This window comes from Pseudoalteromonas sp. CNAT2-18.1 (genome assembly GCF_022347865.1).
In the GTDB taxonomy this organism is placed as follows: domain Bacteria; phylum Pseudomonadota; class Gammaproteobacteria; order Enterobacterales; family Alteromonadaceae; genus Pseudoalteromonas; species Pseudoalteromonas ruthenica.
In genome coordinates this window covers 115,343-230,685 of the sequence record NZ_JAKRFR010000005.1, presented here as the reverse complement: position 1 = coordinate 230,685, position 115,343 = coordinate 115,343, and the positions used below count along the sequence as shown (strand labels likewise).

The window sequence follows — 115,343 nt, the reverse complement described above, 5'->3', positions numbered from 1 at the left end:
TTGGCCAAGGAATTCTCCCTTGATGGGGCGCTCAGCGGTGCCTTGCTTAATGCCCAAGGAATGCTGGGTCAAGCTCTTAACTTGGCGTACGCATGCGAACAATGCCAGTGGCCACTCGCCGAGGAAATTTTGCAAACCATTCGCCCAGCCAGTGAACCGCAGGTATTGTATGCAGCGCTGTCACAATCGCGAATTTACTGCGATAAAACTATGGAATTGCTTAGCGACTAGCGACACAGTATGCTGAACTTGGGTTATAAATTTGGAGCGCATTTGTGGGTCGCATTGTTATCATATTGTTTTTGCTTGGGTCCTTGGCGCTTCTTGCGGTGGCTGTTACTCAGCCGGCGTTGACTATCGAGGCAAAAATTGAAAAGTCACAACTAGCCAATACCGCAGTGGATGCCTTGGTCGCTGAATCCGACTCGCAGAGTCGGCGTATGCTCAGTATGCTGTCACAAATGTTGGGACTAGATAAGCTCGAGGGGCAAATAGACGCCTACGGCAAAACGCGTAGTATTTGGGGGACGGTGAGTGAACTCTATCACCATGACAACGTGCTGGTCGCAGTATTAGTGGGAGCATTTTCACTGCTTATACCGCTGTTTAAAACCTGCTTACAATTATTAGCAATGCTGATAAACACACGGCAATGGCGTTTAAAGCTACATTGGCTAAGTGCTCTGCTAAGTAAGTGGAGTATGGCCGATGTCTTTGTTTTAGCGCTAATTATTACCTATCTGGGAGGTAATGCCGATGACCACTTTGGGCAACTTGTGGATATGAACGCGCAACTGCACATTGGTTTTTGGTTGTTTTTCGCGTATTGCCTGATGTCGATTATATCAAGTATACTGATTAACCAAGAGATGCGGCGCGAGCTGCAAACACATAGCAAATAACCTAACCAAGGCTTTCATTCACTATGGCGAAAGTGACGCATTACATTATCACCTTATTGCTGCTAGTTATTGCTGCTAGTTTTAGCTAGTACGCCGGTGAGTGCGTCGGTGCAAGGCCAGTGTACTCACATGCAACAGCAAAATGATGCTATGAGTTCGATGATGGCACATCACGCAGTTATGGCCGATAGCCAGCCCAGTCAACATGACTGTTGCGAGCAGGATATGCAGTGCACCTGCCCAGATAGTTTGTGTCATGCGCAAGCTTTTATAGCCAACAGCATGGTTGTTGCAAGTACCGTTGTTGCGACGAAGTCACACCTACAACCGAGTCGTGCCCCCACGCGACTCGCCACCAGCCTATTTAGACCCCCTATTATCGCTTGACCTAGCACCAGTGCGTCTGGCGCACAGCAACATACTGTTGATATCTCTATTTCTAGGTAAGCAAAATGAAACAATTAGTGAAGTATGCACTCGCGATGGGTATTGCGGCTGCAGTTACTTGGGGTGTGACCCAAGTAAGTCACGATGGTGCACCCGCATCATCAACCGAAGAACAACAAAACGCTGAGAAACAGCCGCTCTACTGGGTCGCGCCAATGGACTCCAGCTATCGCCGCGATGGTCCGGGAAAATCTCCTATGGGGATGGATTTGGTGCCGGTGTATGACGAGCCTGAAGATGAGCCGGGCGTCATTGCCATTAGCGCCAGTGTTGAGAACAACCTCGGTGTTCGCAGTGCGCAAGTGTCCAAGCGGCAACTGGTTAACTCGATTACATCGTTTGGCAATATTCGCTACGATGAAGAAGCCATGGTTCATGTGCACCCGCGAGTGGCTGGTTGGGTTGAACAGCTTTATGTCAAATCTGCAGGCGCGAAAGTCAGCCAGGGCCAGCCTTTATATACTTTGTATAGCCCTGATTTAGTCAACGCTCAAAAGGAATTTATTCTTGCCCTTAATAGCCAAGACGAGGTGCTGCGCAGCGCCGCAGTCGCTCGCCTGAAAGCGTTTAAAATTGCCCCCAGCTTTATCGAGGAGCTCACCGAAACACGCAAGGTGCAGCAGAATATCACCTATTATGCACGACAAGATGGTGTGATTGAGCAGCTTAATGTGCGCGAAGGCTTTTACGTTAAGCCCGAAAATTCATTAATGGATATCGCTGCAACCGACCAAGTATGGGTGATTGTCGATGTCCATGAGCGTCAATTGCCGTATTTAAACGAAGGCGCAGACGCGGTGATGACGCTGGATTACTTACCACAAATGCGCTGGCGTGGCAGCGTTGAATATGTCTACCCCAGCCTTGATACGACGACGCGCACAGCCCAAGTGAGATTGCGCTTTGCCAATCCAAATGGTGCGCTCAAGGCGAATATGTTTGCCAAAGTTGTCATTGATGCCAGCAATAACGCCCCGACCTTGAGTGTGCCCCAGCAAGCGGTAATTAATACCGCGCAAGGACAGCGTGTGGTGCTGGCTCTCGGCGATGGACGCTTTAAATCGGTAGCGGTGCACACCGGTCGCGTGGCCGATTCATGGGTTGAGATTCTCGCCGGCTTAGAGCCAGGCCAAGAAATAGTGACCTCGGGTCAGTTCTTACTGGATTCCGAGTCGAATAAACAAGCTGAGCTGGCGCGCTTAGATAAACGCGATTATGCCCATGCTAGGGTGAACGGCGAAGTAAAAGCCATTAATCACGCTGAGCGTACCCTACGTATCGCGCGAGGTCCGATTGCAAAATGGAATCGCGAAGCGACGACTATGGACTTCAAATTAGATGCCGGGCTGGCCACTGATTTTCTCAGTGAAGGTATGCAAGTCCGCTTTCGTTTTGAGATACGCGCAGGGCAATTTGTGATCACCGATATTGAGATCCTAAGCGAGCAGGAAGGTGCATCATGATCGCGGCAATTATTCATTGGTCGATAAAAAACCGAGCCTTAGTGGTTTTAATGACCTTGATGCTCACTGGAGCTGGTTTATATACCTTAAAGAACACCCCGGTTGATGCAATTCCAGATCTGTCCGATGTGCAGGTGATTGTCAAAACCAGCTACCCTGGTCAAGCCCCTCAGGTGGTACAAGATCAGGTCACCTTTCCACTCACCAGCGCCATGATGTCAGTGCCGGGGGCAAAAACCGTGCGCGGTTTTTCGTTCTTTGGCGATTCTTACGTCTACATCATTTTTGATGATGACACCGATATGTACTGGGCCCGCTCACGCGTACAAGAGTATTTGTCACAAGTAGAGGGAGACTTACCGAGCAGCGCTCAGCCGCGTCTGGGTCCCGATGCCACCGGGGTCGGGTGGGTGTACATTTATGCCCTCACTGACACCACAGGCAGCCATGATTTAAGTGAACTGCGCAGTATTCAGGACTGGTTGCTAAAGTACGAACTGCAAGCGGTGCACGGGGTGTCCGAAGTGGCCACGGTCGGTGGCATGGTAAAGCAGTATCAAATTGAGCTCGACCCGCAAAAATTACGCGCCTACGACATTCCTGTGGCGATGGTGGCACGGGCGGTAAAAGATAACAATCAGGCGATTGGCGCCTCTGTGATAGAACAAGCCGAAGCCGAGTATATGGTCACTGCCACCGGTTATATTCAATCTACTGACGCACTAGCGCAAACGCCGTTGGGGATTCAAAACAATGGTGTGCCGCTGCTGCTGCGCGATGTGGCGCGAGTGACGCTGGGGCCGCAAATGCGCCGGGGTATAGCTGAACTTAACGGTCAAGGTGAGGTCGTTGGCGGTATTGTGGTGATGCGCTTTGGTGAGAATGCTCAGCGTACGATTGATGGTGTTAAGGCGCGCCTAGATGAACTGCGTGGCAGCCTCCCTGAAGGCGTGGAAATTGTCCCGGTGTACGACCGCTCAAATCTCATCGGCAACGCTATTGATAACTTAGCTGATAAGTTGCTTGAAGAGCTTCTCATTGTGGCGTTGGTGTGCGCGGCCTTCCTTTTTCACCTGCGCTCTTCGCTGGTGGCGGTGATCACCTTACCGCTGGGTATCTTAGTGGCATTCATCGTCATGTATATGCAGGGGATTAACGCCAATATCATGTCGTTGGGCGGGATTGCTATCGCCATTGGGGCAATGACCGATGGCGCTATTGTGATGATAGAAAACATGCATAAACACATGGAGCGAGAGCCGCTGAACAAGGATAACCGCTGGCGTATTGTTGCGCAGTCAGCGGCCGAAGTGGGGCCGGCGTTATTTTTTAGCTTGCTTATTATCACAGTCAGCTTTTTGCCGGTGTTTATACTTGAAGCCCAAGAGGGGCGCTTGTTTGCGCCGTTGGCGTTCACCAAAACCTATGCCATGGCGGCCGCTGCCGGCCTTGCTATTACCGTGGTCCCTGTGCTTATGGGCTACTTTATTCGTGGCAAGGTAGTCAGTGAGAATAAAAACCCTTTAAACCGGCTATTGGTTGCGCTTTATCGGCCGCTGCTCGGTGGCGTTTTGCGTTTCCCTAAGGTTGCTTTGTTATTGGTACTGGCAGTGGGTGTGGCAACCTACTACCCACTGAGTAAGCTGGGGAGCGAATTTATGCCGCCTTTGGATGAAGGCGACTTAATGTACATGCCCACCACTTATCCAGGGTTATCAATCGGTAAAGCGCGTGAACTACTGCAACAAACCGATAAATTGATCAGCACCGTGCCAGAGGTGGCATCGGTATTCGGTAAAATAGGCCGCGCTGATACCGCCACAGATCCTGCACCATTGACCATGATTGAAACCTTTATTCAGTTTAAGCCAAAGAGCCAGTGGCGTGAGGGCATGACCATCGATAAGCTTAAGGACGAGTTAGACGCCCTCGTTAAATTTCCTGGGTTAACCAATGCTTGGGTGATGCCGATAAAAACCCGGATCGATATGCTCGCCACCGGTATTAAAACCCCGGTGGGGATCAAAGTGGCGGGGCCAGATTTAAATAAAATTCAAGAAATTGGTCAGGATATTGAGCGTTTATTGAAAGACTTTCCCGGCACCGCCTCGGTATACTCTGAGCGGGTGGCAGGAGGACGCTATTTAGATATTCGTTTTGACCGCGCGCTGCTTGGCCGCTATGGGCTGTCTATGGCGCAAGTGCAAAGCATGATTGCCACTGCGGTAGGGGGGCAAACCCTAACGCAAACTATCGAAGGGCAACAGCGTTACCCCATTAACCTGCGCTTTCCGCAAAGCTACCGTGATTCGCCACAAAGTTTAGGGAGGTTGCCCATTATTACCCCTACTGGCGTGCAATTACAGCTCGATGATGTTGCCGACATTCGCGTCACTTCTGGGCCTGCGGGGATCAAGAGCGAAAACTCGCGCATTAACGGCTGGACGTTTGTCGATATCAATAACGTCGATATGGGCAGCTATGTTAGTGAAGCTAAAGCCTATCTGCAGCAGTCTTTGGAGTTACCTCCTGGCTACTCACTGCGCTTTGCGGGTCAGTATGAATATATGGAGCGGGCGAAAGCCAAGCTCAGTTATGTGGTGCCCTTGACCCTCGCTATTATCGCTATTTTGTTGTTTTTAAACTTTCGCCGTTTTGCTGAGGTCGCCATTATCATGGGCACGGTGCCATTGGCGCTTATCGGTGGGGTGTGGTTGCTTTACCTGATGCAATTCAATCTGTCGGTGGCTGTGGGTGTGGGCTTTATCGCTCTTGCCGGTGTCGCCGTAGAAATTGGCGTGATTATGCTGGTGTATTTAAATCAAGCTTATGATGAGGCCAAGCTCCAGCATGGGCCATTAACACCGGCTCAGTTACGCCAAGCGATTAAAACCGGTGCTGGATTGCGAGTGCGCCCAGTAATGATGACGGTTGCGACCATTATTATTGGGCTGTTGCCCGTACTCTATGGCAGCGGTACCGGCAGTGAGGTAATGAGCCGCATTGCCGCGCCTATGGTCGGTGGCATGGCAAGTGCATTGTTGCTGACACTGATCGTTATCCCTGCTGTGTATTTCTTATGGCGGGTAAAACACACAAACAAGGAGTCGAGATGAGTAATAATCATATTTATCGCAAACCGAGTTGTCCATTTGGTGAAAAGGCCATTGCGCTCCTTGATAGCCAGAATGTTGACTATGAAGATCATGTTTTTGCCGATAAGGAAGAGGAGCAAGCACTTAAATCTCGCTTCGATGTTGGCACTACACCGCAAATCATCTTGGATGGTGAGCGTATTGGCGGCTTCGATGATTTACAGCAGCACTTTGGTGTACAGAGCGATGAACAAGACGATGAGCAAAGCTATACGCCCGTTATAGCAGTATTTAGCACCGCTTTTGCTATCGCTCTTGCGCTAAGCGCTGGGCATATGGGATGGCAATTATCCACCTTAGTGATGAGCTTTATGGGCGCATCACTGTGTTTATTGGCGCTGTTAAAATTGATGGATATAGGCAGTTTTGTTAATGGCTTTAAACAGTATGACCTACTGACCATGAAGCTCCCTGCTTATGGGTACATTTATCCGTTTTTAGAGCTTGCTGCCGGACTGGGGATGCTCAGCGGCTTATGGCCATGGGCGACGGCTGTGATTGCGACTTTTGCTGGTCTCATTGGCGGGATATCGGTATTTAAAGCCGTATATATCGATAAGCGTGACCTCAACTGTGCGTGTGTTGGTGGTAATCAATCAGTCCCTCTAGGGGCCGTCAGCTTTTCTGAGAACGCCATCATGTTGGTAATGGGTCTTTGGATCTTTTACACCCTAGGGTGAAATAATTACCTAACAGTGAATGCCCATTGCATTAAGAAGCCCGTGTGACAGCGGGCTTTTTTGTGCATGAAACTTGCTGTGTATAAAACACTATCTAAAGGAGGCTATATGCAAGTTAAAAAGATTAATCATGTACTGGATTGGACAGTGGAATTTCACAACCGACTTGCTGCCAATTTTGAACAGCTCGGCTTAAGCAGCGATAAGCGCTGTGCCATGCTGTTAGATTATCTAAGTGGGTATGAGGGGAAGCTTGCTGCTGACGTTGCCAGTTTTAAAATATTAACCAGCTCTAATGCGTTAAATACTTGGTGCTATGAGTATTTTGCCGAAAATCCAGAGCTGATTGACTTCGAATCATTAAGTGCCGATATGGCCCATGATGAGCAGCAAGTACAAAACTACCTAGCCAAAAAACATCAACAGGTTATCGATCTATATCAGTACCTTACCGAGCGTGCAGAGATTGAAGATTGTAAAGACGTGCTTTCGCAAATACTGCTCACTGAACAAAATGCGCTACAACAAATGATGCAAAGCGCTAATCGCCTAAAAGACGTGTAAATCTAGCCCTAGCTTTTTCCATTGTTGCTGCTCGGCCTCAAGGTCGGCAGCGAGCAAGGTGTTATCAGACAGCCACTGCTTGCCAAGTTGCAACGTGAGCTCATGACTCGCTGCGCTGATTTTATAGTCAGGCTTTTGCTTGGCTTGGCGCTTTTGATTCATTAATACAGCAAGGCGAAATAGGGCAATCATGCGCTTCAACGTTAGTGAAGGAAGCGCAATAAACTCAGGCAACGCTTTGAGCTTAATTTTTTTTCTGTAAAAGCGAATAAGACATGCAAGTAACTGCTGTTGCTCTTGGGTAAACCCCGGAAGTTGGCTATTAGCAATAATGTAGGCACTGTGTTTATGTAATCCAGATGAGTTTATGCTTAAGCCGACTTCATGCAGCTGAGCTGCCCATAAAAGCACGGGGAGATCATCCTCATGGGTTAACTGCCAAGGCTGCTCAATATGAGGAAAGAGCCATTGCAAGGTGGCACTGACATTGGCCGCATGTTCACTGTCAACCACATATCGAGTGGAGATATTGGCTATCGTGGCAACACGTATATCTTTGTGCGCGTGCAGCTCTGAGAGCTCGTAAAGAATGCCCTCGCGCAGTGAAAAGTCACAGTAGGTGAGTGCATCAATATCAAAAAACGTCATCACGGCGTAAAGAATCGCTAGGCCACCACAAAAAGTGGGGCGCCGCTCTTCGCTGAGCTCGGCAAATTCCAATCGCTCTATATGGCCTGAGTCGCAGCTCGCTTCAATCAAGGTTGCCAATGCTGATTGGGTGAGTGGCTGGGTTAAGTCACCTTGATGGCACAGGGCGCTGAGCATTTTGGCTGTGCCTGAGGTGGCCAGTACATGTTGCCAACCTAATTGGGTGAAGCTATTCGCGATAGACTCTAACTCCTGCTCGGCTTTAACAATAGCGCGTTTAAAGCGCTTTTTTGAGATACGCCCGTCAGCAAAAAACTGTTGCGAATAGCTCACGCAGCCCATGTTCCTGCTGCTCAAACGCAGATGTTGGTGATGCTCTCCGATGGCCAGCTCGGTACTACCACCACCGATATCAATCACCAAACGCAGCCCCTCGTGGTGTATATGTTGGGCAACGCCTTGATAAATGAGGCGCGCTTCTTCTTGACCAGAAATAACATCGATATGAAATGGAAACACCGAACGAGCACGGCGCATGAAGCTTTTGATATTGCGCGCTCGGCGTAAGGTATAGGTCGCAACCACCTTAACGTTGGCGGCAGGAAAATCGATGAGAGTGCGAGCAAATTGCCGTAAAACGCTGACCGCTCTTTCTATGGCCTCATCACTCAGGCAGTCGTTGTTATCAAGGCCAGCGGCAAGGTATACGCGCTGCTTTTCTTTGTGTAACACCTCTAAACGACCATCGACCTCTCTTGCTAGCAACAAGTGAAAGCTGTTGGAGCCTAAATCGACAGCAGCGAAAGTAGTGACATCATTGGTGTGCACGATTGCTTTCCCATTTCTTTAAGTAATCATGAATGGCAATTTGCGAGCGGATTTTTTTCTTGTTCCCTCGACGAACGTAATGATTCCTTTGCTCGGCGTCAATCACACGGGCTTTACTGCGATCGCGCCACTGTAACTCGAGTATATCGATGATTACCTGCTGTAAGCTGCGATTATAAACAGGGACGCCTACTTCTACCCGGTGATCAAGGTTACGTGTCATCAAGTCAGCGGATGAAATAAATACCTGGGTATGCTCAGCACTGCCAAAGACCATCACCCGAGGATGCTCTAGAAAACGATCTACGATACTAATGATTTTAATATTGTCACTGAACCCCTTGATGCCGGGGACCAAAGAGCACATACCACGAATGATCAGCCTTATTTTAACCCCTGTCTGGGCCGCGATATACAGCTTGTCAACTAACTCTTTATCAACTAAGTTATTGACCTTGATAAAAATGTGACCTTTCTTTCCTAGCGTTACTTGCTCATCAATCAACTCATCGATACGCTCACGCGCATTCACAGGTGAGACCATCAGATGCTTAAACTTAAAGTGTTTGTAGCTGTGCTCGATAAACTTAAACACGTTATCGCACTCTTCACATATCTCAGGATCGCGAGTGAATAAGCTAAAGTCAGTGTATATTTTTGCTGTCTTTTCATGGAAGTTGCCGGTGCCAATATGTGCATATTGCACAATCTGCCCGTGCTCTTTGCGATGAATCACGCACAGTTTGGAGTGCACTTTGAGAGAAGGGATGCCAAAGATCACCTTGATCCCTGCTTCGTCCAAGTTCTTTGCCCATTGGATATTATTTTGTTCATCGAAGCGCGCTTTTAACTCCACCATAACGGTTACTTTCTTACCATTCTTTGCCGCATTCACCAGCGCACCAATTAACCGCGACTGACTGGCAACGCGATAAATATTGACCTTTATATGTAATACGTCAGGGTCGAAAGATGCTTGACGCACATAGTTCAAAAAGTGATTGAAGGTATGGTAGGGGTAATACAGCAGAATGTCTTGATGGCTAATGGCATCAAATACGCTTGTGAAATGATCAAAAGTGTGTGAGCGAATGGTTGCCAGTGGGCGGTTCTCAAGGTAGCGCCGGCCGACATTGGGAAAGGCTAAAAAGTCGCGAAAGTTGCGATAGCGGCCGCCTGGGATCAGGGCATCATAGCGAGTGATCCCCAAGCGTCGCCTCAGTGCTTTAAGCATCTCCCCGGGCAAGGCACTGTCGTACACTAAACGCACAGGCTCTGAGCGCAGCCGCTGTTTTAGACCTTTTGACATTTTATCCAACAGGCCTTCTTCGATTTCATCGTCGAGGTTATATTCAGCATCACGGGTGAGCTTAATGGCGAAACCACGAATGGCGTCAAAGCTAAAAAAGCTGGCAAATACCTGTTCAAGATAATAGAGAATGATGTCATCAAGCAGGACGATAGTTTTGTGGCGGCGGGTTTTTTCCGCAGGTAATTGCACAAAACGTGGTAGTCGGTTGGTCGGCACTTCCAACAATGCATAGTGGCTTTTCTCATGACGCATTTCGACAAATAAATAGGTCATGGTGTCGTTGATATGCTCGGAATAGTTTTTGTTTTGATCAAGCAGAATGGGCGACAGGTGCTCTAATACTTCAGATTTAAAATATGCTAACAGCCATTGCTGGTGAAACTCACTGAGTTGCTCGGGTCGATCAACATGAATATTGTGCTCGTTGAGGGCCACTAAGATATCATCATAGATAACGTTAAAGTCTTGCCCTAGCTTAAGTACTTTGTCCTGAATTTTCTGCATTAGGGCTTCATCTTCATCGAAATTTGCATCTGGAAGTTTGTTCAGCAGGATACGACGTTTTACGTCAGCAACGCGCACTTGAAAAAATTCATCAAGATTGTTGGAAAATATGCCCAGAAAGCGAATGCGTTCAATGATAGGGTTGTTTTTATCTTTTGCCTCTTGCAGTACGCGCTCGTTAAAAGAAAGCCAACTGAGCTCTTTGGGGTAGTAGCTCGCCTGCATAACAATATGTTCCGGTTTCATAATACACTCAGTGTAGAAGAGAGTCTGCGTGAGTGTATTAATTTATTACCGCAGTATGACCAGAAGATGACATAACAGCGCTGTCATCTTCTTAGTAGATACAAGTTGTTTTTAGCTTTCTATATCAACGATAACATCTGGAGTGATTGATTCCAGAGCGTCGATCACGACATCGCGCTGCATCCCCGCTGGCAAGGTAACCGTAGCAACCGCACTGAATAAGGGCGAACCCCAGTTGGGAGCACTTTGTTGCTTCGACGTCAGGTGCGTGATGTTGGCGCCTTTGTGACGTATCACTGCGGCTAATTCTTGCACTATACCAGGTCTATCATTTCCTGTGATCGCAAGGTTTAAACACTCAGGTGTGTCATTGGCGAGTTTATCTCCTGATTCAATACGGATCTCTAAGTGAGGGGATTGTTGTAGTGCGTCTTGAAGCTCTTTCAGGTGCTCTTCAGCGACCTCTACCTGAACAATACCAGCAAACTTACCAGCGAGATGTGAGAGGTTGCTGGCTAGCCAATTGCCGTGATGATCTAAGATGACGGAGGAAAGTTCTTCAACGAGGCCGGGACGATCTTGGCCTAATACGGTCAGTACTAACTGCTGCATAAATAACGGTCTCTTTATTATTGTGGAAATTTAGTCAGCTCATGCGGCTGCCTTTTTCGAGCACAGCCTTAAAATAAGATAGATAAACGTATAATTATTAAAAAGTTAAGGTGGTCTTCATGTGCTCGCTATGAGCAAGTATTGACCCCTTTTCGGGGTTTGTCCAATTCTTCGCAATGGCAATTTGCTATAGGTCATAACCAGATGTAAAAACAGCCTTGGTAGTATTGGGTGTTTTTTACTCATTTCGTACTAGTTTTTCCGTTATGTAACAAAACTGTCATTTTGATGAAATATAATCCGCGCATCGTAAAGATATAAGGGTGTATTGATGACTTCCAATCCGCAAAACTTAACATTTAGCACGGATAGAAGCCGTCTATTTAAAGACAAGATAGCCCAGTTTGGCATTACCTCTGGCGGGGTAATGGTGCTCGTGGCGCTGTTGCTGATATTTTTCTATCTCCTCTATGTGGTGCAACCTATTTTTGAGTCTGCGCACATCGAAGAGCGTGCAAGCTTTGATGTTGCACAACAGGATGTTGTCGGCTTAGGGCTTGAAGAACAAACCGAAATTGCCTATCTGCTTAAGCGTGATGGGGCGGTGGACTTTTACAACATTCAAGAGCAAGGCTTTGGTCAACAAATGACCGAGCTGAAAACGGTTCTTCCTGCAGACGTGACCAGCTTTGCGTCTAGCGCACCGCACCAAGGTTTATATGCCTATGGGTTAAGCAATGGTGAGGCGGTTATCGTCAAGCCAAGCTTTATGGTGAGCTTCCCTAATAATCAGCGCAAGTTGACTCCACGTTTGACTTACCCCTTAGGCGAAAAGCCGCTAGAGGTTGACCCACAAGGTCAGGCCATTACACGTTTTGCGTTCTCGCAAAGTGAAGAAAAAGTGGTGATGGTGGCCCTAACCGCAGACAAGCGAGTGGTATTTAGCGCCTATGTCGGTGAAGAAAACTTCATGACCGGCGAGGTTGAGTGGGTGGCTGAACAAACCGAGCTTAACATCGATGGCCGCATTGATGAGCTGTTGATCTCGCCCGACGGCAGTCGCGTTTTCGTGCGTTCAGCCAACCAAATCTATATCTATAACAGCCGTTATGCCAGCGACGTTGAGCTGACTCAAGTACTTGCTGCTAACGAAGAAAATGCCAACATTATTTCCGCGCAGCTGCTTGCTGGCGCCAATTCACTGATGCTGGCAAACGACAATGGCGAGGTATCGCAGTGGTTTGAGGTGAATACCGATGACGGCAAAGCCTTTAAGAAAATCCGCGCCTTTGAAACTTCAAAGCAAAAAGCCATAGATATTTACACCGAATTTTATCGCCGCACTTTCTTTACTGCCGGTGATAATGGTGAGCTAGGGGTGTATTACACCACCAGTGAAGCGAAACTATGGCAAGGCAAAGTGGCCGATGGCATGATCAAAAACTTTGCCATTGCTCCGCGTTCAAATGCGGCGCTGATCTTGGCTGATAACCAAGTGAAGGTGATAGAAATTGAGAATGAGCATCCGGAGGTAACTTGGTCTGGGTTGTGGCAGGAAGTCTGGTATGAAGGCTACCCTGAGCCTGATTATATTTGGCAATCAACGTCGGCCAGTGATGATTTTGAATCTAAGTTTTCACTGATCCCAATTTCTTTCGGTACTCTTAAAGCGGCGATGTACGCCATGCTATTTGCTGTGCCCATTGCACTTTCTGCTGCTGTGTATACCGCTTACTTTATGTCTAGCGAACTACGCAAAGTGGTGAAGCCCACCGTTGAAATTATGGAAGCCTTACCAACCGTTATTCTCGGTTTCCTTGCTGGTCTTTGGTTAGCGCCTTTGATTGAGGAAAACTTGCCCGCCATAGTCGCGTTGTTGATATTGCTGCCCGTTGCCATTATCAGCACCGCCTTTGCTTGGACAAAACTGCCTGAGCAGATCCGTCATCGTATTCCTGATGGAGCGCACTCAATTATTTTGGTGCCGGTTGTGCTACTGGTTGGCTGGGTTTCCTTTGCCATGAGCGGCAGCGTCGAGAACTGGTTATTTGATGGTAATGCACGTCAGTTTATTACCAATGAATTGGGTATGACTTTCGATCAGCGCAACTCGTTGGTTGTGGGTATTGCTATGGGCTTTGCCGTTATTCCGACCATATTTTCGATTGCCGAAGACGCAGTATTCAGTGTTCCTCGTCACCTTACGCAAGGCTCTCTAGCTCTAGGAGCCACCCAGTGGCAAACCCTAGTACGGGTGGTCTTGTTGACAGCGAGTCCGGGTATTTTCTCGGCGGTTATGATGGGCTTAGGGCGCGCCGTGGGTGAAACCATGATCGTACTCATGGCCACCGGTAATACCCCGATTATGGATTGGAGTATCTTCCAAGGTATGCGTACCTTAGCAGCAAACATTGCCGTAGAGATGCCGGAATCTGAAGTGGGTAGTTCACACTATCGCATTCTATTCTTGGCAGCCTTTGTGCTCTTTATTTTCACCTTCGTGTTTAACACGCTTGCTGAGTTTGTTCGTCAGCGTCTGCGTGAAAAATACAGCTCACTGTAATTAGAGGAGACACGACATGGTAAGACAGTGGTTTAAGTCTGGTTCTCCTTGGATTTGGATGACCGGTGGTGCTGTAAGCATCAGTTTGATTTCTGTAATTGGCTTGTTAGCGCTAATTGCATGGCGTGGCCTGAGCTTTTTCTGGCCATCAGAAGTACACCAGTTTGAAGTTCAAGGCTCTGTACCTCAGCAAACGGTCATTGGTGAAATCTATGATCGCGAGGCGGTGCCTGCGAGTCGAGTACGAGCTTCCGGGGTTGAGTTAAAAAACTATGGCGCCGAAGAGATTACCCGTTACCTAATTAAAACCGGTAACCGTGAGTATGTTGATTTGGATTTCCGTTGGTTATTAGAAACCGACATCCAAAAACAGTCGACGCCGAAAGAGCTTGCAGTGTTTGAACGCTCAAAAAACGGTAACTTCTATGGTTATATTGAGCAGGTCTATGAGCAAGGTGAGCTGGTACAAGGCGACAAGGTCGCCAAATTGGAAGAGCTGGTCGAGCGCGCGGTTGAGCTTAATGAGCAGGCGCTTGATTTACAAAACGGTGAAATCGGTCACATTAACTATGAACTTGAGCAATTACGTCTACAAGAGCGTGCGTATGAGCTTGATAATGACCTAACACCCGAGCACATGGCTGAGCTTGAAGCCGAGCGTAAACGTTTGCGTGAAGCTTATAAAGGCTATGAGAAAGAGCTCTTCGCGTTGCGTGACGCCGCCAAGCGAGACAAAGTGATCGTGCGAGACATGCGTGGTGAAATGGTGACCTTACCGCTTTATCAAGTGCTTGATTTTTGGCAGCCAAATGACATGGGCTTCTTTGCCAAGCTCGGTCATTACTTTGGTCAGTTGGGCAAGTTCATCGCCGATGACCCGCGTGAAGCGAACACCGAAGGTGGCGTTTTCCCAGCAATATTCGGTACCGTGTTTATGGTGATGCTAATGGCCGTGATCGTGACACCGTTTGGGGTGGTGGCCGCTATCTACTTACACGAATACGCAGCGAAAAATGCGGTGACGAAGATGATCCGTATCGCGGTGATTAACCTCGCAGGTGTACCGTCGATTGTGTACGGGGTATTCGGTCTTGGTTTCTTTGTCTATATGTTAGGTGGCAGTTTAGATCAGCTATTTTACCCTGAAGCGGCGCCTAGCCCCGTGTTTGGTACGCCTGGGGTAATGTGGTCGGCGTTGACCCTGGCGATTTTGACCTTGCCGGTAGTGATTGTGTCCACCGAAGAAGGACTTTCTCGAATCCCGGGTTCAGTGCGTCAAGGCTCACTCGCCCTAGGTGCGACTAAAGCGGAAACATTGTGGCGCATCGTGGTGCCAATGGCGAGCCCAGCGATTATGACCGGCCTTATTCTGGCGGTAGCGCGCGCGGCGGGCGAAGTGGCGCCGTTGATGCTAGTTGGGGTGGTAAAAATGGCTCCGACCTTACCGTTAGATGGTAACTTCCCTTATGTGCACTTAGACCGTAAATTTATGCACTTAGGCTTCCATATTTATGACGTCGGCTTCCAAAGCCCGAACGTAGAGGCTGCGCGACCCTTGGTTTATGCAACCGCGTTTTTACTGGTGACGGTGATCATCACCTTGAACATCACCGCAATTGGTATTCGTAACCACTTGCGTGAAAAGTTCCGCGCCCTAGATAAGTAATGTAAAGAATTGAGATAGGTAACAAAGTTATGATTACAGTTGCACCCCAGGTAAATGCATCAAGCAGCGATAAGCTAGATTTGAATAACCTAACGCCAGAGCAAACAGCATTGCAGATTAAAAATCTCGATCTTTACTATGGCGAGAAGCAAGCGCTGAGTGATGTCAGTATGGATATTCCTAAAGGTCAGGTAACTGCGTTTATCGGCCCATCGGGTTGTGGTAAATCAACATTACTACGTTGTATCAATCGTATGAACGACCTAGTAGATAGCTGCCGTATCGACGGTGAAATTCTGCTTCACGGCGAGAATATCTACAACAAGCGTGTGGATGTGGCAGCGTTGCGCCGTAACGTTGGCATGGTGTTTCAAAGCCCGAATCCATTCCCTAAGTCTATTTATGAGAATGTGGTTTATGGCTTGCGCCTACAAGGCATTAAAGACAAGCGTAAACTCGATGAAGTGGTGGAAAAGTCATTACGTGGCGCGGCATTGTGGGACGAAGTCAAAGATCGTCTACACGACAGTGCATTTGGTCTTTCTGGAGGTCAGCAGCAGCGTTTAGTGATTGCTCGCTCTATCGCCATCGAACCCGAAGTGTTATTGCTGGATGAACCAACCTCGGCGCTGGATCCCATTTCAACGCTGGTTATTGAAGAGTTGATCAGTGAGCTCAAAAACAAGTTCACCGTGGTGATCGTAACGCACAACATGCAACAGGCGGCGCGGGTATCTGATCAAACGGCATTTATGTATATGGGTGAGCTTATTGAGTATGCCGATACTAATACTCTGTTCACCACCCCTAGTAAGAAGAAAACCGAAGACTACATTACCGGTCGTTACGGTTAATCTCGCGGCATGTTGCAACGCTTGTTGCTATGATTACTAGAGTAGAATTTTGAGAAGGCGATTATGGAACACAATATAAACAAACACATTTCCGGCAAGTTTAATGAAGAGCTAGAGAGTGTACGTAACCATGTACTGAGCATGGGTGGGTTAGTTGAGCAACAACTAAACAGTGCCCTTGATGCAGTCAGTAAAAACGATGCTGAGTTGGCAAAAAAGGTTAAAGCTAATGACTACCGCGTCAATGCCATGGAAGTGAACATTGACGAGGAGTGCACGCGCATCATCGCTAAACGCCAACCAGCGGCCAGTGATTTACGTTTAGTTGTTGCCATTGCCAAAACTATTGCTGATTTAGAGCGTATTGGTGATGAGGCTGAGCGCATTGCCAAAGTAGCATTAGACTCTTTCACTAAAGATCAGCAAGGGTTGCTCAATAACATTGAAAATATGGGTCGCTTAGTGTCAATCATGTTACATGACGTATTGGATGCGTTTGCCCGTATGGACGCGCAGAAGGCCTTTGAAGTGCACAAAGCGGATGAAAAAGTGGACCGTGAGTATGAAGCACTCACCCGCCAAATCATGACTTATATGATGGAGGATCCGCGTTCAATTCCCAAGGTAATGGACTTAATTTGGTCGGTACGTTCTTTGGAGCGCATTGGCGACCGTTGTCAGAATATTTCCGAATATGTGATTTATTTCGTCAACGGCAAGGATATTCGCCATATCTCCCAAGAAGATATCGCTAAGACACTGTAATTATTTTAGAAAATAAAGATGGGCAAATACGGACATTTGCCCTTTTTTTATGATGTTAAATAATCATTGCCAGTTGAGTGTAAAAGCTTACTGAATAAGGCATGAAATTCGATGCGTTTGAGCTGCACATAGGGTAAAATTGCGCTCGAAAGCATAGTTAAACTAAGTCGTGGAAAATAGCAAAGAAACGAGCCTACAAAACCAATGTAGTCTATGTTTATGACCTATTTATGACGGTTTTATTGCAAACTTAGATTCAAAGGGTCAGTTATGCCTAGTAATGCGTTTTTAGGGGTTTTTGCAAAATCACCTATTAAACCAATTGAAGATCATATTAAAAAAGTGCACAAAGCAAGTGCGCTACTCATTCCCTTTTTTGAGCATGTATTTGAGTCTCAATGGCAAGAAGCGGAAGAGTTACGTCTTAAAATACGCTCCATAGAGCGTGAGGCTGATGATCTTAAACGTGAGATTAGACTTAATCTTCCACGTGGACTGTTCCTTCCAGTTGAGCGCACCGATTTGCTCGAACTGATCACCCACCAAGACAAGATAGCCAATAAAGCTAAAGACATCGCTGGACGCGTTATTGGCCGTGAGATGGCAATCCCAAAAACCATCCAAAGCGACTTCTTACAGTATCTATCACGCTGTGTGGACGCCACCAAGCAAGCATCAAAAGCTATTAATGAGCTAGATGAATTACTTGAAACAGGCTTCCGTGGTCGTGAAGTAACCCTGGTTGAGAAAATGCTCGCCGAACTTGATGCGATTGAGCAAGATACAGACGATATGCAAATTAAGCTACGTCAAGAATTGCGTCGCATTGAAGATACACTAAACCCTGTTGATGTCATGTTCTTGTACAAGATCATCGAGTGGGTGGGCGATTTAGCCGATATTGCTGAGCGCGTTGGTTCGCGTTTAGAAGTATTGCTAGCTCGTTAACATTGCCAAGATCCAGCAAAGACAATATGAACACACTGCTGGCTCAAACAAAGTTAAGACAATAAGGTTATTCTGATGGATATTATTTCGTCCTACGGTACCGTGCTGGTGTTGGTTGCCGCTGCGGTAGGTTTCTTCATGGCTTATGGCATCGGTGCCAATGACGTAGCCAATGCAATGGGTACGTCAGTGGGCTCTAAAGCACTGACCATTAAACAAGCGATTATCATTGCGATGATCTTCGAATTCGCTGGCGCATACTTAGCCGGTGGTGAGGTTACATCAACCATACGTAAAGGCATTATTGACGCCGCTCCGTTTGCTGATATCCCCGAACTGATGGTGTTGGGCATGATTTCAGCATTATTCGCGGCCGGTAGCTGGTTATTAATTGCGTCCTTTTTAGGCTGGCCTGTTTCCACAACACACTCTATTATCGGCGCTATTATTGGTTTTGCTCTCGTTGCTGTAGGTAGCGAAGCGATTCAATGGACCAAGGTTGCGGGGATTGTGGGTAGCTGGGTGGTGACGCCTGCGCTATCAGGCTTCATTGCTTACCTTATCTTTATGAGCGCGCAAAAGCTTATTTTCGATACCAATAACCCACTGGATAATGCTAAACGCTACGTACCTATCTATATGGGTTTGGCTGGTTTTGTCATGTCCTTGGTGACTATCAAAAAAGGCCTAAAGCACATTGGTATCAACCTAGGAACGGTTGAAGGTTATGCCTTGTCGGTAGCTATTGCTGTGCTTATCGGCATTATTGGTATGCTTGCCATTAAACGCTTAAAAATGGACCCTAAAGCCGATAAGGCGATGCAGTTTAACAACGTTGAGAAAGTGTTTGCCGTACTGATGGTACTGACCGCTTGTTGTATGGCTTTTGCACACGGTTCGAACGATGTTGCCAACGCCATAGGCCCACTTGCTGCCGTTGTAAATATCGTTGAAAATAACGGTGAGCTTGCGAAAAAAGCAGCACTGGCATGGTGGATTCTTCCTTTAGGTGGCCTAGGTATCGTAATGGGTCTTGCTATCTTAGGTAAGAAAGTGATTAAAACCATTGGTGAAGGAATTACGCACTTAACGCCAAGCCGAGGCTTTGCAGCTGAGCTTGCAGCCGCATCAACAGTAGTTATTGCCTCTGGTACTGGCTTGCCAATTTCGACCACGCAAACACTAGTCGGTGCCGTTTTGGGTGTGGGTATGGCACGCGGCATTGCTGCACTGAATATGAGTGTGATCAGAAACATTGTGGTTTCTTGGGTAATAACATTGCCTGTTGGTGCTGCTCTTGCTATTGTAATCTTCTACATATTAAGAACAGTATTCGGCGTATAACGTCGTTGTGGGAGTTACCTCCCACAACACATGACAGAACCGTCTTTTAGCTTGAAAAGATCTCAGCGCCCTCGGTGTTGGGGTCTTTTTATTTGTGAGCAATAAACATGACCAACCTGCCTAGTATCAAGCAACTACAATATTTAATCGCAGTTCATCAGCATCAACATTTTGGTCGCGCAGCTAGCGCCTGTTATATCGGCCAGTCGACTTTGAGTAGCGCGATTCAAAACCTTGAAGAAAATCTTGGCGTGCAACTTATTGAGCGTGAAAACCGCAGTTTAATGTTCACCAGCATTGGCGAAGAGGTGGTAGCGAAGGCCAAGCAAATAATTAACGACACCATGAGTGTGAAAGAGCTGACCCGCAGCCATCTGCACCCGCTTAGCGGTACGCTAACGCTTGGCGTTATTCCGACTATTGCTAGCTTTGTCGCTGCGCCACTTTATTGCTACTGCAAAGAGACGTTTAAAGACTTGGATTTAGTGCTGGTAGAAGACACCAGTGATAACCTACTCGATAAGTTAGAGCATGGCCATATCGATATCGCGCTGCTAGCACTGCCTTATGAAACTGGACGCTTTCACACGCAGATATTGGCAAAAGACAAGTTCTACCTCGTGAAACACAAAGACTATCCCATTGATGAGTCGGTGGATTACAACGCGCTTCCAGAGCACAGCGTATTCCTCCTTGAACGTGAGCACTGTATGACCGGGCATGCGCTCAGTGCGTGTAATTTGGAGCGAGCGAGTTGCATCAACCCATTCGAAGCCGCGAATTTACACACCTTGCTGTCGATGGTGGAATATAAGTTGGGCGTTACATTTTTACCACAAATGGCGATTAACGCGGGCATACTTGATGCCAAGCCGCTGGTGGCTACCAGCTCCGGCGCTGATGCACATCGCGATGTTGGTTTAATTTGGCGCAAGACCACAGGAAGAATCGGTGACTTCCGGCTATTCAGCGATAAAGTCGGTGAGTTCCTGCGTACTTGCAGCACGGTGGGCAGTGAAGAGCCTTAATGAACCTAGCTGTCTAAGGTGTTGATTTTGGTTTAAACAGGGGCTTTTCTAGTGCCGGTAAAAACAACAAATAGACCCAGACCACAAGGTTAAAATACGGAATAACACCCAGTGCTAAAAACAGCCGTACCGGATACCCCTTGCGCTTGGCGTGAAGGTAGCACTGGCTGGCGATGAGCATGTTTATACTCAGCAGTAATGTTACTAAAGCAGTCATGTTGATTTTCCTTAACGAGCCTTGTTGATGTCATTGATAGACAATGTCTTCTAAGCCGATATAACCTCTCCGGCTATGCCACATTCCATTGTTGGGCTTTATGATTTATTTAGTATTTTCAGCAGGTTAATAATTAACTGTACGTGCTTAACCTGCTTCTCTCACAGCGCACTGAATAATTTGAGTATAGCTAAATGAGCGCTCAGAAAAAGCGCTAAATTGTTAAATTTCGTTCGTTATTACTTAGCTAGATGTTTTTGCAGAGATTATTTTTTGATTGTTTTGCAATGACGCTATCGGGGCGGGTTTGGCGATAAAGTAGCCTTGGGCGTAATCGACACCAATTTCTTTAAGTAGGTTATAAATTTCTTTATTTTCAACGTATTCCGCTACTGAATGCTTTTTCAGCGAGCGTGAAATATCGTTGATGGCCTTAACCAACGCATAGTCTATGGGGTCATGTTGCATATCGCGCACGAATGAGCCGTCAATTTTGACATGCTGCGCTGGCAAGCGCTTAAGATAGTCAAAGGTACTAAATCCAGTGCCAAAATCATCAATGGAAAAGTCACAGCCAAGCTCGTTAAGCGCGCAGATCATGTCTCGGGTTGCACTCAGGTTATCAATGCTGGCACTTTCGGTAATTTCAAAAATAACGCGCTTGGGATCGACGTGATAATCATTGAGCATGGCGCGAATATGCGGCAACAAACGTTCATCTAAAAACGATTGCGCCGAGAGGTTGATGGCAACACGCTGTAACTGCGGGTTTTCACTGAGATCGCTAATCGCTCGGCGAACTACACATTGGTCCATCAAGTAGCTGTCATTGAGCATTTCAAGAGCTGGGATAAATTGGTTTGGGTAGATAAGCTCATCATCAACAACCAGCCTTAATAGGGCTTCATAATAAGCAATACGCGAGCGCTTAATGTCCCACACGGCCTGATAGTGTAATTCGATGTTGTTTTGCTGCAGTGCCGAGCGCACATTGTGACCCCATTCCAAGCCGCTTTGCATCGCATTACTTTGCGAGTCACGAGCATCATAGCAATGCACTAAATTACGGCCCTGACTTTTGGCAATATACAGTGCGATATCAGCCTGCTTAAGGCATTCGCTAGCATCGTTATTCTGTGCCGATATTTGTGTAATGCCGATTGAGCAACTAATAGAGTAGAGCTGCTCTTGGCAATGGAACTGGTAGCTATCAATGGCCATACATACCCCTTCAGCCACCATATGAGCGTCTAAAAATGGGGTGTCTCTAAGTAAAATAGCGAACTCATCGCCGCCGATGCGAAAGACTAAGTGGCTATCGCCGATATGCTCTTGGAATAAGTTGGCGACCTCTTTAAGAACAACGTCACCTTCTTGGTGGCCCTTGCTGTCGTTAATAATTTTGAAGTGGTCAAGGTCGATGTAAATCAGCGCGTGCTCATCATCAGCACGGGTTTGGCGACACAACTGAGAGAGTTGTTGGTCAAAATAATAGCGGTTGTGAAGCCCTGTAAGGGTATCGTGTAATGCTAAGTGTTGTAACTGTAACTCCGCCTGCTTGCGCTCTTCAATATTGTCGATGGAAGCGGTGATCACCGCGCCAGCATTAGCTTCATTAACATGCTGGAAACGGCATTCAAACCAAGCGCTATTGCCTTGTTGTGTAACCAGTTGCACTTCTATCTTGCGCCGCTGCTGCTCACCCTGAGCAACAGCGCTCAATACTTGCTGGAGCCTTGCTTGGTCATGCGCTAACGCGTAGTTGGTAAGCGGCTTGCCAATACTTTGCTTTAAACCATACCCGGTATTTGCTTCCCAGGCTGGGTTAATAAAGCGGATGCAGCCTTGCTCGTCGAGCTCCATAACGATGGTATTAAGATGCATAAGGATGCGTTGGTGCGCTGAATAGAGCTCTTTATAGCGTGATTGACTTTGGCTTAGCTGCGCCACTTTCTTCTCAAACTCGCTGTAGCTGGCTATAAAGTCTTCACGACGCGCGGCGTGGTCACACACTTTCATTAGTAGTGCGTCATTGTAAGGGCGACGAATAAAGTCGGTGACGCCGCTCAACAATAAACGCTCGGCATAGTCAGCGTCGTGGCTATCTATAATAGTGACAATCGCTTGGCTGGCATTATGAGAGAGAATACTTTGAACCAACTCGTTAGCAGTCTCGGCATTGGCAATACTGGCATCTAGCAATACGATGGCGTAACGCCCTTGCAAATACGTGCTTAAGGCTTGGCGCACAGAGCTGCATACTTCAACGGCAAAGTTTAACGCTAAAGCCTCACTCATCGCTTTTGCTTTGGTGCTATCGGCTTCGAGTAGCAGCAGACCTAAACGACTGCTTTTATCGAGTTGCGTGGACAGAACATTGGCCAGTGTTTGCGGTAGTAAATCTTGGCGTTCAATGGGCACAACCGCATCAATACCATAGCTGCGAGCTGTGGTTTCGGCGATACGTTCACAATAAAAAGGGGGAGTCAGTACAATCGGGGTGTGTTTAGGGGTTTTCAACAATCCGGAGCGAATCATTCGTGAAAAGCGCCAGCCATCGATGGTGCCTACATCCAGTCCGGTAATTACTAAGCTTACCGCGCGTTCTTTCAGCACCTGCAATGCTTCTTGGGAGTCTGCGAACTCAAGCACAGAGAAAATATCGAGACGCCCCAAAGTACGTTTAATGATGCTGCGCTCAACTGCACTGGCATTGACTATCATGAGGCTCAACGGCGTAGCCATGGTATCGCAACCCAACTGTTTAAGACCTAAATTGAATCCGCTAGATTATAGGTAATTGTCACCCGAGACAAGCGCTATGCGCTTGATTTCAGTCAAGGGGGGAACTAGAATTGGCGCGATTTTCAGCACCCCGGAGAAAACCCATGCGCGTGGCCGATTTTAGTTTTGAGCTACCTGAAGAATTGATCGCTCGATTTCCGCAAAAGGAACGTAGCCAAAGTCGCCTGTTAAAAGTAGAGGGTAACAGCGGTAATACCACCCACCATATTTTCAAGGACATCATTGACTTCATCGAACCTGGTGATCTGTTGGTGTTTAATAACACCAAAGTGATCCCTGCTCGTATGCATGGACAAAAGCGCTCTGGTGGCAAGGTGGAAGTGCTTGTAGAAAGAGTGCTTGATGATAAGCGTGTGCTTGCTCACGTGAGAGCCAATAAGTCACCTAAACCGGGAACGGTGATGGTTCTTGAAGAACAAGCGCAGATGGAAATGATTGGCCGTCAAGGCGAGCTGTTCGAGCTTGAGCTCAAAGGTGATATGTCAGTGTTAGACACCCTTGAGCAGATTGGCCATATGCCTTTGCCTCCGTATATCGACCGCCCTGATACTGATGAAGATAAGCAGCGTTATCAAACTGTGTATGGTGAAAAACCCGGTGCAGTTGCCGCACCAACAGCCGGATTACATTTTGATGAGCCGCTAATGGCAGCGTTAAAGGACAAAGGCGTGGCCATGGCGTTTGTGACCCTACACGTTGGTGCAGGGACGTTTCAGCCGGTGCGGGTAGACAGCGTTCAAGAGCATCATATGCACTCAGAATACATTGATGTACCACAAGATGTTGTTGATGCCATTGCGAAAACTAAAGCCCAAGGCGGGCGGGTCATTGCTGTGGGCACAACCTCGGTGCGCTCTTTGGAATCGGCAGCGAAAATCGGTGGCGGTGAGCTCATTAGTTATGTCGGCGATACCGATATCTTTATCTACCCTGGGTATCAGTTCAATGTCGTCGATGCCATGATCACAAACTTTCACTTACCGGAGTCCACATTAATTATGCTGGTCAGCGCATTCTCTGGGCAGGAGCATATTATGTCGGCCTATCAAGAGGCTATCAAAGAGCGTTATCGTTTCTTTAGTTATGGCGATGCGATGTTTTTAACCCGCCAAGATAAAGACTAAGAAAAAGCCGCAAGAAGCGGCTTTTTTTATTTGTTGCTTTTATTTCTTCGATTCGCCCCAATTCATAGTATTGCTGCGACAAAACAGGTAAAATCGGGCGGTTAATCTGCGCATTTTGCGCTCGAGTTGGACTGTTTTTCCGACCTATTGAGGACCACATGAAATTTGAACTAGATACAACCGACGGCAAAGCACGCCGTGGGCGCTTAATTTTTGAACGCGGTGTCGTTGAAACCCCCGCATTTATGCCGGTAGGTACCTATGGCACAGTAAAAGGGATGACCCCAGACGAGCTTAAAGATACGGGGGCGCACATTTGCTTGGGAAATACTTTCCACCTCATGCTACGCCCGGGCACCGAGATTATTAAACAACACGGTGACCTCCATGACTTCATGGCATGGGACAAGCCGATTTTGACAGACTCCGGTGGTTTTCAGGTCTTCAGTCTCGGCGCTATGCGTAAAATAACGGAAGAAGGCGTCATGTTCCGCTCTCCCGTTAACGGTGAGAAAATAATGCTGAGCCCTGAAAAAGCGATGCAAGTGCAGTGTGATCTAGGCTCTGACATTGTCATGATTTTTGACGAATGTACGCCTTACCCAGCAACAGAGAAGCAAGCAAAAGACTCTATGGAATTATCACTGCGCTGGGCAAAACGTTCAAAAGAAGCGCACGGTGATAACCCGTCAGCGCTGTTTGGTATTATCCAAGGTGGTATGTACCCAGAGCTGCGAGCACAATCGCAAGCAGGGCTGGAAGAAATTGATTTTGATGGCTATGCCCTCGGTGGACTCTCTGTAGGCGAGCCTAAAGAAGACATGATCAATATTCTCGACCATTGCGCTTACAAAATGCCAGAGCAAAAGCCGCGTTATCTAATGGGCGTCGGCAAGCCCGAAGATATCGTTGAAGCGGTACGTCGTGGTATTGATATGTTTGACTGCGTGATGCCGACACGAAACGCACGTAATGGTCATTTATTTGTTACCGGTGGGGTGGTTAAAATCCGTAACGCCGTGCACAAGACCGACACCGCGCCGCTGGACAGTGAATGTGATTGCCACACATGCAAAAACTACTCACGCGCTTATTTGCATCACTTGGATAAGTGCAATGAGATTCTCGGTGCGCGTTTGAACACCATTCATAACTTGCGCTACTACCAGCGGTTAATGGAAGGATTGCGTGAGGCAATTGCCAGCGGCAAGCTTGACGCTTTTGTAGCAGACTTTTATGCTCGCCGTAATACTGCGGTTCCAGAGCTCGCAGAAACAGAATAATTGCGGCCCGCCTTGTGCGGGCTTGCCTGTAATTTACAACACTAAAATTAATAGTTAAGTACTTAAGGGGACTACCTGATGAGTTTATTTATTGCAAACGCACATGCAAGCACAGCGGGCGCCGCACCAGCTGGTGGTGGCTATGAAATGCTAATTATGCTGGCCATTTTCGGTTTGGTTTTTTACTTTCTTATCTACCGCCCGCAAGCTAAGCGAGTAAAAGAGCACAAAAACCTAATGAGCGCTTTAGCCAAGGGTGATGAAGTGCTTACTCAAGGCGGCATGGTTGGTAAGATCACTAAGGTGTCTGAAGATAAAGACTTTGTGCTTATCTCGCTGAACGACCAAACCGAAGTAACAGTGCAGAAGTCTGCGATTAGCGCAGTACTACCCAAAGGCACAATGAAGTCGCTATAAACCAAAAAGGAAAGATACGTGTTAAATAAGTTTCCCTTATGGAAATATTTACTCGTACTTGTTGTATTGGCAGTCGGGGTGCTTTATGCCACCCCGAACATCTATGGCCGCGATCCGGCCATTCAGGTTACCGGAACAAAGGGAACCGACGCCGATCTCAGTGCGCTAGATACAGTAAATAAAATCCTGACTGATAATAAAATTGAAACCAAGTCGAGCAAACTCGCCGATGGCCAGATCCTGGTCCGCTTCAAAAATGTCGAACAACAACTTAAAGCTCAGGACATTTTGCGCGACAACTTAAGTGAAGATTACATCTCAGCCATCAACATGGCGCCAGCTCAACCACAATGGTTAAAAGCCATTGGTGGTAACCCAATGAAGCTCGGTCTTGACTTAAGTGGTGGTGTGCATTTCACCATGGAAGTTGACATGGTGACGGCGATGGATAACGCCCTGAACCAGATGGAGCAGGATTTCCGCTCAGACTTACGCGAAGAAAAACTGCGTTATCGCACTATCCGCCGCGTAGCGGGGAGCGATGGCGTGCAAGTGGTGATGCGCAGTGAGCAAGACAAAGACGCTGCTGAGCGCTTCTTGCAAGACCGCTACCCGGGTTACTTGTTTGTTGATGACAGCAACAACGACAATGGCTTTATTGCCTCTATGAGCGAGCAGCGTATTAAAGAGCTGCGTGATTATGCGATCAAGCAAAACGAGACCATTATTCGTAACCGGATTAACCAAATCGGTGTTGCTGAACCTAATGTTCAACGTCAAGGCGCAGAGCGCATTATCGTGCAATTACCCGGTGTACAAGACACCGCGCGTGCAAAAGAAATCTTAGGTGCTACGGCAACCCTAGAGTTTCGTGAGGTTGACCAAGATGCTGACCCAGGGTTGGCGATGCAAGGGCGCACACCACCTGGTACTGAAATGATCATGAGCCGCGAAGGCCGTCCTGTGGTACTGAAAAAGCGCGTCATTCTGGAAGGTAGCCATATTACCGGTGCACAATCTGGCATGGATGAATATCAGCGTCCACAGGTTAACATTAAGCTGGATTCTAAAGGCGGTGCCAAGATGGATGCCTTTACCAAGCGCGCCATAGGTAAACCGATGGCGACCGTGTTTATTGAATACAAGCCTTCCGGCGAAGTAGACGAAAACGGAAAGCCGCTTCCGCCTATCAAAGTGGAAGAAGTAATTAACGTGGCGACGATTCAAGCACGATTAGGGCGTAGTTTCCGCATTACCGGTTTAGATAACCCAGCTGAAGCACATAACTTGAGCTTGCTGCTGCGTGCAGGTGCCCTTGTTGCACCGATCCAAATCGTAGAAGAGCGCACCGTGGGTCCAAGCTTAGGCCAAGAAAATATTGAAGCGGGTATGACCGCTGTGGTGCTTGGTTTCGCGTTTGTTTTAGCCTTTATGCTGCTTTATTACAAAGGTTTCGGCTTGGTTGCTAACCTAGCCTTGGGTGCTAACTTGGTGATGATTGTCGGAGTGATGTCGATGATCCCAGGTGCTGCGCTGACCTTACCTGGTATTGCTGGTATCGTCTTAACAGTCGGTATGGCGGTGGACGCAAACGTACTTATTTTCGAGCGTATCCGCGAAGAATTGGCTGATGGACGCAGTCCACAGCAGGCCATCCATTTCGGTTACGACAGTGCTTTTAGTACCATTTTTGATGCCAACATTACCACCTTAATCGCCGCGATTATTCTGTTTGCAGTGGGAACCGGACCAATAGCTGGCTTCGCGGTAACTCTGGCAATAGGTATCTTAACTTCAATGTTTACCGCCATTGTTGGTACCCGTGCGGTTATCAACTTAGTTGTTGGTGGTAAGCGCATTGAAAAGCTATCGATATAGGAGCGAAGCATGCAATTATTAAAAGTGAAAGGTACTTTACCATTCATGAAAGCACGCAAAGTAGCGATGGGCTTTTCAATTTTATTGATTATTGCCGCGCTGGCGTCTTTCGTGGTTAAAGGCCTTAATTTTGGGTTAGATTTTACCGGTGGTACAGCTGTAGAAGTGGGCTTTTCACAGCCTGCTGAGCTCTCCCAAGTACGAAAAGTACTCGCAGAGAATGGCTTCGCTGATGCCTCTGTACAACTGTTTGGCTCCAGTAAAGACGTACTTGTGCGTCTTCCTCCACAAGGAGAGGGAGTGAAAGCTGAAGTCATTGGTAACCAGGTTATGGCAGCCTTAAAGCAGGCCGATGCACAGGCGCAGATGCGCCGTATCGAGTTTGTTGGTCCCAGTGTCGGTGAAGATTTGAAAGAGCAGGGTGGCTTAGCGATGCTGACTGCTTTGATCTGTATTTTGCTCTATGTTGCCTTACGTTTTGAGTGGCGTTTCGCCCTAGGTGCGGTATTTGCCTTGTTCCACGATGTTATTTTGACTATGGGCCTGTTTTCACTATTAGGCTTGGAGTTTGATTTAACTATCTTGGCGGCGATTCTTGCGGTCATCGGTTATTCACTTAACGATACTATTGTTGTTTCAGACCGTATCCGTGAGAACTTCCGCAAAGTGCGTATTGACGACACCTTAGAAATTATCGACCTCTCTCTTACACAGACATTGAATCGAACCTTGGTTACTTCAATTACCACTATTTTGGTATTGATAGCCTTGTTCGTATGGGGTGGTCAAACTATCCATGGTTTCGCTACGGCATTACTCTTTGGTGTATTCATCGGTACTTACTCGTCGGTCTATGTTGCCAGCTCTGTGGCGGTATTCCTTGGGGTTAGTAAAGAGGACTTGATCCCCGTAGAAGTAGAGAAAGAGGGCGCAGATCTCGATCCTATGCCTTAGAGAATAAAGGTAAATACGTTGAAAATGCCGCTTTAATGCGGCATTTTTTATATATCCAGTTCCCTGGTTGTGACAATGAATGTAGCTCGCTGTCTCAGCTGTTATACAGGCCCAGTCTTATGAAGTTGTTTTTACTGGTCTTAGCTTTGCTAACAATAAGTGCTTGCAGTGACAGCGTCGGCAAGCCACAGCCAATTGCTGATCCGAACTCAGCAGCCCAAGTGTACCTAGGCATGAGTGAGCAGCTCCTCAGTGAGTTACGCTTGCAAGGACGAGCACCAGAGCTCGAGCATATAAGTACAGCCTTAGCCGTTGCCATGTACGCGCAAATCCCAGATCTAAGGCTGCGCTTTCCCGAGTGTGACGCGTACCTACAGAGCTTATATCAAGGCTTTGATAGCTCAGTGCAATTAACGTATGTAGAGCTGAGTGAGCAATACCATAATGGCGATGCTTTACCCACCTTTGAGGCACCGATTTGCTATCATATTAAGGAGGCGACAGTTCTTCCGCTGCTAATTAGAGCTATGGTGAGAGAGTCGCAAACTGGCGCAGTTAATACTGTGTCGGCGCGTCGACATGCACTCAAAGCGCAAGCCCATTTCAATATCATTCAGCAGCAATTGCAGAGAAAGTAGTCAATTCATGACGCTGTCATAATCCCTTGCTAGGCTTTGCCACCATTTTAATATTGGGTGTACAAAGCTGTGAGTGCCGAATTAATAGCAGAATTAGCCGAAATTATTGAAAAGCGCCAAGTTACCTGCGTTTTTCAACCTATTTTTGACTTCTACCAAGAAGCGATAATTGGCTATGAAGCACTCAGTAGGGGGCCTGAAGATAGCTTTTTGCATAGACCCGACGCTCTATTTAGCTGTGCTGTAGCGCACCATCGTCTTTCCGAATTAGAGTTACTGTGTCGAGAAACGGCAATAGCCTCATTCGCTGAGCAGCAATTAGCTGGCAAGTTGTTTCTCAATGTCAGCCCCAACACGTTATCGGATCCGGCTCACCCTAAAGGGCAAACCCTGCAGCTACTGCGCGATTACGGCCTCGGTGCGCAACAAGTAGTCATTGAGCTCACCGAGCAAGATAAAGTGGATAATACCGAGCAGTTACGCAAAGCGGTTGCACATTATCGTCAGCTTGGCTTTCTCATTGCCATAGATGATTTAGGAGCGGGGTATTCAGGGCTTAAACAATGGTCAGAAATACAACCCGATATTGTCAAAATAGACCGCTACTTTATAGACCATTGCGATCAAAGTCCGGTGAAAAAAGAGTTTTTAAAATCTATAACGGAGCTAGCAAAAGCCACACATACTCGGGTGGTCGCCGAGGGAATAGAGCGAGAAGAAGAGTTTCAATTGTTACGAACACTCGAGCTACATACGGTACAGGGATATTTATTCGAGCGCCCGAGTGCAGAGCCTAGCCAGCAATTTGAGGCGCAACGCTTTCAAAGTTTAGGGCACACTCACCATCAGCACTTTGTTGAGCCATCGCTGGCTGTGGGATGGTTAGCGATAGAGCAACAAGCTATCTGCCAACATACTTTGTGTCGAGAGGCGCAGCGTATTTTTGATAACGATAAGGCGCTGTTTTCATTGGTTGTTATTGATCAGTATCACCAGCCCGTTGGCTTACTATACAAAGAGCAGCTAACAGAAGTGTTTGCTTCACCTTATGGTCATGCTTTGTATGACAAAAAGCCGATAGCGTCGTTGATGGACGCCGAGCCACTCGTGGTTGATGAAAATGAACAGCTTGATAGAGTGAGTCGGCAAATTACCGACAATGATTTTGATATCCGTCGCTATATCATCGTAACTCGAGGCGGTAAGTATTTAGGTGTCGTGCATCTGCGGCAAATTCTCAAGCACATGACCGAAGAAAAAGTACGTCATGCTCAGCATGCTAACCCACTGACCATGTTACCCGGCAATATCGCCATTAATGATGCGATTGAGCACCGTTTGCGCAGCAACCGTGCCTTTTCGATTGCTTATTTTGATTTGAACCATTTCAAACAGTTCAATGATTTATACGGCTATGCCAGCGGCGATAGTGTGATTAAATTATTGGCCGATATCATCCGCAGTCACTGCCAAGCCGTTCCCTGCTTTATTGGTCATATTGGCGGTGATGACTTTATGGTTGTATTTGATGGTGAGGATGCCAGTGCTACTTGCCAGGCTGTGATCGCTGATTTTGATACTCAGGTTCGGCGGTTTTTTAGCCCTGAGCATATCGCAGCGCAAGGTTATTGGAGCTGTAATCGTGAAGGGCAGCGTCAGTTTGTGCCGTTATTGGCTTTGGCCGTGGGGTTAGTTACACCAGATATACGTAGCTGCGATAATAGTCACCAAGTTGCGACATTAGCGACCGATGCAAAAAAAGAGGCTAAGCGCCACAAAGGGAGCCACCTCTTTTGCTGCCAGCGACGCGGGCCCGCCGCACCGTTATTTCGTTTACACTCTGAGCCACGGGACTCGCTTTCACCGTTGTCATTACATGAATAAAGTCACATTAGTTCTGTGTTGCACTGTGTCAATATGGACGGTAGTTTGAGCGCTGAGCTGAGAAGCAGAGAAGCAGAGAAGCAGAGAAGCTGAGGAGGTGAGTGATGGTTGAGGGATTATTAACGCGGGCACTGCTGTTTTTACTTATGCTGTGTGTCCCTGTTTACGCTCAGCAACAAGTTCGTGTTGCCCAAGAAATGCGGCCTCTGTATCCCCGTGATTATTACTTACAAGAGCTATTGCAAAGCGCATTAGCAATCAGTGATAAGCCATACACTATCAGTTATGTTGATGTGCATCCGCATCAACAGCGTATTTTGTATATGCTGGATGGTGAGCGTGTCGATGTGCACTGGAGTATGACCAGTCCAGCACGAGAAAAGTTAGCTATTGCGGTTAAGGTACCGCTTTTTAAGGGGCTCATTGGTCAGCGAGTACTGGTTGCACACCCGGAACTGGCAAGGGCACTCAGTGGCGTAGAATCAGTGTCGCAGCTACGCCAGTTCAGCGCTGTGCAAGGTCATGATTGGCCAGATACCAACATACTCGCCGCTAACAATTTACCGGTAAAACCCGTAGCAAATTATCAAACAATGTTTCGCTTAACAGCGCAGCAGCGGGTCGATTATTTTCCTCGTTCCGTGATTGAAGTGGTTGATGAACTACAAGCTCATCAGCAGATGCAGCTACAAATTGTAGATCACGTTGTGCTTAATTACCCGAGCGCATTTTACTTCTTTGTCTCTAAGAATAGGCCAAAGTTAGCGACGCATCTTCGACAGGGGTTGAATGAGCTAATCCAGCGTGGTGAGTTTGATGCGCTATTTACACGCTACTTCTCAGCCAACCTAGAGACGCTGTCGTTAGCGTCACGCCGACATATTATGCTGGCCAACCCTTTTTACCTTGAGTCACCTTAACATGTTGAACAAGCGGTAGTTCCTCGCTGTTTTACTTATGAAGCGCAGGGCTAACAAAAAATTTGCCTATTTGCTTCATGGTCACTCTTTGATAATCTTAGCGCAGCTTATTTGGGAGTTGCTATGTCACTGCGTTGGTTGGGTCTGTCTGTCATGTTATCCATAGTGGGTGTACACAACGTACATGCCCAGACTCATTGTGACGTGGAACTAACCCATGGGCTTATCATCACTGACGACATTATTCGCATCGTTGATAACAACCAAACCCGTGTGCAAATAAACCAAGACCAGCAGTTGGTTGTTCGCGGGCAGTGGATTGAACTGAACGAGCAAGAGACAGCGGTGCTGCATCAATATAGCATGATGATCCGCGATACTGTTCCAGAGTTAGTAGACCTCGCCACCGATGGCGTTAATATTGGGCTAAGTGCCATTGAGGATGTGGTCACGGGCCTATCTGACAAAGAGCCGGAAATTCTTAAAACACAGTTGCAGTATGTAGAACGGGCGTTACGCGACAAGTTTAAGCGTGGAGACGACTTTTTCTTTATTGCGCCGCAATCGTTATCCAAACTAGATGACTTTTTTGCCCAAGAAGTATCGAAGAAAATTCACACCGCAATCCAAGGCTCTTTAGGAGCTATACTGGTATCGCTGGGCGACGCATTCCAATCTCGAGAGGGTAATATCGAAGAGCGTATTAACGATATGGGTCAGCGCATGGAGATCATCACAGCGGAAATCGATAAGTCGTTACAGAAAAAAGCGCAGCAGCTTGAGCAAAAATCTGTTGAATATTGCAGATGTCTGAATGCGCTTGATAAAACAGAATCAAAACTCCAGCAGATTGTACCTGAATTGGCTGATTTTGACTTGGTAAATATTAAAACCTCGAGCTAACCCAGCCGTTAGTCTTTAAAAAACGAATCATCATTTTGCGCTAGCATGGCTTCAATTTCTTCTATGAATTCAGCCTTATCGACGCCTTCGCTGTCACTATTCATTGCAGTAGAAATTTTATTGTTTTCACTAGACCACTCGCCCAGATCAATCAGCTGACAACGTTTACTACAAAACGGGCGATAGGGGCTTTGTGCAGACCAGGTCACCTGCTTTTCGCAAGTTGGGCATTTTACAATGGTAGGCATAGTATTTTGGGCTGTGAAACTTTCATGGCGGCAGTGTAACTGAGAGCAGGGCGCTTTAAAAGGCCTAAAAGTACAACCTACAGCCGCGTAACACGGTTAATCTCAGATAGTGAGGTAATGCCCTCTGCAGCTTTACGTAGCCCCGATTGACGCAATGTCGCACAGCCTGCTTCCTTGGCTGTTTCGGCTATATCTATCGAGCTACCACCGGAAACAATCACTTTGGCAATATCCGCTGAAACTTCTAATACCTCATAAATGCCCACCCGGCCTTTGTACCCGTCAGTACACTGGTCGCAACCTTTTGCCTGATACAATTTTACTTGTTCCACAGAGTTAGCATCAAACCCTTGCTTAATAAGTTCTTCCGTTGGGAGCTGCTCTGGCTCTTTACAGTATTTGCAAAGGCGGCGTGCTAAGCGTTGAGCGATGATCAGCGACACCGAGCTAGCCACGTTGTAAGCCGGTACGCCCATGTTTAAAAGTCGTGTGATAGTCTCAGGTGCGGAGTTGGTGTGCAGGGTGGAGAGCACCAAATGTCCGGTCTGTGCGGCTTTGATGGCGACTTCAGCCGTTTCTAAGTCCCTTATTTCGCCCACCATTACTACATCAGGGTCTTGACGTAAGAAGGCGCGAAGAGCGTTAGCGAACGTAAGCTCAGCTTTAGGGTTTATTTGTACTTGATTTATGCCCTTAACGTTAATTTCGACCGGATCTTCGGCTGTAGAGATATTCCGCTCAGGTGTATTTAAAATGCTTAAGCCTGAGTAAAGAGAGACTGTCTTTCCGGAGCCAGTGGGGCCGGTGACAAGAATCATGCCTTGAGGTTGTTGCAGTGCGTGCAGATAAAGTTGCTTTTGCTCTTCCTCATAACCGAGCGCGTCAATTCCTAAAGTGGCATTGGAGGAATCAAGCACCCGCATAACAATTTTTTCCCCCCACATAGTTGGCAACGTACTGACCCGAAAATCAATGCTATTACGCGGCGAAATCGTAAGCTTAATGCGGCCATCTTGGGGTTTGCGCTTTTCCGAAATATCTAGTTTAGACATTACTTTGATGCGGGCTGCAAGGCGAGTGGATAGCGCATAAGGTGGATTGGCCATCTCATGTAACACACCATCAATACGAAAGCGTATGCGGTAGTCGCCATCATAGGGCTCAAAGTGTAAATCAGAAGCACCTCGGCGTATGGCATCACGGAGAATCTTATTGATATAGACAATGATTGGGGCGTCGTCATCCTCATTACCCTGTTCCGGATGATGATTATCATAGTCTTGTTTGGCGAGGTGGCTGAGTTCGTCGCTGTCCTCTTGCGATAGCTTCAGTGTGTGGGTGGCATCGAACAGCTGCTCGATGAGGTTATCTATTTGCCGATAATCAGCCAGCACCACTTCACATTGAAGCCCGGTACTAAACTCGTAATTTTCAAAAGCACCGTAGTCAGTAGGATCTGAGGCGGCGAGAAATAGCTTGTTACCCTTGGCAGAAATGGGCAGCATATGATGACGACGAATCAACTGCTCATTTAGCAAGTGCTTGTCTATGCTTCTGGGGTCAAAAGAGCTCAGATCAATATACGGAGTGCGAAATAGTTCAACACATTGTGCCAACAGTTCTTGATTACTCATGTTGCTGCTACGGATTATGGTCTCTGCTGCGCAGCGGCTTTGCTCTTGGTGCGTCTTGACCGTGTCGCTATCGATACGTCCTAAGGTAATAAATTTACGAATCAAAGGTGAGTTAATATTCATAGGTCCCGCAACCAAGTTAATAACAATAATGTATAGCAAGCTCAATGATTTAAGCCATTACAAGCTGTAACATTAAGTGTTATCGATCTTAGCAGGAATGCAAATTGGCAAGATGCAAATAGTTTTGGTGGTACAGAGACACCTTGGCACTGAGGTCAGCGATTACCCCAGCATTAGAGATAATATCGTTGGCCTTTGCGACTTTATCTTGGCGTGACATTTGTGCCTTTAAGATAGCGTTTGCCTGCTGCTCAGTGATATTGTCTCGAGCGCAAGTACGACTTATTTGCACAGTTTCAGGCACATCGATCAATAAGGTGCGCTGACAATACTTATCAAGGCTGTTTTCAAAAAGTAGTGGCGCCTCAAGGATTGCATAGGCACTTTGTGCCTGTTCCAGTTGGGTGAGCATCTCAGTGCGGATAAGTGGATGCAAAAGCGCATTTAACCACTGCTTTTCGCTTTCGTCTGCAAAAATGATGTCACGTAGCTTAGCGCGATTAAGGCTACCATCATCCAACAACAGCGAACGGCCATGACGGCTAACGATGGCGGCTAATCCGTTAGTGCCTGGCTGTACTACCTGGCGAGCGACAACATCGGCATCGACAACCGTGATGCCGAGTTGCTGAAACAAGGTGCTAACGGTTGATTTACCAGAGCCTATTCCCCCGGTTAGACCAAGCGTCCACATCGTTGCTTTAACCCAAAATAGCGCCGAAATAAGCGCCTTGGATTTGCTCTCCCCAAAGCATGGCTATCCAGCCAGCAATGGCAATATAAGGGCCAAATGGAATCGGGGTTGCCTTATCTTTGCCTTGAATAGAGAGTAAGGTAATCCCAATTACGGCACCCACAATGCTAGACAGGAGTATGATCATCAGTAATGCTTGCCAACCTAATAAGGCACCAAATACCGCCAGCAGTTTAAAGTCGCCATAGCCCATCCCTTCTTTACCGGTCAGCAATTTGAACAGCCAATAAACGCTCCATAAGCTAAGGTAGCCTGCGGCAGCGCCAATTAGTGCTGCACTCGGTTCTATGGTGATCCCTGCAACACTTGCTAGTAAAGCCAGCCATAACAGCGGTAACGTCAGCTGATCTGGCAACAGCATATGGCCTATGTCTATGAATGTCAGTGCCACCAATACCCAGGTGATAATGATGTAAAGCACGGTTAGTTGAGTGGGGCCAAAGGTAAGCGCGACAACTAAACTTAGAACCGCAGTGATGAGCTCTATAGCTGGATAGCGAATAGAGATAGGCGCCTGGCAGTATGCGCATTGGCCCTTTAAAAATAGCCAACTAAGCAAGGGGATATTGTGCCAAGGCTTGATTTTGTTATTACATTTCGGGCAAGTCGAAGCTGGTTTTAGAAGGTTAAAAGGAGCGGATGCTGATTGGCTTTGTTCACTTTTTGATGCCAATTCATCGGCAAGTAGTAAGCGACACTCTGACTGCCATTGATTTTGCATCATCTTTGGAATGCGGTAAATAACCACATTGAGGAAGCTACCTACAGCTAAGGATACAAAAAGAACCGTGGTTATAAAAAACCACGGCTCGCTTTTCATTAATTCGAGTACTTCTGAAAACATCTAAATAACAGAACCGAGTTGGAAAATAGGTAAATACATAGCAACAATTAGGCCACCGATTAGCACCCCTAGCACTGCCATAATGAGTGGCTCTAATAGACTTGAGAGGCCGTCCACGGCATCATCTACTTCTTGTTCATAAATAGTTGCCACCTTAGCAAGCATATCATCCAGTGAACCAGACTCTTCGCCGATAGCGACCATTTGAATCACCATATCAGGGAATATATTGGAGTTACGCATTGCCCAGTTCATCGGATTACCAGAGCTGACCTCAGCTTTGATATCTAAAATTGCATCGCGATAAACCGCATTACCAGAGGCTCCTGCTGCTGAATCTAGTGCATCCACTAAAGGTACACCTGCGGCAAAAGTGGTCGATAATGTTCGGGCATAACGTGCCACTGCGGCCTTATTTAAGATCATACCTACGATTGGGGTTTTTAGGATGAGCTTATCAACATTGTCTCGCAAATCTTTATTCTTTCGGTGTGCTTGCTTAAACAAATAGCCACCAACCACCATGGTTAGCACTGCAACCCACCAATACTCCTGCATAAACTCAGAAATTCCGATTACGAATAAGGTAAATGCAGGTAGTTCTGCGCCAAAGCCATTAAAAATATCTTGGAATTGAGGTACTACGAAGATAAGCAAAATGGATGTAACTATTATGGCAACGGCTATAACTGCCACCGGATAAAACATCGCCTTTTTAATTTTTGATTTGAGGGCTTCTGCTTTTTCTTTGTATAAAGCGACACGGTCAAATATTCTATCTAACGCGCCTGACTGCTCACCTGATGCAACCAAGTCACAGTAGAGGTCATCAAAGTACTTGGGGTGTTTTTTGAGTGCAGCACTCAGAGGTTGACCCGCTTTTACTTCTTCACCAATTGTTCTTAATAGGTTCTTTAGGCTTTTGTTTTCAGAGCCTTCGGCAATCATGTCTATAGCTTGAACCAAGGAAACACCAGCAAGCAGCATGGTTGCTATCTGGCGGGTCAGCATGGCTATGTCTTTCGCTGTTATACGCTTCTCACCAGAAAAGCCCAGTAAAGGTTTGGCTTTTCTTTTCACCTTTGATGGCGTAATACCTTGTTTGCGCAGTTGAGCCTTTACGAGTGCAATACTGGTACCAGTAAGCTCACCTTCAAGTTTTTTGCCTCGAGTACTCACACCCACCCATTGGAACGTGTCCAATTGGTTTGCTTGTTTTTGTTTTGCCATTATTTTCTCACAAGCTCTGTTGATTACTTAATATTAACACAGGGTTTCAGCAAAGGTTACTGCTGTTTGCCTAGGTGCTTTACATGTTGGTTACGCGATTGACTTCTACCAGGCTAGTCACGCCCTGAGCAACCTTTTGTAGCCCTGACTTTCTTAGGTTATTGACACCTTCTTGAGCCGCGACTTCTGCTATTTCTAACGAGTTACCGCCGCGCATTATAATTTCGGCTATTTTAGGGGTGATGGGCATTACCTCATAAATACCAACTCGGCCTTTATAGCCTTCGGTGCAATCATCACAGCCTACTGGTTTGTAGACAGTTAAATCACTTAGCTGCTCGTGCGTAAACCCTTGCTTTAGCAACTCTTCTTGAGGTAGCTGTTCAGGCTCTTTGCAATGCTTACATAACCGACGGGCTAGCCGCTGGGCGATAATCAAACTCACTGAACTGGCAATGTTGTATGAAGGCACACCCATATTCATTAAACGAGTCAGAGTTTCCGGCGCTGAGTTGGTGTGTAGCGTCGATAGTACTAAGTGGCCTGTTTGCGCTGCTTTTATCGATATTTCCGCTGTTTCTAAGTCTCGAATCTCACCCACCATGACAATATCAGGGTCTTGACGTAAAAACGCGCGTAAAGCATTGGCGAAGGTCATATCAGATTTAGCGCTGATTTGAACCTGGTTAATCCCCTCTAGGTTTATTTCAACGGGGTCCTCGGCAGTACTAATATTACGCTCAGTGGTATTAAGAATATTGAGACCGGTATAAAGTGATACGGTTTTACCTGAACCTGTAGGACCGGTAACCAGAATCATACCCTGAGGTTGCGCAAGCGCGTCCAAATAAAGCTGTTTTTGCTCGGGCTCATAGCCAAGCACATCAATGCCAAGCATCGCGCTGGAACTATCAAGAATACGCATTACGATTTTCTCACCCCAAAGGGTGGGAAGGGTACTCACACGGAAATCGATACTTTTTTTGGCGTTTATTTTTAGTTTTATACGGCCATCTTGGGGTTTACGCTTTTCCGCCAAGTCCATATGCGACATAACCTTGATACGTGCAGCAATACGGCTCTCTAGGTTAACAGGAGGAGAGGCAATTTCATGGAGCACACCATCGACACGGAAGCGTATACGGTAGCGTTTTTCATAGGGTTCAAAGTGTAAATCGGAAGCTCCGCGCTTAATCGCATCCATTAAAATTTTATTGATGTAAACAATAATGGGGGCGTCGTCTTCTTTAGAGTTTACATCTGTTGCTAAATCTTTCTTATTACCGTCACCAGAGTCAACACCTTCGAGCTCTTCCATATCATTGTCGGTGAGACCGAGCCCTGACGTACTATCGAATAAGCCATCGATCGCTTTTTCTAGATGGTCATAACGAACAACCACCGCCTCTGTTTGCATTCCCGTGTTGAATTCGTAATCTTCGAAAGCGCTAAAATCGGTAGGGTCAGCCGTTGCAATGAATAATGTTTTTCCTTTCGCACCTATTGGTAGCAGCTTGTGCTTTTTAATCAGCTTTTCATTTAGCATTCCCTGTTCGGGCAGCATGCTCAAATCAAAGGTGGAAATGTCGTATTGGGAAACATGAAAGATATGGCTGGCTTTTTGTTGCAATTGCTCCGGGGAAATTTTTGCAACGTTGCATATCATCTCTGCGATAGAGCCATATTGGTTTTTGGCTTGTGAGGATATTTGGTCTGGTGATAATAAACCGAGGGCAGATAGCCTTCTAACAAGAGGAGAATTTATATTCATACAATCACTGCAGTAAAAAAACACTCCCACAAGGGGAGTGTTTACAATAGGTTAGCTATATATTAGCGACACTCTAAAGGAAGTAAATCTTTATCTGTAGCGGTTGAAGTACAAGTCCACTCACCACTAGCGTCGTCACGAGTAAGCGTAAGGGTCTCGGTATCGATACCTGGTGAACCCTTCATAGTACCTACGATAGTGGTAGCTGTTGCTGCATGGCTAGCACACGCTTTTGGTTGACCTAGCTGAAGGTCAGATAGATTTGGAGTTGCAGCAGCACCTTGTTCAAGCTTCATAATTTCGAATTGTGTTTTACCAGGAATAATTTCTTGATAACACGCTGTTGCTTGACCTTTAGCTGTATAGCCTTGATAAGCTGGAAGCGCTACTGCTGCCAAAATACCGATGATCGCAACAACGATCATTAATTCAATCAGGGTGAAACCCTGTTGTTTGTTTTGAGTCATTTTTTCCATGTTCCTCTCCTAAAGGATTGTTGGGCAAAGTTAAGGTAACCAGTGTTGCTAAATCGTTGATTCGGCAATTGGTCGACTAGTTGCTTGTACTACGTGGGGCAACAAGCGCCTAGCAATGTCAAAACCTACAGGTTCAGATATCTTAGGAAGTATAGTCCAATTGTTGAATTCAACTAACTGAGACACCGTTCCTTGAGTGTAGATTTCTTTTATTACAGTTTCGTTGATTTATAACAAAGTATTACTACCTAAGTATAAATCTCATTCTTTAAAACTAGATGCTATCACGGCATTTTGGCTTTGTGTAGCACTTTTTTTAACAACTGCTAACATCTATACCGAATTCAGCTATTCTACTTGAATATTTTGCAAAGTCACTATAGTTGTTGAAAACGCATTGATAAATCAACAGCTTCAATGTGTTTAGTCAAGGCACCACTGGATACGTAGTCTACGCCAACGTTAGCGTACTGTTGCAAAGTTGCCAAAGTGATATTGCCCGACACTTCTAGCTTGGCTGATTTGTTAGTTAGTTTAACGGCTGTATTTACATCCGCTAAAGAAAAGTTATCAAGCATGATAATGTCCGCGCCAGCACTGAGCGCTTGTTGCAACTCATCGAGACTCTCAACTTCAACTTCTACAGGCTTATCCGCGTGATTGTGCTTGGCTTGGGAAACCGCCGCAGCAATACTGCCACAGGCCGCGATATGGTTCTCTTTAATTAAGAATGCATCAAATAAACCGATACGGTGGTTCACTCCGCCGCCACATTTAACTGCGTATTTTTGCAGTGCTCGTAAACCTGGAATAGTTTTACGAGTATCTAGTAATTTAGTATTGGAATTGGCCAAGACTTGGCTATAAGTATAAGCTGCTGTGGCCGTTGCACTTAACGTTTGTACGAAGTTAAGTGCCGTGCGCTCGGCGGTCAAAATAGCCCGGGCGCTGCCTTTGGCGTTAAATAGGCGCTGCTCGGGTCGCACTTTATCCCCATCGGCGACGAAAAAAGTGAGTTCGACACTGGGGTCTACTTGAGCAAAAACTTCTTTTACCAACTCTTGGCCACAAAAAATGGCTTCCTCTCGGGTGATAACATCGGCATTAGCCTGCTGCTGCTCAGGGATCAGCTGTGCGGTAATATCACCTTCACTTGGGCTGAGACCATTTAAGTCTTCATCAAGGGCTTGTTGAACGAGTTGGCGAATCAGTGCTTGGCTTGGTGTCATAATATCTAGTTCTTATATAGCTGGTTAGAGAATGTAGCATCGGTGCGTTTAGCAGGCGCCCTCAAAGTCGAGTTGGCGCCAGGATTCATAAACAAATACCGCGACTGCATTCGATAGGTTCATACTGCGGCTGTTTGCTTGCATGGGAATACGTACCCGTTGCTCTGCTGGTAAAGAGGCGATAACTTCGCTAGGCAGCCCGCGTGTTTCGGGGCCAAACAACAGCGCGTCACTTGGTTGATAGGCGACTTCATGATGAAAGCGCGTACCTTTGGTGGTACATGCGTAAATACGTTTTGGGGCACAGGCGTTGATATAAGCTTCTAAGCTCGGATGGCGCTGAACATTAGAGAACTCGTGATAATCCAAGCCTGCCCGTTTAATGCGTTTGTCATCCCACTCAAACCCTAATGGTTCTATTAAGTGTAAGCGGTAGCCGGTGTTGGCACACAAGCGAATAATATTACCAGTATTAGGGGGGATTTCGGGTTGAAATAAAACAATGTCTAACATAAGTCTTCTGAGCTGAGCGCGATACAGTGGCGTGAGTATACCAAAGATGGTTAAAATGACGCATAGATTCGATAACTCTAGGTGCATTTTATGAACAACCAAGGCGCGTCAACCCCAGCAAGAGGTTACAACTTTTGGGTGCGCTTCGCTAACTTAATTACGTTGGCTATGGTTAGTTTGATGATTGCAACTAAGGCGTGGGCGTGGTTGGCATCAGGCTCTGCCGCTATGCTAGGGTCATTGACCGACTCATTGCTTGATATAAGCGCTACCTTGATGAACTTCTTTGTTCTGAGTTATGCCTTAAAACCGGCTGACGACGACCATCGTTTTGGTCATGGTAAAGCGGAAGCTTTGGCTGGTCTCGGTCAAGCCGCTTTTATCAGTGGCAGTGGCTGTTTATTAGCCTTTCATGCCATCGAGCGCTTTATTAACCCTGTCACTGTCAATCATACATTGTTGGGTGTGTGGGTGAGTATTTTTGCTATTTTTTGCACCTTAATTGTTGTCTATGTGCAATATCAATCTATTAAGCGTACTGAGTCGGTGGCGATAAAAGCTGATTCACTGCACTACAAGGGTGATCTATTACTGAACTTAGCAGTATTGCTTGCTCTGATGTTGGCCTACTACGGTATTGCCGGTGCCGATCCATTTTTTGCTATCTTAGTTGCTGCCTACTTGCTTTACAATGCTTGGCAAATAGGCACCGAGAGTGCGGCGCATTTAATGGACAAAGAACTGCCTGATGACGAAAAAACGCAGATAGTGGCAGTTGCCAAAAGCCACGAGCAAGTTTTAGGGGTGCACGATTTGCGTACTCGCCAAGGCGGCAAAGTACGCTTTGTGCAACTTCATTTAGAACTGGATGACAATATGCCTTTGATCAGGGCACACCAAGTCGCGGACGAGGTAGCGCTACTTATTCAAGAGGCGTTTAGCGAACAAAAACACCCTGAGTTCGGTGGTGAAGTTGATGTGCTGATTCACCAAGATCCAATTTCAGTGGTCAACAAATCAAGTTGTTAGTGTTGTTTCAGGTTATTCATCAACCAGTTGCTCGCAACGATAAAACCCGTCTTGCTTGCTGAGCACCTTCACTAACTCCGGTAGTACCTGTTGCATCGTTGCTTTTAGCGTGTAAGGCGGGTTGATGGCAATGATCCCTGAGGCGGTCATGCCACGTTCTTCACTATCGCCTTGGGTGGCAAGCTCGAACAATTGAATGTTTCGAATACCAGAGTCAATAAAACGTTGCTCAAGGCGGTCTATGCGGGAACGCTCAACCACGGGGTACCACAACAAATAAGTGCCCGTACTAAAGCGTTGATGTGCTTTTATAAAGGTATCGACTGCTTTGTCGTAGTCACTCTTTACTTCATAAGGCGGGTCCATTAACACGCATGCCCGGCGCGAAAGAGGCGGCACCAGTGCCAGCAAGCCTGTAAAGCCGCTTTCATCTTTTACTCGTAACGAGCGCTTACCTGCCATATTTTTTTGCAGTAATTTTAAGTCTTGAGGGTGCAGCTCAAAAAACCAGCCTTTGTCTTGTTTACGTAAGTAATGTTCAGCGACCTTAGGTGAACCCGGGTAATGACGTAACTGAGCGGACTCGTTCATACCCTTAATCAGGGCTACATAATCCGCAAGCGCATCTACATCACCTTGATACTGCCACAGCTTAGCAATGCCATCGTTGAATTCTTGGGTTTTCTGCATATCGGCATTGTCGATGGCGAAAAAACCGGCTCCCGAGTGGGTATCAATATAATCAAAGGGCTTATCTTTTTTGACCATGTGTTGCAGTGTTTGTGCTAACACTAGGTGCTTCACCACATCGGCGGGGTTGCCAGCATGAAAAGAATGGCGATAACTGAGCATAACGGCTCCTAAAACTTAAATTGTGGTCATTTTACTGTATTTGCACCAGATAAACAGAGCTAGATGTGTACTTTGGGTGATTGATTAATAAGCAGCTACTATAAACCGCTGCTGAATATTGGGTGATTTAAATGAACCCGCTGTTAATACTGGCAAAATTTACAGGAAATACGCTACACCCCCTAGCATCGCTGGGCAGATTGCTTTACATTTGCAGATTCTAATCAACAGTTTAAAGAGCGCCTTTATGAACCAAGAAACCCTTTCCCAACTCGAACAACTGGTCGATAAATTGATTCAGCGTAACAGTGAATTACAGCAAGAAGTGACCACCTTACGTGAAAACAATACTAAGCTAATGGACGAAAACGAAACTTTGCAGCTAGAAGTGCTAGAAAGCGAAGAAAAGCAGAAAGAAACCAGTAGTACATTAACGAGCCTACTGGAAAAACTGCAGTCGGCTAGCGCGGCGGGTTAATGAGTAACGACGGACACAGCGTCAAGGTCAATTTGCTCGGTAGGGAGCATCAGTTTGCTTGTCCCCCTGGGCAAGAGCAGGCGTTACTTGATGCGGCACAGCACCTCAATGAGAGCGTTGAACATATGCGTCAGCGCTCAGCGGTGCGCAATGATGACAAAGCGTTACTTATGGCAGCACTCAACTTGTGCCATGAGTTATTAGAAGCGAAGTCGCAGCTCACTGAGCTGCAACAAATGCAGAGCCAACTGTGCTCCAAACTGACATCAGCCTTAGAAACAACATCATAAGGCGCATAGTCGCGCCCAAGGGAAGCCTATGCGCCAATTTCTGTTTTTATTATTAGCCCTCACCACCACCGTAAGCCATGCCCAGCAATGGCACAGCATCAGTGCTCATGTCGACTTTATCCAACAACATGAAAAGCTAAAGTACTATGATTCAAATCAGGTGCTTATCCAGGGCGATGAATGCGCCTTATTAATCGATGCGCCAGGGGAGTTTTCGCAAACTGAGCGCTTCATTAGCAAGTTAGACAAGCAGCTAAAAGTGCCACTGTGCTATTTGTTAGTTTCTCACCCTCATGATGACCATTTATTGGGGATGGCACTGTTACAAAGCCATTACCCGGACGCTAAACTTATCGTCCACCAACATCTCAATGATCAGTTTCATCTCGCTCATGCCCAGCTCAACGAACGCTTAGATGGTTTTGCCAAGAGTATTGCTCTAAGCGAGCACCGCATGAATAACTTGCCCGAGCAAGAACAGCTTCCTTGGCAGCAAAAAATAGCAGCAGCGAAAGCGCGTTTAGATAAATGGCAGCATTTAGAGCTGCAATCACCCCAGGTGGCAATAAACAAAAAGACCACATTGGACTTAGGTAATTACGAGCTCAACATATTGCCCTACGCGGCGCATACTGATGCCGACCTGATGGTGTATATTGAGCAAGAGGCGCTTCTCGCCGGTGCGGATATGGTCGACATACAGCCCTACCCTGGGGACGCAAATTTCTCGCAGTGGTTGCGCGCTTTCGATGATTTGGCGGCTCTGGATATCACTCAAGTCCTACCAGGACATGGTGATGCACATAGCAAAGCGAGCTTGAATATCCCAAAAGTGTGGTTAATAGCCATTGTTGAGCACGTAAATAAACATCCTGAGCAAAGTGTCGAAGAGCTAGTCGCAAGCTTTCCAACACACTTTTCACCTAGCGAGCCAGGGTTAGAGCAGCGCGCTTACCGCGTCTTTTTAACCGCAGGGTTGCAGCGCGCCAAAGCCACACAAGGGCAATAGCACACATAAAAAAAGCCAACCCGCTTGGGTTGGCTTATAACGCAAATGTATTGCTGTGTTATAGCGTTAATTATTCCTCAATAAAAGGGACACCTTGCGTCATCCACTGTGGCGCTGGTTCACCTTTTAGGTGATGATTAAAGTACTGCATCATGCGAATAGAAAAGTCCACTTGGTTGGGGAACTGTTTCAGGTGATGTGGCTCGCCATCATATTCAAGGAAAATCACCTCTTTCCCGGCGCGGCGCAATGCTAAGTAGTACTGAATTCCTTCTTGCCAAGGCACGGCGCCATCCTCATTGCCAAACATAATCATAATAGGAGTGTTTATTTTATCGGCAAAAAACACCGGTGAGTTGTCAATGTAGGCATCGACATCTTCATACAGTGCCTTACCAATACGGCTTTGCCCCGTTTCATATTGGAATTGACGCGCTAATCCTGATTTTAGGCGGATACCGCTGTATGCCGAGGTCATATTCGATACCGGCGCTCCCGAGACAACTGCTTTAAACATATCGGTTTGCGTTACCATAAAGGCACTTTGGTAGCCGGCCCATGAGTGTCCTTGCAAGCCTATGGCATCTTTTTTGGCAACGCCCATATCAATCAGCTTTTGTGCGGCATTGATCATGGTTTGAGTGGACGAGGGGCCAGGTTTACCAATCTCAAAGCGAATATCAGGCAAGAACACCGCGTAACCGTTCGATGTAAACATCGGGAAGTTAGGGCGATGGTTAAGCTCCATTTTTGGGAAGTCGTAACGTCGCTGGCTCATATAGCGGTAAAAGTAAATAACCACAGGCACTTGCTCACCTTCTACGTAGTCCGCAGGTTTAATAAGCACGCCTTGTAAGTCCTCGCCATCGTAGCCTTTGTAACTAACTAGTTCTGGCTTTTGCCCCCATTTAAACTGACTGATTTGTGGGTTTAAGTCAGTCACCTTACGAGTATTACTGAGCTGGGCATCAGCCTGCCAGAAGTCAGGAAACTGGTGATAACTCTGCTTAGTAAAAATGTATTTATCAGCGTGTTTGGCCTTCATTTTTACATCAAAGCGCGCTTCATCAGCCAAAAGTGTACGCACAGTGTTATTTGCTAAATCCAGTGCACCTATGTGGGTCTGCTTATTATTCACATTAAATGCGCGTAGCAGCAACTGCTCTTGGTCATCAAAACCAAGCTTATCATCGTCAAGGTTAACCACCCGATACTGAATCTGCTTTGCTTGCCCTTGCGTTAAAACTTGGGCTTCGCCACTTTCAACATCAAAGGCCCAAATATCGTATTTAGAATTAATGAGTACCTTCGAGCCGTCTTTATACCAGCCCGCAACACCATAGCCGTCTACCTCAGAGGGGTAATCGTGCTTATCATCGGCAAATACTGCATTCACTGCTTTGCTAAGGGGAGTCACTGAATTATTGGCTAAATCTTTTAGCTGCCACCCTTGGTCACTAAAGTACACCGCATGTTGCCCTGTTGGTGACAAACTCGGGTGATGTGGATGGGCTTTGACGATGGCTTGTTTACTGCCGTTGAGAACATCAATGGCATAATAGTCATTATAAAAGCCTTTGTAGGTCATCTCGTGCAAATAGGGCTGGTTAGAGTAACCGATAAGGTGATCTGCTTTTTTGTTTAACCGCACCTTTGGCACTTGCTCATTGGCCAGTTGCACCACCTTCTTGCCATTAAGGTGATATACCGCTTGGTAATGGCGATATTTGTTTTCTTTCTGCCATTGCTGTTTTTCGCGCGGTTTTATTTCTGGGTCTTGGTGGTGCCATACTTCAATATTCGCCTGAGCCACTATGGTGTCGAAGTCGCGCAACGACTGCGCGTCTTGGTACTTTTTCTTGGTCACTTTGGCGTCAAGCTCTGGTCGTGTTGTAAAGTATAGGCGAGCGCCATCTTCCGACCAACTCAGTGTGCCTTTCTTGCCCGCTTGCCATTGACTTGGCAGCGTTTCTAAGGTGTTTTGCTGACCATGCCACAACATCGTACGGTAGTCGCGGCGGCGCGTATCATCATTGACATAATTGCCGACATTAAAGGCCACAAGGTTTTGTACTGGGTGCCATTCGATGGTGCTAACGGTTACCCCTGGCTCATCTATCAGCGAGTCCGTGCGTTGTGAGGCAAAGTCAAAATAGCTGACTTGGTTATTACTGCCATCACTGCTGTGTTGATTGAAGACGATACCTGCACTGGTATGGCTGATGGCATAAGTGAACACTGAATCAAGGCGTGTCTGCTCGTTGCTGGTTAGATCAACAATGACTAAGTCATAGGTTTTATCTTTTTTATCAGCGCTAATATGCAGCTCATCGCCAGTATCGGCTTTTTCTTTTTCGTTATCAGCATCTTGATCGTCGCTGCTGTGGAGGCGATAGGCGAGCCAGCGACCATCATCAGAAAGTTGATAGTCTTTCACCTGCTCAAAACTTTGCTGGGCACCCGTTTGGGTATTGACCAAGACGAGGTTGTTTTTTAACTTCTTGCGCGCTTTTTTGTCAGTGGTTTCTTTATTCAAGAGGGTGGGGACTTGGGTGAATGCCACCCATTGGCTGTTTTTATTAATCTGTGCCGCTGTACCGCGTGCCACCGTGGCAATAAGTTCATTGTTATCTAGGTTATACACCTGACCTTGAGCGTCGCCGCGATAAGGTTCGGCACTAAAGGCTAGGTACTGACCTTGCTCGCCCAAAACGGTGTGTTGCGGATATTTGAAATCGAAGACATCGTTAAATTGCAACGCCTGCTTAGCGGCCACTGGCGTCGCCAGTGCACCTGCCAGCATAGCAGTTAGAAAAGTAAGTTGAGGTTTCATGACCACGTCCTGTTTGCTTTTTTAGCTATTGTAACGGTAACAGGCGAAGATTCGAGCAAACGCGATAAAGTGGATAGTTTTTGAGATAGGCGCTGCACTAAGCAGCGCCATAGTGTTTTATCTTGGGTCGATAGTAAGTGGTTCCAGCGTGACCCTTGCGTTGTTGCTGGCGCCCGCATAGTTACGGTACGTTTGCCCCTCACGTAAGGTGTAATACACGTCAACATAGTCGTCATCGTTAGTGAACCATGCATCAGGCATTGCTTGTAAAATCTCATTTGTTAGCTGAGGAATAATGGCATAGCCCTGAGCGTCAGGATTCGGAATTGCGCGCAGTACCGCTGTGGCGACTTCCAATAGCTTACTCGCCAGAGTTTTATAATTGGTATTGTCGTCTTGCTCCATCAATAAGATATCCGCAGCTTGCCAACGGTAGCGATTCCAGTGAATTAACACTTGGTTTGGGTAGTAGTTTTCGCCGTCGTGATCTAAGTAGGGCATATCAACAATGTCTAGCACTGGCTCATCGCGAGACGGGCTCACACCCGTGACAATGGCGTACACTTCAGCGGCACCTGAAATCCAAGGCTCTTCATCATCATTAACACGGATTTGTTTAAGCACTGTGGTGGATAACGGTTGTTCGTCTTGGGTGCTGTATTTACTTTGTAGCGTCGGTTGTTGGGTTGATGCCAGCACCGAGCGCATTATCGCAAGTCCCTCAGTAAGGGTCTTTTTGGCGTCAAGCTCGACGATGAAAACCGGTGTATCAGGAAGCGTGTAGGCATCGAGTAAATGCAGCTGTCCTTGTTGGTCATACGCTTCTACCACATCCCAGTGTTTGTCATCGCCCTTGGGGGCAAAGGCGACCAGCGCCGGTTCGCCTTGCTGCCAGTCATTAAGCATGTTGCGATGTGCTAGGCGCAGTTGTAATAGGTTGTCGCCCTGTTCAGGTAGGCCCTTTAGCGAACGAATTTGGGCATTGTGCTGTTGCAGATCAAACTCGCTTTGAGCGTCTTTAGGCACTAACTTATCGGCACTCACTGCCAACGAGTACGCACTTAGTTGTTGTTGTAGGGTTGGTTGTAGCTGCTTTAAATTCTTGGCAATGTTTTTGGCAAGGGCTTTTTTGCTTTGGAATACACTGTGGGCCGCCTGTGCCTGTTGGGTGACAGCGGTTGTTTGTGAGGCAACACTTAGATGACTGGTGAGGCTCAGCGTAGAGGCGAGTGCCAAGCTCAGTAGTGATAGTTTTTTCATTTTATGCTCCATGTGTGATCAAGTTTCAAAAAGTACACCTGAGGTAGGGTGTTAACCTTTTTTTAACCTTTTACCTTTTGCAGGGTCAACACATCGGAGCAGTGAAATGCATTCTGCGTGTAAACGGACGTAAATAGTGCGGGGAAAGCGCTTCATTTTTCATCCTTTATACTTATTCTTGCATCACTTCATACCTCCACTGACAAACTTGATATACTGCACACCTATTTAATTAGGAAGAAACGCCATGACTATTTGGGTTGACGCCGATGCGTGTCCCGTCGCTATCCGCGAAATTATCTGCCGCGCTGCGGTACGCACGAAAACCACAGCGGTCTTTGTTGCCAACCAATACCTGCGTTTGCCAGCATCAGATTTCTTGCGTATGCAGCAAGTCATGCCGGGTTTTGATGTGGCGGATAATAAAATCGTACAGCAAGTTCAGGCCGGTGAGTTGGTGATCACCAGCGACATCCCATTAGCGTCGGAAGTAATTGATAAAGGCGCACTAGCATTGAATACACGGGGTGAGCTGTACACCAAAGAGAATATCAAGTCGCGCCTTAATATGCGTGATTTTATGGATACCTTAAGAAGCAGCGGCATCCAAACCGGTGGCCAAGCCCCTTTGAGTGCCCAAGACAAACAACAATTTGCCAATCATCTTGACCGCTGGCTTGCGCAACAATGAGTTTGTAAGCTAGACTGCTGGCGAATACTTGTCGGAGTGCCCTAACTGAAGGGCTGAGATCGCAAATGCGGGATCCGTTAACCTGATCAGGCTCACACCTGCGTAGGGAACAAGCTTGCCTCGGCACGCTTGTGCCGTAAAGGCACAAACCATGCCCAGCCAAAGCAGCGCTTATGCGCGCGGACCACAGGCTCTATCGCCTCCAGACAAGACCAATACTCAGTAAAATAGTGAGGTGCGTCATGTCACAAAAAACCAAACCAAGCCGTCGTCAAAGCCGCGAAGCGGCGTCTGAATATATCCACAACCTTACGGGGCAGCCTTTCCCCAATTCCAAAAAAGTCTATGTTGAAGGCTCGCAGCCTGGAGTGCGAGTAGGTATGCGGGAAATCGCATTAAGCGATACCTTTGTTGGCGGCAGTGAAGAAAACCCCATCTACGAAAAAAACGACCCTATTCGTGTTTATGACACCTCTGGGCCATACACCGATCCAGATTTTGAGCTCAATGTGCGCAAAGGTCTGCCTAAATTCCGCCAGGCTTGGATTGCAGAGCGTGATGACACCGAGCTATTAGATCATAAAAGCTCGCAGTTTGCTCAGCAGCGTATGGCTGACGAAGGGCTTGACCATATTCGCTTTGAGCATCTACCGCAGGTGCGCCGCGCTAAGGCGGGTAAAAATGTCACGCAAATGCATTACGCTCGCCAAGGGATCGTTACCCCAGAAATGGAGTATATTGCCATTCGCGAGAATATGGGCCGTGCGAAGGTGCGCAAAGAGTTATTAGCTCAGCAGCACCCTGGGCAGTCTTTTGGTGCCAGTATCCCCGAATTTATTACCCCTGAGTTTGTCCGTGATGAGGTTGCACGGGGGCGGGCAGTGATCCCTAATAATATCAATCATCCCGAGTCCGAGCCGATGATCATCGGGCGTAACTTCTTGGTGAAAGTAAATGCTAACATCGGTAACTCGTCGGTTAGCTCATCCATCGAAGAAGAAGTAGAAAAAACCGTGTGGTCCACCCGCTGGGGAGCCGACACCATTATGGATTTATCAACCGGGCGCTATATTCACGAAACCAGAGAATGGGTGATCCGTAATTCGCCGGTGCCAGTGGGCACGGTGCCGATTTATCAGGCGCTTGAGAAAGTCAATGGCGTGGCCGAAGATCTTACCTGGGAAATCTTCCGTGATACGCTGATTGAACAAGCCGAGCAAGGCATCGATTATTTTACCATCCATGCTGGGGTACTATTACGTTATGTGCCTATGACCGCAAAGCGGGTCACGGGTATTGTCTCCCGAGGGGGGTCTATTATGGCGAAATGGTGCTTAGCGCATCACCAAGAGAATTTCCTGTACACCCACTTTGAAGACATTTGCGAAATTTTAAAGCAGTACGATATTTGTTTCTCGTTGGGCGATGGGCTGCGTCCAGGGTCGATTGCCGATGCCAATGACGAAGCGCAGTTCAGTGAACTACGCACCTTAGGCGAGCTTACCAAAATAGCATGGCAGCATGATGTGCAAGTGTTTATCGAAGGGCCAGGTCACGTGCCGATGCATTTAATCAAAGACAATATGGACGAGCAGTTAGCCCATTGCGGCGAGGCGCCGTTTTATACTTTAGGCCCGCTAACCACCGATATTGCCCCGGGCTATGACCACTTCACTTCAGGCATTGGCGCGGCGCAAATCGCTTGGTATGGCTGCGCTATGCTGTGCTATGTCACGCCGAAAGAGCATTTGGGGCTGCCTAACAAAGAAGATGTTAAAGAAGGCTTAATCACCTATAAGATTGCCGCCCACGCAGCCGATTTGGCCAAAGGGCATCCAGGGGCGCAGGAGCGTGACAACGCTTTATCAAAAGCGCGTTTCGAGTTTCGTTGGCTCGATCAATTCAACTTGGGTCTCGACCCAGATCGAGCGCGCGAGTATCACGATGAAACCTTGCCGCAAGAGTCAGGAAAAGTCGCGCATTTTTGCTCGATGTGTGGGCCCAAATTCTGCTCTATGAAAATCACTCAGGAAGTACGTGATTACGCCAAAGATCTGGAGTCTAGAGGTATCGACCCCAATAATCTTGGCGAGGAAATCAGTATTCGCATGGTTGATGTTGAGTCGCAAATGCAGGCGAAATCAGAAGAGTTTAAAGCCTCAGGCAGCGAGCTCTACCATAAGGTATATTAATGGCCCAAAAAATAGCCATTGTTGGCTTTGGTGTGTGCGGCCGGGTGGCCGCACTGCTGCTTGCCCAGCACTATGATATTGAAGTGTTTGAACGCGGTGATGAGCACGGCCACAGTAGTGCTGGGCACGTGGCAGCTGCGATGCTTGCGCCAATGGCCGAATCGGTACTGTGTGAACAAGACCTCGCTGAGGATGGCCTTGCTGCTTTGGCATTATGGCCAAAACTCTTGGCCTTGCTCGATGAACCGGTTCAGTTTCAGCAAGCTGGCAGTATTATTGTTGCCTACCCCCAGGATCAGGGCGCCATGGCGCATTTCCGCAAACAGTTAAAGCCATTGGCGGGCTTTGCTGGGCAAGACATTGACGGTGCTCAGTTGCAGACGCTCGAGCCCGAGCTGGCAGGGCGCTTTGGCAAAGGGCTATACCTGCCATGCGAGGGACAGCTCGACAATCAAGGCTTTTATCAGCACAGCTACCTCAGCCTAAAACGTCGTGGCGTGCGCTTTACCTTTAACGCCGATGTGGACGTTGACGCGCTCGCAGCACAAGACTATCAAGCCGTCATCGATTGTCGCGGCATCGGGGCGAAAACTGCGCACACCCTGTTGCGGGGGGTCCGTGGCGAGGTCGCTAGAGTGCATGCACCGGAAGTACGCTTGAGCCGGCCGGTGCGGCTCATGCATCCGCGTTATCCGATTTATATCGCTCCTAAGCCAGAGCATCGCTATGTCATCGGCGCCACCGAAATTGAATCACAAGATACCCGAGCTATCACGGTGCGCTCTACCTTAGAGCTGTTATCCGCAGCTTACAGTGTCCATAGTGGCTTTGCTGAAGCCACCGTTGAGTCCTTGCGTGCTGGGCTGCGCCCTGCCTATAACGATAACCGTCCACATATTGAGCAAAGGGGCAAGGTGATTAGCATTAATGGCTTATATCGCCATGGCTATATGCTCGCGCCCATTGTCGTTAAGCGGGCATTGGCGCAGTTTAATACCGCCGTATAAAACCAAGGTGAAGATATGCAGATTTATATAAACGAAACGCCTGTTACCGTGCCAGAGCAGGCTGCATTGAGTGAGGCAATCACTGCGTTTGCGGCTAAACCGCCGTTCGCCGCCGCTGTTAATGGCCACTTTGTCGCGCAGCAAGACTATGGGCACACCGCCCTGAAAGAAGGCGATAAAGTGGATATCCTTGCACCCATTCAAGGAGGTTAGATGAGCGACGCTTTTACTATCTATGGTCAGTCTTTCAGCAGCCGGCTGCTGATTGGCTCAGCCTTATACCCATCGCCGCAATGCATGCATCAAGCGATTGCCGCCAGTGGCAGTGAAATCGTCACGGTGTCTCTGCGTCGGCAGAACTCTCACGCTGGAGGAGATGACTTTTGGCAGCTGATCAAAGATACCGGGTTAACGGTGCTGCCCAACACCGCAGGTTGCCACAGTGTGCAAGAGGTGATGACCTTGGCGCAAATGTGTCGTGAGGTTTTCGCCACCGACTGGATAAAGCTCGAACTCATTGGTGATGACTACAACTTGCAGCCAGACCCTATCGCCCTAGTTACTGCTGCTGAGCAATTATTGGCACAGGGTTTTAAGGTGCTTCCTTATTGCACCGATGATCTGGTAGTGTGCCAGCGTTTAGTGAGCGCTGGCTGTGAGGTTATTATGCCTTGGGCTGCGCCCATCGGTACTGGCAAAGGCATATTAAACCCCTATGCATTGCATACTATTCGCGAGCGCTTACCCGATGTTACGCTGATTGTCGATGCCGGGTTAGGGTTGCCTTCTCACGCCTGCCAAGCCATGGAAATGGGCGTGGATGCCGTGCTACTAAACTCGGCCATAGCAGGAGCCAACGACCCTGTGTTGATGGCACAAGCCTTTGCCAATGCCACCGTGGCTGGCAGACAAAGTTATTTAGCAGGGCCCATGGTGGAAAAGTCGACTGCCGTGCCGTCAACGCCGACGTTGGGCATGCCTGCATGGCACACAATGAGTGAGGATATATGAGTGAAGTAGTATGGACCATTGCCGGCTCTGATAGCGGCGGTGGCGCAGGCATTCAAGCCGACTTGAAAGCGATGCACAGCTTTTGTGTGCATGGATGTAGCGCCATTACCGCACTGACAGCACAAAATAGCCTGGGCGTGGAAGCACTAAATCCAGTGACACAGGCGGTGCTGGAGTCACAATTGCAAGCCTTAGCCAATGACCTTCGTCCCCAAGCGATCAAGATAGGGATGCTCGCCAATGTGCAGCAAATCCAACTGGTAGCCGAACATTTACGTTATTATCGCGACAACTGGCCGTGCCCTCCTTATGTGGTTTATGACCCGGTGGCCATTGCCACAAGTGGTGATAGTCTGATTGAGGAAGACGCTCAAGACGATATTGCCGATGCCATTAAAACCCATTTATTGCCCTTGGTTGATGTAATCACTCCCAACGTCCATGAAACACAAATGCTCACCGGTATATACCTTATTGGCCCCGATGCGTTGCGTGAAGCAGCGAAACGATTGCAGCAGTGGGGGGCAAAAAGTGTGGTGATTAAAGGCGGACATTGGGACTATCCACAAGGGTATTGTGTTGATTACTGCCGCGAAGGTGAACAAGAATATTGGCTTGGCAACGCCACCATCACCACTCCCCACAGCCATGGCACGGGGTGTACGTTGTCGTCCGTTATTGCTAGTTGCTTGGCTAAGGGGTATCCGCTTAAAGATGCCTTTATTCTTGGCAAAGCCTATATTAATGCCGGGTTGAAAAGCGCGCAGCGCTACGGCGAAGGCATCGGCCCGGTAGCGCAAACGCGTTGGCCTAGTGAACTTGCTGATTTTCCGCAAGTGATCGAGCCCGGTAGTTGGCTTGGCGACGAGCTTGATTTTCCATGTGCTGCCGATTTTAACTATGCCGCCGGATTCGCGCCTTGCCCACCGCAACTTGGGCTTTACGCTGTGGTCGACAGTGTTGATTGGTTGCAGCTGTGCTTGGAGCACGGTGTCAAAACCGTGCAACTGCGCATGAAAGACTGCCATGGCGAGCAGTTAGAAGAAGCTATCAAGCAGGCCATTGCCTTGGGGCGTGCCCACGATGCTCAGGTGTTTATCAATGATCACTGGCAGTTAGCGTTAAAGCATGGCGCTTACGGTGTGCATCTGGGGCAACAGGATTTACACAATGCCAACCTGCGCGCTATTCAAGACGCTGGCCTGCGCTTAGGGCTCTCTACTCATGGCTTTTATGAAATGCTGCTAGCGCACAATTACCGGCCCAGCTATATCGCCTTGGGCGCGATTTACCCAACCACCACCAAGGATATGACCGGGCAAATTCAGGGCCTGCAGAAGCTGCGTCACTTTGTACCATTGATGCAAGCTCATTACCCCACGGTGGCCATTGGTGGCATAGATTTGACGCGTATCGCTGAGGTGGTCAATACCGGTGTCGGCAGTGTCGCCGTGGTTCGGGCGATAACCGAAGCAGCGCATCCTACACAGGCGATTGCGCAGTTACAGCAAGCAATCAAGGACGGGCGCAGTGAACAGTGACGCGCTCAGTAACAAAGAACGTATCCGTTACGCTCGGCAGTTATTGCTTGATGATGTTGGCGAGGCGGGGCAGTTGCGCCTAAAGCAAGCCACCGTGCTGGTGGTCGGTTGCGGCGGCTTAGGCAGCCCTGCGCTGCTTTACCTTGCCGCTAGTGGCGTGGGCAGAGTGCGGTTTATGGACGATGATGAGGTTGAGCTATCTAACCTCCAGCGGCAAATTCTGTTCAAGCTTAATCATCTCGGGCAAGCTAAAACGAAGGCGGCAAATAAAGTGTTAGCCAGCTTAAATAGCGACATAACCCTAGAGCCACTGTGCCAACGGGCGAGCGCACATACTTTAAGCACGGCGTTGTCGGGGTGTGATTTAGTGCTTGATTGCAGTGATAACTTTGCAACCCGTTATCTGCTCAATAAAACCTGCAAAGAGGCGCAGGTGCCGCTAATTAGCGGCGCTGCGGTGGGACACCAAGGGCACCTTGCGTTGTTCGACTTTGGCGATAGCACCTCTCCCTGTTATGCCTGTCTGTTTCCGCCGCACAGCGATAACCCCACCGCTAATTGCGCCACACTCGGGGTGATTTCGCCCTTGCTGGGCATTGTCGGTGCACAACAGGCCATGCTCGCCATTAACTATTTGCTTAAGGGCAATGGAGCGGCCGTGTTGCACTGTGTTGATGGCGAGACTTTGCGCCATAGGGCAATACAATTGCAGAAAGACCCGCAGTGCCCTTGTTGTGGGCAATAAAAAAGCCAGCGAGGTTGCTGGCTTAACATACTAAAAAAGCGGGGATTAACCTGCAAATGCGTCTTGCAGCGGTGGCACTACCTGCTTTTTGCGACTAAGTACGCCGTCTAACCATACCTGAGAGTCAGCCACTTGTTCGCCGTAGGCTCTTTCGATGATGCCTTCGTCAGCAGAAGCGATTAGCATTTGCGAGCCTTCGTTCATGATGTCGGTGAGCAACAACAGCACACTGTGGCGGCTGCCCTCTTCTTTAAGCTTAGCAAGATCAGCATGTAATTCGGCTTTTATGTTGTCAAATACCGCCAGGTCGATAACCTCTAACTGACCGATGCCCACTAGGTTGCCATTCATATTGAAGTCTTTAAAGTCACGCATGACCAAATCACGCACTGGCGTGCCTTCAACGGCTGATTTAACCTTGAACATTTCCATGCCGAGCTCTTTGGCATCGTCAACACCAGCGATCTCTGCAAGAGCCTCAACACACTTGATATCGGCGGTGGTGCAAGTCGGCGACTTGAAAATCACCGTGTCACTTAAAATAGCGCACATCATCAAGCCGGCGATATCTTTTGGAATATCGACGCCGTAGAAGTCATACATCATTTTAATGATGGTGTTTGAGCAGCCGACCGGGCGAATCCAACATTCAAGCGGTGTGGATGTGGTTAAATCGCCTAGTTTGTGGTGATCGACCACGCCGACTACAGTCGCCTGGTCAATATCATCAGGGGCTTGAGTTTTCTCGGTGTGGTCAACAATATACACCTCTTCCCCAGCGTAGCTCATTTTCAGTTCTGGCGCTTCGAAGCCAAAACGGTCAAGGATGAACTGGGTTTCCGGTGATACCTCGCCTAAACGCGTAGGGATCGCCTCTTCACCAATTTGATTTTTTAAGTACGCCAGTGCAATTGCACCGCAGATCGAATCAGAATCAGGGATCTTGTGTCCCACTACATACATTGCCATATCGACTCTCCTAAATATTTTGCCGTTATTGTAGCAATAATTTTTAGCTCTGCGGTAGCGGCAAATGGGCTGCTTGGGCACGACTTTTTGGTTACACTGGGAGGATTAATTTCTATAGGGCATAAACCATGGCTGCAATTAAACTTTCGCGCAAAGGGTGGAATAACTTAATTATTTTCGCCATGTTGATTATGATCTTTGTGTTCAATGGGTTACATCATAGGCTTGGTGGCGATGATGAACCTAAAGGGCCGCAACCTTTGTTACCAGCGCAGAGTTATATTCTTACTTTAGAGTATCCCGGCATAAAAATTGAGCGTATTGGCACCAGCTGGCGTATGCAACAGGACAGCGATGCGGCGCAACCAAGCGCTGATATTCAAACGCTAGAAGCCAATGTTCGCGCTTGGCAACAACAAAGAGCGCCGTTAGCTGAGCCGCTTGGCGGAGCGCCTCTTTTAGCCGCAACCTTAACGCTTGCAGGAGAGCCAACCCCCTATGTTTATGTGCTCTATAAAGACCAGCAGCACTATCGATTATTTAACAAGCAACAGCAGCGCTGGTATAGCTTAACGACACATCAAGCGCAGCAGCTGTTTATACAATTAGCGAGTAACTAACTTATGCCTGAGCTTCCCGAAGTCGAAGTAAGCCGTTTAGGCATTGCCCCCCATATTGAGGGGCAAACCATTACCCAAGTAAATGTTCATCAACCGCAACTGCGTTGGCCGGTGAGCGAACAGGTCTATGCCCTAGCAGGTAACGTCATTACTCAGGTAAGCCGTCGTGCAAAATATTTGCTGCTGCACTGCGATGAGGGAGCGGTGATTTTACACCTGGGTATGTCCGGGCATTTGCGGGTTGTTGATAGCAACACGGCGTTAAAAAAACACGATCATATTGAGTTTCAGTTTGCGAACGGCCTGAGTTTGCGCCTTAATGACTCGCGCCGCTTCGGCGCGTGTTTGTGGCAGCCACTGGACAGTGTGCACTCGGTATTCCAAAAATTAGGGCCAGAGCCACTAACCGCTGATTTTGATGCGCAGTGGCTATTTGCGCGCTCTCGTAATAAGAAGCAGCCTATTAAGCAGTTTATTATGGATAACCAGGTGGTGGTTGGGGTCGGTAATATCTATGCCAACGAATCTTTATTCAAAGCCGGGATTCACCCTAAACGCGAAGCTGGGAAAGTCAGCCTTGCACGCTATCAAAAACTCACACCGTTAATAAAGGAGACCCTCGCGGCGGCGATTGAGCAGGGGGGCACGACATTGAAAGATTTCTCCCAAAGCGATGGTAAACCCGGTTACTTTGCGCAGCAATTATTGGTCTATGGCCGTAAAGGGGAGCCTTGTACAAGTTGTGCGACTACGCTGACGGAAATACGTTTAGGCGGGCGCTCAACGGTTTACTGTAAAAAGTGTCAGCGCTGAGGTGGGCGGCCAAGGGATGTCCTTGGCCAATTGATTTTGCTATAGCTCGAAGGGGGCAACACCGACGCCAGCTATTTTGTAGCCGGTTTTTGCGATTTCACCGCTCCAGCTATCAGCCTGCATGACCCCGGTCACCACTATCGCGTCATAGAGGCTATCGATCGGCACACCATTTTTCATGGTCACATGTACAATTTGATTCGGTGGTGGTGGCGGCACATGGATACACGCGCCGAAATAAGGCACTAAGAGAAACTCAGTTATGGACTCGTTGTCTCCCTCCAAAGGCACCACAAAGCCGGGAAGGCTTACGGTTTTGCCATTGTATTTTTGTACCACTGGGGCATCTAAATTTGGCTGCACCCAGTTTTGCTCACTGCCTTCGTGGCTTGATGAACTATTGCGTGTATCGACGGCAACATGACCTTCTGGCACCAGGTCTTCCCAAAAAATCTCCAGGGGCTCATTGGCCATTGCCGAGCCTGTCAACGCGGTGCTCAAAAGCACCAAACTTGCGTAAATAAACTTCATAAATATCCTAGGTTTTAATGCTCATACCATCGTTTAGCGAGTAGAAATAAGCGCGTGCTGCCGGCAGTATACCGACAATCCAGCCAGCGATAATGATACCTGCGACTAAGCTCAGTTCATAGCCTGACAAAGGAGTGATACTCAAGCTAATGCCGGCATGAGCTTGCAGTAAAGACTGACTGGCCCACATGGCCGCGTAAAATAAGCCACACCCCAAGGCGGTACCAATAACGCTGATCAGCACGGCTTCTATACTCATTAAGGAAAAAATATGCCACGGCTTGGCGCCCACAGAACGTAAAATAGCGAGCTCCCGGCGCCGTTGCGACAGGTTTGCCAGCAAGGTGGTAAGCATTCCTAGCAGACTGACACTGACCACCACCAAGGAAAACAACAGCAAGATTTTTTCCACTATGGCAAGCATTTCCCAGAGTTGACTCAGGGTTACGGTGGGCATAATCGCCATTAATGGCTCAGCCTGATATTGGTTGATATTGTGACGTACTTGTAAGCTGTATAGTGGGCTGTCGAAGCCAAGTAAAAAGGCACTAATCTGTTTTGGTGTACCGACTAAATCTTGGTGCGGTGCGTGTTTTTGCTCATGGTGCTGGTCATGTTCGTGGTGTTCGCTTGGGTGAGTTGTATGCTCATCGTGCTCGTGCGAGTCGGGCGCTTGAGCGCTGCCATGCATCAGCTCAATTGCTTTTAACGGCACATGCACCGATTTATCGACTGGGGTGCCGGTCGGCGCCAATATACCAACGATGGTCAGGGGGTTATCATCATGTTGGTGGAAGCTGGTGTTGCCCATGCCATGAGCAACGACAATGTTGTCGCCAAGTTGATAGTCCAATGAGCGAGCAACGTCAGCGCCAAGCACGACATCGTTTACGCCGGCAAAAGCGTGGCCTTGGGCAAAGCGCAAGGGCAGCTTCTTAGCATAGCGAAAGTGCTCAAAATAACTTAAGTCGGTGCCGATTACTGCAAAGCCCTTGTGGGCATCACCGAGCGACAGTGGAATACTCCAAGCAACGCCGCGCTTACTACTAATGGCTTGATAGCTTTGCCAGCTAACGCCATTATTCATATGGCCAATGCGAAATACTGAAGCTAGCAATAGTTGGATATCGCCGGTACGCGCGCCAACAATCAAGTCGGTGCCCGAGATGGTATTGGCAAAGCTTGATTTGGCATCCACACGCACTCGTTCAATACTTAACAGCATCATAACGCTAATGGCAATGGTTAAGACACTGAGTAACACGCTGGCCTTACGGTTAAATAAGCTTTTGCTGGCGAGTTTTAGCAAAATCATGACGCCACTCCTGCAAGCTGATTAACTTCACTTAGGCTCACCACCTTGGAGAACAGCGGCGCGAGCGACTTTTCATGGCTCACAAACACCACCGTGGCGCCGGTCTTGTCGGTTTGCTCGAACAGCAACTCGATAAACGCCTTGCGGTTGTCCTCATCAAGGGCGGAGGTGGGTTCATCGGCGATGATCACTTCGGGCTCACCAATGACCGCTCGCGCTGCGCCTACGCGTTGCTGCTGACCGATACTCAAGGTATTAACCGCTTGATGATGGTGGCTAGCATCTAAACCGAGCTGAGTGAGCAAGGTGGCTGCCAGTTCGTTCATTGCCATACCGGCGCGTTGCGCTCGTTGGCGGCGAACAGCGGAAAAAGCCAAGGCTAAGGTGACATTGTCGATAGGGCTAAGGTAGGGCAGTAAATTAAAGTTTTGAAAAATATAGCCGAGGTGATCGGCACGAAACTGATCGCGTTTGGCGCTGCTCAGGGCACTGAGATTGGTATCGGCAATGCGAATGTGCCCGCGTTGCGGGGTTTGGATCCCCGCCAGTAACGACAGTAGCGTTGATTTACCGGTGCCGCTGGGGCCGTGTAAAAAAACATGCTCACCTTTTTTTATGTGCAACGAGTCTATTGCTAGAGTGGGTGTGTGCTTTTCACCATGCCAAGAAAACCATAGCTTTTCTATTTCAATCATCACGTTCAATACCGCTGACTTGCAATTGTTGTTACTGTATCACAGTCATGTTTTAGGGCCAGCGCAATGCGATCAATGGCCCGTTACCAACGCCAATATGCCAATTTTTTACGCATCTTAAACTGGCGTAGCAAATTAAGGGGCTTGGCCTTTAGCTCAGCGCCGTCACTGATAATTAAATCATTGGTCGCCGCCAATACCCGCTCACTTGAGCAACCATCTTGATAGGGATGCAGTTGCTGGCAGAAAGACTCGATATTAGCCATTAACTCAGGCGGTCGGGTCAGCGCTTGGTCTATTGCCGCTTCAACCTGAGTCGCATCGGTTACATTGAGAAGGTGCGCTGCAGGGGCTTGATTATTAAAAGTAACCACTGGGCGACGCAGCAATAAAAACATTAGCAAAATCGAAGAGGTATCACAGAGCATTACGTCCGCTGCTTGCAACAGGGGAATGACATTGTCGGTTTCAACAAAGCTGAGACTATCATTTTGCATGGCTTTATATTGCGTCACGATATCTGCACTCATCTTCGGGTGGAACTGCACTAAAATACGGTATTTACCGCTATCGCGGAGCTCTTTAATGTGCTCAACCAACACTGGGGCCAGTGACAAGCGCTTGGAAAAAGTTGAACAAATCAATAAAGTCGGGCGCGAGTCAGTGCTGCTATAGGGGTTATTTGGTGTGGGGCTAAACAGTGGGTCGAGCATTGACCAACCCGTTTCACGCACACGAAAAAAACCATGTTGCTGGGCTAACTGGGTAAAGGGCTCAGTGGTATTTGGGCCTTGAGTACAATACAAATCAAAGCAACCACGAATGGTGAAATGGTCGTTCTTGCCGCGACTATTTAACTTGCCCGCGTCAAAGCCATGAAACACAGCGACCTTCTTGCCAGGAAAAAAGGTGGGCATGATATTCGCTGGTGCAAAGGCTGCGTGAGGCCGCCACTGACGAATCGCATCAACGGTTAATAACTGAGATTCGTCCGCAGCTAGGAAATCAGGGTTAACTTCATCGCCTTGTAAAAACCACTTTACTTCGCCGCCGTGAGCGCGAATAACTTGTTGTAAAGGGCGTAAAATCGCATAGGAGTAATTTTGCGAAATATACATAAGGTATCGCTTGCCCTGAGTGCTGCTCGCTAAGTCCACCGCCGTGCCCCTATAGCAAAAAGATGTTGTTTAGTTTACCGCAATATTAACTTTAAATGACAGGTACAAGGGCTAACCAGTGTCGAGAATAAAAAAGATAGGACAAAAGTCCGCTTTGTTGCGGCGATTACCTTTATCTTCGCTGCCAGCTGAACTATCATAGCGCGCTCACAGCCTCGGTCGGTGTATCGAAATTAGCCCTTGTTTGGAGTAACCATGAGCAACTACAAAGTCTTAGATGTAAACGATGATCTACCTATTCGCACTCAAGGTCCGGTGCACAGCGGCAAAGTGCGTTCCGTTTACTGGTTAACCGAGCAAGACAGTGCTCGCTTAATTGCAGAAAAAGGGTATGCGGTGCCACAGGGGACCGAGTTGGCAATTATGGTTATCTCCGATCGGATCTCGGCGTTTGATTGTATTTGGCAAGGTGAGCAGGGCTTAAACGGCATTCCAGGCAAGGGCATTGCGCTGAATGCAGTGGCTGCGCACTGGTTTAAACAATTTGATGCCGCCGGACTTGCTGGCAACCATATTGTGGATATTCCACACCCATACGTATGGATTGTGCGTAAAGCCAAAACAGTAAAAGTGGAAGCCATCGCTCGTCAATATATCACTGGTAGCATGTGGCGTGATTACGCCAAAGGCATCCGCTCTTTCTGCGGCATCGACCTACCTGAGGGGCTAACCGCGAATCAAAAGTTAGATGAAGTGCTGATCACACCATCGACCAAGGGCATTATTGAAGGGCTAGATGACGTGCCAGCCGTGGATGATGTAAACATCACGCGCAAAAACATCACCGATAACCTAGATGCATTCAACTTTAGCTCAGCAGCTGATGTGGCAAAATATGAGCACTTATTGGTGCAAGGATTTAATGTTATCAGCGCTGAGCTGGCGAAGTTAGATCAAATCTTTGTCGATACCAAATTCGAATTCGGTTACGTCGAAGACATGCAGGGCAATGAGCAGTTAATCTACATTGATGAGGTGGGTACGCCAGACTCTTCACGTATTTGGGATGGTCCCGCATACCGCGATGGTAAAATCATTGAAAACTCCAAAGAGGGGTTTCGCCAGCTGCTTATCAATAATGTACCCGACAGCGATGTGTTGCTAAATAAAGAGCGCATGGCTGAGCGTGAGCAACTCGCCCAAGACTATAAGTTACCGGTTGAAGTAATGATGCAAGTGTCTGACACTTACGTTGGCATTGCTAGTAAAATCATTGGCGAGTCACTGCATATTCCTACCGACCCGCGCAGTGAAATCATAGCAGTGCTCAAGGATCAATATCAGCTTATCGATTAGTCCTATTCGGGTTACAAAGTATGCCGCCACAACGATATTGGCGGCATTTTTATAGGTAGTCAGGGTACAATTAGGCAAACAATTCGGTTTTTTAGTATGATGGGCGAATGTTTTTTCCGCTTTGCACCGTTGTATGAAGGTTTTTTTCGACGTTTTACACTTGTACTACTTGCCTCAATATTTACCTGTTATCGATGAGCTTAATCAACGTGGTGCACAGACCGTGGTAGTGCTTTATAAGCAAGAAGACGCGGTGCTTAATGCGGCTGCAGAATATGCAATAAAGGCTCATAACTTAAATGCGCATTGGCTGCAAAGTGAATCACAAGCGGTCGTGTTCTATCGTCAATGCGGCGCTGATTGGGTTATATTTGGTAAGGCTTTCGCGGCTATTGCAGAGCTAAATAGCATAGTAAAAACGGCGTTGATGCAGCACGGCATTGGCCCCAAGGCGTGTTACTATGATGCCTCGAACAATGCAACTTCAGTGCGCTTTGTTGAAGGTCAACACCGTTTGACCCGCTTACACACACTCTATCCAGACTCGACGTTTATTGATACTGGATACGCCAAGTTAGACCCATTATTGAGTCAACCACAGTATCCGTTACCAAGCCATGAAGATTTCGGCCTTGATGCCAGCAAGCCCACGGTGCTTTACGCTCCTACTTTTTATCCAAGCTCGCTGGAGCGGCTGCCTAAAAACTGGCTGGCAAACCTGACACACTGCAATGTAATTATTAAGCCGCATTACTTTTCGCAAACAAAAGACAAATATCAAAAGCATCAACGCTTATTACAGCGATGGCAGCAGTATGAGCATGTGTATGTGAGTCAACTTGAAGAGTTTAATTTAATCCCTTTTATGGCGCTCGCTGATGTCTTGGTGTCGGATGCGTCGTCGGCTATTTTTGAGTTCTTTGCGTTGGGTAAGCCGGTAGTGTGGTGCAACTTCTACAAACTCAGATGGTCTTACCGAGGGCCTTTTGCGTACCGCTTTAAAGCGCGTTTAGACGATGATATCTCCTACTTTGAGCCGCTGTGCTTTAAAGCAGATAAAGCTTCTGATGTGATAAGTGCCATTGAAGAGGCATTACATCAGCCACAAAAATTTCATAACCAACAAAACCAAACCACGATAGAACGCCTAGCAGGGAGGCTTGACGGCAACAGTGCGAAGAGAATAGTAAGCTACCTATATGACAACTAAAATAATAACGTTCGGTACTTTTGATGTATTCCATGTCGGCCATGTCAATATCCTAGAACGTGCTGCAGCGCTTGGCGATGAGCTCATAGTAGGGGTATCTTCCGATGCCCTTAATGTAAGGAAAAAAGGCCGCGCTCCGGTCTATGCGCAAGCAGACCGTATGAATATCATTGCCGCGTTAAAGTGTGTATCCGATGTGTTCTTAGAGCAGTCTTTAGAACTCAAGCGCCATTATATTGAAACCTACAATGCGGACATGCTAGTGATGGGCGATGATTGGCAAGGTAAGTTCGATGACCTCAAAGAGGTATGTGAGGTCGTCTACTTACCCCGTACTCCCTCTATTTCTACCACAGAGATAATTGAGGTGGTGCGCCAGCCAGAGTTCTGCTAACGTCAAAGTCCACTTGCAAGCGCAAAAGGTGCTATCGACATGGAACAACAGATATCAGTGGCTGAATTGGCATCAAAGCTAGATGAGCCCAAGTTGATAATTTTCGATGCCGGCATGGTGTTACCGGGTAAGTCGGGTGGTTACTCGCCAGCGGCGGTGATCCGAGGTGCTCGACGATTTGATATAAAATCGGCGTTGGCGGATCTCAACAGCCCTTGGCCAAATATGCTATGCAGCGCCGAGCAATTCGAGCATGAAATGCGCATTGCTGGCGTCAATATCGACTCCGAAGTTGTTGTTTATGACGATCAGGGGTTGTTCAGTGCCGCACGTGCGTGGTGGATGTTCAAAGCCTTTGGCTTTGATAATGTTAAAGTATTACGCGCTGGCCTACCTGCTTGGCGCAGTGCCGAGTTACCGGTGCAACAAGGTTGGAGTGAGCCGCCAGCCCAAGGTAACTTTGTGGCGCAGCCACGAGCAGGCTACTTTATTGATGCTGAGCAAGTGCTCACGAGTATAGACCAACGCCACACTTTATTATTGGATGCACGCCCGGCGCCACGCTTTGATGGCACTGCAGAAGAGCCCCGTGAAGGCATGCGCAGCGGACACATTCCGCACTCCGCTAATTTGCCGTATGCGCGGTTAATTAAAGACGGCGCCTTATTAGACGTTGCGGCATTGCAGCAGTGCTTTAATGACTTGGTTGCCCCAGATGTGCAGCAGTTACAATTTAGCTGTGGTTCCGGGATCACCGCTTGCATCTTGGCGCTAGCTGCTTACGAATGTGGTTATCGGAATCTACAAGTATATGACGGCTCCTGGAGTGAATGGGGCGCCCGCCATGATTTACCAATAGACAAGTAAAAAAGGCACCCAAGGGTGCCTTTATGTTATTGGTGATAGCTTAAACAGGTTTCTACTTCCTCTTTCGAGCCGAGAATCACCGCGACACGCTGGTGAATTTGCTGCGGGTCTACTTCCATAATCCGCTGCTCGCCCGTACTTGCCAAACCTCCAGCTTGTTCAATTAGCATAGCCATCGGGTTGGCTTCATAAAGGAGGCGCAGTTTATAAGGCTTGTCGGGGTTTTTAGTATCGGCCGGGTAGGTAAACAGGCCGCCACGACAGAGCACGCGATGGACATCGCCGACCATGGCGGCTATCCAGCGCATATTAAAGTTTTTGCCACGAGGGCCGCTCTTACCGGCAAGTAAATCGGCGATGTATTGCTGCATCGGCGCTTGCCAATGCCGTTGGTTAGAGGCATTAATTGCGAATTCTTGGGTCTGTGCTGGCACTGAAGCAAAATCTTGCGTTAGCAAGAAGCTGCCGTGGGTTCTATCTAAGGTGAAAAGGCGAGTGCCTTTACCAGTGGTGAGCGCCAGCATCGTTGACGGGCCATATAAAACATAACCCGCCGCGACCTGTTGCTCACCTTTTTGTAGGAAAATGGCTGGATCGCTGGCATCGGCTTCTTTAGGTACGCGCATCACCGAGAAAATAGTGCCCACTAGGGAATTAATATCGGTATTAGAAGAACCATCAAGCGGGTCGAAGGCAACAATGTAGTCGGCCTCAGGGTTACCAGCTACGGTCCCCTCTTCCTCTTCAGAGGCGATGGCTTTAACGTAACCTGACTCCAACAAGATATCTTTGAGGAGTTGGTTCGATAACACGTCTAACTTCTTTTGTGTTTCACCTTGAATATTCTCGTCTAAAGTGGAGCCAAGTACGCCAGAAAGAGCTCCTTGACTGACTCGGAAAGAGATCTCCTTACACGCGGCCAAAATGGTGCGAATAAGGGAGATAAGATCGCGTGGGCAACCGTCTTCTAGCAATACCGGAGGGAGTCTGCGCATGCTGTTTTGTTCCTTAGTCTGTTGGGCCTAAGCGGCTGAAAATGTGAGAGAGTACCGCTCAGAATACGCTGTTTATTTATCGTGTTGCGGTTGTAGATTGGCGCCGAGCGGATATACTCAATGGCGATAATTTCTACACTCTACAAACGATACCAATAACAAAGTGAGAACCATGGTGAAACCGCAGATACTACGAATCGCACTGTTCCTCTTGTTGCTGCCTATGATAACCCAAGCGCACGCAGCAATTAAGTCTATCAGCCAGTTTACGCAAAATATGAGCAAGTATCCTGGTTATTTCACGTTTTACTATGCCAATGATGAAGGCAAACTGTACTTGGAAGTAGATAAACTTAAACAGCCGTTTTTGTTGCAACAAAGCTTACCTTATGGTGTCGGTTCGAACGATATTGGTTTAGATCGCGGTCAGTTGGGCAATACCTACTTGGCGCAGTTTGAGCGTATGGGCAACAAGGTGATGTTACGAGCCCTGAATAGCTATTACCGAGCTTCTAGCAGTAATCAGGCGGAACAGCAAAGCGTGCGTGAAGCGTTCGCCTCAAGTATTCTCCACGGGTTTGAAATTAAAGCGCTCACCGATACTCGGGTGGTGATTGATTATACTCCCTACCTGCTGAGTGATGTACATGGCGTGAGCCGCACTTTAGCGGAGCGCAAGCAAGGTCACTTTAACTTAGACACCTCACGTAGCGCCGTGCATATGCCGCGCAGTAAGTCTTTTGTGAACAATACCGAGCTGGAAGCGGTGCTAACGTTTAGTGGCACTAAGCCTGGTGAATACGTAAAGCAAGTCAGTGCCGACCCTTATGCGCTGACGGTGCATATGCATCATTCATTGATTGCATTGCCAGACGACAATTATCAACCGCGCGAGTTTCACCCGCAGTCGGGTTATTGGAGTATCGAGCATAAAGACTATTCGGCGCCACTGGGGGAGAGCATGTATGTACGCTATATCCCGCGCCATCGACTGGAGAAAAAACACCCGAATAAAGCATTAAGTGAAGCTGTTAAGCCGATCGTTTACTACCTTGACCCTGGGGTGCCTGAGCCGGTGCGCACAGCATTACTCGATGGTGCCAAGTGGTGGAACACTGCCTTTGAAAAGGCGGGCTACAAAAATGCCTTCCAAGTGAAAATGCTGCCTGAGCATGCTGATCCCATGGATGTGCGCTATAACGTGATTCAGTGGGTCCATCGCGCCACGAGGGGCTGGTCTTATGGTGGCTCAGTGATTGACCCGCGTACCGGAGAGATTATCAAAGGTCATGTAACCTTGGGATCGCTACGTGTACGCCAAGACATTTTAATAGCCGAAGCCTTGGCTGCCCCCTATAAAAAGGGTGATGAGGTTACCGAGAAGCTACAAGCCATGGCGCTCGATCGCATCCGTCAACTCAGTGCGCATGAAATAGGCCACACACTAGGGATCGCTCATAACTTTGCCGCCTCAAGCCGTGCCCGAGCCTCGGTCATGGATTACCCGCACCCGTTAGTGGCGCTCAATCAGCAAGGTCAGTTAGATACCACCAAGGGCTATGCCAAAGGCATGGGGCTGTGGGATGAACAGGTGATTAAATACGGCTACAGTGATTTTCGTGGCCAGGACGAAGATGAACAGTTGCATGCTATTTTGGCGCAAAATCGTGAATTGGGATTAGAGTTTATCTCTGATCGCGATGCCCGAGCTCAAGGCGGCGCCCATCCCAGCGGTCACCTATGGGATAATGGTGAAGACCCTGCCGCTGAGCTACAACGTGTGATGCAAGTGCGCAAACAGGCACTGGCGCGATTTGGTATCGAAAATGTCAAAGCGGGCACCTCCTTATCGCAGCTGGAGGAAGTGCTAGTGCCCTTGTATCTATTTCACCGCTATCAAGTTGAGGCGGCGGTGAAGTTAGTCGGGGGCGTTGATTACAGTTATGAAGTGCGCAGTGCACAACCGGTGCAAGGAACCCAAGTTGTTGCTCGAGAGCGCCAACAAAGTGCGTTTCAAGCGCTATTGGCAACTCTCGATGCGCAGCAGTTAGTGTTACCCGAGAGTGTGGTGGCGTTGATCCCGCCGAAAGCCTATGGCGAATACCCAACCCGTGAAAGTGTAAAAGGGCGTACCGGGATCACCCTTGATGCCATGGCGCTTCCTGAGGTGGCGGCAAATCATACGTTGGCACTGTTGTTTCACCCTGAACGTCTGAATCGCCTTGCCCAACAAGGGGCCCGTAGCGAGCAATCGTTTGGGCTCGATAACTTACTTGAGCAGTTTGTTGCCCGCATTTTTGATAATGAGCATCCCAGCGCGATGGCGGCGAAAGTGCAACATCGCATTCAGTGGTTGAGTGCTCAGCATTTTGTTAATTTAGTCAGTAGCGACAAAGTGGCGCCTGAAGTACAAGCTCAATTCAAGTACTACTTACGCCAAATTGCCGATGACTATCAACAAGATAAGCTGCTAGGCAGCGTGAGTAGCGGCGAAAGTGCCTTTAAACAACACTTAGCCGATGCCATTAACCAATTCCTAGAGCGCGGTCAGTGGCCGCAAAGCTTTAAACCTTTACCTATGCCGCCGGGTTCACCTATCTAAGTTATTTTGGCATCATATAGAGCCGCTCAGTATGACTAAGGTGCTGAGCGGCTTTCTTTTCGCCAATGGAAAATTCTATGCACATACATATTCTCGGCATTTGCGGCACCTTTATGGGCGGCATCGCCGCTATCGCCAAGGCTTTAGGGCATCAGGTAACCGGCTCTGATGAAAATGTTTACCCGCCCATGAGCACTCAACTGGAGCAGCTGGGGATTGAACTCGTACAGGGCTATGATCCGAGCCAACTTAACCCAGCTCCCGATGTGGTTATCATTGGCAATGCCATGAGTCGCGGCAATCCTTGTGTCGAGTATGTATTAGATAAAGGCTTGCGCTATACCTCCGGCCCTGAGTGGTTAAAGGAGCACCTACTACGCGACAGTTGGGTGCTTGCTGTGGCCGGCACTCATGGTAAAACCACCACGGCGAGTATGTTAGCGTGGATACTGGAGTACGCAGGGCTCAAGCCGGGCTTTCTCATTGGTGGAGTGGTGCAAAACTTTGGCGTGTCGGCACGCCTCGGTGAGACGCCTTTTTTTGTTATTGAAGCGGATGAGTACGATACCGCATTTTTTGATAAGCGCAGCAAGTTTGTCCACTATCTGCCACGGACCTTAGTATTAAATAACTTAGAGTTTGATCACGCCGATATATTTCCAGACTTAGCGGCAATACAAACCCAGTTTCATCACCTGATGCGCACCTTACCAGGCAGCGGCAAGGTGATTTATCCGCAACAGGATAACGCCTTGGCAGAAGTGATCGACCGAGGCTGTTGGAGCGAATATGAAGTACTGGCCCCACAGCAGTGGCATTATCGTCTGCGTAGCGCCGATGGCAGTGCCTTCGACGTACTTTATCAGGGTGAAGTGCAAGGCTGCGTAAACTGGCAGGCAATTGGCGAGCACAACGTGAATAACGCTTTGATGGCGATCGCTGCCGCGCGTCACGCTGGAGTGGCGGTGGCAACCAGTATTACTGCACTAGAGCAGTTTCAATCTCCAAAACGGCGTATGGAACTAAAGGGCCAAGTAGCGGGGGTCACCGTTTATGACGATTTTGCCCATCACCCTACCGCAATAGCCACTACCTTGGCCGGGCTTCGTGCTAAGGTAGGCGATGAGCGTATTATTGCAGTGCTGGAACCGCGCTCGAACACCATGAAAATGGGCGTGCATAAAGACACCCTGATGGCGTCATTTCAGGCAGCTGATAACTGCTTTTTATACCAGCCCCCCGGTCTGGGGTGGTCATTGACAGAGCAAGCTGACAAAGCGGGCGCGCACTGTGAACACGATATTGATACGCTCGTAGAGAACATCATTGCCGAAGCCGCGCCGAACAGCCATATATTGGTCATGAGTAATGGCGGCTTTGGCGGCATTCACCAACGTTTACTTGATGCCTTAGCGAATAAGGAAAAGGTATGAGCCAATTCAAAGAACCAATCACCTTAGCCTTTAGTGGCGCTTCGGGCGCTCCCTATGGTTTGCGTTTGCTCGAAGTGTTACTTCAGCAAGGGCACCAGGTGTTTGTGTTAATTTCCAGTGCGGCGCGGGTGGTGCTGGACACCGAATCGAACATCAAACTCTCTGCGAATGAGCAAAAAGCCACGGCACAGTTAAGCGAGCGCTTTAGCGCCGAACCCGAACAACTGCAGGTGTTTGGCAAAGACAACTGGTTTAGTCCTGTGGCTTCGGGCTCAGCGGCACCGAAAAAAATGGTGGTGTGCCCATGCAGCGCTGGTGCAGTATCCGCCATTGCCGTTGGTGCCTCGGACAATCTCCTTGAGCGCGCTGCGGATGTGGTCATTAAAGAACGTGGACAGTTAATTTTAGTGCCCCGGGAAACGCCTTTTAATGAAATTCATCTTGAGAATATGCTCAAGCTATCGCGCTTAGGGGTCACTATTATGCCGGCGGCGCCGGGCTTTTATCATCAACCGCAGAGCATTGCTGAGTTGGTGGACTTTATGGTGGCGCGGATCCTCGACCACCTCGGAATCGAACAACAATTGACCTCACGTTGGGGTTATGGAGAGCAAAAGTAAATGACAGTGGCATTGAATATTGAAGGACTCACCAAAACCTATAAAAATGGCGTACAAGCAGTGAAAGGGATCGACCTGCAAGTACAGCAAGGCGACTTTTTTGCTTTGTTAGGCCCCAATGGTGCCGGTAAGTCGACCACCATCGGGGTGATTTCATCGTTAGTGAACAAAACCTCAGGTAAAGTCGAAGTATTTGGCCACAACATTGATACTGACTTAGAGGCGGCGAAGTCAGAGTTGGGCTTAGTACCACAAGAGTTCAACTTCAGTCAGTTTGAAACCCTGCAACAAATCCTGGTGAACCAGGCGGGCTATTATGGTGTGCCGCGCGGCGAAGCCCATAAACGTGCAGATAAGTACCTAAAGCAATTAGGTTTACTGGATAAAAAAGACAAACAAGCACGTAGCCTCTCTGGCGGGATGAAACGCCGATTAATGATTGCACGGGCGTTAATGCACGAGCCCAAGCTGCTTATCTTGGATGAGCCAACGGCCGGGGTTGATATCGAACTCCGGCGCTCAATGTGGGATTTTTTGCGTGAAATTAACCGCCAAGGGGTGACTATTATCCTAACCACTCATTACCTTGAAGAGGCGGAGTTGCTGTGTAAAAACATCGCTATTATCGACCAAGGTATTATTGTTGAGCACACCACGATTAAAGCGTTGCTAGCTAAGTTGGATAAAGAAACCTTTATTCTCGATTTGCAACAACCGGCTAAGCCGGTGAGCTTGCCTGGCTACGAATTCACCCTGAGCGATGAGCACACCGTTGAGGTGGAAGTGGCAAAATCACAAGGTTTGAATGAGGTTTTTAATGCCTTAACGGCGCAAGGCAACACGGTATTGAGTATGCGCAATAAGGCTAACCGCCTGGAAGAGTTGTTTGTGGGTTTGTTGAATCAAGAGCGAGGACAGTCTTAATGTTGAAGTATGGCGTAGCGCTAAAAAGTATTTGGATTAAAGAGTGTATTCGCTTTTTGCGTATCTGGGTGCAAACCCTTGTGCCTCCCGCGATTACCATGACCCTGTACTTCGTTATCTTTGGCAGTTTAATTGGCTCGCGTATTGGCGAAATGGGCGGCTTTACCTACATGGAGTTTATCGTCCCTGGGCTTATTATGATGTCGGTGATCACCAACTCCTACTCGAATGTGGCCTCTAGTTTTTACTCTACTAAGTTTCAAAAAAGTATTGAAGAGCTGCTGGTGGCCCCTGTACCGAATTACATTATTGTATTGGGGTACATGGGTGGGGGTATGGCTCGTGGCATGCTCGTGGGGTTAATGGTGACCTTAGTGTCGCTGTTTTTTGTCGATATCCAAATTCATAATATATTTGTGATTATCGCCACGGTTATTCTGACCTCAGCAGTATTTGCTCTAGGTGGATTGATTAACGCGGTTTATGCCAATAGTTTCGATGACATCAGTATCATCCCGACCTTTGTGCTCACACCATTGACCTACCTTGGCGGGGTGTTTTATTCCATTACTCTGCTACCTGAGTTTTGGCAGGGAGTGTCGCAAATCAACCCGATCATTTACATGGTTAATGCCTTTAGATTTGGCTTTTTAGGGGTATCTGATGTCAATATTTGGGTGTCATTTGCGGTGTTGCTACTGTTTATCACCGCCTTATTTACCTTGGCACTGACTTTAATTCGCAAAGGTGTGGGGTTACGTCACTGATGGTTGATGCAAGTTCTCGTGCGATTGTTTCGAACCAACCGAGCCTCCATGACAAGCTCGATGATATCGTCACTAAGCACCTTAATGCTGAGTTTAAAAAGCCGATAGCCGCGCACACTCAGCGCGCTTTTGATGAAGTAAACGATAAAGTACAACAAGCCAACGGACCTATCATTTTGGACTCCTGTTGTGGTGTTGGTGAAAGTACCGCTAATTTAGCTAAAGTGCACCCTGATGCCTTGATTATTGGTGTTGATAAGTCAGCGCATCGTTTGCACAAACACGACGTGCAGTACCGCCAAGATGAGGGAGGAGAGTACCTGCTAGTGCAAGCAGACTTGAATGACTTTTGGCGCTTGGCAAAGCAAGCTCAGTGGCAACCGAGTCATCACTACTTGCTCTATCCGAACCCTTGGCCGAAGGCTAAGCATATCCAACGTCGCTGGCACGGCGCTGCTATTTTTCCGACTATTGTTGCCTTAGGCGGGCGTCTAGAGCTGCGCAGCAATTGGCATATTTATGTTCGTGAGTTTGCCAGAGCATTGCAATTGGCAGGGCACCCAACGGCTGTTGAGCCTTATCATAGCGACACCGCGATCACGCCGTTTGAACGCAAGTATTGGGCCAGTGGCCAAAGCAGTTATCGCTTGGTTGTCGACTTATAAATACTAGCCGAGTGTTACTCGGCTTTTTTCTTCTCGCCAACCTTTGGCTCTTCACCTTTGAATAAACGCACCATATTTGCGCGGTGGCGAAAAATAATGACGACGGTTAAAAACGTGACAGGCAAAGTGTATAAGGGTTTTATCAACCAAGTGTATAGTGGCGCTAACGACACGGTTACCAATGCAGCCAACGACGAATAGCGAGTCAGCGCAACGACACTGGCCCAAGTAAGAATAAGCAATCCCCCGAGCGATAAACCTATCGGCAGTAAGGCCCCAAAGGCGGTGGCCACGGCTTTGCCGCCCTTAAAGCCAAAAAAGAGTGGGTAGATGTGCCCTAAACATGCGGCCACGGCAACCAAGCCTAAATAGATAGGATCTATGCCCATAAAGTAGGCTCCCCATACGGGTATGGTGCCTTTTAAAATATCAAAGCACAGCACCATCATCGCAGGCAGTCTGCCGCCTAAACGATAAACATTCGTGGCACCGGGATTTTTTGAGCCCGCTTTTCTTGGGTCTGGCAACGCAAACAGATGACAAATCAGTACTGCCGATGAGACCGAGCCTAAGAGGTAGGCAAAAATGCACATTAACGCCGCTAACACTGTCATCCTTATTTTTTAATTGAACGTTTTGGGCTATTATCGCCGCTCATTGTTTATTTGAGCAGTTTGTCTGGCTCAGGGTACTGAGTTTAACGCCGCGTAGGTATCCGACCAGCTGGCATTGGAGCCGAAGAGATGGATAAAGTCTATATATCGCAACTAAAGGTCGACACCATAATAGGAGTGTACGACTTTGAGAAAGAATGTAAACAGAGCCTGTATTTTGACATCGAAATGGATTGTGATATTGCCGCTGCGGCAGCTAGCGATGACCTATCTCAGACAATAGATTATGCCGAAGTGAGCCGCCGTGTGACCGAGCACTGTATTGCGAAACCGGTCGAGCTGCTGGAAACCCTTTTAGAGCAGTTAGCGGCACTCATCCTAGCAGAGTTTGCCACCAATAAGGTCAGCATCAAGGTCAGCAAGCCTGCAGCCGTACCACAAGCACAAACGGTGGGGGTGATGATCACCCGCAGTAAGCACTAGTTATGGCGCGTATTTACATTAGCTTGGGCTCTAATATCAACAAGCACGAAAACTTAAGCAAAGGTTTATCTGCGCTGCGCTATTATTTCGGCGCCTTAGAGCACTCGAGTGTGTTTGAAAGTGAAGCGGTCGGCTTTAATGGCAGTAACTTTTATAACTCGGTTGCTGGCGTTGATACCGATATGACGCTGCATCAAGTATGCGCTTTATTAAAGCAAATTGAACGAGATCATGGCCGTACTCCGGCAGATAAAAAGTTTAGTCCACGCACGTTGGACCTCGACTTACTCTTTTACGACGATGTGATTTGCGATACGCCAGCGCAACTGCCGCGAGATGAAATTACTAAAAATGCTTTTGTGCTTTGGCCTTTATTTGAAATAGCCCCGGATTTTTACCACCCCATTGCGCAAGCGACCATCGCTGAGCTTTGGCAGGGTTATGATAAATCTCAACAAAAACTATGGAAGGTAGCTTTCGAATGACCATTCTTGCGATCATCGTTTTAGCCATTATACAGGGCCTCACTGAATTCTTACCTATTTCCAGCTCGGCACACCTTATTTTGCCATCACAGCTTTTGGGCTGGCAGGATCAAGGTTTAGCTTTTGATGTTGCCGTGCATGTCGGCTCGTTGCTAGCGGTGATGATTTATTTTCGTAAAGAGATTGGCGATATTGTTGTTGCTTGGTTTAAATCGTTTGGTTCTCAGGGCGCAAGTGATGACAGTCGCCTTGGTTGGTACATTTTGCTGGCCACCATTCCTGCTGGGTTAGCGGCGCAAGTATTTGAAGACTTGATAGAACAGCACTTACGTGCTGCTATTGTTATTGCCATTACCACCATTTTCTTCGGTCTGGTTTTGTGGTGGGCAGATTTTAAGGCCAAAGAAACTAAGAATATTTATCAGCTGAACTGGAAATCGGCTTTGTTGATTGGTGTGGCGCAAGCTGTTGCGCTGATCCCGGGCACCTCGCGCTCAGGTATTACCATGACCGCCGGCCTATTTTTGGGCTTAAATAAGCAAAGCGCAGCACGCTTTTCGTTTTTACTCTCAGTGCCGGTTATTGGCGGTATGGGACTGATAAAAACGGTGCAGTTGGCGACAGGCGACACCGCAGTTGATTGGCAGGCACTGACCCTGGGTGCAGGGCTTTCATTTGTCGCCGCCTATGCCTGTATCTTCCTATTTTTAAAATACATTGAGCGCATGGGAATGCTGCCATTTGTTATTTATCGCTTAATCTTAGGGGTTGGGCTACTGGCCTTTTTGCTTTATAGCTAGTGCTACTAGCCCTTTTTATTTAGCCCTCAAGAGCTTCGCGGATAGCTGCTAATCGCCCCTGCTGCAAAGCCGTTTTAATTGCAGCGCCACTGATCCCTTGTTGGATATAGGTTTGGGCACTGACTTGTTGCGCATGGTGCGCAGCTTGGCGTATTTGATGCTGAGTATCAAACTGGCCTAAGGTGTAGGCATCGTAACTTATCAGTAATTGATTGAGGTGTTCTGGGCGGCGCCATAAATCAATGGCATTAAATAGCTCTAGCAGTATCTCAGCATCGTAATGAGCCAGTGTCTGATGGTGTTGGGCCAACAATTGAGCGCTGTGAATAAACTGATTAGGGACGCGAAAATGCTGGAAAAAAGCTGCGCGTTCATCGTGACTGAGCGCACACATGAGTAGTGCGAAATGGGCAGTAGCCGCTAAGCTTTGCTGGCGTGCGTAGTCAATACGCGGGGTTAGCCAAGCGTGCTGCTCAGGCCAGCGAGTGGCGAGTGCAGGGCATAATTCAGTTAAAGCTTGTGCTTGATACAACGCATCAACGAAGCAGTCGATATAGCCGTCTTCCAGAGCCTTATGCCATTCTAACCAAACGCGCTCTGGTGTTAAGCTTGCAAGTTCGCCACTGGCGGCGATCTCTCGCATTAGCGTTAGTGTTTCATCAGCAATCGTGAAGCCCAATTCATGGTAACGAGCGCGAAAGCGTGCGACTCGAAGCACTCGCAGCGGGTCTTCACTAAAGGCGGGGCTGACATGACGTAATATGCGTTGCTCAAGGTCCTTCTGGCCATGATAAGGGTCAACCAGTTGACCTTCAGCATCTTCAGCAATGGCATTGACCGTTAAATCGCGTCGCGCTAAGTCCTGCTCCAGTGTGATGTCTGGCGTAAAGTCGCAAATAAACCCGGTGTATCCTTGTCCCTGCTTACGCTCTGTGCGTGCCAGAGCATGCTCATCCTTGGTTTTGGGGTGCAAAAAAACGGGAAAGTCCTTACCTACTTGAGTAAAGCCCAGCGTCTTCATTTGCTCTACCGTTGCACCGACCACAACGTAATCGTACTCTTTGACTTTGCGGCCTAATAATTTATCTCGTACTGCGCCGCCGACAAGGTAGGTTTGCATGCCCATTCCGTTATTGTGCTGTTATTAATGGTGATGATTGTATCAGAGTTTTCTCGCTGGCGTTTTTTTGTCATTATAGGCGCGATAATAAAAAACGACTGTGCGCAGCGATTGCTCGGCGCAGTTAACCTGGGCGACAAACTCAAAGGACCTTGTTTGTGTATCAAGACTATTTTGGCTTAAGCGAAAAGCCGTTCTCTATTGCGCCGAATCCAGAATACTTGTATTTGAGTGAACGTCACAAAGAGGCGCTTGCCCATTTAACGCACGGGCTTGGGGAGTCAGGCGGGTTTGTATTGCTGACTGGTGAAGTGGGCACGGGGAAAACCACCGTCACTCGTTGTATGTTAGAGCAAGTGCCAGACTCTACACAGGTTGCGTTTATTCTTAACCCAACCTTATCTGAGCTGGAGTTACTGGCGAGTATTTGTGATGAGTTGGCTATTTCGTATGACTCAGAAAAAGCCACCCTGAAGGTGCTAACGGACTTAATTAAAGCGCGCTTACTGGATAATCACCAGCAAGGGCGTCATACCATGTTGATCATTGATGAAGCGCAACATCTTGCTCCACAAGTGTTAGAGCAATTGCGATTACTGACTAACCTGGAAACAAACCACAAAAAATTGCTGCAAATTATCCTTGTGGGTCAACCCGAGCTGCAAACTCTATTGCGTCGCAATGAATTGCGCCAACTTGCGCAGCGCATTACCGCGCGCTATCACTTATTGCCGTTAGCTTTGACTCAGGTGGATGCTTATATAAAACACCGTTTAAAGGTAGCAGGGGGCCGACAAACCTTGTTCGACAAAGGTGCTGTAAAGTACGTGCATCAACTTACAGGGGGGATCCCTAGGCTGATTAACTTGTTGTGTGAACGAGCTTTATTAGGAGCGTATTCGGCGCAGGTGAATCACATTAATAAGCGTATTATTGTGCAAGCTGCGCGTGAAGCCTTGCCTGAAACAGAGCAATCTCTGCCTCGCCAACAAGGTCGGCATTGGCGATTTATTTTCACCCTCGGTGGCATTATGATGCTATTTGCCCTGGGCATTGGCTTATCTTACATCATTTAAGGCAACTATTTATGTCACTGTTATTAGATGCACTCAAACAATCACAAAACCCCGATGCACAGCTTCCCGGCGAAGGCCTTGAGCAGCAACAGGCGCTGCGTTTTTATCGACGTTTAACCTGGTCTTTGCTGTTAGTTGTTATTGTATTGATTACCTTGGCCATCGGGTATTTTGTCGGTAAGCAATGGCAGTTACATACGCAGCCTCAGGAGCACCCAAGCAAGCAAGCGAAAGCGGCGACTGAATCGCCTGCACAACGCTCAGACGCGACTGAGCAAGCGTCTACCACAGCCTCGGATAGCGAGGCAAATGGGGCAACGTCCCCGGGACAAGTCAATATGCAAGCATTGCAAATGCCAGGGCAAGTGAACCCTTATCAGCAAATGGTTCCTGTGTATGTTATGCCGCAAATGACCCAACCTTATTCAGCACCTGGGGCTTACATGCAATGGGTGCCAACACAGGCTAATACCGCTATGCAAATACAGCCTCACTATCAGGCTAACATGAATACGCAAGCAGCAAACCAAGGGCAATATAGGGTGGTTGGACAGCCCATGACACAGACCCACGCTTACCCACAGTCTAAGCAAATGAATAACGCCTACAACAATGGCTTGAGCAATCAAAGTGACAGCGGTGCTGAGCGCACCTACGAGCAACAAAATGATGCTCAATTAGCTGGGGTATCTGATGATTTAAAACGCGCATTTGCCGATGCCGTGGCAGCCACTGAAAATATGGAAGCCGATGACTCAGTTACCACCGCAAGTCGCGCCAGCTCAATGGCAGATCCGATAGAGCTATTGCCTGAGACCATACAGAACCGTATTCCTAAACTTGTTTATCAAGCTCATATTTATGCCACAGAGCAAAGCAAACGGTGGATAAAAATCAATGGTTACGAACTGTATGAGGGCGATTCTGTGGGTCGTCTACGGGTCGTGGAAATTACCCCAGAGCAAAGCATTTTGAGCATTGATAACTATGAATTTAGCCTCGAAGCAATGCAAGATTGGCCGTAGCGGTAAGCTATTAAGGGGAAGTGTGTAACACTTCCCCTAGTGGATTTTAGCGCTGCCAAAAACGTAACTGACGTAGCTGCTCGACAAATTGAGTGATATCAGTCGAGCCGAAGTCTATCCAACCCTCGTCTTTGCTTTGTCCAAGGCCAGCAGCAGAGATTAAAGGCGAGACATGCTCGGTATAACCGATAAACTTCATGTGCGCGTGAGCATCACTAATAAAGTCCTTGGCCTCAGCAATATCAGCTAACTTTTCAGCACCTTCTTCGGTAGTTAACACGGCTATTGTGTCATACAGTACAGAAGGCCCGCCGTTGATAACTTGATCAGCCTGTTGATGATGGCCGCAGCTTGATTTTGCGCCTCCGACCTGCGCCGCTATCACTTCATAGCGTGCTCCCTCGTTGTCTAATGCAGTGGTCAGCGCTTTAAAAAGTGTTAAGTCGAAACCATCACTGATTAGAATCCCCAGTTTTCGGCCAGCAAAAGTGTGCGCAGTATTTTTCAAAATACTCAATGCATCTGATGTAGGTAAATCATCTCGAGTGGGCATAGCTGCTTGTGCGGGCTCCGGCATAGTTTGCAGACGTAGACCATCGGCGACCTCATTAGCTAAGGTGGTATCAATATTAAGTAAGTGTGAGACCACGCGCTCACGAATGGCAAGGTGCTCTACTTTAGATAACTCGAATACCAGAGCATAGTGAATATGAGCTTGCTCTATCGGCGTTTGACTGAGGTAAAACTGCCTTGCTTGACTATAGTGATCGGCAAAGGTCTCTGAACGATAACGAAGTTTATCGCCGTCTGTATGCTGTGAGGCACTTTTATATCCTGTTGTTGGACACTCTCGAGGATTATGCTCATGCTCTTGCCAAGAGTTCGGCTCATAGTTTATGCGGCCTTTAGGGTTGTGCATGGCCATATGACCATCTTGGTGAAAGTGAGCCATTGGGCATTTTGGGGCGTTTACTGGGATATGAGTAAAATTAGGACCCCCTAAGCGCTTAGTTTGCGTATCTAGATACGAAAAATTGCGCCCCTGTAACAATGGGTCCGAAGTAAAATCTAATCCCGGGACAATATTTTGTGTACAAAAAGCAACTTGTTCTGTTTCTGCAAAAAAGTTATCAACGGCGCGGTTGAGTACCATGCGGCCAACTATTTGCACCGGCACTTGCTCCTCGGGAATAAGCTTGGTGGCATCGAGCACATCAAACTCGAACTGATCAGCAAACTCTTGGCTGAACACCTGAACCCCTAGCTCCCACTCGGGGTAGTCGCCTTTGGCAATCGATTCCCACATATCACGACGATGATAGTCGGGATCTGCGCCGTTCAGCTTCAGTGCTTCATTCCAAACCACTGATTGCATCCCCTGTTTTGGTTTCCAATGAAATTTAACGTAGTTTTCCTCTCCCTCGGCATTGATAAACTTAAAGGTATGCACGCCAAAACCTTCCATAAAGCGCAGTGAACGGGGGATAGCGCGGTCCGACATGGCCCACATAACCATGTGCATGGACTCCGGCGTAAGACTGATAAAATCCCAAAAGTTGTCATGAGCCGTTTGTGCCTGCGGAAACCCTCTGTCCGGCTCTGCCTTGGCGCTATGAATGAGGTCTGGGAATTTCATTGCGTCTTGAATGAAAAATACCGGAATGTTATTTCCCACTAAATCCCAATTACCTTCTTGGGTATAGAATTTAACTGCAAAGCCACGAACATCACGCGCTAAATCAGGTGAGCCTTTATTGCCAGCAACAGTTGAAAAGCGAGCAAAAACTGGGGTCTTCTCACCTTTACGTTGAAATAAGTCAGCACAGGTTAATTGCGATAGTGATTCATACGTCTCGAAGTAACCGTGCGCACCGTAACCACGAGCATGCACCACTCGTTCAGGGATACGCTCATGATCAAAATGAAATAGTTTCTCACGTAGCACATGATCTTCTAGCAGTCCTGGGCCACGCTTAGCGGCGGTCAGTGAGTTTTGATTATCACTTACCGGGCAGCCTTGAGCTGTGGTCATCGTTGGGTGCTTTTCTGACGCTTTTTGGTGAAGCTCACCACCACTGCCTTTATTGCCTTGGTATTTAAATGATTCAGCCATTTGCCATCCTTATTGCTCATTTCAAAAGTAGAGTGAATAATGAGTTGGTAGCAAAATAGGGACCATCACAAAGTCAGCGGGGATTGCTTGGCTTTCAGCGTTGTTTTCGTTTTTAGAAGGGAATAAAATGGGAACAAGTTGCACAGGGCGCTGTAACTTTTTCAATAATACCGCTCAGCACCCTGTATAGTTCTTTTTAAGGCATCAGCGAGTGCTTGAAAAAACGCATCAGGTCGATGTTGAAAAGCTCAGGTTTAACAGCTGCTTCGAGCTCTTCGTTGGCCCGAGCTCGGGTTAAATCTATATCCTCAACCTGAGTGTAGTGGGCATGTTTAGCGTTGTAGAAGGTTTTGACCTGAGGTTTGAGAGGGTCATTAGGGTTGCTGCGCGACACCACTCCCACCTTATGATTGGTGAGCTTCACCAAGGTGCCTACGGGGTGCACGCCAATGCATTGGATAAAGCGGTTTAATAACTCACCATCAAAGTGATTGGGGACGCCATCTTTGAGAATTTTAAATGCCTGAATTGGGGTCATGCCTTCTTTATAAACGCGCTCGGCGGTTAGCGCATCGTAAACGTCGACTATTGATGCCATACGCACATACTGGCTGATCTCCTCAGCTTTTTTGCCAAAAGGGTAACCAGTGCCGTCAATGCGTTCATGGTGAAACCCGGCAATATCGACGGCAATACCGGTTAGGCCTGACTGTTCTAAGATTTCTTTACTGAAGCGGGCGTGGTCTTTTATGACCGCGAACTCTTGCTCAGTTAAGCGCCCCGGTTTATGTAAAATCTCATCGGGGATTTTTATTTTGCCAATGTCGTGCAGTAGAGCACCAGTGGCTAATTCATGAATAGTGTCAGTATCGAGGCGCAAATGTTTGGCGAAAATAGTCATCAAGATGGAGACATTAATAGAGTGCTCCATCAAGTAGGCATCTTTTTCCCTTAAACGAGTAAGACAGGCCAGCGCATCTTGATTACGAAACACTGAATCCATAAAGCCTTTGGCTACGTCTTTGAAAGGTCCCACATCAATCTTGCGGCCCGCTTTAATATCTTTAAAAGCTTTGCTTTGTAACTGTTTAGCTTCGCTGTATAGGCGTTGTGCTTTGTTAAGTTCGCTTTCAACGCTTACACTGCTCGCCCAAGGATCGCTGCTCTGCGGCTTTGCAGACTCCGTTGCAGTGGGTTTTGGTTGTGCTTCTTTGCTTGGTTTCTTGCGCTGTAGCGTCTTGTCAGGATCGATAATGACTTCCTGCACACCCACTTTTTTTAACTTATCAATCGCGGTTTGCGTCTTTACCCAGCCCTGATTTTTTATTTTCACAGAGCCTGATTGCTTGCTGACCTGAACAACAAACATACCGGGCTTAAGCTGATTGATGGAGATGGTATCGTGCATTGATTTACCGCTTTATGAACTCTTCCTTAAAACATAGCAAAGTTTCCCCTTGCTAGGTAGCAACAATTACTGCTGCAGGCAATAAAAAAGGCGCCGACGGCGCCTTTTTAATCAATAGCTTAGTTATAACTATTCGTCGTCTTCCACGAGCGTCATCAGTGACGTGTTGCCCCCTGATGCGGTGGTATCAATACTGATCGTTTTTTCGGTCAGTAGACGATTAATCAGTGTGTCGTAGTACTCGGCACTGATCACTGGCAGGATAGCGCCTTTACGGCCCGCGAGTTGCTGCGCGAAGTAACCTAAACGCGATGAGCGTGCGGCTACTACGGCACCGGCTAGGTGACGGTGAGCCAAAATTGCCTGTAGCTGATTGGGTTTTGCTACCTGCAACACGCCTTCGGCAACGCCTGTGGCAACGAACTTATCTCTGAATGCTTGCGCTTCTTCATAGAACAGTTCTGAGGCCACAGTGATCACTGTGTTACCGGCCGCTAATGCGGTGATGATAGAGATAGCCCAGAAATTAAAGGACGTACTCTTATCGGCATAACACACGACACAGCCACGAGGTTCGAGGTGCAGGGTGTTTGATTCCCCTGTTGGTCCTGGTAGCTCTTTGTGGCGTTTCATCCGCTTTTCGATACGGTTGATTTGTGCTCTGGCATCGCTCAAGGTCATTGCCAAGTCATCGGCTAGCTCATCGAGGATCTCTACCGTCGCCAACTTCGCCAGTAACTGACGCAATGCCGAAACACGATCATTCAACGCGGTAGCGCGCCAAATCTTCTCATCGCGCATTGAATTACTCATCAGCTCCTCAACTTTCTCGCTGGCGCCGGAGTAATGGTGAAGATCACGCTCATCAGGTGGCAAATCAGTCATTTGCACGTTATCAGGCGAGGCCTTCTCTTTGACCAAGCGCAATAAGTAGTTAGGGCCTCCGGCTTTTGGTCCGGTGCCAGACAGGCCTCGGCCACCGAATGGTTGCACACCAACGATAGCGCCAATCATATTGCGGTTAACGTATACGTTACCGGCACGAGATTGACGAGCGACATACTGGCAGCGCTCTTCAATGCGAGAGTGCACACCCATGGTCAGGCCATAGCCGGTACCATTGATTTGATCGAGCACATCGTCCAACTCACTGGCTTTGTAGCGAACGATATGCACGATAGGGCCAAACACTTCGCGCTTGAGCACCGATAAATCTTTGATTTCATACAGTCGCGGGGCAAAGAAGTACGCGCCGTTCTCGCTGTTATTAGGAATCGCACATTCATAATGCAAGGTCGCATTGCCTTTGAGATACTCAACATGATCGTTGAGGGTTTTCAGTGCTTTTTCATCAATCACCGGCCCGATGTCGGTAGACAGGTAGGCAGGGTCGCCCACATGCAACTCGGCCAATGCGCCTTTGAGCATCTCAATCATGCCATCGGCAACATCTTCTTGAATAAATAACACGCGCAATGCTGAACAGCGTTGACCTGCACTTTGAAAGCCAGACTTGATGACATCATCAACAACCTGTTCCGGCAGCGCCGTCGAATCGACAATCATACAGTTTTGACCGCCCGTTTCGGCAATCAAGGGCACTTGAATGTCATTACGAGCCGCTAAAGTGCGGGAAATCAGCGTGCCTGTTTCAGTGGAACCTGTGAACATCACGGCCTGGATGCGCTCATCAGGAACAATATGCTCACCCACTTCGCTACCGCGAGCAATCACTGGCTGCACCACATGTTGTGGCAAGCCGACGGAATGCATCAGTTCAATGGCGCGCAAAGCGATAAGACTGGTTTGCTCCGCTGGCTTAGCAATCACGGTATTACCAGTAACGATAGCCGCTGCAACTTGGCCAAGGAAAATAGCCAGTGGGAAGTTCCATGGGCTGATACAGAGGATCACGCCACGTGCCTCGAAACGCTCGTCCTCGGCGAGTTCTTCGGCGCGTGCTGCATAGTAGCGGCAGAAGTCTACGGCTTCACGAACTTCATCGATGCCATCTTGGGTCACTTTCCCGGCTTCTTTTATACACAAGGCAACCAGCTCATCATGGTGGCGCTCAAGGATATCGCCGACACGACGCAATAAGTCTGCGCGCTCTTTTACTGGCGTTGCTGACCAAGAGATAAACTCTTTTTCGGCATTTTCCAATAAGGTCTTCATCTCTTCGCCACTTTGCAAATGCAATTGGCCAATGATTTCCTTGTGATTAGCAGGGTTACGCACTGCTAAATTACCCTCAGCAACCTGATCGTCGCTAATACGATGTTCTTCGAACCAGGTATCAAGGTTTTCTTTTAGCGGCGTGATGGCATTGATATCAGTCAGGTCTAAGCCTTTTGAGTTGGCGCGTTCACTACCATAAAGCTCGATAGGTAATTTGATCTGCTTGTTGTATTTATTACGCAGACCCTGCAGGGTTTCTACCGGATCTGGCAGCAGTGCTTCTACCGGTTGCTTAGTATCAACAATGGCATTTACAAATGACGAGTTGGCGCCGTTTTCAAGCAGGCGACGTACCAAGTAAGCAAGCAAATCTTCATGCTGGCCCACTGGCGCATACACACGACATTGAATCTTTTCTTTGAGTACAATTTGGTCGTAAAGAGATTCACCCATACCGTGTAAGCGCTGGAATTCAAAGCCGTGATGGTCACCTTTAGCGACTTCTAAAATGGTCGCTGCAGTGTAAGCATTGTGAGTGGCAAACTGTGGGAATAGCGCATCACGTGCTTCCATTAGTTTGATAGCACAGGCTTTGTACGACACATCGGTAGTGGCTTTACGGGTGAAGACCGGGAAGTGGTCTAAACCGTCTTGCTGTGTGGTTTTAATCTCGGTGTCCCAGTAAGCGCCTTTAACCAAACGCACCATCAGTTTACGACCTACGCGACGAGCAAGTTCTGTAAGCCACTCACAAACAAAAATAGCGCGTTTTTGATAGGCTTGTACGGCCAGACCAAAACCTTGCCAGTCACCTAAATCAGGATCGCTGTATACCGCTTCAATGACATCAAGAGAAATATCTAGGCGATCGGCTTCTTCGGCGTCAACGGTGAGGCCGATATCGTATTTTTTCGCCAACAGTGCAAGCTCTTTTAGCTTGGGCACAATCTCTGACATGACGCGTTCACGGTGGGTGAACTCGTAGCGTGGATGAATTGCTGATAATTTAACGGAAATGCCGGGGCTTTTTACTGGGCCGCGACCATTGGCCGCTTTACCAATGGCATTAATTGCATTGACGTAGCTGTCGTAGTAGCGATCAGCATCCGCCATAGTGCGGGCGCCTTCGCCTAGCATGTCGTATGAGTAAACATAGCCTTTGCGCTCGGTCTCTTCGGCGCGCTCAATGGCTTCATCAATGGTTTGCCCCATAACGAACTGCTTGCCCATGATCTTCATGGCATAGTTCACTGCTTTACGGATCACCGGTTCGCCAAGGCGGCCCATGGTGCGTTTTAGCAGGCCAAACTGTTCTTCTTTGTTTTTGTCGGTGTAGTTCACCATTTTTCCGGTGACCAACAAGCCCCACGATGAGGCATTAACAAATAGCGACTCACTGCTACCTAAGTGCGAACTCCAGTCGCCATTAGCGAGTTTATCGCGAATTAAATTATCCTGTGTTTCTTTGTCTGGCACTCGCAATAGCGCTTCGGCCAAACACATTAACACCACCCCTTCCTCAGTCGACAGGGAGAACTCATTTAACAGGGCATCAATACCGTTTTGACCATCTTGGTCCTTGCGGATATTCAATACCATTTGTCGTGCGCGCTCCCAAGCGCGACTGCGTGCCGTAACGCCTACTTCAGCCAGTGGTAAAATATGATCAATCACTTCATTTTCATCAATGCGATAGAAGTCACGGATCTTCTGGCGGATAGGGCATTCAGTAATCAAATTGCCTTCAAATAACATAAGCAACCCTCAAAATCATGGAGTCTAAAAATAGCAACTGTACCCACACCACAAGGTGAGATGGTGGGGCCTCGGTTACGACAATTACTACAGTGTAGGTCACCCCGCTGCTAAAACGCGAAGGTGAGATTGCACTCAATATGAATACATATTCGCGGGCATTCTAATGAAAATGCCGCAGAATATGCTGGTTTAATTTTTCGAAATACGATAATTTACAGGGCATATTTCTTCGTTGTCGGTATAAAATGCTGCTATGTCTTTAACAGCTAAACCTCGCACCTTAGACCGAATCGATCTCGCTATTCTCGACGTTTTACAACGCAATGGTCGGATCTCTAACGTCAATTTAGCTAAGCAAGTTAACCTCAGTCCTAGCCCTTGCCTCGACCGTGTAAAACGGCTCGAATCAGAAGGCTTTATTGAAGGCTATCATGCTAAGCTCAGTGAGCAAAAATTAAACCAAAGTTTATTGGCCCATGTGCAGGTGTCGTTAGTGACATCTAATACTTCGGTATTTAAAACTTTTAAAGAGCATATCCTCAATACACCACAAGTAGTGGAGTGCGATATGGTTGCTGGAGGCTACGACTACTTACTCAAGGTGCGTGTCAGTGATATGAACGAATACCGCCAAGTACTGGGAGATTTAGTGGATATTCCTGGGGTCGGCACGCATCATACGTATATGGTGATTGAAAAAGTAAAAGAAGATACCGGGCTCAGTATCGAGCTGTGAATGCCCTGAGCATGCAAACACAAGCTGTAATATAGAGTTTACGAATAGCGCTATTAGCTGCTGGCAAAAAAAAGAGCACCTAGGTGCTCTTTTTGGCTCAATGCAAATTGAAAATAATGATTATGCCCATCCGTCATAGCGCTTGCGGCGCGACAAGATAACGGTGAGGATTATTCCTAAGAATAGACCAATAAATGCAATTGCCCCACCGTAGGTGAGTAACTGTCGCTTTTCTTTGGCCTTTAAACCTTGTTGTTTAGCATTAAGCGCGTCGCGCTCGGCAATCGCTTGATCTAGTTGATCTTGCAACTGCTGGGCTTGCTCCTGCAAGTCGCGATTCAGCGTTTGTAGCTCGGGAAGCTGTGCTTGGGCATTGCGCAATGCCTGTTGAGTTTGTGCCAGCTGCTCACCAAGTTCCTGATATTGAATCTTTAAGCTTTTATCTTGGTTGATGAACTTAGTTTCAACCCAGCCTTGGCGCTGTTTATCATCGATTATCTCGAGAAAGCCGTTATTTTCTTCACCGCTCACCAGTGTCACTGGCGTGCCCGCATCAACTGAACCTAAAATGCGGTAGTTTTTACCTGCTCCAGAGTGCATAAAGATATACAGTTCATCACTGATATAGGCAGTGCCTTGTTCTGCGTGTGCTGCGGTGGTGAACAATGCGCTGAGCATAAAAGCAAGCGCGACACAGGCGTGTTTGACCATCCAACTTAACCTTGTTTTACGTAAATAATTTCTCCAATCCCAGCATAGTATGGGTTGGCGCAGTGATTGGCAAGGGTGATTTTGTAACTCACCGACGCTAGTAAAGGGGCAAAATAGCATGGCCAAATGGCAAAATGTTTGCATTCGTAGGCGGCTTTGTTTATGTTGTGCTTTTGACGATTTCATTGGTCTTCCTATAGCGCATGGACACTGAGATAGAGCTTAAGTTTTTAGTTTCCGAGGCGGTGATACCGTCCATACCCGCACTCATTACCCAGTTTGCAAAAACCGTAAAAAATAAACCCGCACGCAACCTGCAAAATGCTTATTTCGACACCCCGAGCCGAGAGCTTAGAGCATTAGATATTGGTCTTCGCACTCGCTGTTGTGACGGCATTTGTGAGCAAACCATTAAGCTTGCAGGTGAGAACGTGGGTGGGCTGCACCAGCGTCCAGAGTACAATTTGCCTATTGACGGAAATCGTCCAGAGCTGCACGACTTTGATGCCAGTATTTGGCCTCATGGGGTGCAAGTGGACGCGTTAGCCGACAATCTCTATCCGCTATTTAGTACTAACTTTATTCGTCGCACTTGGTTAGTTGAAACCCAAGCAGGGACTGAAATTGAAGTGGTGCTGGATAAGGGGGAGGTATCGGCCAACGCCAATGTAGAGCCGATTTGCGAACTTGAGATTGAATTAGTAAAGGGGGAACGCAGTGAGCTGTTTTCCCTAGCTGAAAAATTAATCGATAACCTGCCTCTACGCATGGGTTATTACTCAAAGGCAGCTCGAGGTTATCGGCTGGCGGACGACCAGCCGCTCAAAGCCAGTAAAGAGATTGGCCTTGTGCCGCTGAGCAACGATGACAGCCAAGAGCGGGCACTGGAGAAGTGCTTGAGTTATGGCATTGCTTTTGTACAAAAACACGAACAATGTTATTTCCAAAAGCCGACCCTTAAAACACTGAAACGGGTAACCGATGGTGTCAGTCTTATTCGCCATAGTTTGTGGTTATTCAGCGATATCGTTGAAAAACAAGCGACCGAGCGTCTGCGCGGTGAACTTAAGTGGTTACTGAGCGAATTAAGTTGGGTCGAGACGGCGATTCAACTGAAAACCTTTACCTCGAAAAAGCATGCTTATTATAAGAAAATCAATGCAGCACCAGAGCTGACTCAGGTGATAGGCGATCTAAAATCCATCCAACCAAGCATTGACGATGTCCAGACTATATTCACTAGCACACGCTATAACCTGCTGTTGTTAGATTTAACAATCTGGTTGACCGAGCGAGGGTGGCGACAATCATGGGGGCAAGCGCAACTTCAGGCTGGTGAACAGCCAATTCATGATCTGGCGGCACGGCTACTCGACTATGATTGGCAGGAAATGAAAGAGCTCGTTGAGCCTCAACAGCCGCTAGCTAGCGAGCAATACTTACAGCTTAAGCAGCGCTTGGAACGCAATCTTTTAAGTGGCTGTTGTTTGGGCGCATTGTTTGATGAGTCTTTGCGCATGAGCTTCCGGGCGCCATGGCTAGATATTGTGCACGGCACTTTTGAATTATTCACCCTCGATTACCTCGGTCAGCTGTGCCAAGGTAATGAGAGCGAGCAATTTATCAAAATTCAGGCTTGGTTGACGCAAAAAACCGATAGTCTGTTGAGTGCCATGGAGCAAAGCCGAGAAGCGACTCGTGATGTTCAACCTTATTGGCGCGATTAGCCTACTTAGCCTCAGCTTTGCAGCTGGGGCTGAAATCCAACCTTGGCGGAATTATAAAAACCTCCCTGATTTGAAAGTGGTCTATACCGTCAGTAAAGATAGTATCTACCATATTTATGCTGAGCTTTTCGTTGCCGACGCCCGCACAGCTCAGTTACTGACGCTACTGTATAACACCCAACAAGCATCGCAGTGGTTGCATGCAGTACAAGAAGTTCGTCTTTTGCACTCTCAAGGCAATCGCAACCGCGTATACACGGTGATTAATTCGCCTTGGCCCGTTGCTGATAGGGAGCTCTATACACAAAGTTGCTATCAGCGTGTCAATGACTATACCACTGAGTTACGGGTGCATGCCTATAACCCAAATATCGCTCGTAAAAGTGATAGGGTACGCATCACAACCTTGACTGCTAACTGGCGAATGACGCAGCAAGACGACGGCTTACTTATCCGCTATCAGGTTTTTGCCGACCCAGGTGGTAAGCTTCCACGCTGGCTCAGTAATAAAGTATCGTTGAAAAGTGTATCTAAAACTATGATGAGCTTGAAAAGTCAGTTAGCAGCAGTACAGGCTCTGCAAGTTGCGCCAATCAGTGCCGGCGATTGCGGCGAGGATTAACTGCCGAGAGTGGGGTTATAGCTATAAAAAAAGCGCCATATAGGCGCTTTTCAATTAACTTATAGGTAATTCACTTATAATCCAGCGTCGGCTTTAAGTGCCTGTGCTTTATCGGTCGCTTCCCATGGGAATTCATTGCGACCAAAGTGGCCGTAAGCCGCTGTAGGCTGGTAAATCGGACGTTCTAAGTCAAGCATTTGAATTAAACCATAAGGACGTAAGTCGAAATGCTTGCGGATCAGTTCGATTAAACGCGTTTCGTCTAATTTGCCGGTGCCAAAGGTTTCAACACTGATGGAGGTTGGCTCGGCAACGCCAATGGCATAAGACACTTGGATTTCGCATTTATCGGCCAGGCCGGCCGCGACTATATTTTTGGCAACGTAACGTGCTGCGTAAGCGGCAGAGCGGTCCACTTTCGATGGATCTTTACCTGAGAATGCGCCACCACCGTGACGTGCCATACCGCCATAAGTATCAACGATGATTTTACGACCTGTTAAGCCGCAATCCCCCATAGGGCCCCCGATCACAAAGCGTCCTGTGGGGTTAATGAAGAACTTAGTCGCATCGGTAATAAGCTCTGCTGGTAGCGTTGGTTTGATAATGGTCTCCATGACCGCTTCAACCAAGTCATCTTGCGCAATAGAATCGCAGTGTTGCGTTGACAGCACGACGGCATCGATACCAACGGCCTTGCCATTCTCATAAGCAAAGGTCACCTGTGACTTGGCGTCTGGGCGTAACCACGGTAATTCACCATTTTTGCGCACTTCGGCTTGGCGTTGTACCAAGCGGTGTGAATAGGTAATGGGCGCTGGCATGAGCACGTCAGTTTCATTACAGGCATAACCAAACATCAAGCCTTGGTCACCTGCACCTTGCTCTTCTGGACGAGCGCGGTCAACACCTTGATTAATATCAGGAGACTGCTTACCAATGGTGTTTAGAATTGCACATGAGTCGGCATCAAAGCCCATATCGGAATGGGTGTAGCCAATTTCGCGCACGGTTTTGCGCGTTAACTCTTCGATGTCGACCCAAGCACTGGTTGTGACTTCACCACCCACCATCACCATACCGGTCTTCACATAGGTTTCGCAGGCTACACGGGCATGGGGATCTTGCGCCAAAATAGCATCGAGTACCGCATCAGAAATTTGGTCAGCGATTTTATCCGGGTGTCCTTCAGACACAGACTCAGAAGTAAATAAATGTTTTGCCATAAGTTTCTGCTCACAAGTATCGCGCTTCCCAAGATCATACCAGCCACTGGGTTGAGCGCAGCATAAATTAAGGCGCGTATTCTAGCTAAATCACAGGTGATTTCCTAGCTTTTTACGCCTAGACGTCTAAATAAAATTGATTGTATAGCGGTCTTTTGACCTTTATTGCTTGGTGTTTTTGTACTCTTTTAGTTATCAGTATTTTTATTCGTTATGAGTAATTCTAAAGTTACTCGTTCGATGCCCAATTTTTAATTGCAGGGGGCAGATGAATAAGTAAGAATGGGCTTTCGTCTTATTCTTTACCCGCGCCAGCATGAGCGCGAGTGAAGCCCCAGCGCAAATACATTTAAAGGTAGGAGAATTCATGCCATCACGCAAAGAACTTGCAAACGCCATTCGCGTGCTTTCCATGGACGCGGTTCAACAAGCTAAATCAGGTCATCCGGGTGCCCCGATGGGCATGGCCGATATCGCCGAAGTACTGTGGCGCGATTATCTTAAGCATAACCCGAGCAACCCTAACTGGGCTGACCGTGACCGATTTATTCTCTCAAATGGCCACGGTTCAATGCTGATTTATTCGCTTTTACACTTAAGCGGCTATGATCTTCCTATTGAGGAAATTAAAAACTTCCGTCAGCTTCATTCAAAAACTCCGGGCCACCCTGAATACGGTTACGCTCCGGGTATTGAGACTACTACGGGCCCGCTTGGACAGGGGATCACCAATGCGGTAGGCATGGCAATCGCGGAGAAAGCCCTTGCTGCTCAATTTAATCGCGCTGACCATGAAATTGTTGATCACTATACTTACGCTTTTATGGGCGACGGCTGCTTGATGGAAGGGATTTCTCACGAGGCGTGTTCGCTTGCAGGAACTCTAGGCCTTGGTAAGTTGATTGCGTTTTGGGACGACAATGGTATTTCTATTGATGGTGAGGTAGAAGGCTGGTTTAGTGACGACACTCCCGCGCGTTTTGAGTCTTACGGCTGGCACGTGGTGCGTAATGTTGATGGCCACGATAGCGAGGCTATTCGCGCTGCTATTGATGAAGGCCGCGCCCAAGGTGACAAGCCAACGCTTATCTGTTGTAAAACAGTGATTGGTTACGGCTCTCCGAATAAATCAGGAAGCCATGATTGCCACGGTGCGCCGTTGGGCGATGATGAAATTAAAGCTGCGCGCGAGTTCTTAGGTTGGTCTCATGACGCCTTTGCGATTCCTGATGATATCTATCAACAGTGGGATGCTAAAGAGAAGGGCACACAAGCAGAGCAGAGTTGGCAGGATAAGTTTGCGGCATACAAGGCGGCATACCCTGAGCTTGCTGCTGAGTTTGAACGTCGTCAAAATGGCGAATTGCCTGCTGACTGGGCTGAGAAGTCGCAAGCCTATATTGAGCAGTTACAAGCAAACCCGGATAGCCCAGCAACACGTAAGGCATCGCAAAATGCCTTGAATACCTTTGGCCCCATGCTACCCGAGTTTATGGGCGGCTCAGCCGATTTGGCCGGATCGAACTTAACTATTTGGAGTGGTTCAAAAGGCCTTAGTAAAGACGACGCGTCAGGTAACTATATTTTCTATGGTGTGCGTGAATTTGGTATGTCCGCCATTATGAATGGCATTGCCCTGCACAAAGGTTTCATTCCTTACGGTGCAACCTTTTTGATGTTTATGGAGTATGCACGCAATGCGGTGCGCATGGCTGCACTAATGAAGACGCCTAGCATCTTTGTTTACACCCACGATTCCATCGGCCTGGGTGAAGATGGACCGACTCACCAACCGGTTGAGCAAATGGCGAGCCTACGTTATACGCCGAATCTAGTGAATTGGCGTCCATGTGACCAAGTTGAGTCAGCCATTGCGTGGCAGCAAGCGATTGAGCGCAAAGATGGGCCAACGTCGCTGGTCTTTACGCGTCAAGGCCTTGCTCAGCAAGCACGCGATGCGCAGCAGCTTGCTGATGTGAAAAAAGGTGGGTATGTATTAACCTGTGATGGCGAGCCAGAAGTTATTCTGATTGCCACAGGTTCGGAAGTACAACTTGCTATGGATGCAGCTTCTGAGCTTCGCGCTCAAGGTCGTCAGGTACGCGTGGTGTCTATGCCATCAACGGACTTGTTCGACCAACAAGACGCACAGTACAAAGAAAGTGTCCTACCCAGCAGTGTGACTCGCCGTGTCGCTGTAGAGGCAGGCATTGCCGACTTCTGGTACAAGTATGTTGGTTTGAATGGCAAAGTTATCGGCATGACTAGCTTTGGTGAATCAGCGCCAGCGGGCGAATTGTTTAAGCACTTTGGCTTCACCGTAGACAATGTGGTTGCGGCGGCCAACAGTCAGTTTTAAATAATTAGAGATGTAAAAAACCCGCGAGCTTCGCGGGTTTTTTGTTTGAAGATAAGCCTGTATTAGCAGTTTGTTTCTTCTGCACCGGCGTTTTCTTTAACATTTTCACACGCGTCTTCAACCGCGTTTTGAGTGTCAGTGATCGCCTCATCAATTTTTTCACCTGCCTCTTCGGCACCGCCACTGTCTTCACAGCCCATAGCGAATACTGCGGCAAATAATGTAGCGATAAATGCTTTTGTTGCTGAATGATTAAACATAGAACTCTCCTTGAATATTAACTCTTTAAATCTGGATTCAAATAACGTGTTTTGGTTGCGGTCGCGGGTTTCATCCCACCTGTGACCGCTTGTACTGTAAAATTAATAACTACCTTGGCGCTTTACCACGAATGGCGCCAGCAACAAGGGAGATAACCAGCAGTACCAAGAATACAAAGAAAATAATTTTAGCGATGCCAGCAGCTGCGCCAGCAATGCCACCGAAACCTAAAAGTGCTGCGACCAAAGCGATAACTAAAAATGCAATTGACCAACCTAACATAATGTACCCTCCATAGATTTGCGTTTCGGAATATACGTTGCTAAGTCCATGCCAACTTTTAAGGTTTTGATTTTAATGAATTTGTTGTTTTTTGTGGACTAGGGGAAAAGAAAAGCTTTCACTGTTTGTGTAAAAGATACAGATTAATTTTATGTTCATAGAACAAGCACTTGGGCAGGTGCTGAATACGGAGGAGGTGGTTTATCGGCACCAGAACTCAGTCATCAGCAGCCATGCCGCCTATTATTGTTTTAGAGGCCTCTACTCTTCCTCGGTTACACTTTTTTTATCGGCCTGAGCAAGTCGAATTGTGCGCTGCTGCACTAGCTGAGATAAAGGCACAAGTTGGAAACCTTCACCCTCGAGTTCTTGCAATGCCTGTTGCAAGAACGCAAACGTTTCGGGGTAGGGGTGAGCAATTGCAACTGCGTAGTCATACTTATCGGCGAGAGTCTTTAACTGCTCAAAGCGATAACGTAGTTGCTGCTCGGTGGTAATATTGTCGAGAAAAACATGGCGAGCAATATTGCTGACACCGTATAGCCCGGCAATTGTTTGCGCTTTTGAATTGGGAGTTGTTTTACTGTCGAGAAAAAACAAATCCTGCTCTTTTAGCACTTCCATAGTCCAGCTCATCGGCGCATTTTGCTGTGTTAGCAGCGAGCCCATGTGATTATTGACGCCGCGCGCATTGGGTAGGCTGGCTAATGCCTTGCGTAACTCGTGTTGGAAAGCTTCTTTTGACATATCCATTGTCAGCCCCCCAGGCCCTAACGCTTTACCGTTTATGGCTTGCATGGGGGCATGCAAAAGCACCTCTTTATCTAAGGCCCCTGCCTGTTGAGCAAAGTGAGTGGCGTAAGGAGTAAAAGGGAGCACCGAATAGGTCACAGCGCCAGGCAAGTGCAAGGCAGCCATGTCGTTACGATGATAGCCGATGTCATCAATGACAATAGCGATTTGCTTCGCATGTACTGGTGATAAGAGCACCAGCACACACAACGTAGTCCATATTAAAAAGCGCACAATGTGTTTTTATCTTTGTTGATGATTAGTGTGCAGGCCCGTGCTTAAAGCCGAGCCTGCGTTTTTATTGTTCTAATAGTTGCTGAGCTTTTAGTAATTGTTTATCAAGCAGTGCGGTTAAGTTTTTATGCGCACTTTGCCCCTCAGCTAAGCTGATTATAACTTCTTTATTTGATTGCGAAAGGGCAGGTTGCAATATCGGCACATCAGGTACGATGCCAGTCCCCTCAATGGACACGCCAGAGGGGGTATAGTACTTCGCTGTGGTCAGCTTCAAAGCACTGCGGCCATCGCCTAAGGGGATCAATGACTGCACCGACCCTTTACCATAGGAGCGAGTCCCTACCACGGTTGCCCGGTCATTATCCTTGAGCGCACCGGCAACAATTTCTGCAGCGGAAGCAGAGCCCTCATTGATCAGCACGACCATGGGGGCGCCTTGAATTATGTCCCCTGCTTTCGCTTCAAAGCGTTGATTAGCCTCCACAAAGCGACCTCGAGTAGAGACGATAACACCTTGAGACAAAAATAAATCGGCAATGGCAATGGCACTGTCGAGGGTACCGCCTGGGTTGTCACGCAGGTCAATAAGCAACCCGTTGAGTATGGCGCCGTTGGCGTTTTGCATCATGGTGATGTGACGCGCGACATCATGAAAACTATGATTGTTGAAGCTATTAATACGTAAGTAGCCCATGCCATTGGCCTTGAGCTCACTGGCGACGCTTTCAATGTGGATAGGCTGACGGGTAAGCTGAAAGTCGAGGCGTTGTGAGTGGCCTGCGCGAGCAACGGCTAAATGCACTTGCCCATCTTCACGACTGCTGATCAGAGCAGAGACTTCTTCCAAGGTAGTGTTATTCACCTTAGTGCCATTGATAGACACGATAACATCACCACGCTGTAAGCCAGCGGCCCGAGCGGGTGAGTTGGGTAGAGCGGAGATCACCACTACATGTTTATCACGCTGTTCTACCTCGATACCCAAGCCCTTGTATTGGCCATTGGTGACATCGAATAATCGTTTTAACTCTTGCTCATCAAGGAACTCGCTATATGGGTCAAGCTCTTGTAATAAACTGCTGAGTACATGTTGGTCTAACTTGTCGCGATCCACTTCCTCAACGTAGTAGTTGTTGATGTGAAAAAGCACTTCATCGAGTTGGCTGTCCTTTGCCAATGAAGCAGGCGCTAGTACCACTAAGGCTAAAAAACTGAGCCCTAGTAACAAGCGCTTGTATAGGTAAGTTGTGAATACAAACATCGGCTGCCCCCTTGAGGTGCAGCCTCTATTCATTTAGGAGGATTTGCACCATGTCGTTGGGTTAACGGCACGTCCTTTGTGGCGTATTTCAAAGTATAGACCAGGATCAATTTGACCGCCGCTCTGGCCTACTAAAGCGATTGTTTCGCCTTTATAAACCGGATCGCCCACTTCTTTGAGTAGTGCTTGAGCGTGGCCATACAGGCTCATATAACCCTTGCCGTGATCGACCACCATGACCCAACCAAAACCTCTCAGCCAGTCAGCAAAGACCACTTGGCCATCTTCTATACTGGTTATACTGCTCCCTTCACTGGCTGCGATCACCACCCCTTTCCAATTGAACCCTTGGCGTTTACGGGTGCCAAAGCGGTGGGTAAGCTTACCCCGTGTCGGCCAAGTTAATTTTCCTTTACTGCTACCCAGACCTAACATAGCTACTTGGCGGTCTTTACTGCGCTCTAGCTCTGCTAAGGTATCCAGTAAGGTCTGCTCATTATCTTTTAAATACGCTATCGAGCTTTGCAGTTGATTTAATTTACCTTGTAGCTCTTGGACCTGAGATTGTCGTTGCGCTTTCGCGGCAACTAATTGCTGTTGCTGCTGTTGTTCTTGCTCGCGTAGCTTCGCCAGTTGTTGTCTGTTTTGTTGCAACGCTGCTTGGTTTTGCGCTATTTCACGCATTGTTTGTTGTAACGCTTCAAGCTGTTGCAAACGAGCTTTGTTGAAATAGTCGTAATAGCTAATGGTGCGCTCTAACTTGGCTGTGTCTTGTTGGTTTAACAGCATCTTTGAATAATCGTGCCCACCCACCATGTAGGCGCTCTTTACTTGGGCTGCAAGAACTTTATCAAGCTTTTTACGACGCGACTCCAGCTGTTCAGCCTGTTGTTGTAACTTTTGGTGTTGCCGTTCGTTGTCTGCGAGTTTGTTATCGAGCGCACGTAACTCCTTCGCATTTGCAGCGATAGCTTGCTCTGAGTTCTTGAGTTGGCTCTGTAACTTATCCAGCGAGCGTTGCTGCTGCTGATAATTTTGTTGGCTCTTTTTTAATTCTTGTTGGACTTCGGTTAAGTCTTGCTTGGTACGGTTCTCGTTAGCAAAACTATTGAAGCTTAGGAACGCCAAAAGCGTCGCGCACAGTAGCGACACTTTTTGACGTTTGTGACTCAATAAAACCATCGGCATCGAGATTACTTAAGACGCATGATGGGTGAACCAGTCATTTCTTCTGGCTGCTCCATGCCTAATAGGTACAACATAGTGGGAGCTACGTCACTGAGCGTTTTGCCATCAATAGCTTGAGCATCACGGCCAACGTAAATGAATGGCACAGGCTCGCTGGTGTGGGCGGTATGCGCTTGACCAGTCTGTGGGTTTACCATTTGCTCGGCATTACCGTGATCGGCGGTAATTAAGGCCTCGCCACCGACTTGCTCTAACGCTTCTACCACGCGGCCAATACAGCTATCGACAGCTTCACAAGCTTTTACGGCTGCTGCAAATACGCCTGAGTGGCCAACCATATCGCCATTAGGATAATTACACACAATGACGTCATACTTGTTGCTTTGAATAGCCGCCACTAGTTTGTCGGTTAGCAGTTGAGAGTTCATTTCTGGTTGTAAGTCATAGGTAGCAACATCCGGCGAGGGGATAAGCTCACGGCTTTCACCATCAAACTCTTGCTCCCGACCGCCGCTGAAAAAGAAGGTCACATGAGCGTATTTTTCTGTTTCTGAAATGCGAAGTTGCGTTTTGTTATGTTTGGCAAGCCACTCACCCAAAACATTATTGAGTGGCTCTGGTGGAAACGCCACAGGCGCTTTGATGTCTGCAGCATATTCAGTCAGCATAACGAAACCGCTTAATTGCGGCGCTTTCTTTTTACTGAAGCCGTTAAATTCGGCATCAACAAAAGCGCGACTCATCTGCCGCGCTCGATCCGCTCGGAAGTTCATAAATAACACTGCATCACCATCATTGATGGTTGCGGGGCTATCGCCAATGGTCGTTGCTTTTACAAATTCGTCATTTTCATCACGCTCATAGGCTGCATGTAACGCTGACACTGCATCTACAGCTTGATAGTCAGCTTCGCCGAGGACCATCAAGTTATATGCACTTTCGATGCGATCCCAGCGATTATCACGATCCATAGCGAAGTAACGCCCAACAACACTGGCGATACGACCTTTACCGAGGCGAGCGAAGGTTTCATCGATGCGTTTTAGTGATGCTTCAGCGCTGCGTGGAGGCGTATCACGACCATCTAAAAAGGCATGCACATAAATATGCTCAGCGCCGCGCTCGGCAGCCAGCTCAATAGCGGCAATAATATGTTCTTCGTGGCTATGGACGCCACCTGGGCTTAACAGCCCCATCAGATGCACTGCTTTGTTCGCTGTTACGGCATTATCTATCGCAGTGGTAAGCGCTTTATTATCAGCAAATGTTCCATCGTCGATGGCTTTGGTAATGCGGGTAAAATCTTGATATACCACACGCCCAGCACCGAGGTTAACATGACCTACTTCAGAGTTGCCCATTTGCCCATCAGGCAAACCAACATCCATGCCAGAACCGGAAATCAGAGTGTGCGGGCGCTGCTCCCAAAGCTTATCTAAAACGGGGGTGTTGGCGGCTAAAATCGCATTACTTTCGCTGTTTTCACGGTAACCCCAACCGTCCAGAATCATCAGTACGAGAGGTTTCTTTGGCTGTGTCATTGGATCTCCTGCTAGTGTCGGCACGACAAATGAATTGCTTGATAATAATTATTAAGAATACAGCTCTATGATGTTCACTGTGACCACAGAACTGCGCTCTTATAATGTATCCTACCGTTTTTTATCCGCCTTAGCAGTAGAAAATATTTCATCAATTGGTAAGTCGAAGGCAAGTGTGTATACTTGTGCCGCCCGCAAGGTTTGAACAATACAGTAAGACGTATGGAACAATACATAGAATTTATCGGAAACCACCCTATTTTAAGCATCATTTGGCTAGCGATTGTCGCGATGTTGATATCGGGGTGGTTTAAAAGTAAGTTTTCTGCCATCAAGCAGATTAACCCACAGCAATTAACCCTTTTAGTGAATCGTGAAGATGCCGTAGTAACGGATATTCGCGCGCAAAAGGACTACAACGCTGGGCATATCTCTAATGCCGTGCACCTGAGCGCTGAAAAAGCAAAGCAGGGTGACTTTAGTGCGCTTGAAAAGTACAAAAGCAAACCCATTATATTGGTATGTGCGACAGGCATGACGGCTTCAGGTATTGCCAATGGCTTGAATAAAGCAGGCTTTGAAAGCGTATTTATTTTGTCAGGTGGAATGCAATCTTGGCAAAGCGCAGGTCTGCCTGTGGTATCAGGCCGATAACTTTATTAGGAAGCATTTATGAGTAACGTTGTATTATACACTAAAGCCTATTGCCCCTTTTGTCAGCGTGCGAAAGCCTTGCTGGATAAAAAAGAGGTAACTTACACTGAGTTCGACATCGGTGTACAACCAGAGCTACGCGATGAAATGCTCACCCGCGCAAATGGCGCGCACACGGTGCCGCAGATTTTCATTGGTGAGCATCACGTGGGTGGCTGTGATGATATGATGGCGTTAGAAGCCAGTGGCGAATTAAACACCCTGCTAAACGCGTAATTGCTTTCGAACATATATGCTGCCGCGTCCTCACGCGGCTAATTTATTGCAAAAAGAATTGATAGGAACAACAATGGAAGAACAAAATCAAGGCGCAGCACAAGAACAACAGGCGCAATTCTCTATTCAACGCATCTACACCAAAGATATCTCTTTCGAGACACCTAACTCTCCAGCTATTTTTCAGAAGAAATGGGATCCAGAAGTCAAATTAGATCTAGATACCAGCTCAAATAAGCTTGATGAAGGCATTTATGAAGTAGTTCTTGCCGTTACAGTCACTGCGACTTTGGGTGAAGAGACGGCTTTCCTATGTGAAATCCAGCAAGCGGGTATTTTCACTATTGGTGAAATGGAAGATGTACAAAAAGCTCATATGTTGGGCGCTTTTTGTCCTAATATGTTGTTCCCTTATGCGCGTGAAGCTGTATCAAACTTGGTGAATCGTGGTACTTTCCCACAGCTGAACCTAGCACCAGTGAACTTCGATGCGCTATTTGCCCAGTACATGCAGCAACGAGCTGCTGAGCAAGCTGACGCATAAGTCATGACCACTTCAGCATCCAGCGCTGTTACGGTTTTAGGGGCGGGGTCTTATGGCACCGCCCTTGCTATTTGTTTTGCTCGAAACGGTCACAAAGTGACTCTTTGGGGGCGCAATAGCGACCATATACAGCGTTTAGCCGATGAGCGAAAAAATCAGCAGTACCTCGGTGATATCGCTTTTCCTGATAGCCTAGAGATGCAAAGTGATTTGCAAACAGCTGTTGCCAGTAGCGACATCGTTTTGGTGGTCGTACCTAGCCATGCTTTTGCGGATCTATTGCAGACCATCGCACCCATGCTACGCAGCGGTGCCAAGGTTGCTTGGGCAACTAAAGGTTTGGAACCGAACACCGGTCGCCTCCTTCAAGATGTTGCTAAGCAGCATCTTGGCGAAGATATGGATTTAGCGGTGTTATCGGGGCCAACCTTTGCCAAAGAAATGGCCGCCGGTTTACCTACCGCTATTTCGGTATCAGCCACCAGTGATGAGTTTTGTGAACGCTTATCGGGTTTGTTGCACTGTGGACGCTCGTTCCGGGTTTATCGAAACAATGATTTCATCGGCATCCAATTAGGTGGTGCGGTGAAAAATGTCATTGCGATAGGCGCCGGGATTTCTGACGGCTTTGGTTTTGGTGCGAATGCTCGAACCGCGTTGATCACACGGGGCTTAGCGGAGTTATGCCGATTGGGTTGTGCACTGGGTGCCAAATCGGAAACCTTCATGGGCATGGCAGGTTTAGGTGATTTGATTCTTACCTGTACCGACAACCAGTCGCGCAACCGTCGCTTTGGTCTAGCTTTAGGGCAGGGGCTCGATGTCGAGTCTGCGCAGCAACAAATAGGCCAGGTCGTAGAAGGGTACCGTAACACCAAAGAAGTGTATATGCTGGCTAAACGCAGCGGTATCGAGATGCCAATTACTGAGCAAATTTACCAGGTCTTATATGAAAATAAGAATGTAAAAGAAGCTGCCATGGCTCTTTTAGGGCGCGAGCAGCGTGCAGAGTAAGCATTAAAATGAAGTAAAAAGCGCCAATGCAATCGCATGGCGCTTTTTTTATGAGCAAATTCGACTATATTGGAAAGGGATTCCCAACGGATTAATACCATGGCACAGGCGAAAAAAGCAGATAGCGAACGCCGCAGTGGTCAAAGGACGTTTCGCGAACATTATGCGAACTTGACCGGCGAACAGGTAGATAAGGTATATGCGCTCACCAAAATGGGCTTTGAGCTGGAGTTTGTTCGTACCATTAGTAAATACCGGCGGTTGGCGGTGCTGCGCCGCGATGATGAATTGGTCAGTGTCAATCACACTGGCGAGTGTAACTTTTCTCCCCAGATCAACTTGCGCAGTGATTCTTAGCCTCTTACCATGCAGGCACAATCAAGTTTTTATAAACGAAAAACATGGATATAGATGATTTGGGCGTATGCAAACAGGCGCAGCAGTTGCCGTGTTCGCATTATGATGAGCGTCCGCAAAGTGAAGTGTCCTTACTGGTGATTCACTGCATTTCACTGCCTGAGGGCCAGTACGGTACACCCTATATTGATGATTTATTCGCAGGGCAGATCGATTGCCAAGCACATCCGAGTTTTTCCTCACTCGCAGGCGTAAGTGTGTCAGCGCACTGCTTGATCGATCGAGATGGGAAATTACGCCAATATGTGCCATTTACGCAACGTGCTTGGCATGCTGGAGTATCACAATTCGAAGGGCGCCAGCTGTGTAATGACTTTAGCATCGGCATTGAACTAGAAGGCACCGACAAGTCCACCTACACCCAAGCGCAGTATCTCACCTTGGCGCAATTAACAAAAAGCTTATTACGTACCTATCCGCATTTGAATAGACAGCGCATTGTGGGTCACAGCGATATTGCTCCCGGGCGAAAAACAGACCCCGGTGAAGGCTTTGATTGGGAACATTTTTTTGACCTTACTTTTGCCCAAGATTGCGATAAACTAAAGTCAACTTAAGCGAGCAAAGTAGTCGCCATGACTTTGATATCAATCTTATTTGCATTAATAGCTGAACGCTTAGGCGCTCGCTCAGCGCGTTGGCAAATAGCGACCTATGCGCACTGGTATGAGCGCAAAAGTGCGCCCCTGTTGTCGCGCTTGCAACAGCTGCATAACGGCATTGGGTTGTTGCTGTGGTTACTAGTGCCAACCTTAGTTATTGCTGTCTTTGTGCACGCGAGTGATTTTATTCTGTGGCAATTAGCGGTCAATACGCTGGTCATACTCATCTGCTTTGGCTGCGCGCACATGCGCGCGAATTATAAGGGCTACCTCAATGCCCTGACCCGAGACGACGGTGAAGCGGCCACTTTGTATGCGTTGCAAATGGGACAAAAACGCACTGAAAATGAAAGCGGTGGTGAAACCTTTGCGCAAACTTTAGCGTGGGTCAATTTTCGTTTTTATTGTGCGGTGATCTTTTGGTTTGTTGTACTGGGCGCACCTGGGGCCGTTTTTTATGCCTTGGTACGGACTTGCGTAGATGACAGTGAGCAGACATCCCATCCTCTATCAAAACAGCATACATTGTTAGCTCGTGTCGGTCATTGGCTTGAATGGCCTGCTGCACGAATTGCCAGTCTGGGCTACTTGGTGATTGGTAACTTTAGCAAAGGCACGCAATGTTGGTTGCGCCATGTGCTCGATTTTAGAGTCAGCAATCGTCAGGTTATTACTGAAACAGCCTTGGCTGCTGAACAGATAGAACTGGCTCACTATGGCTGCACCATCGAAGCGCAGTGCATGATCCGCTTAGTAAAACGCAATGTGTTATTTTTCTTGGCACTGATAGCCTTACTTACTTTGTTTGGCGGCCTGTCGTAACACCCTCTATCAGCGTTTTATTTTTGCGCACCCCTTACACTCAGAGCGCGAGTCGATTACAATAGCCGCCATTCTTCTTAGACCTGTGTCTGCTTTGATGGCGGTAGTCTGTAATTATGGCAATAAAGCTTGCGATTAACGGCTTTGGGCGAATAGGGCGTAACATTTTACGCGCTTTGTATGAGAGTGAACGTCGCCACGAGTTCGAGATTGTGGCAATCAATGAATTGGCCAAACCTGAGGGCATAGCCCATCTACTAAAATATGATACTGCCCATGGGCGGTTTTCCTTTCCTGTTGAGCTTCGTGAGCAAGCTTTAGTTGTTGATGGTGATGAAATCGCCTTGTACTGCGAGCAAAACCCAAGCGCTTTGCCTTGGCACCAACATGACGTTGATATCGTTTTGGAGTGTTCTGGGGTTTTCCATTCCCGTGAGGATGCGCAAAAACACCTTCAGGCAGGCGCTAAAAAAGTATTATTTTCTCAACCCGCAGATGCTGATGTTGATGCAACGATTATTTATGGTATCAACGATGATGTGCTTCACAGTGAGCAGCACATTGTTTCCAATGGCTCGTGCACAACAAACTGTATTGTTCCGGTGATTCAAGTATTGGATGATGCTTTTGGCATTGAGTCAGGCGCTATCACCACTATTCATGCGTCTATGCACGACCAACAAGTGATCGATGCGTATCACGATGATTTACGACGTACCCGGGCGGCTAGCCAGTCTATTATTCCAGTGGATACTAAACTAGCGCGGGGCATTGAACGTATTTTGCCCAAGTTTCATGGCCGTTTTGAGGCGATAGCCGTACGTGTTCCAACCATCAATGTGACGGCGATGGATTTGAGCGTCACCGTAAATACTGATGTTTCCCTAGATGATGTTAACCAAGCGATTGCTAAGGCTGTACATGGGCGCTTGGCAGGTATTTTGGATTATACCGAGGAGCCATTGGTATCTGTTGATTTTAACCATGATCCCCATTCTTGTATCATAGACGGTACACAGACACGGGTTAGTCATAAACGGTTGATAAAGTTATTGGTATGGTGTGACAACGAGTGGGGGTTTGCCCATCGTATGTTAGATACCAGTGCAGCCTGGATGCGCCAATAAACGCAAATGAATAAAACGTATAACTAAGGAGAAGAGAATGTCGGTCATTAAGATGGCGGATTTAGATTTAGCCGGGAAGCGGGTGCTGATCCGTGAAGACCTCAATGTGCCAATCAAAGACGGTAAAGTAAGCTCAGATGCTCGTTTGCGTGCGGCGCTACCAAGCATCAAGCTCGCCCTTGAAAAAGGCGCTAAAGTGATGATTATGTCTCACCTTGGCCGTCCTACCGAGGGAGAATATGACCAGGCTTACTCACTGGCTCCTGTAGTTGACTATCTTAACAATGCCTTGTCACAAAATGTCCGTCTTGCCAAAGATTACCTTGATGGCGTAGAGATTGGCGACAATGAAGTGGTTGTATTTGAAAATGTGCGCTTCAATCAAGGCGAAAAAGCCAATGATGAGACCCTCGCAAAACAACTTGCGGCGCTGTGTGACGTATATGTGATGGATGCCTTTGGTACTGCACACCGAGCACAAGCTTCAACCCACGGTGTAGGTCTTCACGCCCCAATCGCCTGTGCTGGCCCCTTGCTTGCGGCTGAACTGGAGGCACTCGGTAAAGCACTAGATAACCCGAAGCGTCCGCTAGTTGCGATTGTGGGTGGCTCGAAGGTATCGACCAAGTTAACCGTGTTAGACTCACTGTCAAACGTCGTTGACCAATTAGTGACAGGGGGCGGTATTGCCAATACCTTTATTGCTGCAGCTGGTCACCCGGTAGGTAAGTCTTTGTACGAGCAAGACCTTATTAGCGAGGCTCAGAAACTAACAGAGACCGCTCGCAGTAATGGCGGTGATATTCCGGTGCCAGTGGATGTGGTTGTCGGCAATGAATTTTCAGAGTCTGCGGTCGCGCAACTCAAAGAGGTTGCCGATGTCACCGAAGAAGACATGATTTTCGACATAGGCCCCGATACCGCTAAACAGCTTGGCGATATTATCGCGCAAGCGGGCACGATTGTATGGAATGGTCCAGTGGGCGTGTTTGAATTTGATCAGTTTGGTAATGGCACTCAAAGCATTGCCAAAGCCATAGCCGAATCATCAGCGTTTTCTATTGCTGGCGGCGGTGACACCTTGGCGGCCATCGATAAATACAATGTCGCGGATAAAATTTCTTATATATCCACAGGTGGTGGAGCCTTCTTGGAGTTCCTTGAAGGGAAAAAACTACCCGCAGTTGCTATGCTTGAAGAGCGAGCAAAATAACGAATAATCACCAGGCCGGCCTCTCTCACTTTGCCGGCCTTGTGTTTTGGGCATTAAGCCCTTGCTTGGGGAAACCAAGCTTCATCCCGTTCAAAAACCAGATAGTCTCGGTGCTATCAAAAATTGGAGATAAGCGAAATGGCTTTGATCAGTATGCGTCAACTACTCGACCATGCAGCAGAAAATGGTTATGGCGTGCCAGCCTTTAACGTTAATAACCAAGAGCAAATGCGTGCCATCATGGAAGCGGCTGATAAAACAAACAGCCCAGTGATTGTGCAAGGCTCAGCTGGTGCACGTAAATATGCAGGTGCCCCATTCATTCGCCATATGATCCTTGCTGCGGTAGAGGAGTGGCCTCATATCCCAGTGGTTATGCACCAAGATCATGGTACGTCTCCTAGCGTGTGCCAGCGCTCTATCCAGCTTGGCTTTTCATCGGTCATGATGGACGGCTCATTACTTGAAGATGGTAAAACGCCTTCATCTTATGAGTACAATGTTGATGTAACCCGTCGTACCGTAGAAATGGCTCATGCTGGTGGTGTATCGGTAGAAGGTGAGCTGGGCGTACTTGGCTCTCTAGAGACCGGTGAAGCAGGTGAGGAAGACGGTATCGGCGCCGAAGGCAAGCTGACACAAGATCAACTGCTTACTGACCCAGAAGAAGCAGCGGATTTCGTTGCTAAAACCAATGTCGATGCGTTGGCTATTGCTTGTGGCACGTCACATGGTGCTTATAAGTTCACCCGCCCACCAACAGGGGACATTCTAGCTATCGATCGTATCAAGGAAATTCACGCCCGTATCCCTAACACTCACTTGGTTATGCACGGCTCATCATCCGTCCCACAAGAGTGGTTAGCGATTATCAATGAGTACGGTGGTGAGATCCCAGAGACCTATGGTGTGCCTGTTGATCAGATTGTTGAAGGCATCAAGCATGGTGTACGTAAGGTGAATATCGATACCGACCTACGTTTAGCTGCAACAGGGGCTATTCGTCGCCACCTCGCGCACAACACCGCGAATTTTGATCCGCGTAAATACCTAGCAGAGGCAACGAAAGCGATGACGGAAATTTGTGTTGATCGTTATCAAGCTTTTGGCACAGCAGGCCAGGCCGACAAGATTAAGCCTATCTCGTTAGATGATATGCACCTTCGTTACTTAAACGGCGAACTGGATGCAAAAATAAAATAGTCGCGATCACGACTTGAATGAGCCTCGCATAAGCGGGGCTTTTTTATGGATCACTATTTTACTGAGTGGATCATAGTGGGATCAGATTTTTATCAACTGCACAGATTATGGGATCAGGTTCTTACGCGCTGCTCAGGCGATGAAACTATATGTGGCTGATATTTGAACAAGGTTTGAGCGAGATTTATACACATAAAGAACCTCACTTGGTAAGAGTGTGATCTCAGGTCAGATCAATGGGTAAAACTCTGATCCACTGATAGCCAACTTGGTATAAATCTGATCTTGTAACGGCTCAGTTGGTAAGACTATGATCCTTGCTTTTACGGCCCCTAACGTCTTGATCCCAAGTTTAATTTTGCAGCATTTCCATTGAAGGTGTACGCTTTCATAAAATTGTCACAAAAAGTCATAATAATGACATCAGTAAATTCAGTTCAATAAAGCGAAAGAGATAAACGGAATGTCACGTAAAGTTCTTGTGGTCGATGATGAAGCGCCCATCCGCGAAATGCTGGTGTTTGTTTTAGAACAGAATGGTTTTCAAGCCATTGAAGCTGAGGATTACGACTCTGCCATAGCAGCCATGGTAGAGCCCTACCCAGATATGGTATTACTGGATTGGATGTTGCCCGGAGGCAGCGGTATTCAGATTGCGAAGAAATTTAAACAAAACGATCATACCCGCGCAATTCCCATTATTATGCTCACCGCCCGAGGTGAAGAAGAAGACAAGGTGAAAGGCCTGGAAGTGGGGGCTGACGATTATGTGACTAAGCCATTCTCTCCGAAAGAATTAATGGCACGCATTAAAGCCGTTATTCGCCGTGTGGCGCCGACATCACTTGAAGAGGCTATCGAAGTACACGGCTTGCGTTTAGACCCTATTTCTCATCGTGTGACTTCCGATGGCAGCGAGTTGGATATGGGACCTACCGAATTTCGTTTGCTACACTTTTTTATGACCCACCCTGAGCGAGTATATAGTCGTGAGCAGCTACTGGATCATGTATGGGGAACCAATGTTTACGTTGAGGATCGCACCGTTGATGTGCATATTCGTCGCCTGCGTAAAGCAATTGCTCCCATGGGACATGATCGCTTAGTACAAACTGTGCGTGGTGCTGGTTATCGTTTTTCTAGCAAGGTATAACTATCTTTATTGCTCATTGCATCGGCATCAGGCCGATGACACATTGTTTTAAGTAGAGCGAGTCTATGTACCGAGTGGTTAATAAACGCACACTTACCAAGCGTTTAGTTATCTTTTTCCTGCCTTTATTGTTGATAGGCGTGCTAGTAGGCGCGCCTTTTTTGCTTCTATTTTTGGGTGCTATCACATTGTTACTGTGGCATTATCGCCAGCTTTACCGCCTTAGTGATTGGCTTATTAACCAACGTAGCTTTAATCCACCGGAGGGAGAAGGGGCTTGGGAGCAGGTTTTCGAGGGAATTTACCAGCTCCAACAACGCAACCGTAAAAAGCGCAATGAGCTGGCTGACTTGATCCGTCGTTTCCGCGAGGGGGCCGAAGCCGTACCTGATGCTGTGATTGTGCTGCAACAGGACTTCAGCATCGTCTGGTGTAACCAATTAGCGCTGCGGTTATTGGGCTTGCAGTGGCCTACTGATCATGGTCAGCGTATAGATAACCTTATTCGACACCCCAAATTTAGCCGCTATATGCAGCAGCATCAATTCAACGATGCCCTTGAGCTTGATTTAACCCACACCGGTGAACAAGTGTTGGAATTTCGGGTGATGCCCTATGCACAATCACAGATCATGATGGTGGTCCGTGATATTACTCGCCTTAAGCAATTGGAGCAGATGCGTAAAGACTTTGTTGCCAACGTATCACATGAGCTGCGTACACCATTAACTGTGGTTACCGGCTACTTAGAGATGCTTGATGGCGACAACTTACCACCGCCAGCGATGTGGGATAAAGCCCATGGCACGATGATTGAGCAATGTCAGCGAATGGACAGCTTGGTCAATCAGTTGTTGTCGCTGTCGCGAATTGAAGGAGCACGTAAACACGACAATGATAAACCTGTCAATGTGCCGAAAATGTTGGAAGTTATCGAAACAGAAGCGACATCGTTGAATCAAGATAAAGGCCACCGCCTGTATTTTGATGTCGATAGCAGCTTAGATATCGTTGGCGCTGCCGATGAGTTACGCAGCGCGTTTTCAAACCTGGTATTTAATGCTGTGCACTACACCCCCGATGAGGGAGAAATTACGGTGCGTTGGTATCGTCAAGACGGTCAGGCGGTCTTTAGCGTGACCGATAATGGTGAGGGCATTGCGCCTGAACATATCAACCGTTTAACCGAGCGCTTTTATCGAGTGGATAAAGCGCGAAGCCGGAAAACGGGGGGCTCGGGCCTCGGCCTAGCTATTACTAAACACGTGTTGTCGCGCCACGACTCACACCTGCATATTGACAGTGTCGTAGGTAAAGGCTCGTGTTTTTGGTTCGCCTTTGAACCAAGTTGGTTAGTACCAGCACAAGAACACGTACAAAATTAGCAAAGTCATAAAACTGTAATACTCAAGTAATTTAACTGTCATCTTGTCACTGCACAATGACAGCAGTTGAAACACGGGAAGAACAAATTGGAGAACCCAATGAAATTTAAAAACTTAGTTGCTGCAATGGGGGTTGCTGTAAGTGCCCTGACAGCAGGTCAGGCAGTTGCTCTAGATAAAGCAATTCCAGAGTACGAAAAAACGAGCGGCATCTCTGGTAACTTTTCATCGGTTGGTTCCGATACGCTAGCAAACATGATGACCTTCTGGGCTGAAGAATATAAGCGTATTTATCCTAACGTCAATATTCAAATCCAAGCTGCAGGTTCATCAACGGCACCACCGGCGCTCACTGAAGGAACGGCAAACTTCGGCCCTATGAGCCGTAAAATGAAGTCAAAGGAAATCGAAGCGTTTGAAAAGCGCCATGGTTATAAGCCGACAGAAATTCGCGTAGCGATTGATGCCTTGGCGGTATTCGTGCATAAAGACAACCCCATTGAAGGCTTGCGCATTGACCAAGTTGACGCCATTTTCTCTTCAACGCGTAAATGTGGCGCCAGCGAACAGATTAACCGTTGGGGCGATGTTGGCCTAACGGGTGATTGGGCGGCAAAAGATATTCAATTATATGGTCGTAACTCAGTATCTGGTACTTATGGTTACTTCAAGAAGAAAGCCCTATGTAAAGGTGACTTCCGTAATAACGTAAACGAGCAGCCTGGCTCTGCATCGGTAGTACAGTCAATCTCTTCTTCTGTGAATGCGATTGGTTACTCAGGCATCGGTTACAAGACCTCTGGTGTACGTACGGTGCCACTGGCAAAAAAAGGCGATAAGTTTGTTGATGCAACACTTGATAACGTTGCAACGGGCAAATATCCACTATCACGTTTCCTTTACGTTTACGTGAATAAGCACCCTAACAAGCCACTATCTCCTATCGATGCTGAGTTTGTAAAAATGGTGCTATCACAAACAGGTCAAAAAATTGTTGAGAAAGATGGTTATGTACCACTTTCAAGCAAGATGGTTGAGCGTGAACTTAAGCGTTTAGGCTTACAGTAACATTGTATCTTTGAATCTTGTTGATTAGTTTAAAGCCCCTCCATGAGGGGCTTTTTTGTGCTCGCTATCCGGGCGTCATGAAGTCAGTATTACCAACAACTTTGCTGAATAAGCTCTTTGATAATACGTTGTGATGGAGCAATACGGTCCATGGCCAAGAATTCATTGGGCTGATGTGCTTGGTTGATGGAGCCTGGGCCCATGACTATGGTTTCACAGCCCAATTGCTGAATAAAGGGGGCTTCAGTGCAGTAGTTCACCGCTATTGCTGGCTGTTGCGAAATCTTTTGCGCCAGCTGCACTAGCGCGCTATCAGTGGTCCCTGCAAAGGCAGGGATCGGGTCATGCATATCAATGACTTCAACGCAGCCAGGGTAGCGAGCAGTGATGTCCTGAGTTGCCGCTAATAACATGGCTTGCAGCTCGACGATACTCAATCCTGGTAACGGGCGCATATCTAACTGTAACTCACAACATCCGCAAATGCGGTTAGCGTTATCACCGCCATGTATGTGACCAAGGTTCAATGTCGGGTAGGGAATGGCAAAATGTTCAATTGAATATTTATTCTTAAGATCCTCTTTTAGAACCAATAATTTTTGAATCACCAAGTGCATCACTTCAATGGCATTGATGCCGCGCTCAGGATCAGAGCTGTGCCCGCTTTTGCCAACGATACGAATCGCCGATGTCATATGCCCTTTGTGAGTAAATACAGGGGTCATATCGGTGGGTTCGCCAATAACGCAGCGAGCCGGTTTTAAGTCTGGGTACTTTGCCACTTCTTGGGCGCCAGCCATGGTGGTTTCTTCATCGGCGGTGGCGAGAATAAGCAGCGGTTGTTGTTGCTTACTCGCGTCCAACTCAGCGATGGCATTGAGCACAAAAGCAAAGAACCCTTTCATATCGATGCTGCCAAGGCCAAAGAGCTTATTATCTCGCTCGCTCAAAGTGAAGGGGTCCATACTCCAACGGCCTTGATCAAAAGGAACGGTATCGGTATGCCCTGCTAACATCAATCCGCCAATGCCATGGCCACGCTTGGCTATCAAATTAAACTTATCGGCATCAGTACTGAGTGGTTTTATTTCACACGCAAAGCCCAGCTCCTCGCACCAAGATGCCAAGTGTTCAATAACGGCGCGGTTGCTTTGGCTTAATTTCGGATCCAGTGAACTGATCGATGGGGTAGCGATCAACTCCCGGTAAAGGTGCAAAAAGTCGGGAAGAGCCATACATTTCCAAATAATTATTCGCGATTGTTGCATATTAATATAAATGTCTTTATAGTGAATATCAATTCACTTTTTAAGCATAAGTATTGGTTTGGTTATGATGGTTCATCACCCCCTTTGTACAGCGCGACGACGATAAGCCGCTCACCTAGAAAATCCTAGTGTGAGAGTGTGTCGCGTTGGGCATCTCGCCCTTGATTAAACCAAAAAAGAGCATCTTCATGAACATCGTAATTATTGGCGCAAGTGGTTATAGCGGCGCTGAGTTGGCGCAATTAGTTGCCAAGCATCCTCATTTTGTCTTGCAGGGCTGCTATGTCTCTGCCGGGAGTCATGATCGCGATAAAAAACTCAGCGATCTTTATCCTCAGCACCGTGGGTTATTAGACATGCCACTGCAGGGCCTAACAGCCGACGCTATAGCTGATATTGGTCAGCATGCGCACGCCGTGTGCCTATGTACCGAGCACAAAGTAAGTGTTGAATTGGCGCCGCAATTTCTCGAGCAGGGTATTAAAGTTTTTGACCTTTCTGGCGGGTTTCGTCTTACCGATGCCGAACTCTATACCCAGTACTATGGCTTTGATCATCCCCACCCTGAACTATTGCGCCAAGCAGTGTATGGGCTAGCTGAGTGGCACAACAGCGCCATCATGGATGCACAACTGGTTGCTGTGGCGGGCTGTTACCCAACAGCCAGCCTCAACGCGCTTAAACCACTTCAACAAGCAGGGTTATTAGCGCCGCAGCAAAAAGTGATCATTAATGCTGTATCCGGGGTGACTGGGGCAGGGCGCAAAGCCAATATGAACACGCACTTTTGCGAAGTATCACTGGCTCCTTATGGCGTGTTTAATCATCGCCATACTCCGGAGATTGAACAAGCATTGGGGCACCCAGTGCTATTTACCCCACACTTGGGAAATTTTAATCGCGGTATCTTGGCAACCATTTATGCGCAAGTAAATGCAGGGACCACGCTTAACGACATCACCGATGCTTATCAATGCCTTGCCGATGAACCTTTGATTCGCCTGCTCGGTGCCGGTGGTTTGGCATCAATTAAAGGCGTCGCGCAAACCCCTTATGTTGATATTGGTTGGCATTTGCAAGAGCAGCAACTGATTATCAGTGTTGCCATCGATAACTTACTAAAAGGCGCATCAGGTCAAGCGCTGCAATGTATGAACATTAATGCTGGATTAGACCCAACGATTGGTTTGGTATAAAGAGGAAAATGATGACGAGTAGCAACACCACTTGGGTAATTAAATTGGGCGGCGCCCTGTTAAACAGCCCACAGTCAGTGCAAGCATTGTTCGCAACCTTGGCGACCATGACCGACACCCGTTTTGTGGTGGTCCACGGCGGTGGCTCACTGGTTGACCGCTGGCTGCATGATGCGGGCTTCGCCACGGCGA

107 protein-coding genes and 1 riboswitch (2 of these 108 running past the window's edge) are annotated in these 115,343 nt (G+C 47.7%); of the genes, 70 read left to right on the top strand and 37 right to left on the bottom strand.

Translation table 11 applies throughout. The annotated features are described in order from the left end of the window. The 7 genes from MHM94_RS12550 to MHM94_RS12520 all read left to right on the top strand — a co-directional run. Positions 1 to 231: the final stretch of an HDOD domain-containing protein gene (locus tag MHM94_RS12550; RefSeq protein WP_045979216.1), read on the top strand. 1,032 nt of this gene lie to the left of the window's left edge; 231 of the gene's 1,263 nt are visible here — the last part of the coding sequence; the start codon falls outside the window, past its left edge; it ends in the stop codon at positions 229 to 231. Positions 232 to 275: 44 nt separating this feature from the next. Then, a complete protein-coding gene (locus MHM94_RS12545) occupies positions 276 to 902 on the top strand; it encodes a paraquat-inducible protein A (RefSeq protein WP_130144500.1) in 627 nt (208 codons plus the stop codon). Positions 903 to 1,031: 129 nt separating this feature from the next. Continuing rightward, positions 1,032 to 1,289 (top strand): hypothetical protein, encoded by a 258-nt coding sequence (locus tag MHM94_RS12540; protein WP_235419525.1) that lies wholly within the window; start codon positions 1,032 to 1,034, stop codon positions 1,287 to 1,289. Positions 1,290 to 1,354: 65 nt separating this feature from the next. Continuing rightward, a complete protein-coding gene (locus MHM94_RS12535) occupies positions 1,355 to 2,812 on the top strand; it encodes an efflux RND transporter periplasmic adaptor subunit (protein WP_235419526.1) in 1,458 nt (485 codons plus the stop codon). Next, complete coding sequence (locus tag MHM94_RS12530) at positions 2,809 to 5,928, top strand: efflux RND transporter permease subunit (protein WP_235419527.1); 3,120 nt, start codon at positions 2,809 to 2,811, stop codon at positions 5,926 to 5,928. The genes MHM94_RS12535 and MHM94_RS12530 overlap by 4 nt, the downstream gene beginning before the upstream one ends. Next, positions 5,925 to 6,647 carry a glutaredoxin gene (locus tag MHM94_RS12525; RefSeq protein WP_053909820.1) on the top strand — a complete coding sequence of 241 codons (723 nt, stop codon included), beginning with the start codon at positions 5,925 to 5,927 and terminating at the stop codon, positions 6,645 to 6,647. The genes MHM94_RS12530 and MHM94_RS12525 overlap by 4 nt, the downstream gene beginning before the upstream one ends. Positions 6,648 to 6,755: 108 nt before the next feature. Then, on the top strand, positions 6,756 to 7,211 hold the full coding sequence (locus MHM94_RS12520) for a hypothetical protein (protein WP_026111172.1): 456 nt from the start codon (positions 6,756 to 6,758) through the stop codon (positions 7,209 to 7,211). Here MHM94_RS12520 and MHM94_RS12515 read toward each other — a convergent pair. The 3 genes from MHM94_RS12515 to MHM94_RS12505 form a co-directional block, all read right to left on the bottom strand. Further along, positions 7,197 to 8,687: an exopolyphosphatase gene (locus MHM94_RS12515; RefSeq protein ID WP_235419528.1), complete on the bottom strand. Its 1,491-nt coding sequence runs from the start codon at positions 8,685 to 8,687 to the stop codon at positions 7,197 to 7,199. The two genes, MHM94_RS12520 and MHM94_RS12515, sit on opposite strands and share 15 nt — an antisense overlap. Beyond that, positions 8,674 to 10,749: a polyphosphate kinase 1 gene (gene ppk1, locus MHM94_RS12510; RefSeq protein ID WP_235419529.1), complete on the bottom strand. Its 2,076-nt coding sequence runs from the start codon at positions 10,747 to 10,749 to the stop codon at positions 8,674 to 8,676. The genes MHM94_RS12515 and ppk1 overlap by 14 nt, the downstream gene beginning before the upstream one ends. A gap of 111 nt (positions 10,750 to 10,860) precedes the next feature. Then, positions 10,861 to 11,361, bottom strand: coding sequence for an ACT domain-containing protein (locus MHM94_RS12505; protein ID WP_022945406.1), 501 nt, complete (start codon positions 11,359 to 11,361; stop codon positions 10,861 to 10,863). A gap of 331 nt (positions 11,362 to 11,692) precedes the next feature. On the opposite strand from MHM94_RS12505, the gene MHM94_RS12500 reads away from it, so the two are divergent. The 7 genes from MHM94_RS12500 (at position 11,693) to MHM94_RS12470 (ending at position 20,529) form a co-directional block, all read left to right on the top strand. Next, positions 11,693 to 13,924 carry an ABC transporter permease subunit gene (locus MHM94_RS12500; RefSeq protein WP_235419530.1) on the top strand — a complete coding sequence of 744 codons (2,232 nt, stop codon included), beginning with the start codon at positions 11,693 to 11,695 and terminating at the stop codon, positions 13,922 to 13,924. A 16-nt stretch (positions 13,925 to 13,940) separates the two neighbouring features. Further along, positions 13,941 to 15,590: a phosphate ABC transporter permease PstA gene (gene pstA / locus MHM94_RS12495; protein ID WP_045979224.1), complete on the top strand. Its 1,650-nt coding sequence runs from the start codon at positions 13,941 to 13,943 to the stop codon at positions 15,588 to 15,590. 29 nt (positions 15,591 to 15,619) lie between these two features. Further along, positions 15,620 to 16,444 carry a phosphate ABC transporter ATP-binding protein PstB gene (gene pstB / locus MHM94_RS12490; RefSeq protein WP_022945409.1) on the top strand — a complete coding sequence of 275 codons (825 nt, stop codon included), beginning with the start codon at positions 15,620 to 15,622 and terminating at the stop codon, positions 16,442 to 16,444. A gap of 63 nt (positions 16,445 to 16,507) precedes the next feature. Beyond that, entirely contained in the window at positions 16,508 to 17,209 is a 702-nt protein-coding gene (phoU, locus tag MHM94_RS12485; RefSeq protein WP_022945410.1) for a phosphate signaling complex protein PhoU, read from the top strand. 270 nt (positions 17,210 to 17,479) lie between these two features. Beyond that, entirely contained in the window at positions 17,480 to 18,157 is a 678-nt protein-coding gene (locus MHM94_RS12480; protein ID WP_022945411.1) for a TIGR00153 family protein, read from the top strand. 75 nt (positions 18,158 to 18,232) lie between these two features. After that, positions 18,233 to 19,501: an inorganic phosphate transporter gene (locus MHM94_RS12475; RefSeq protein WP_022945412.1), complete on the top strand. Its 1,269-nt coding sequence runs from the start codon at positions 18,233 to 18,235 to the stop codon at positions 19,499 to 19,501. Between the two features lie 107 nt (positions 19,502 to 19,608). Then, entirely contained in the window at positions 19,609 to 20,529 is a 921-nt protein-coding gene (locus tag MHM94_RS12470; RefSeq protein WP_022945413.1) for a hydrogen peroxide-inducible genes activator, read from the top strand. A 13-nt stretch (positions 20,530 to 20,542) separates the two neighbouring features. Here MHM94_RS12470 and MHM94_RS12465 read toward each other — a convergent pair whose 3' ends face one another. Both MHM94_RS12465 and MHM94_RS12460 read right to left on the bottom strand, forming a co-directional pair. Continuing rightward, complete coding sequence (locus tag MHM94_RS12465) at positions 20,543 to 20,746, bottom strand: hypothetical protein (protein ID WP_053909813.1); 204 nt, start codon at positions 20,744 to 20,746, stop codon at positions 20,543 to 20,545. Positions 20,747 to 20,989: 243 nt separating this feature from the next. Then, positions 20,990 to 23,491, bottom strand: a complete 2,502-nt coding sequence (locus tag MHM94_RS12460; RefSeq protein ID WP_151173429.1) for an EAL domain-containing protein — start codon at positions 23,489 to 23,491, stop codon at positions 20,990 to 20,992. Positions 23,492 to 23,634: 143 nt separating this feature from the next. On the opposite strand from MHM94_RS12460, the gene queA reads away from it, so the two are divergent. From queA to MHM94_RS12415, 9 genes are all read left to right on the top strand, one after another. After that, entirely contained in the window at positions 23,635 to 24,675 is a 1,041-nt protein-coding gene (gene queA / locus MHM94_RS12455; protein ID WP_022945416.1) for a tRNA preQ1(34) S-adenosylmethionine ribosyltransferase-isomerase QueA, read from the top strand. A 158-nt stretch (positions 24,676 to 24,833) separates the two neighbouring features. Next, positions 24,834 to 25,958: a tRNA guanosine(34) transglycosylase Tgt gene (gene tgt, locus MHM94_RS12450; protein WP_053909810.1), complete on the top strand. Its 1,125-nt coding sequence runs from the start codon at positions 24,834 to 24,836 to the stop codon at positions 25,956 to 25,958. A gap of 78 nt (positions 25,959 to 26,036) precedes the next feature. Continuing rightward, on the top strand, positions 26,037 to 26,375 hold the full coding sequence (gene yajC, locus MHM94_RS12445; RefSeq protein ID WP_045979227.1) for a preprotein translocase subunit YajC: 339 nt from the start codon (positions 26,037 to 26,039) through the stop codon (positions 26,373 to 26,375). An 18-nt stretch (positions 26,376 to 26,393) separates the two neighbouring features. Further along, on the top strand, positions 26,394 to 28,253 hold the full coding sequence (gene secD, locus MHM94_RS12440) for a protein translocase subunit SecD (protein WP_045979228.1): 1,860 nt from the start codon (positions 26,394 to 26,396) through the stop codon (positions 28,251 to 28,253). A gap of 9 nt (positions 28,254 to 28,262) precedes the next feature. Beyond that, entirely contained in the window at positions 28,263 to 29,207 is a 945-nt protein-coding gene (secF, locus tag MHM94_RS12435) for a protein translocase subunit SecF (protein ID WP_022945420.1), read from the top strand. Positions 29,208 to 29,326: 119 nt separating this feature from the next. Beyond that, the gene (locus tag MHM94_RS12430) at positions 29,327 to 29,845 is read left to right on the top strand and encodes a hypothetical protein (RefSeq protein WP_235419531.1); all 519 of its coding nucleotides are present in this window, start codon (positions 29,327 to 29,329) and stop codon (positions 29,843 to 29,845) included. A 69-nt stretch (positions 29,846 to 29,914) separates the two neighbouring features. Next, on the top strand, positions 29,915 to 31,729 hold the full coding sequence (locus MHM94_RS12425) for a bifunctional diguanylate cyclase/phosphodiesterase (protein WP_235419532.1): 1,815 nt from the start codon (positions 29,915 to 29,917) through the stop codon (positions 31,727 to 31,729). A 104-nt stretch (positions 31,730 to 31,833) separates the two neighbouring features. Then, positions 31,834 to 32,649: a transporter substrate-binding domain-containing protein gene (locus MHM94_RS12420; protein WP_235419533.1), complete on the top strand. Its 816-nt coding sequence runs from the start codon at positions 31,834 to 31,836 to the stop codon at positions 32,647 to 32,649. Positions 32,650 to 32,778: 129 nt separating this feature from the next. Further along, entirely contained in the window at positions 32,779 to 33,552 is a 774-nt protein-coding gene (locus tag MHM94_RS12415; protein ID WP_045979345.1) for a YggN family protein, read from the top strand. 8 nt (positions 33,553 to 33,560) lie between these two features. Here the strand turns inward: MHM94_RS12415 and yacG are convergent, their stop codons facing one another. From yacG to trmL, 9 genes are all read right to left on the bottom strand, one after another. Continuing rightward, a complete protein-coding gene (yacG, locus tag MHM94_RS12410; RefSeq protein WP_138547043.1) occupies positions 33,561 to 33,800 on the bottom strand; it encodes a DNA gyrase inhibitor YacG in 240 nt (79 codons plus the stop codon). 77 nt (positions 33,801 to 33,877) lie between these two features. Then, positions 33,878 to 35,557: a type IV-A pilus assembly ATPase PilB gene (gene pilB / locus MHM94_RS12405; RefSeq protein ID WP_235419534.1), complete on the bottom strand. Its 1,680-nt coding sequence runs from the start codon at positions 35,555 to 35,557 to the stop codon at positions 33,878 to 33,880. Between the two features lie 88 nt (positions 35,558 to 35,645). After that, positions 35,646 to 36,251: a dephospho-CoA kinase gene (gene coaE / locus MHM94_RS12400; protein ID WP_235419535.1), complete on the bottom strand. Its 606-nt coding sequence runs from the start codon at positions 36,249 to 36,251 to the stop codon at positions 35,646 to 35,648. Positions 36,252 to 36,258: 7 nt separating this feature from the next. Next, positions 36,259 to 37,155, bottom strand: a complete 897-nt coding sequence (locus MHM94_RS12395; protein ID WP_235419536.1) for an A24 family peptidase — start codon at positions 37,153 to 37,155, stop codon at positions 36,259 to 36,261. After that, positions 37,156 to 38,385 carry a type II secretion system F family protein gene (locus MHM94_RS12390; protein WP_152441222.1) on the bottom strand — a complete coding sequence of 410 codons (1,230 nt, stop codon included), beginning with the start codon at positions 38,383 to 38,385 and terminating at the stop codon, positions 37,156 to 37,158. 79 nt (positions 38,386 to 38,464) lie between these two features. Continuing rightward, complete coding sequence (pilB, locus tag MHM94_RS12385) at positions 38,465 to 40,156, bottom strand: type IV-A pilus assembly ATPase PilB (protein ID WP_235419537.1); 1,692 nt, start codon at positions 40,154 to 40,156, stop codon at positions 38,465 to 38,467. 62 nt (positions 40,157 to 40,218) lie between these two features. After that, on the bottom strand, positions 40,219 to 40,632 hold the full coding sequence (locus tag MHM94_RS12380) for a pilin (RefSeq protein ID WP_275439931.1): 414 nt from the start codon (positions 40,630 to 40,632) through the stop codon (positions 40,219 to 40,221). A gap of 377 nt (positions 40,633 to 41,009) precedes the next feature. Then, complete coding sequence (gene nadC, locus MHM94_RS12375; protein WP_235419538.1) at positions 41,010 to 41,861, bottom strand: carboxylating nicotinate-nucleotide diphosphorylase; 852 nt, start codon at positions 41,859 to 41,861, stop codon at positions 41,010 to 41,012. 48 nt (positions 41,862 to 41,909) lie between these two features. Then, entirely contained in the window at positions 41,910 to 42,374 is a 465-nt protein-coding gene (gene trmL, locus MHM94_RS12370; protein WP_235419539.1) for a tRNA (uridine(34)/cytosine(34)/5-carboxymethylaminomethyluridine(34)-2'-O)-methyltransferase TrmL, read from the bottom strand. Positions 42,375 to 42,464: 90 nt separating this feature from the next. On the opposite strand from trmL, the gene MHM94_RS12365 reads away from it, so the two are divergent. Continuing rightward, positions 42,465 to 43,403, top strand: a complete 939-nt coding sequence (locus MHM94_RS12365) for a cation diffusion facilitator family transporter (RefSeq protein WP_268838276.1) — start codon at positions 42,465 to 42,467, stop codon at positions 43,401 to 43,403. A gap of 12 nt (positions 43,404 to 43,415) precedes the next feature. On the opposite strand, the gene rlmJ is transcribed toward MHM94_RS12365, so the two are convergent. Further along, positions 43,416 to 44,255 (bottom strand): 23S rRNA (adenine(2030)-N(6))-methyltransferase RlmJ, encoded by an 840-nt coding sequence (gene rlmJ, locus MHM94_RS12360; RefSeq protein ID WP_235419540.1) that lies wholly within the window; start codon positions 44,253 to 44,255, stop codon positions 43,416 to 43,418. A 247-nt stretch (positions 44,256 to 44,502) separates the two neighbouring features. Between rlmJ and zapB the strand changes: the two genes are divergently transcribed. The 3 genes from zapB to MHM94_RS12345 are packed head-to-tail and all read left to right on the top strand — an operon-like array spanning position 44,503 to position 46,032. Next, on the top strand, positions 44,503 to 44,733 hold the full coding sequence (gene zapB / locus MHM94_RS12355) for a cell division protein ZapB (protein ID WP_045979239.1): 231 nt from the start codon (positions 44,503 to 44,505) through the stop codon (positions 44,731 to 44,733). Next, positions 44,733 to 45,023: a cell division protein ZapA gene (locus tag MHM94_RS12350; RefSeq protein WP_235419541.1), complete on the top strand. Its 291-nt coding sequence runs from the start codon at positions 44,733 to 44,735 to the stop codon at positions 45,021 to 45,023. Before zapB ends, MHM94_RS12350 begins: the two co-directional genes overlap by 1 nt. A gap of 28 nt (positions 45,024 to 45,051) precedes the next feature. Then, entirely contained in the window at positions 45,052 to 46,032 is a 981-nt protein-coding gene (locus MHM94_RS12345) for an MBL fold metallo-hydrolase (RefSeq protein WP_235419542.1), read from the top strand. A gap of 70 nt (positions 46,033 to 46,102) precedes the next feature. Here MHM94_RS12345 and MHM94_RS12340 read toward each other — a convergent pair whose 3' ends face one another. Together MHM94_RS12340 and MHM94_RS12335 are read right to left on the bottom strand one after the other, a co-directional pair. Next, the gene (locus MHM94_RS12340) at positions 46,103 to 48,865 is read right to left on the bottom strand and encodes a prolyl oligopeptidase family serine peptidase (RefSeq protein ID WP_235419543.1); all 2,763 of its coding nucleotides are present in this window, start codon (positions 48,863 to 48,865) and stop codon (positions 46,103 to 46,105) included. A 117-nt stretch (positions 48,866 to 48,982) separates the two neighbouring features. After that, complete coding sequence (locus MHM94_RS12335) at positions 48,983 to 50,125, bottom strand: DUF3103 family protein (protein ID WP_235419544.1); 1,143 nt, start codon at positions 50,123 to 50,125, stop codon at positions 48,983 to 48,985. Between the two features lie 247 nt (positions 50,126 to 50,372). Between MHM94_RS12335 and MHM94_RS12330 the strand changes: the two genes are divergently transcribed. The 7 genes from MHM94_RS12330 to MHM94_RS12300 all read left to right on the top strand — a co-directional run bounded on the left by MHM94_RS12330 (position 50,373) and on the right by MHM94_RS12300 (position 57,312). Further along, positions 50,373 to 50,816 carry a YaiI/YqxD family protein gene (locus MHM94_RS12330; RefSeq protein WP_235419545.1) on the top strand — a complete coding sequence of 148 codons (444 nt, stop codon included), beginning with the start codon at positions 50,373 to 50,375 and terminating at the stop codon, positions 50,814 to 50,816. A 22-nt stretch (positions 50,817 to 50,838) separates the two neighbouring features. Further along, positions 50,839 to 50,942: riboswitch (TPP riboswitch) on the top strand. Positions 50,943 to 51,058: 116 nt separating this feature from the next. After that, a complete protein-coding gene (gene thiC, locus MHM94_RS12325) occupies positions 51,059 to 53,008 on the top strand; it encodes a phosphomethylpyrimidine synthase ThiC (RefSeq protein ID WP_235419546.1) in 1,950 nt (649 codons plus the stop codon). Then, complete coding sequence (locus tag MHM94_RS12320; protein WP_235419547.1) at positions 53,008 to 54,015, top strand: FAD-dependent oxidoreductase; 1,008 nt, start codon at positions 53,008 to 53,010, stop codon at positions 54,013 to 54,015. The genes thiC and MHM94_RS12320 overlap by 1 nt, the downstream gene beginning before the upstream one ends. Before the next feature lie 15 nt (positions 54,016 to 54,030). Then, the gene (thiS, locus tag MHM94_RS12315) at positions 54,031 to 54,228 is read left to right on the top strand and encodes a sulfur carrier protein ThiS (protein ID WP_022943337.1); all 198 of its coding nucleotides are present in this window, start codon (positions 54,031 to 54,033) and stop codon (positions 54,226 to 54,228) included. After that, a complete protein-coding gene (locus tag MHM94_RS12310) occupies positions 54,229 to 55,026 on the top strand; it encodes a thiazole synthase (protein ID WP_151173415.1) in 798 nt (265 codons plus the stop codon). Then, complete coding sequence (gene thiE / locus MHM94_RS12305) at positions 55,023 to 56,567, top strand: thiamine phosphate synthase (protein WP_235419548.1); 1,545 nt, start codon at positions 55,023 to 55,025, stop codon at positions 56,565 to 56,567. Before MHM94_RS12310 ends, thiE begins: the two co-directional genes overlap by 4 nt. Continuing rightward, the gene (locus tag MHM94_RS12300; protein ID WP_235419549.1) at positions 56,557 to 57,312 is read left to right on the top strand and encodes a HesA/MoeB/ThiF family protein; all 756 of its coding nucleotides are present in this window, start codon (positions 56,557 to 56,559) and stop codon (positions 57,310 to 57,312) included. Before thiE ends, MHM94_RS12300 begins: the two co-directional genes overlap by 11 nt. Before the next feature lie 45 nt (positions 57,313 to 57,357). Here MHM94_RS12300 and MHM94_RS12295 read toward each other — a convergent pair whose 3' ends face one another. Beyond that, positions 57,358 to 58,281 carry a manganese-dependent inorganic pyrophosphatase gene (locus MHM94_RS12295; protein ID WP_045979250.1) on the bottom strand — a complete coding sequence of 308 codons (924 nt, stop codon included), beginning with the start codon at positions 58,279 to 58,281 and terminating at the stop codon, positions 57,358 to 57,360. Between the two features lie 128 nt (positions 58,282 to 58,409). On the opposite strand from MHM94_RS12295, the gene MHM94_RS12290 reads away from it, so the two are divergent. Together MHM94_RS12290 and mutM are read left to right on the top strand one after the other, a co-directional pair. Then, positions 58,410 to 58,901 carry a hypothetical protein gene (locus tag MHM94_RS12290; RefSeq protein WP_022943342.1) on the top strand — a complete coding sequence of 164 codons (492 nt, stop codon included), beginning with the start codon at positions 58,410 to 58,412 and terminating at the stop codon, positions 58,899 to 58,901. Positions 58,902 to 58,904: 3 nt separating this feature from the next. Then, positions 58,905 to 59,714 carry a bifunctional DNA-formamidopyrimidine glycosylase/DNA-(apurinic or apyrimidinic site) lyase gene (gene mutM / locus MHM94_RS12285; protein ID WP_235419550.1) on the top strand — a complete coding sequence of 270 codons (810 nt, stop codon included), beginning with the start codon at positions 58,905 to 58,907 and terminating at the stop codon, positions 59,712 to 59,714. 39 nt (positions 59,715 to 59,753) lie between these two features. Here mutM and MHM94_RS12280 read toward each other — a convergent pair whose 3' ends face one another. From MHM94_RS12280 to MHM94_RS12265, 4 genes are all read right to left on the bottom strand, one after another. Then, positions 59,754 to 60,245, bottom strand: a complete 492-nt coding sequence (locus MHM94_RS12280) for a DUF3299 domain-containing protein (protein ID WP_045979252.1) — start codon at positions 60,243 to 60,245, stop codon at positions 59,754 to 59,756. Between the two features lie 7 nt (positions 60,246 to 60,252). Further along, entirely contained in the window at positions 60,253 to 61,560 is a 1,308-nt protein-coding gene (locus MHM94_RS12275; RefSeq protein ID WP_235419551.1) for an ABC transporter permease, read from the bottom strand. Next, the gene (locus MHM94_RS12270) at positions 61,557 to 62,255 is read right to left on the bottom strand and encodes an ABC transporter ATP-binding protein (protein WP_045979254.1); all 699 of its coding nucleotides are present in this window, start codon (positions 62,253 to 62,255) and stop codon (positions 61,557 to 61,559) included. The genes MHM94_RS12275 and MHM94_RS12270 overlap by 4 nt, the downstream gene beginning before the upstream one ends. An 83-nt stretch (positions 62,256 to 62,338) precedes the next feature. After that, entirely contained in the window at positions 62,339 to 63,373 is a 1,035-nt protein-coding gene (locus tag MHM94_RS12265; RefSeq protein ID WP_235419552.1) for a CDP-glycerol glycerophosphotransferase family protein, read from the bottom strand. A gap of 255 nt (positions 63,374 to 63,628) precedes the next feature. Here MHM94_RS12265 and MHM94_RS12260 point away from each other — a divergent pair, with 255 nt between their 5' ends. The 4 genes from MHM94_RS12260 to MHM94_RS12245 all read left to right on the top strand — a co-directional run bounded on the left by MHM94_RS12260 (position 63,629) and on the right by MHM94_RS12245 (position 67,200). After that, positions 63,629 to 64,729: a phosphoribosylaminoimidazolesuccinocarboxamide synthase gene (locus MHM94_RS12260; protein WP_235419553.1), complete on the top strand. Its 1,101-nt coding sequence runs from the start codon at positions 63,629 to 63,631 to the stop codon at positions 64,727 to 64,729. A 133-nt stretch (positions 64,730 to 64,862) separates the two neighbouring features. After that, positions 64,863 to 65,939, top strand: a complete 1,077-nt coding sequence (locus MHM94_RS12255) for a CDP-glycerol glycerophosphotransferase family protein (protein WP_235419554.1) — start codon at positions 64,863 to 64,865, stop codon at positions 65,937 to 65,939. After that, positions 65,929 to 66,333, top strand: coding sequence for an adenylyltransferase/cytidyltransferase family protein (locus MHM94_RS12250; protein ID WP_045979256.1), 405 nt, complete (start codon positions 65,929 to 65,931; stop codon positions 66,331 to 66,333). The genes MHM94_RS12255 and MHM94_RS12250 overlap by 11 nt, the downstream gene beginning before the upstream one ends. Before the next feature lie 39 nt (positions 66,334 to 66,372). Continuing rightward, complete coding sequence (locus tag MHM94_RS12245) at positions 66,373 to 67,200, top strand: sulfurtransferase (RefSeq protein ID WP_235419555.1); 828 nt, start codon at positions 66,373 to 66,375, stop codon at positions 67,198 to 67,200. 26 nt (positions 67,201 to 67,226) lie between these two features. Here MHM94_RS12245 and MHM94_RS12240 read toward each other — a convergent pair whose 3' ends face one another. Beyond that, positions 67,227 to 68,195 carry a class 1 fructose-bisphosphatase gene (locus tag MHM94_RS12240; protein WP_151173407.1) on the bottom strand — a complete coding sequence of 323 codons (969 nt, stop codon included), beginning with the start codon at positions 68,193 to 68,195 and terminating at the stop codon, positions 67,227 to 67,229. A gap of 172 nt (positions 68,196 to 68,367) precedes the next feature. On the opposite strand from MHM94_RS12240, the gene MHM94_RS12235 reads away from it, so the two are divergent. The 6 genes from MHM94_RS12235 (at position 68,368) to MHM94_RS12210 (ending at position 75,206) form a co-directional block, all read left to right on the top strand. Beyond that, on the top strand, positions 68,368 to 70,797 hold the full coding sequence (locus MHM94_RS12235) for a zinc-dependent metalloprotease (RefSeq protein WP_235419556.1): 2,430 nt from the start codon (positions 68,368 to 68,370) through the stop codon (positions 70,795 to 70,797). A 77-nt stretch (positions 70,798 to 70,874) separates the two neighbouring features. After that, complete coding sequence (gene mpl, locus MHM94_RS12230) at positions 70,875 to 72,230, top strand: UDP-N-acetylmuramate:L-alanyl-gamma-D-glutamyl-meso-diaminopimelate ligase (RefSeq protein ID WP_235419557.1); 1,356 nt, start codon at positions 70,875 to 70,877, stop codon at positions 72,228 to 72,230. After that, positions 72,227 to 72,850, top strand: a complete 624-nt coding sequence (locus MHM94_RS12225; protein WP_235419558.1) for a flavin prenyltransferase UbiX — start codon at positions 72,227 to 72,229, stop codon at positions 72,848 to 72,850. Before mpl ends, MHM94_RS12225 begins: the two co-directional genes overlap by 4 nt. Beyond that, positions 72,851 to 73,774: an ABC transporter ATP-binding protein gene (locus MHM94_RS12220; RefSeq protein ID WP_022943356.1), complete on the top strand. Its 924-nt coding sequence runs from the start codon at positions 72,851 to 72,853 to the stop codon at positions 73,772 to 73,774. Further along, positions 73,774 to 74,541, top strand: coding sequence for an ABC transporter permease (locus tag MHM94_RS12215; protein WP_022943357.1), 768 nt, complete (start codon positions 73,774 to 73,776; stop codon positions 74,539 to 74,541). The genes MHM94_RS12220 and MHM94_RS12215 overlap by 1 nt, the downstream gene beginning before the upstream one ends. Next, entirely contained in the window at positions 74,541 to 75,206 is a 666-nt protein-coding gene (locus MHM94_RS12210) for an SAM-dependent methyltransferase (protein ID WP_053909777.1), read from the top strand. Before MHM94_RS12215 ends, MHM94_RS12210 begins: the two co-directional genes overlap by 1 nt. Before the next feature lie 14 nt (positions 75,207 to 75,220). On the opposite strand, the gene plsY is transcribed toward MHM94_RS12210, so the two are convergent. Beyond that, complete coding sequence (gene plsY / locus MHM94_RS12205; protein WP_235419559.1) at positions 75,221 to 75,814, bottom strand: glycerol-3-phosphate 1-O-acyltransferase PlsY; 594 nt, start codon at positions 75,812 to 75,814, stop codon at positions 75,221 to 75,223. A gap of 135 nt (positions 75,815 to 75,949) precedes the next feature. Between plsY and folB the strand changes: the two genes are divergently transcribed. Genes folB through MHM94_RS12190 form a run of 3 tightly spaced genes read left to right on the top strand, consistent with a single transcriptional unit; the run spans position 75,950 to position 77,588 of the window. After that, on the top strand, positions 75,950 to 76,303 hold the full coding sequence (folB, locus tag MHM94_RS12200; protein ID WP_022943360.1) for a dihydroneopterin aldolase: 354 nt from the start codon (positions 75,950 to 75,952) through the stop codon (positions 76,301 to 76,303). A gap of 2 nt (positions 76,304 to 76,305) precedes the next feature. Then, positions 76,306 to 76,788 carry a 2-amino-4-hydroxy-6-hydroxymethyldihydropteridine diphosphokinase gene (folK, locus tag MHM94_RS12195; protein ID WP_045979263.1) on the top strand — a complete coding sequence of 161 codons (483 nt, stop codon included), beginning with the start codon at positions 76,306 to 76,308 and terminating at the stop codon, positions 76,786 to 76,788. Beyond that, a complete protein-coding gene (locus tag MHM94_RS12190) occupies positions 76,785 to 77,588 on the top strand; it encodes an undecaprenyl-diphosphate phosphatase (RefSeq protein WP_045979264.1) in 804 nt (267 codons plus the stop codon). Before folK ends, MHM94_RS12190 begins: the two co-directional genes overlap by 4 nt. A 19-nt stretch (positions 77,589 to 77,607) precedes the next feature. Here the strand turns inward: MHM94_RS12190 and MHM94_RS12185 are convergent, their stop codons facing one another. Beyond that, a complete protein-coding gene (locus tag MHM94_RS12185) occupies positions 77,608 to 78,708 on the bottom strand; it encodes a tRNA nucleotidyltransferase (RefSeq protein WP_235419560.1) in 1,101 nt (366 codons plus the stop codon). Between the two features lie 158 nt (positions 78,709 to 78,866). Here MHM94_RS12185 and MHM94_RS12180 point away from each other — a divergent pair, with 158 nt between their 5' ends. After that, complete coding sequence (locus MHM94_RS12180; RefSeq protein ID WP_022943364.1) at positions 78,867 to 79,784, top strand: AAA family ATPase; 918 nt, start codon at positions 78,867 to 78,869, stop codon at positions 79,782 to 79,784. Positions 79,785 to 79,795: 11 nt separating this feature from the next. Beyond that, the gene (locus MHM94_RS12175) at positions 79,796 to 80,809 is read left to right on the top strand and encodes a general secretion pathway protein GspB (protein WP_235419561.1); all 1,014 of its coding nucleotides are present in this window, start codon (positions 79,796 to 79,798) and stop codon (positions 80,807 to 80,809) included. 46 nt (positions 80,810 to 80,855) lie between these two features. On the opposite strand, the gene MHM94_RS12170 is transcribed toward MHM94_RS12175, so the two are convergent. The 3 genes from MHM94_RS12170 to putA all read right to left on the bottom strand — a co-directional run bounded on the left by MHM94_RS12170 (position 80,856) and on the right by putA (position 88,263). Further along, positions 80,856 to 82,922, bottom strand: a complete 2,067-nt coding sequence (locus MHM94_RS12170; RefSeq protein ID WP_235419562.1) for a catalase — start codon at positions 82,920 to 82,922, stop codon at positions 80,856 to 80,858. A 196-nt stretch (positions 82,923 to 83,118) separates the two neighbouring features. After that, complete coding sequence (locus MHM94_RS12165) at positions 83,119 to 84,330, bottom strand: HD-GYP domain-containing protein (protein ID WP_235419563.1); 1,212 nt, start codon at positions 84,328 to 84,330, stop codon at positions 83,119 to 83,121. Between the two features lie 129 nt (positions 84,331 to 84,459). Next, on the bottom strand, positions 84,460 to 88,263 hold the full coding sequence (putA, locus tag MHM94_RS12160) for a bifunctional proline dehydrogenase/L-glutamate gamma-semialdehyde dehydrogenase PutA (RefSeq protein WP_138509369.1): 3,804 nt from the start codon (positions 88,261 to 88,263) through the stop codon (positions 84,460 to 84,462). Positions 88,264 to 88,519: 256 nt separating this feature from the next. On the opposite strand from putA, the gene MHM94_RS12155 reads away from it, so the two are divergent. Continuing rightward, positions 88,520 to 89,002 (top strand): winged helix-turn-helix transcriptional regulator, encoded by a 483-nt coding sequence (locus MHM94_RS12155; RefSeq protein WP_022943369.1) that lies wholly within the window; start codon positions 88,520 to 88,522, stop codon positions 89,000 to 89,002. A 120-nt stretch (positions 89,003 to 89,122) separates the two neighbouring features. Here MHM94_RS12155 and MHM94_RS12150 read toward each other — a convergent pair whose 3' ends face one another. Further along, on the bottom strand, positions 89,123 to 89,899 hold the full coding sequence (locus MHM94_RS12150) for a TIGR04211 family SH3 domain-containing protein (protein WP_235419564.1): 777 nt from the start codon (positions 89,897 to 89,899) through the stop codon (positions 89,123 to 89,125). Between the two features lie 17 nt (positions 89,900 to 89,916). Here MHM94_RS12150 and MHM94_RS12145 point away from each other — a divergent pair, with 17 nt between their 5' ends. Beyond that, a complete protein-coding gene (locus MHM94_RS12145; protein WP_235419565.1) occupies positions 89,917 to 91,440 on the top strand; it encodes a CYTH and CHAD domain-containing protein in 1,524 nt (507 codons plus the stop codon). Beyond that, positions 91,415 to 92,062 carry an START domain-containing protein gene (locus MHM94_RS12140; protein WP_235419566.1) on the top strand — a complete coding sequence of 216 codons (648 nt, stop codon included), beginning with the start codon at positions 91,415 to 91,417 and terminating at the stop codon, positions 92,060 to 92,062. The genes MHM94_RS12145 and MHM94_RS12140 overlap by 26 nt, the downstream gene beginning before the upstream one ends. Positions 92,063 to 92,136: 74 nt before the next feature. Here the strand turns inward: MHM94_RS12140 and metK are convergent, their stop codons facing one another. Beyond that, positions 92,137 to 93,288, bottom strand: coding sequence for a methionine adenosyltransferase (gene metK, locus MHM94_RS12135; RefSeq protein ID WP_022943373.1), 1,152 nt, complete (start codon positions 93,286 to 93,288; stop codon positions 92,137 to 92,139). Positions 93,289 to 93,655: 367 nt separating this feature from the next. Here metK and tkt point away from each other — a divergent pair, with 367 nt between their 5' ends. Next, on the top strand, positions 93,656 to 95,647 hold the full coding sequence (gene tkt, locus MHM94_RS12130) for a transketolase (RefSeq protein ID WP_138547074.1): 1,992 nt from the start codon (positions 93,656 to 93,658) through the stop codon (positions 95,645 to 95,647). Positions 95,648 to 95,709: 62 nt separating this feature from the next. Here the strand turns inward: tkt and MHM94_RS12125 are convergent, their stop codons facing one another. The 6 genes from MHM94_RS12125 to gpmM form a co-directional block, all read right to left on the bottom strand. Next, on the bottom strand, positions 95,710 to 95,907 hold the full coding sequence (locus tag MHM94_RS12125) for a hypothetical protein (protein ID WP_022943375.1): 198 nt from the start codon (positions 95,905 to 95,907) through the stop codon (positions 95,710 to 95,712). A gap of 109 nt (positions 95,908 to 96,016) precedes the next feature. Next, on the bottom strand, positions 96,017 to 96,190 hold the full coding sequence (locus tag MHM94_RS12120) for a DUF1328 family protein (protein WP_022943376.1): 174 nt from the start codon (positions 96,188 to 96,190) through the stop codon (positions 96,017 to 96,019). Positions 96,191 to 96,451: 261 nt separating this feature from the next. Beyond that, on the bottom strand, positions 96,452 to 97,216 hold the full coding sequence (locus tag MHM94_RS12115) for a divergent polysaccharide deacetylase family protein (RefSeq protein WP_051034422.1): 765 nt from the start codon (positions 97,214 to 97,216) through the stop codon (positions 96,452 to 96,454). Between the two features lie 64 nt (positions 97,217 to 97,280). Then, entirely contained in the window at positions 97,281 to 98,480 is a 1,200-nt protein-coding gene (locus tag MHM94_RS12110) for a S41 family peptidase (RefSeq protein ID WP_022943378.1), read from the bottom strand. Positions 98,481 to 98,513: 33 nt separating this feature from the next. Further along, entirely contained in the window at positions 98,514 to 99,668 is a 1,155-nt protein-coding gene (locus tag MHM94_RS12105) for a peptidoglycan DD-metalloendopeptidase family protein (protein WP_306669445.1), read from the bottom strand. Positions 99,669 to 99,673: 5 nt separating this feature from the next. Further along, entirely contained in the window at positions 99,674 to 101,209 is a 1,536-nt protein-coding gene (gene gpmM / locus MHM94_RS12100; protein WP_235419567.1) for a 2,3-bisphosphoglycerate-independent phosphoglycerate mutase, read from the bottom strand. A gap of 222 nt (positions 101,210 to 101,431) precedes the next feature. Between gpmM and MHM94_RS12095 the strand changes: the two genes are divergently transcribed. From MHM94_RS12095 to MHM94_RS12035, 13 genes are all read left to right on the top strand, one after another. Further along, positions 101,432 to 101,863: a rhodanese-like domain-containing protein gene (locus MHM94_RS12095; RefSeq protein WP_022943381.1), complete on the top strand. Its 432-nt coding sequence runs from the start codon at positions 101,432 to 101,434 to the stop codon at positions 101,861 to 101,863. Between the two features lie 18 nt (positions 101,864 to 101,881). Continuing rightward, a complete protein-coding gene (gene grxC, locus MHM94_RS12090) occupies positions 101,882 to 102,139 on the top strand; it encodes a glutaredoxin 3 (RefSeq protein ID WP_045979274.1) in 258 nt (85 codons plus the stop codon). A 73-nt stretch (positions 102,140 to 102,212) separates the two neighbouring features. After that, a complete protein-coding gene (gene secB, locus MHM94_RS12085) occupies positions 102,213 to 102,683 on the top strand; it encodes a protein-export chaperone SecB (protein ID WP_138547076.1) in 471 nt (156 codons plus the stop codon). A 3-nt stretch (positions 102,684 to 102,686) separates the two neighbouring features. After that, a complete protein-coding gene (gpsA, locus tag MHM94_RS12080) occupies positions 102,687 to 103,697 on the top strand; it encodes an NAD(P)H-dependent glycerol-3-phosphate dehydrogenase (RefSeq protein ID WP_235419568.1) in 1,011 nt (336 codons plus the stop codon). 99 nt (positions 103,698 to 103,796) lie between these two features. After that, positions 103,797 to 104,054, top strand: a complete 258-nt coding sequence (locus MHM94_RS12075) for a hypothetical protein (protein WP_045979276.1) — start codon at positions 103,797 to 103,799, stop codon at positions 104,052 to 104,054. Between the two features lie 44 nt (positions 104,055 to 104,098). After that, positions 104,099 to 104,671, top strand: a complete 573-nt coding sequence (gene ampD / locus MHM94_RS12070; RefSeq protein WP_235419569.1) for a 1,6-anhydro-N-acetylmuramyl-L-alanine amidase AmpD — start codon at positions 104,099 to 104,101, stop codon at positions 104,669 to 104,671. 18 nt (positions 104,672 to 104,689) lie between these two features. Continuing rightward, positions 104,690 to 105,538: a beta-lactamase regulator AmpE gene (ampE, locus tag MHM94_RS12065; protein WP_138587715.1), complete on the top strand. Its 849-nt coding sequence runs from the start codon at positions 104,690 to 104,692 to the stop codon at positions 105,536 to 105,538. Between the two features lie 116 nt (positions 105,539 to 105,654). After that, positions 105,655 to 106,665 (top strand): erythrose-4-phosphate dehydrogenase, encoded by a 1,011-nt coding sequence (gene epd, locus MHM94_RS12060; protein ID WP_022943388.1) that lies wholly within the window; start codon positions 105,655 to 105,657, stop codon positions 106,663 to 106,665. 37 nt (positions 106,666 to 106,702) lie between these two features. After that, a complete protein-coding gene (locus tag MHM94_RS12055; protein ID WP_045979279.1) occupies positions 106,703 to 107,878 on the top strand; it encodes a phosphoglycerate kinase in 1,176 nt (391 codons plus the stop codon). Between the two features lie 138 nt (positions 107,879 to 108,016). After that, a complete protein-coding gene (gene fba, locus MHM94_RS12050) occupies positions 108,017 to 109,081 on the top strand; it encodes a class II fructose-bisphosphate aldolase (RefSeq protein WP_235419570.1) in 1,065 nt (354 codons plus the stop codon). A 463-nt stretch (positions 109,082 to 109,544) separates the two neighbouring features. Beyond that, positions 109,545 to 110,234: a phosphate regulon transcriptional regulator PhoB gene (gene phoB / locus MHM94_RS12045; RefSeq protein WP_022943391.1), complete on the top strand. Its 690-nt coding sequence runs from the start codon at positions 109,545 to 109,547 to the stop codon at positions 110,232 to 110,234. 65 nt (positions 110,235 to 110,299) lie between these two features. Further along, entirely contained in the window at positions 110,300 to 111,619 is a 1,320-nt protein-coding gene (gene phoR / locus MHM94_RS12040; RefSeq protein ID WP_053909757.1) for a phosphate regulon sensor histidine kinase PhoR, read from the top strand. A gap of 99 nt (positions 111,620 to 111,718) precedes the next feature. Then, positions 111,719 to 112,687, top strand: coding sequence for a phosphate ABC transporter substrate-binding protein PstS family protein (locus MHM94_RS12035; protein WP_045979281.1), 969 nt, complete (start codon positions 111,719 to 111,721; stop codon positions 112,685 to 112,687). 89 nt (positions 112,688 to 112,776) lie between these two features. On the opposite strand, the gene argE is transcribed toward MHM94_RS12035, so the two are convergent. Then, positions 112,777 to 113,922 carry an acetylornithine deacetylase gene (gene argE / locus MHM94_RS12030; RefSeq protein ID WP_235419571.1) on the bottom strand — a complete coding sequence of 382 codons (1,146 nt, stop codon included), beginning with the start codon at positions 113,920 to 113,922 and terminating at the stop codon, positions 112,777 to 112,779. A gap of 221 nt (positions 113,923 to 114,143) precedes the next feature. On the opposite strand from argE, the gene argC reads away from it, so the two are divergent. Together argC and argB are read left to right on the top strand one after the other, a co-directional pair. Then, the gene (gene argC / locus MHM94_RS12025; protein WP_235419572.1) at positions 114,144 to 115,151 is read left to right on the top strand and encodes an N-acetyl-gamma-glutamyl-phosphate reductase; all 1,008 of its coding nucleotides are present in this window, start codon (positions 114,144 to 114,146) and stop codon (positions 115,149 to 115,151) included. An 11-nt stretch (positions 115,152 to 115,162) separates the two neighbouring features. Further along, a protein-coding gene (gene argB / locus MHM94_RS12020) for an acetylglutamate kinase (protein ID WP_022943396.1) crosses the window boundary here: on the top strand, positions 115,163 to 115,343 show its 5' end (the start). The gene runs 593 nt beyond the window's last position; 181 of the gene's 774 nt are visible here — the first part of the coding sequence; its start codon is at positions 115,163 to 115,165; its stop codon lies off the right edge, out of view.

Coding starts and splice junctions, on each gene's coding strand:
- gpmM (WP_235419567.1), bottom strand. CDS start 101,209: ATGACACAGCCAAAGAAACCTCTCGTACTGATGATTCTGGACGGTTGG.
- folB (WP_022943360.1), top strand. CDS start 75,950: ATGGATAAAGTCTATATATCGCAACTAAAGGTCGACACCATAATAGGA.
- MHM94_RS12475 (WP_022945412.1), top strand. CDS start 18,233: ATGGATATTATTTCGTCCTACGGTACCGTGCTGGTGTTGGTTGCCGCT.
- MHM94_RS12255 (WP_235419554.1), top strand. CDS start 64,863: ATGAAGGTTTTTTTCGACGTTTTACACTTGTACTACTTGCCTCAATAT.
- MHM94_RS12395 (WP_235419536.1), bottom strand. CDS start 37,155: ATGTTTTCAGAAGTACTCGAATTAATGAAAAGCGAGCCGTGGTTTTTT.
- MHM94_RS12220 (WP_022943356.1), top strand. CDS start 72,851: ATGACAGTGGCATTGAATATTGAAGGACTCACCAAAACCTATAAAAAT.
- ampD (WP_235419569.1), top strand. CDS start 104,099: ATGGATATAGATGATTTGGGCGTATGCAAACAGGCGCAGCAGTTGCCG.
- phoB (WP_022943391.1), top strand. CDS start 109,545: ATGTCACGTAAAGTTCTTGTGGTCGATGATGAAGCGCCCATCCGCGAA.
- putA (WP_138509369.1), bottom strand. CDS start 88,263: ATGTTATTTGAAGGCAATTTGATTACTGAATGCCCTATCCGCCAGAAG.
- MHM94_RS12185 (WP_235419560.1), bottom strand. CDS start 78,708: ATGCAAACCTACCTTGTCGGCGGCGCAGTACGAGATAAATTATTAGGC.
- pstB (WP_022945409.1), top strand. CDS start 15,620: ATGATTACAGTTGCACCCCAGGTAAATGCATCAAGCAGCGATAAGCTA.
- MHM94_RS12390 (WP_152441222.1), bottom strand. CDS start 38,385: ATGGCAAAACAAAAACAAGCAAACCAATTGGACACGTTCCAATGGGTG.
- yacG (WP_138547043.1), bottom strand. CDS start 33,800: ATGCCTACCATTGTAAAATGCCCAACTTGCGAAAAGCAGGTGACCTGG.
- yajC (WP_045979227.1), top strand. CDS start 26,037: ATGAGTTTATTTATTGCAAACGCACATGCAAGCACAGCGGGCGCCGCA.
- ppk1 (WP_235419529.1), bottom strand. CDS start 10,749: ATGAAACCGGAACATATTGTTATGCAGGCGAGCTACTACCCCAAAGAG.
- secB (WP_138547076.1), top strand. CDS start 102,213: ATGGAAGAACAAAATCAAGGCGCAGCACAAGAACAACAGGCGCAATTC.
- MHM94_RS12270 (WP_045979254.1), bottom strand. CDS start 62,255: ATGATTGAAATAGAAAAGCTATGGTTTTCTTGGCATGGTGAAAAGCAC.
- secF (WP_022945420.1), top strand. CDS start 28,263: ATGCAATTATTAAAAGTGAAAGGTACTTTACCATTCATGAAAGCACGC.
- gpsA (WP_235419568.1), top strand. CDS start 102,687: ATGACCACTTCAGCATCCAGCGCTGTTACGGTTTTAGGGGCGGGGTCT.
- MHM94_RS12260 (WP_235419553.1), top strand. CDS start 63,629: ATGAGCAACTACAAAGTCTTAGATGTAAACGATGATCTACCTATTCGC.
- trmL (WP_235419539.1), bottom strand. CDS start 42,374: ATGTTAGACATTGTTTTATTTCAACCCGAAATCCCCCCTAATACTGGT.
- rlmJ (WP_235419540.1), bottom strand. CDS start 44,255: ATGCTCAGTTATCGCCATTCTTTTCATGCTGGCAACCCCGCCGATGTG.
- MHM94_RS12380 (WP_275439931.1), bottom strand. CDS start 40,632: ATGGAAAAAATGACTCAAAACAAACAACAGGGTTTCACCCTGATTGAA.
- MHM94_RS12525 (WP_053909820.1), top strand. CDS start 5,925: ATGAGTAATAATCATATTTATCGCAAACCGAGTTGTCCATTTGGTGAA.
- MHM94_RS12110 (WP_022943378.1), bottom strand. CDS start 98,480: ATGTTTGTATTCACAACTTACCTATACAAGCGCTTGTTACTAGGGCTC.
- phoR (WP_053909757.1), top strand. CDS start 110,300: ATGTACCGAGTGGTTAATAAACGCACACTTACCAAGCGTTTAGTTATC.
- MHM94_RS12170 (WP_235419562.1), bottom strand. CDS start 82,922: ATGGCTGAATCATTTAAATACCAAGGCAATAAAGGCAGTGGTGGTGAG.
- thiS (WP_022943337.1), top strand. CDS start 54,031: ATGCAGATTTATATAAACGAAACGCCTGTTACCGTGCCAGAGCAGGCT.
- MHM94_RS12145 (WP_235419565.1), top strand. CDS start 89,917: ATGGACACTGAGATAGAGCTTAAGTTTTTAGTTTCCGAGGCGGTGATA.
- MHM94_RS12155 (WP_022943369.1), top strand. CDS start 88,520: ATGTCTTTAACAGCTAAACCTCGCACCTTAGACCGAATCGATCTCGCT.
- MHM94_RS12250 (WP_045979256.1), top strand. CDS start 65,929: ATGACAACTAAAATAATAACGTTCGGTACTTTTGATGTATTCCATGTC.
- argC (WP_235419572.1), top strand. CDS start 114,144: ATGAACATCGTAATTATTGGCGCAAGTGGTTATAGCGGCGCTGAGTTG.
- MHM94_RS12310 (WP_151173415.1), top strand. CDS start 54,229: ATGAGCGACGCTTTTACTATCTATGGTCAGTCTTTCAGCAGCCGGCTG.
- MHM94_RS12430 (WP_235419531.1), top strand. CDS start 29,327: ATGAAGTTGTTTTTACTGGTCTTAGCTTTGCTAACAATAAGTGCTTGC.
- MHM94_RS12265 (WP_235419552.1), bottom strand. CDS start 63,373: ATGTATATTTCGCAAAATTACTCCTATGCGATTTTACGCCCTTTACAA.
- MHM94_RS12165 (WP_235419563.1), bottom strand. CDS start 84,330: ATGCACGATACCATCTCCATCAATCAGCTTAAGCCCGGTATGTTTGTT.
- nadC (WP_235419538.1), bottom strand. CDS start 41,861: ATGACACCAAGCCAAGCACTGATTCGCCAACTCGTTCAACAAGCCCTT.
- mpl (WP_235419557.1), top strand. CDS start 70,875: ATGCACATACATATTCTCGGCATTTGCGGCACCTTTATGGGCGGCATC.
- MHM94_RS12095 (WP_022943381.1), top strand. CDS start 101,432: ATGGAACAATACATAGAATTTATCGGAAACCACCCTATTTTAAGCATC.
- MHM94_RS12140 (WP_235419566.1), top strand. CDS start 91,415: ATGTTCAACCTTATTGGCGCGATTAGCCTACTTAGCCTCAGCTTTGCA.
- MHM94_RS12530 (WP_235419527.1), top strand. CDS start 2,809: ATGATCGCGGCAATTATTCATTGGTCGATAAAAAACCGAGCCTTAGTG.
- MHM94_RS12055 (WP_045979279.1), top strand. CDS start 106,703: ATGTCGGTCATTAAGATGGCGGATTTAGATTTAGCCGGGAAGCGGGTG.
- MHM94_RS12280 (WP_045979252.1), bottom strand. CDS start 60,245: ATGAAGTTTATTTACGCAAGTTTGGTGCTTTTGAGCACCGCGTTGACA.
- MHM94_RS12320 (WP_235419547.1), top strand. CDS start 53,008: ATGGCCCAAAAAATAGCCATTGTTGGCTTTGGTGTGTGCGGCCGGGTG.
- MHM94_RS12120 (WP_022943376.1), bottom strand. CDS start 96,190: ATGTTAGGTTGGTCAATTGCATTTTTAGTTATCGCTTTGGTCGCAGCA.
- MHM94_RS12480 (WP_022945411.1), top strand. CDS start 17,480: ATGCCTAGTAATGCGTTTTTAGGGGTTTTTGCAAAATCACCTATTAAA.
- MHM94_RS12240 (WP_151173407.1), bottom strand. CDS start 68,195: ATGCGCAGACTCCCTCCGGTATTGCTAGAAGACGGTTGCCCACGCGAT.
- MHM94_RS12215 (WP_022943357.1), top strand. CDS start 73,774: ATGTTGAAGTATGGCGTAGCGCTAAAAAGTATTTGGATTAAAGAGTGT.
- MHM94_RS12500 (WP_235419530.1), top strand. CDS start 11,693: ATGACTTCCAATCCGCAAAACTTAACATTTAGCACGGATAGAAGCCGT.
- MHM94_RS12335 (WP_235419544.1), bottom strand. CDS start 50,125: ATGAAAAAACTATCACTACTGAGCTTGGCACTCGCCTCTACGCTGAGC.
- mutM (WP_235419550.1), top strand. CDS start 58,905: ATGCCTGAGCTTCCCGAAGTCGAAGTAAGCCGTTTAGGCATTGCCCCC.
- ampE (WP_138587715.1), top strand. CDS start 104,690: ATGACTTTGATATCAATCTTATTTGCATTAATAGCTGAACGCTTAGGC.
- MHM94_RS12035 (WP_045979281.1), top strand. CDS start 111,719: ATGAAATTTAAAAACTTAGTTGCTGCAATGGGGGTTGCTGTAAGTGCC.
- thiC (WP_235419546.1), top strand. CDS start 51,059: ATGTCACAAAAAACCAAACCAAGCCGTCGTCAAAGCCGCGAAGCGGCG.
- MHM94_RS12465 (WP_053909813.1), bottom strand. CDS start 20,746: ATGACTGCTTTAGTAACATTACTGCTGAGTATAAACATGCTCATCGCC.
- grxC (WP_045979274.1), top strand. CDS start 101,882: ATGAGTAACGTTGTATTATACACTAAAGCCTATTGCCCCTTTTGTCAG.
- MHM94_RS12105 (WP_306669445.1), bottom strand. CDS start 99,668: ATGCCGATGGTTTTATTGAGTCACAAACGTCAAAAAGTGTCGCTACTG.
- folK (WP_045979263.1), top strand. CDS start 76,306: ATGGCGCGTATTTACATTAGCTTGGGCTCTAATATCAACAAGCACGAA.
- MHM94_RS12460 (WP_151173429.1), bottom strand. CDS start 23,491: ATGGCTACGCCGTTGAGCCTCATGATAGTCAATGCCAGTGCAGTTGAG.
- MHM94_RS12340 (WP_235419543.1), bottom strand. CDS start 48,865: ATGAAACCTCAACTTACTTTTCTAACTGCTATGCTGGCAGGTGCACTG.
- MHM94_RS12225 (WP_235419558.1), top strand. CDS start 72,227: ATGAGCCAATTCAAAGAACCAATCACCTTAGCCTTTAGTGGCGCTTCG.
- MHM94_RS12210 (WP_053909777.1), top strand. CDS start 74,541: ATGGTTGATGCAAGTTCTCGTGCGATTGTTTCGAACCAACCGAGCCTC.
- MHM94_RS12330 (WP_235419545.1), top strand. CDS start 50,373: ATGACTATTTGGGTTGACGCCGATGCGTGTCCCGTCGCTATCCGCGAA.
- fba (WP_235419570.1), top strand. CDS start 108,017: ATGGCTTTGATCAGTATGCGTCAACTACTCGACCATGCAGCAGAAAAT.
- MHM94_RS12290 (WP_022943342.1), top strand. CDS start 58,410: ATGGCTGCAATTAAACTTTCGCGCAAAGGGTGGAATAACTTAATTATT.
- pilB (WP_235419537.1), bottom strand. CDS start 40,156: ATGAATATAAATTCTCCTCTTGTTAGAAGGCTATCTGCCCTCGGTTTA.
- queA (WP_022945416.1), top strand. CDS start 23,635: ATGCGCGTGGCCGATTTTAGTTTTGAGCTACCTGAAGAATTGATCGCT.
- MHM94_RS12190 (WP_045979264.1), top strand. CDS start 76,785: ATGACCATTCTTGCGATCATCGTTTTAGCCATTATACAGGGCCTCACT.
- MHM94_RS12350 (WP_235419541.1), top strand. CDS start 44,733: ATGAGTAACGACGGACACAGCGTCAAGGTCAATTTGCTCGGTAGGGAG.
- zapB (WP_045979239.1), top strand. CDS start 44,503: ATGAACCAAGAAACCCTTTCCCAACTCGAACAACTGGTCGATAAATTG.
- MHM94_RS12150 (WP_235419564.1), bottom strand. CDS start 89,899: ATGAAATCGTCAAAAGCACAACATAAACAAAGCCGCCTACGAATGCAA.
- MHM94_RS12275 (WP_235419551.1), bottom strand. CDS start 61,560: ATGATTTTGCTAAAACTCGCCAGCAAAAGCTTATTTAACCGTAAGGCC.
- epd (WP_022943388.1), top strand. CDS start 105,655: ATGGCAATAAAGCTTGCGATTAACGGCTTTGGGCGAATAGGGCGTAAC.
- MHM94_RS12075 (WP_045979276.1), top strand. CDS start 103,797: ATGGCACAGGCGAAAAAAGCAGATAGCGAACGCCGCAGTGGTCAAAGG.
- argE (WP_235419571.1), bottom strand. CDS start 113,922: ATGGCTCTTCCCGACTTTTTGCACCTTTACCGGGAGTTGATCGCTACC.
- MHM94_RS12245 (WP_235419555.1), top strand. CDS start 66,373: ATGGAACAACAGATATCAGTGGCTGAATTGGCATCAAAGCTAGATGAG.
- MHM94_RS12420 (WP_235419533.1), top strand. CDS start 31,834: ATGGTTGAGGGATTATTAACGCGGGCACTGCTGTTTTTACTTATGCTG.
- MHM94_RS12125 (WP_022943375.1), bottom strand. CDS start 95,907: ATGTTTAATCATTCAGCAACAAAAGCATTTATCGCTACATTATTTGCC.
- thiE (WP_235419548.1), top strand. CDS start 55,023: ATGAGTGAAGTAGTATGGACCATTGCCGGCTCTGATAGCGGCGGTGGC.
- MHM94_RS12535 (WP_235419526.1), top strand. CDS start 1,355: ATGAAACAATTAGTGAAGTATGCACTCGCGATGGGTATTGCGGCTGCA.
- MHM94_RS12345 (WP_235419542.1), top strand. CDS start 45,052: ATGCGCCAATTTCTGTTTTTATTATTAGCCCTCACCACCACCGTAAGC.
- pstA (WP_045979224.1), top strand. CDS start 13,941: ATGGTAAGACAGTGGTTTAAGTCTGGTTCTCCTTGGATTTGGATGACC.
- MHM94_RS12520 (WP_026111172.1), top strand. CDS start 6,756: ATGCAAGTTAAAAAGATTAATCATGTACTGGATTGGACAGTGGAATTT.
- MHM94_RS12235 (WP_235419556.1), top strand. CDS start 68,368: ATGGTGAAACCGCAGATACTACGAATCGCACTGTTCCTCTTGTTGCTG.
- coaE (WP_235419535.1), bottom strand. CDS start 36,251: ATGTGGACGCTTGGTCTAACCGGGGGAATAGGCTCTGGTAAATCAACC.
- MHM94_RS12540 (WP_235419525.1), top strand. CDS start 1,032: ATGCAACAGCAAAATGATGCTATGAGTTCGATGATGGCACATCACGCA.
- metK (WP_022943373.1), bottom strand. CDS start 93,288: ATGGCAAAACATTTATTTACTTCTGAGTCTGTGTCTGAAGGACACCCG.
- MHM94_RS12175 (WP_235419561.1), top strand. CDS start 79,796: ATGTCACTGTTATTAGATGCACTCAAACAATCACAAAACCCCGATGCA.
- pilB (WP_235419534.1), bottom strand. CDS start 35,557: ATGAATATTAACTCACCTTTGATTCGTAAATTTATTACCTTAGGACGT.
- phoU (WP_022945410.1), top strand. CDS start 16,508: ATGGAACACAATATAAACAAACACATTTCCGGCAAGTTTAATGAAGAG.
- tkt (WP_138547074.1), top strand. CDS start 93,656: ATGCCATCACGCAAAGAACTTGCAAACGCCATTCGCGTGCTTTCCATG.
- MHM94_RS12295 (WP_045979250.1), bottom strand. CDS start 58,281: ATGGCAATGTATGTAGTGGGACACAAGATCCCTGATTCTGATTCGATC.
- MHM94_RS12505 (WP_022945406.1), bottom strand. CDS start 11,361: ATGCAGCAGTTAGTACTGACCGTATTAGGCCAAGATCGTCCCGGCCTC.
- MHM94_RS12365 (WP_268838276.1), top strand. CDS start 42,465: ATGAACAACCAAGGCGCGTCAACCCCAGCAAGAGGTTACAACTTTTGG.
- MHM94_RS12470 (WP_022945413.1), top strand. CDS start 19,609: ATGACCAACCTGCCTAGTATCAAGCAACTACAATATTTAATCGCAGTT.
- tgt (WP_053909810.1), top strand. CDS start 24,834: ATGAAATTTGAACTAGATACAACCGACGGCAAAGCACGCCGTGGGCGC.